Origin of the sequence: Mesorhizobium sp. ESP7-2 (assembly GCF_020164715.1) — a bacterium.
Lineage (GTDB): Bacteria > Pseudomonadota > Alphaproteobacteria > Rhizobiales > Rhizobiaceae > Mesorhizobium.
In genome coordinates, this window is the sequence record NZ_JAIUGQ010000004.1 from 54,904 (window position 1) to 167,265 (window position 112,362).

General features: G+C 62.4%; 106 protein-coding genes, 4 pseudogenes and 1 other annotated feature (2 of these 111 cut by a window edge). Of the genes and pseudogenes, 55 read left to right on the plus strand and 55 right to left on the minus strand.

From position 1 onward, the window contains the following. A protein-coding gene (locus LB543_RS05810; protein ID WP_140760934.1) for a hypothetical protein crosses the window boundary here: on the minus strand, positions 1-29 show its 5' portion. 244 nt of this gene lie to the left of the window's left edge; 29 of the gene's 273 nt are visible here — the first part of the coding sequence; the start codon lies at positions 27-29; the stop codon falls past the left edge of the window. 127 nt (positions 30-156) lie between these two features. Between LB543_RS05810 and LB543_RS05815 the strand changes: the two genes are divergently transcribed. Genes LB543_RS05815 through LB543_RS05825 form a run of 3 tightly spaced genes read left to right on the plus strand, consistent with a single transcriptional unit; the run spans position 157 to position 2,491 of the window. Next, positions 157-483, plus strand: coding sequence for a PepSY domain-containing protein (locus LB543_RS05815; RefSeq protein ID WP_140760932.1), 327 nt, complete (start codon positions 157-159; stop codon positions 481-483). After that, the gene (locus LB543_RS05820) at positions 483-1,148 is read left to right on the plus strand and encodes a response regulator transcription factor (protein ID WP_140760930.1); all 666 of its coding nucleotides are present in this window, start codon (positions 483-485) and stop codon (positions 1,146-1,148) included. The genes LB543_RS05815 and LB543_RS05820 overlap by 1 nt, the downstream gene beginning before the upstream one ends. Next, entirely contained in the window at positions 1,148-2,491 is a 1,344-nt protein-coding gene (locus tag LB543_RS05825) for a sensor histidine kinase (protein ID WP_224613392.1), read from the plus strand. The genes LB543_RS05820 and LB543_RS05825 overlap by 1 nt, the downstream gene beginning before the upstream one ends. Positions 2,492-2,498: 7 nt before the next feature. On the opposite strand, the gene LB543_RS05830 is transcribed toward LB543_RS05825, so the two are convergent. The 3 genes from LB543_RS05830 to LB543_RS05840 are packed head-to-tail and all read right to left on the minus strand — an operon-like array spanning position 2,499 to position 5,057. After that, positions 2,499-4,010 carry an FAD-dependent oxidoreductase gene (locus LB543_RS05830; RefSeq protein ID WP_224613394.1) on the minus strand — a complete coding sequence of 504 codons (1,512 nt, stop codon included), beginning with the start codon at positions 4,008-4,010 and terminating at the stop codon, positions 2,499-2,501. Next, positions 4,007-4,729 (minus strand): FAD:protein FMN transferase, encoded by a 723-nt coding sequence (locus LB543_RS05835; protein WP_224613395.1) that lies wholly within the window; start codon positions 4,727-4,729, stop codon positions 4,007-4,009. The genes LB543_RS05830 and LB543_RS05835 overlap by 4 nt, the downstream gene beginning before the upstream one ends. A gap of 25 nt (positions 4,730-4,754) precedes the next feature. Further along, positions 4,755-5,057, minus strand: coding sequence for an FMN-binding protein (locus LB543_RS05840; RefSeq protein WP_224597077.1), 303 nt, complete (start codon positions 5,055-5,057; stop codon positions 4,755-4,757). A gap of 674 nt (positions 5,058-5,731) precedes the next feature. On the opposite strand from LB543_RS05840, the gene LB543_RS05845 reads away from it, so the two are divergent. The 3 genes from LB543_RS05845 to LB543_RS05855 all read left to right on the plus strand — a co-directional run bounded on the left by LB543_RS05845 (position 5,732) and on the right by LB543_RS05855 (position 7,181). Continuing rightward, on the plus strand, positions 5,732-6,115 hold the full coding sequence (locus LB543_RS05845; RefSeq protein ID WP_224613396.1) for a cytochrome b: 384 nt from the start codon (positions 5,732-5,734) through the stop codon (positions 6,113-6,115). A 4-nt stretch (positions 6,116-6,119) separates the two neighbouring features. Next, complete coding sequence (locus LB543_RS05850) at positions 6,120-6,815, plus strand: VIT family protein (protein ID WP_224613397.1); 696 nt, start codon at positions 6,120-6,122, stop codon at positions 6,813-6,815. 150 nt (positions 6,816-6,965) lie between these two features. Next, complete coding sequence (locus LB543_RS05855; RefSeq protein WP_224597071.1) at positions 6,966-7,181, plus strand: DUF1858 domain-containing protein; 216 nt, start codon at positions 6,966-6,968, stop codon at positions 7,179-7,181. 2 nt (positions 7,182-7,183) lie between these two features. Here LB543_RS05855 and LB543_RS05860 read toward each other — a convergent pair whose 3' ends face one another. After that, positions 7,184-7,885 (minus strand): Crp/Fnr family transcriptional regulator, encoded by a 702-nt coding sequence (locus tag LB543_RS05860; RefSeq protein WP_224613398.1) that lies wholly within the window; start codon positions 7,883-7,885, stop codon positions 7,184-7,186. A gap of 151 nt (positions 7,886-8,036) precedes the next feature. Between LB543_RS05860 and LB543_RS05865 the strand changes: the two genes are divergently transcribed. Continuing rightward, a complete protein-coding gene (locus LB543_RS05865) occupies positions 8,037-8,474 on the plus strand; it encodes a pseudoazurin (RefSeq protein ID WP_140811493.1) in 438 nt (145 codons plus the stop codon). 97 nt (positions 8,475-8,571) lie between these two features. Then, complete coding sequence (locus LB543_RS05870) at positions 8,572-9,747, plus strand: NnrS family protein (RefSeq protein ID WP_224613399.1); 1,176 nt, start codon at positions 8,572-8,574, stop codon at positions 9,745-9,747. Positions 9,748-9,977: 230 nt separating this feature from the next. On the opposite strand, the gene LB543_RS05875 is transcribed toward LB543_RS05870, so the two are convergent. The 10 genes from LB543_RS05875 to ccoN form a co-directional block, all read right to left on the minus strand. After that, the gene (locus tag LB543_RS05875) at positions 9,978-10,853 is read right to left on the minus strand and encodes an SUMF1/EgtB/PvdO family nonheme iron enzyme (RefSeq protein WP_224613401.1); all 876 of its coding nucleotides are present in this window, start codon (positions 10,851-10,853) and stop codon (positions 9,978-9,980) included. 53 nt (positions 10,854-10,906) lie between these two features. Then, positions 10,907-12,013 (minus strand): copper-containing nitrite reductase, encoded by a 1,107-nt coding sequence (nirK, locus tag LB543_RS05880; RefSeq protein WP_224613402.1) that lies wholly within the window; start codon positions 12,011-12,013, stop codon positions 10,907-10,909. Between the two features lie 206 nt (positions 12,014-12,219). Further along, positions 12,220-12,375, minus strand: coding sequence for a cbb3-type cytochrome oxidase assembly protein CcoS (ccoS, locus tag LB543_RS05885; protein ID WP_224613407.1), 156 nt, complete (start codon positions 12,373-12,375; stop codon positions 12,220-12,222). Then, the gene (locus LB543_RS05890) at positions 12,372-14,660 is read right to left on the minus strand and encodes a cation-translocating P-type ATPase (protein ID WP_224613409.1); all 2,289 of its coding nucleotides are present in this window, start codon (positions 14,658-14,660) and stop codon (positions 12,372-12,374) included. The genes ccoS and LB543_RS05890 overlap by 4 nt, the downstream gene beginning before the upstream one ends. Further along, positions 14,657-15,154, minus strand: a complete 498-nt coding sequence (locus tag LB543_RS05895; RefSeq protein ID WP_224613410.1) for a FixH family protein — start codon at positions 15,152-15,154, stop codon at positions 14,657-14,659. The genes LB543_RS05890 and LB543_RS05895 overlap by 4 nt, the downstream gene beginning before the upstream one ends. Then, positions 15,151-16,710 (minus strand): cytochrome c oxidase accessory protein CcoG, encoded by a 1,560-nt coding sequence (ccoG, locus tag LB543_RS05900; RefSeq protein ID WP_224613411.1) that lies wholly within the window; start codon positions 16,708-16,710, stop codon positions 15,151-15,153. The genes LB543_RS05895 and ccoG overlap by 4 nt, the downstream gene beginning before the upstream one ends. 175 nt (positions 16,711-16,885) lie before the next feature. After that, positions 16,886-17,749: a cytochrome-c oxidase, cbb3-type subunit III gene (ccoP, locus tag LB543_RS05905; protein ID WP_224613412.1), complete on the minus strand. Its 864-nt coding sequence runs from the start codon at positions 17,747-17,749 to the stop codon at positions 16,886-16,888. Between the two features lie 2 nt (positions 17,750-17,751). Continuing rightward, positions 17,752-17,901, minus strand: a complete 150-nt coding sequence (locus LB543_RS05910; RefSeq protein ID WP_140522798.1) for a cbb3-type cytochrome c oxidase subunit 3 — start codon at positions 17,899-17,901, stop codon at positions 17,752-17,754. 12 nt (positions 17,902-17,913) lie between these two features. Continuing rightward, positions 17,914-18,645, minus strand: coding sequence for a cytochrome-c oxidase, cbb3-type subunit II (ccoO, locus tag LB543_RS05915; protein WP_140760890.1), 732 nt, complete (start codon positions 18,643-18,645; stop codon positions 17,914-17,916). A gap of 10 nt (positions 18,646-18,655) precedes the next feature. Next, on the minus strand, positions 18,656-20,266 hold the full coding sequence (ccoN, locus tag LB543_RS05920; RefSeq protein ID WP_140760888.1) for a cytochrome-c oxidase, cbb3-type subunit I: 1,611 nt from the start codon (positions 20,264-20,266) through the stop codon (positions 18,656-18,658). A 258-nt stretch (positions 20,267-20,524) separates the two neighbouring features. Between ccoN and LB543_RS05925 the strand changes: the two genes are divergently transcribed. Beyond that, positions 20,525-20,941: a hemerythrin domain-containing protein gene (locus LB543_RS05925; protein ID WP_224613535.1), complete on the plus strand. Its 417-nt coding sequence runs from the start codon at positions 20,525-20,527 to the stop codon at positions 20,939-20,941. Here the strand turns inward: LB543_RS05925 and LB543_RS05930 are convergent. Continuing rightward, on the minus strand, positions 20,938-21,666 hold the full coding sequence (locus LB543_RS05930; RefSeq protein ID WP_224613413.1) for a Crp/Fnr family transcriptional regulator: 729 nt from the start codon (positions 21,664-21,666) through the stop codon (positions 20,938-20,940). The genes LB543_RS05925 and LB543_RS05930 overlap by 4 nt on opposite strands. Positions 21,667-21,827: 161 nt before the next feature. On the opposite strand from LB543_RS05930, the gene hemN reads away from it, so the two are divergent. Then, positions 21,828-23,177, plus strand: a complete 1,350-nt coding sequence (gene hemN / locus LB543_RS05935; RefSeq protein WP_224613536.1) for an oxygen-independent coproporphyrinogen III oxidase — start codon at positions 21,828-21,830, stop codon at positions 23,175-23,177. A gap of 27 nt (positions 23,178-23,204) precedes the next feature. Here the strand turns inward: hemN and LB543_RS05940 are convergent, their stop codons facing one another. The 3 genes from LB543_RS05940 to LB543_RS05950 all read right to left on the minus strand — a co-directional run bounded on the left by LB543_RS05940 (position 23,205) and on the right by LB543_RS05950 (position 26,245). Beyond that, positions 23,205-23,549 carry a DUF779 domain-containing protein gene (locus LB543_RS05940; RefSeq protein ID WP_140760884.1) on the minus strand — a complete coding sequence of 115 codons (345 nt, stop codon included), beginning with the start codon at positions 23,547-23,549 and terminating at the stop codon, positions 23,205-23,207. A gap of 66 nt (positions 23,550-23,615) precedes the next feature. After that, positions 23,616-25,133 carry an aldehyde dehydrogenase gene (adh, locus tag LB543_RS05945; RefSeq protein ID WP_224613415.1) on the minus strand — a complete coding sequence of 506 codons (1,518 nt, stop codon included), beginning with the start codon at positions 25,131-25,133 and terminating at the stop codon, positions 23,616-23,618. Between the two features lie 143 nt (positions 25,134-25,276). Continuing rightward, positions 25,277-26,245 (minus strand): GAF domain-containing protein, encoded by a 969-nt coding sequence (locus tag LB543_RS05950; RefSeq protein ID WP_140760879.1) that lies wholly within the window; start codon positions 26,243-26,245, stop codon positions 25,277-25,279. A gap of 387 nt (positions 26,246-26,632) precedes the next feature. Here LB543_RS05950 and LB543_RS05955 point away from each other — a divergent pair, with 387 nt between their 5' ends. The 3 genes from LB543_RS05955 (at position 26,633) to LB543_RS05965 (ending at position 29,776) form a co-directional block, all read left to right on the plus strand. Beyond that, positions 26,633-28,210, plus strand: coding sequence for an HD domain-containing phosphohydrolase (locus LB543_RS05955; protein WP_140760877.1), 1,578 nt, complete (start codon positions 26,633-26,635; stop codon positions 28,208-28,210). Between the two features lie 90 nt (positions 28,211-28,300). Further along, complete coding sequence (locus LB543_RS05960) at positions 28,301-28,573, plus strand: hypothetical protein (RefSeq protein WP_140760875.1); 273 nt, start codon at positions 28,301-28,303, stop codon at positions 28,571-28,573. A 69-nt stretch (positions 28,574-28,642) separates the two neighbouring features. Further along, a complete protein-coding gene (locus LB543_RS05965; RefSeq protein ID WP_224613417.1) occupies positions 28,643-29,776 on the plus strand; it encodes a substrate-binding protein in 1,134 nt (377 codons plus the stop codon). Between the two features lie 148 nt (positions 29,777-29,924). On the opposite strand, the gene LB543_RS34140 is transcribed toward LB543_RS05965, so the two are convergent. Together LB543_RS34140 and LB543_RS05975 are read right to left on the minus strand one after the other, a co-directional pair. Next, entirely contained in the window at positions 29,925-30,044 is a 120-nt protein-coding gene (locus LB543_RS34140) for a hypothetical protein (protein ID WP_411908741.1), read from the minus strand. An 81-nt stretch (positions 30,045-30,125) separates the two neighbouring features. Next, positions 30,126-30,317 (minus strand): SDR family NAD(P)-dependent oxidoreductase, encoded by a 192-nt coding sequence (locus tag LB543_RS05975; protein WP_224613419.1) that lies wholly within the window; start codon positions 30,315-30,317, stop codon positions 30,126-30,128. A gap of 143 nt (positions 30,318-30,460) precedes the next feature. Here LB543_RS05975 and LB543_RS05980 point away from each other — a divergent pair, with 143 nt between their 5' ends. Further along, on the plus strand, positions 30,461-31,957 hold the full coding sequence (locus tag LB543_RS05980; RefSeq protein ID WP_224613420.1) for an aldehyde dehydrogenase family protein: 1,497 nt from the start codon (positions 30,461-30,463) through the stop codon (positions 31,955-31,957). A 1-nt stretch (position 31,958) separates the two neighbouring features. On the opposite strand, the gene LB543_RS05985 is transcribed toward LB543_RS05980, so the two are convergent. The 4 genes from LB543_RS05985 to LB543_RS06000 all read right to left on the minus strand — a co-directional run bounded on the left by LB543_RS05985 (position 31,959) and on the right by LB543_RS06000 (position 36,049). Beyond that, a complete protein-coding gene (locus tag LB543_RS05985) occupies positions 31,959-32,207 on the minus strand; it encodes a hypothetical protein (RefSeq protein WP_140760869.1) in 249 nt (82 codons plus the stop codon). Between the two features lie 907 nt (positions 32,208-33,114). After that, positions 33,115-33,900, minus strand: coding sequence for a hypothetical protein (locus LB543_RS05990; protein WP_140760867.1), 786 nt, complete (start codon positions 33,898-33,900; stop codon positions 33,115-33,117). Then, positions 33,887-34,420, minus strand: coding sequence for a sigma-70 family RNA polymerase sigma factor (locus tag LB543_RS05995; RefSeq protein WP_140760864.1), 534 nt, complete (start codon positions 34,418-34,420; stop codon positions 33,887-33,889). Before LB543_RS05995 ends, LB543_RS05990 begins: the two co-directional genes overlap by 14 nt. 447 nt (positions 34,421-34,867) lie before the next feature. Next, the gene (locus LB543_RS06000) at positions 34,868-36,049 is read right to left on the minus strand and encodes an FAD-binding domain (RefSeq protein ID WP_318012956.1); all 1,182 of its coding nucleotides are present in this window, start codon (positions 36,047-36,049) and stop codon (positions 34,868-34,870) included. A 416-nt stretch (positions 36,050-36,465) separates the two neighbouring features. Here LB543_RS06000 and LB543_RS06005 point away from each other — a divergent pair, with 416 nt between their 5' ends. The 5 genes from LB543_RS06005 (at position 36,466) to LB543_RS34050 (ending at position 43,511) form a co-directional block, all read left to right on the plus strand. Beyond that, on the plus strand, positions 36,466-37,614 hold the full coding sequence (locus LB543_RS06005; RefSeq protein ID WP_224613422.1) for an NEW3 domain-containing protein: 1,149 nt from the start codon (positions 36,466-36,468) through the stop codon (positions 37,612-37,614). Then, entirely contained in the window at positions 37,611-38,552 is a 942-nt protein-coding gene (locus LB543_RS06010) for an ABC transporter ATP-binding protein (protein WP_140811469.1), read from the plus strand. The genes LB543_RS06005 and LB543_RS06010 overlap by 4 nt, the downstream gene beginning before the upstream one ends. Beyond that, positions 38,536-39,495: an ABC transporter permease gene (locus LB543_RS06015; RefSeq protein WP_224613423.1), complete on the plus strand. Its 960-nt coding sequence runs from the start codon at positions 38,536-38,538 to the stop codon at positions 39,493-39,495. The genes LB543_RS06010 and LB543_RS06015 overlap by 17 nt, the downstream gene beginning before the upstream one ends. Before the next feature lie 49 nt (positions 39,496-39,544). Continuing rightward, complete coding sequence (gene mprF / locus LB543_RS06020) at positions 39,545-42,169, plus strand: bifunctional lysylphosphatidylglycerol flippase/synthetase MprF (protein ID WP_224613424.1); 2,625 nt, start codon at positions 39,545-39,547, stop codon at positions 42,167-42,169. A 124-nt stretch (positions 42,170-42,293) separates the two neighbouring features. Beyond that, entirely contained in the window at positions 42,294-43,511 is a 1,218-nt protein-coding gene (locus LB543_RS34050) for a virulence factor family protein (protein ID WP_224613425.1), read from the plus strand. A gap of 78 nt (positions 43,512-43,589) precedes the next feature. Here LB543_RS34050 and LB543_RS06030 read toward each other — a convergent pair whose 3' ends face one another. From LB543_RS06030 to LB543_RS06055, 6 genes are all read right to left on the minus strand, one after another. Further along, positions 43,590-44,324, minus strand: a complete 735-nt coding sequence (locus tag LB543_RS06030) for an ABC transporter ATP-binding protein (protein WP_140811466.1) — start codon at positions 44,322-44,324, stop codon at positions 43,590-43,592. Further along, positions 44,321-45,055, minus strand: coding sequence for an ABC transporter ATP-binding protein (locus LB543_RS06035; RefSeq protein ID WP_224613426.1), 735 nt, complete (start codon positions 45,053-45,055; stop codon positions 44,321-44,323). The genes LB543_RS06030 and LB543_RS06035 overlap by 4 nt, the downstream gene beginning before the upstream one ends. Then, positions 45,052-45,999 carry a branched-chain amino acid ABC transporter permease gene (locus LB543_RS06040; protein ID WP_224613427.1) on the minus strand — a complete coding sequence of 316 codons (948 nt, stop codon included), beginning with the start codon at positions 45,997-45,999 and terminating at the stop codon, positions 45,052-45,054. The genes LB543_RS06035 and LB543_RS06040 overlap by 4 nt, the downstream gene beginning before the upstream one ends. Further along, entirely contained in the window at positions 45,996-46,859 is an 864-nt protein-coding gene (locus LB543_RS06045; protein WP_224613428.1) for a branched-chain amino acid ABC transporter permease, read from the minus strand. Before LB543_RS06045 ends, LB543_RS06040 begins: the two co-directional genes overlap by 4 nt. 31 nt (positions 46,860-46,890) lie before the next feature. Further along, positions 46,891-48,102, minus strand: coding sequence for an amino acid ABC transporter substrate-binding protein (locus LB543_RS06050; protein WP_224613429.1), 1,212 nt, complete (start codon positions 48,100-48,102; stop codon positions 46,891-46,893). 189 nt (positions 48,103-48,291) lie between these two features. Further along, positions 48,292-49,029: a Crp/Fnr family transcriptional regulator gene (locus LB543_RS06055; protein WP_140760845.1), complete on the minus strand. Its 738-nt coding sequence runs from the start codon at positions 49,027-49,029 to the stop codon at positions 48,292-48,294. Between the two features lie 215 nt (positions 49,030-49,244). Here LB543_RS06055 and LB543_RS06060 point away from each other — a divergent pair, with 215 nt between their 5' ends. The 4 genes from LB543_RS06060 (at position 49,245) to LB543_RS06075 (ending at position 54,240) form a co-directional block, all read left to right on the plus strand. Continuing rightward, positions 49,245-50,600 (plus strand): substrate-binding protein, encoded by a 1,356-nt coding sequence (locus tag LB543_RS06060; RefSeq protein WP_411908742.1) that lies wholly within the window; start codon positions 49,245-49,247, stop codon positions 50,598-50,600. Between the two features lie 202 nt (positions 50,601-50,802). Then, entirely contained in the window at positions 50,803-51,678 is an 876-nt protein-coding gene (locus LB543_RS06065) for a branched-chain amino acid ABC transporter permease (protein WP_140760841.1), read from the plus strand. A gap of 13 nt (positions 51,679-51,691) precedes the next feature. After that, positions 51,692-53,542 (plus strand): ABC transporter permease subunit, encoded by a 1,851-nt coding sequence (locus tag LB543_RS06070; protein WP_224613430.1) that lies wholly within the window; start codon positions 51,692-51,694, stop codon positions 53,540-53,542. After that, on the plus strand, positions 53,542-54,240 hold the full coding sequence (locus LB543_RS06075) for an ABC transporter ATP-binding protein (RefSeq protein WP_224596998.1): 699 nt from the start codon (positions 53,542-53,544) through the stop codon (positions 54,238-54,240). The genes LB543_RS06070 and LB543_RS06075 overlap by 1 nt, the downstream gene beginning before the upstream one ends. 71 nt (positions 54,241-54,311) lie before the next feature. On the opposite strand, the gene LB543_RS06080 is transcribed toward LB543_RS06075, so the two are convergent. Continuing rightward, the gene (locus LB543_RS06080) at positions 54,312-54,560 is read right to left on the minus strand and encodes a DUF982 domain-containing protein (RefSeq protein ID WP_140760835.1); all 249 of its coding nucleotides are present in this window, start codon (positions 54,558-54,560) and stop codon (positions 54,312-54,314) included. A gap of 304 nt (positions 54,561-54,864) precedes the next feature. After that, complete coding sequence (locus LB543_RS06085) at positions 54,865-55,707, minus strand: 3-keto-5-aminohexanoate cleavage protein (RefSeq protein ID WP_224613431.1); 843 nt, start codon at positions 55,705-55,707, stop codon at positions 54,865-54,867. An 89-nt stretch (positions 55,708-55,796) separates the two neighbouring features. Here LB543_RS06085 and LB543_RS06090 point away from each other — a divergent pair, with 89 nt between their 5' ends. The 4 genes from LB543_RS06090 (at position 55,797) to LB543_RS06105 (ending at position 61,735) form a co-directional block, all read left to right on the plus strand. Next, a complete protein-coding gene (locus LB543_RS06090) occupies positions 55,797-56,681 on the plus strand; it encodes a MurR/RpiR family transcriptional regulator (protein ID WP_140760831.1) in 885 nt (294 codons plus the stop codon). Further along, positions 56,678-58,024 (plus strand): aspartate aminotransferase family protein, encoded by a 1,347-nt coding sequence (locus LB543_RS06095; RefSeq protein WP_224613432.1) that lies wholly within the window; start codon positions 56,678-56,680, stop codon positions 58,022-58,024. The genes LB543_RS06090 and LB543_RS06095 overlap by 4 nt, the downstream gene beginning before the upstream one ends. Positions 58,025-58,072: 48 nt before the next feature. Continuing rightward, on the plus strand, positions 58,073-59,041 hold the full coding sequence (locus LB543_RS06100) for a TAXI family TRAP transporter solute-binding subunit (RefSeq protein WP_140811452.1): 969 nt from the start codon (positions 58,073-58,075) through the stop codon (positions 59,039-59,041). 87 nt (positions 59,042-59,128) lie between these two features. Next, positions 59,129-61,735, plus strand: a complete 2,607-nt coding sequence (locus LB543_RS06105; protein ID WP_224613433.1) for a TRAP transporter permease — start codon at positions 59,129-59,131, stop codon at positions 61,733-61,735. Between the two features lie 415 nt (positions 61,736-62,150). Here the strand turns inward: LB543_RS06105 and LB543_RS06110 are convergent, their stop codons facing one another. From LB543_RS06110 to dctP, 3 genes are read right to left on the minus strand one after another with little or no spacing between them, the layout of a single operon-like run. Beyond that, entirely contained in the window at positions 62,151-63,521 is a 1,371-nt protein-coding gene (locus LB543_RS06110; RefSeq protein ID WP_224613434.1) for a TRAP transporter large permease subunit, read from the minus strand. Positions 63,522-63,524: 3 nt separating this feature from the next. Further along, on the minus strand, positions 63,525-64,628 hold the full coding sequence (locus tag LB543_RS06115) for a TRAP transporter small permease subunit (protein WP_224613435.1): 1,104 nt from the start codon (positions 64,626-64,628) through the stop codon (positions 63,525-63,527). A gap of 58 nt (positions 64,629-64,686) precedes the next feature. Next, on the minus strand, positions 64,687-65,805 hold the full coding sequence (gene dctP, locus LB543_RS06120; RefSeq protein ID WP_224613436.1) for a TRAP transporter substrate-binding protein DctP: 1,119 nt from the start codon (positions 65,803-65,805) through the stop codon (positions 64,687-64,689). 359 nt (positions 65,806-66,164) lie between these two features. On the opposite strand from dctP, the pseudogene LB543_RS06125 reads away from it, so the two are divergent. Next, positions 66,165-66,374, plus strand: a pseudogene (locus tag LB543_RS06125) (GntR family transcriptional regulator); the annotation flags it as partial. A 74-nt stretch (positions 66,375-66,448) separates the two neighbouring features. Here LB543_RS06125 and LB543_RS06130 read toward each other — a convergent pair. Next, positions 66,449-67,015: an SH3 domain-containing protein gene (locus LB543_RS06130; protein ID WP_224613437.1), complete on the minus strand. Its 567-nt coding sequence runs from the start codon at positions 67,013-67,015 to the stop codon at positions 66,449-66,451. Between the two features lie 189 nt (positions 67,016-67,204). Beyond that, the gene (locus LB543_RS06135) at positions 67,205-67,633 is read right to left on the minus strand and encodes a hypothetical protein (RefSeq protein WP_224613438.1); all 429 of its coding nucleotides are present in this window, start codon (positions 67,631-67,633) and stop codon (positions 67,205-67,207) included. Between the two features lie 424 nt (positions 67,634-68,057). Here LB543_RS06135 and LB543_RS06140 point away from each other — a divergent pair, with 424 nt between their 5' ends. From LB543_RS06140 to LB543_RS06165, 6 genes are all read left to right on the plus strand, one after another. After that, on the plus strand, positions 68,058-68,753 hold the full coding sequence (locus LB543_RS06140) for a GntR family transcriptional regulator (RefSeq protein ID WP_224613439.1): 696 nt from the start codon (positions 68,058-68,060) through the stop codon (positions 68,751-68,753). Between the two features lie 142 nt (positions 68,754-68,895). Then, complete coding sequence (locus LB543_RS06145; protein ID WP_224613440.1) at positions 68,896-69,894, plus strand: sialic acid TRAP transporter substrate-binding protein SiaP; 999 nt, start codon at positions 68,896-68,898, stop codon at positions 69,892-69,894. 14 nt (positions 69,895-69,908) lie between these two features. Further along, a complete protein-coding gene (locus LB543_RS06150; RefSeq protein WP_224596975.1) occupies positions 69,909-70,406 on the plus strand; it encodes a TRAP transporter small permease in 498 nt (165 codons plus the stop codon). Further along, positions 70,403-71,698, plus strand: coding sequence for a TRAP transporter large permease (locus LB543_RS06155; RefSeq protein WP_224613441.1), 1,296 nt, complete (start codon positions 70,403-70,405; stop codon positions 71,696-71,698). Before LB543_RS06150 ends, LB543_RS06155 begins: the two co-directional genes overlap by 4 nt. Further along, positions 71,695-72,579 (plus strand): shikimate dehydrogenase family protein, encoded by an 885-nt coding sequence (locus LB543_RS06160; protein ID WP_224613442.1) that lies wholly within the window; start codon positions 71,695-71,697, stop codon positions 72,577-72,579. Before LB543_RS06155 ends, LB543_RS06160 begins: the two co-directional genes overlap by 4 nt. Positions 72,580-72,613: 34 nt before the next feature. Then, complete coding sequence (locus tag LB543_RS06165) at positions 72,614-73,528, plus strand: dihydrodipicolinate synthase family protein (protein WP_224613443.1); 915 nt, start codon at positions 72,614-72,616, stop codon at positions 73,526-73,528. A 172-nt stretch (positions 73,529-73,700) separates the two neighbouring features. Here the strand turns inward: LB543_RS06165 and LB543_RS06170 are convergent, their stop codons facing one another. Beyond that, on the minus strand, positions 73,701-75,476 hold the full coding sequence (locus LB543_RS06170) for a chloride channel protein (protein ID WP_224613444.1): 1,776 nt from the start codon (positions 75,474-75,476) through the stop codon (positions 73,701-73,703). A gap of 226 nt (positions 75,477-75,702) precedes the next feature. On the opposite strand from LB543_RS06170, the gene LB543_RS06175 reads away from it, so the two are divergent. Beyond that, on the plus strand, positions 75,703-76,254 hold the full coding sequence (locus tag LB543_RS06175; RefSeq protein WP_224613445.1) for a MarR family transcriptional regulator: 552 nt from the start codon (positions 75,703-75,705) through the stop codon (positions 76,252-76,254). Next, positions 76,241-77,002 carry a DUF4336 domain-containing protein gene (locus LB543_RS06180; protein WP_224613446.1) on the plus strand — a complete coding sequence of 254 codons (762 nt, stop codon included), beginning with the start codon at positions 76,241-76,243 and terminating at the stop codon, positions 77,000-77,002. Before LB543_RS06175 ends, LB543_RS06180 begins: the two co-directional genes overlap by 14 nt. Positions 77,003-77,040: 38 nt before the next feature. On the opposite strand, the gene LB543_RS06185 is transcribed toward LB543_RS06180, so the two are convergent. Continuing rightward, entirely contained in the window at positions 77,041-78,531 is a 1,491-nt protein-coding gene (locus tag LB543_RS06185) for a SulP family inorganic anion transporter (RefSeq protein WP_224613447.1), read from the minus strand. Between the two features lie 65 nt (positions 78,532-78,596). After that, positions 78,597-78,652: a sequence feature (sul1 is cis-regulatory element that is thought to sense ions involved in sulfur or methionine metabolism; They are found in Alphaproteobacteria), on the minus strand. A gap of 1,942 nt (positions 78,653-80,594) precedes the next feature. Here LB543_RS06185 and LB543_RS34145 point away from each other — a divergent pair. Both LB543_RS34145 and LB543_RS34150 read left to right on the plus strand, forming a co-directional pair. Then, a pseudogene (locus LB543_RS34145) lies at positions 80,595-82,037 on the plus strand (beta strand repeat-containing protein); the annotation flags it as partial. Positions 82,038-82,043: 6 nt separating this feature from the next. Continuing rightward, a pseudogene (locus tag LB543_RS34150) lies at positions 82,044-83,612 on the plus strand (autotransporter outer membrane beta-barrel domain-containing protein); the annotation flags it as partial. Between the two features lie 61 nt (positions 83,613-83,673). Here the strand turns inward: LB543_RS34150 and LB543_RS06195 are convergent. Then, complete coding sequence (locus tag LB543_RS06195; RefSeq protein ID WP_224613449.1) at positions 83,674-84,864, minus strand: NADH-quinone oxidoreductase subunit D; 1,191 nt, start codon at positions 84,862-84,864, stop codon at positions 83,674-83,676. 65 nt (positions 84,865-84,929) lie between these two features. After that, the gene (locus LB543_RS06200) at positions 84,930-85,337 is read right to left on the minus strand and encodes a hypothetical protein (protein ID WP_224613450.1); all 408 of its coding nucleotides are present in this window, start codon (positions 85,335-85,337) and stop codon (positions 84,930-84,932) included. Positions 85,338-85,475: 138 nt separating this feature from the next. On the opposite strand from LB543_RS06200, the gene LB543_RS06205 reads away from it, so the two are divergent. Both LB543_RS06205 and LB543_RS06210 read left to right on the plus strand, forming a co-directional pair. Beyond that, positions 85,476-85,769 carry a hypothetical protein gene (locus LB543_RS06205; RefSeq protein ID WP_224613451.1) on the plus strand — a complete coding sequence of 98 codons (294 nt, stop codon included), beginning with the start codon at positions 85,476-85,478 and terminating at the stop codon, positions 85,767-85,769. A gap of 115 nt (positions 85,770-85,884) precedes the next feature. Next, positions 85,885-86,163, plus strand: a complete 279-nt coding sequence (locus tag LB543_RS06210; RefSeq protein ID WP_140763821.1) for a hypothetical protein — start codon at positions 85,885-85,887, stop codon at positions 86,161-86,163. 138 nt (positions 86,164-86,301) lie between these two features. On the opposite strand, the gene LB543_RS06215 is transcribed toward LB543_RS06210, so the two are convergent. Then, on the minus strand, positions 86,302-86,802 hold the full coding sequence (locus LB543_RS06215; protein ID WP_224613452.1) for a peptide deformylase: 501 nt from the start codon (positions 86,800-86,802) through the stop codon (positions 86,302-86,304). Positions 86,803-86,884: 82 nt separating this feature from the next. Next, entirely contained in the window at positions 86,885-87,970 is a 1,086-nt protein-coding gene (locus LB543_RS06220; RefSeq protein ID WP_224613453.1) for a CaiB/BaiF CoA transferase family protein, read from the minus strand. Positions 87,971-88,091: 121 nt separating this feature from the next. On the opposite strand from LB543_RS06220, the gene LB543_RS06225 reads away from it, so the two are divergent. Then, complete coding sequence (locus tag LB543_RS06225) at positions 88,092-89,111, plus strand: LLM class flavin-dependent oxidoreductase (protein ID WP_224613454.1); 1,020 nt, start codon at positions 88,092-88,094, stop codon at positions 89,109-89,111. Between the two features lie 48 nt (positions 89,112-89,159). Next, on the plus strand, positions 89,160-89,804 hold the full coding sequence (locus tag LB543_RS06230; RefSeq protein ID WP_224613455.1) for a ThuA domain-containing protein: 645 nt from the start codon (positions 89,160-89,162) through the stop codon (positions 89,802-89,804). 1 nt (position 89,805) lies between these two features. Here the strand turns inward: LB543_RS06230 and LB543_RS06235 are convergent, their stop codons facing one another. The 3 genes from LB543_RS06235 to LB543_RS06245 form a co-directional block, all read right to left on the minus strand. Further along, positions 89,806-90,225, minus strand: a complete 420-nt coding sequence (locus LB543_RS06235) for a VOC family protein (RefSeq protein ID WP_224613456.1) — start codon at positions 90,223-90,225, stop codon at positions 89,806-89,808. A 52-nt stretch (positions 90,226-90,277) separates the two neighbouring features. Further along, on the minus strand, positions 90,278-92,299 hold the full coding sequence (locus tag LB543_RS06240; RefSeq protein WP_224613457.1) for an amidase: 2,022 nt from the start codon (positions 92,297-92,299) through the stop codon (positions 90,278-90,280). Positions 92,300-92,407: 108 nt separating this feature from the next. Then, the gene (locus LB543_RS06245; RefSeq protein ID WP_224613458.1) at positions 92,408-93,334 is read right to left on the minus strand and encodes a LysR substrate-binding domain-containing protein; all 927 of its coding nucleotides are present in this window, start codon (positions 93,332-93,334) and stop codon (positions 92,408-92,410) included. 82 nt (positions 93,335-93,416) lie between these two features. On the opposite strand from LB543_RS06245, the gene LB543_RS06250 reads away from it, so the two are divergent. The 4 genes from LB543_RS06250 to LB543_RS06265 all read left to right on the plus strand — a co-directional run bounded on the left by LB543_RS06250 (position 93,417) and on the right by LB543_RS06265 (position 95,368). Then, positions 93,417-94,247, plus strand: a complete 831-nt coding sequence (locus LB543_RS06250) for a class I SAM-dependent methyltransferase (protein ID WP_224613459.1) — start codon at positions 93,417-93,419, stop codon at positions 94,245-94,247. Between the two features lie 11 nt (positions 94,248-94,258). After that, the gene (locus LB543_RS06255; protein WP_224613460.1) at positions 94,259-94,768 is read left to right on the plus strand and encodes a hypothetical protein; all 510 of its coding nucleotides are present in this window, start codon (positions 94,259-94,261) and stop codon (positions 94,766-94,768) included. Positions 94,769-94,858: 90 nt separating this feature from the next. Next, a complete protein-coding gene (locus tag LB543_RS06260; protein ID WP_224613461.1) occupies positions 94,859-95,092 on the plus strand; it encodes a hypothetical protein in 234 nt (77 codons plus the stop codon). A gap of 75 nt (positions 95,093-95,167) precedes the next feature. Continuing rightward, entirely contained in the window at positions 95,168-95,368 is a 201-nt protein-coding gene (locus LB543_RS06265) for a hypothetical protein (RefSeq protein ID WP_224613462.1), read from the plus strand. Positions 95,369-95,775: 407 nt separating this feature from the next. Here LB543_RS06265 and LB543_RS06270 read toward each other — a convergent pair whose 3' ends face one another. Both LB543_RS06270 and LB543_RS06275 read right to left on the minus strand, forming a co-directional pair. Further along, positions 95,776-96,063, minus strand: coding sequence for a hypothetical protein (locus LB543_RS06270; RefSeq protein WP_224613463.1), 288 nt, complete (start codon positions 96,061-96,063; stop codon positions 95,776-95,778). 870 nt (positions 96,064-96,933) lie between these two features. Continuing rightward, positions 96,934-97,444, minus strand: a pseudogene (locus LB543_RS06275) (DUF6101 family protein); the annotation flags it as partial. 853 nt (positions 97,445-98,297) lie between these two features. Between LB543_RS06275 and LB543_RS06280 the strand changes: the two are divergent. Continuing rightward, complete coding sequence (locus tag LB543_RS06280) at positions 98,298-98,762, plus strand: VOC family protein (RefSeq protein WP_224613465.1); 465 nt, start codon at positions 98,298-98,300, stop codon at positions 98,760-98,762. On the opposite strand, the gene LB543_RS06285 is transcribed toward LB543_RS06280, so the two are convergent. Beyond that, a complete protein-coding gene (locus LB543_RS06285) occupies positions 98,740-99,414 on the minus strand; it encodes a protein-L-isoaspartate(D-aspartate) O-methyltransferase (RefSeq protein ID WP_140763862.1) in 675 nt (224 codons plus the stop codon). The two genes, LB543_RS06280 and LB543_RS06285, sit on opposite strands and share 23 nt — an antisense overlap. Positions 99,415-99,689: 275 nt before the next feature. Between LB543_RS06285 and LB543_RS06290 the strand changes: the two genes are divergently transcribed. Further along, positions 99,690-100,319 carry a GNAT family N-acetyltransferase gene (locus LB543_RS06290; RefSeq protein WP_224613466.1) on the plus strand — a complete coding sequence of 210 codons (630 nt, stop codon included), beginning with the start codon at positions 99,690-99,692 and terminating at the stop codon, positions 100,317-100,319. A 148-nt stretch (positions 100,320-100,467) separates the two neighbouring features. Here LB543_RS06290 and LB543_RS06295 read toward each other — a convergent pair whose 3' ends face one another. Further along, positions 100,468-101,526, minus strand: a complete 1,059-nt coding sequence (locus LB543_RS06295; RefSeq protein WP_411908743.1) for an aminopeptidase — start codon at positions 101,524-101,526, stop codon at positions 100,468-100,470. Between the two features lie 204 nt (positions 101,527-101,730). On the opposite strand from LB543_RS06295, the gene LB543_RS06300 reads away from it, so the two are divergent. After that, a complete protein-coding gene (locus LB543_RS06300; protein WP_224613467.1) occupies positions 101,731-102,483 on the plus strand; it encodes an SDR family NAD(P)-dependent oxidoreductase in 753 nt (250 codons plus the stop codon). Continuing rightward, a complete protein-coding gene (locus LB543_RS06305) occupies positions 102,480-103,412 on the plus strand; it encodes a sigma-70 family RNA polymerase sigma factor (protein ID WP_224613468.1) in 933 nt (310 codons plus the stop codon). Before LB543_RS06300 ends, LB543_RS06305 begins: the two co-directional genes overlap by 4 nt. A 72-nt stretch (positions 103,413-103,484) precedes the next feature. Here the strand turns inward: LB543_RS06305 and LB543_RS06310 are convergent, their stop codons facing one another. Continuing rightward, positions 103,485-104,108 carry an FMN-binding negative transcriptional regulator gene (locus LB543_RS06310; RefSeq protein ID WP_224613469.1) on the minus strand — a complete coding sequence of 208 codons (624 nt, stop codon included), beginning with the start codon at positions 104,106-104,108 and terminating at the stop codon, positions 103,485-103,487. A gap of 90 nt (positions 104,109-104,198) precedes the next feature. Between LB543_RS06310 and LB543_RS06315 the strand changes: the two genes are divergently transcribed. After that, complete coding sequence (locus LB543_RS06315; RefSeq protein ID WP_411908744.1) at positions 104,199-105,626, plus strand: PLP-dependent aminotransferase family protein; 1,428 nt, start codon at positions 104,199-104,201, stop codon at positions 105,624-105,626. A gap of 2 nt (positions 105,627-105,628) precedes the next feature. Here the strand turns inward: LB543_RS06315 and LB543_RS06320 are convergent, their stop codons facing one another. After that, positions 105,629-106,777, minus strand: a complete 1,149-nt coding sequence (locus tag LB543_RS06320) for an amidohydrolase (protein WP_224613471.1) — start codon at positions 106,775-106,777, stop codon at positions 105,629-105,631. A 98-nt stretch (positions 106,778-106,875) separates the two neighbouring features. Then, entirely contained in the window at positions 106,876-107,331 is a 456-nt protein-coding gene (locus tag LB543_RS06325) for a hypothetical protein (RefSeq protein ID WP_224613472.1), read from the minus strand. Positions 107,332-107,544: 213 nt separating this feature from the next. Here LB543_RS06325 and LB543_RS06330 point away from each other — a divergent pair, with 213 nt between their 5' ends. From LB543_RS06330 to LB543_RS06345, 4 genes are read left to right on the plus strand one after another with little or no spacing between them, the layout of a single operon-like run. Continuing rightward, positions 107,545-108,405 carry an FAD binding domain-containing protein gene (locus LB543_RS06330; RefSeq protein WP_224613473.1) on the plus strand — a complete coding sequence of 287 codons (861 nt, stop codon included), beginning with the start codon at positions 107,545-107,547 and terminating at the stop codon, positions 108,403-108,405. Further along, positions 108,405-108,881 (plus strand): (2Fe-2S)-binding protein, encoded by a 477-nt coding sequence (locus tag LB543_RS06335; RefSeq protein WP_140763913.1) that lies wholly within the window; start codon positions 108,405-108,407, stop codon positions 108,879-108,881. The genes LB543_RS06330 and LB543_RS06335 overlap by 1 nt, the downstream gene beginning before the upstream one ends. 1 nt (position 108,882) lies before the next feature. Next, the gene (locus LB543_RS06340) at positions 108,883-111,147 is read left to right on the plus strand and encodes a xanthine dehydrogenase family protein molybdopterin-binding subunit (RefSeq protein ID WP_224613474.1); all 2,265 of its coding nucleotides are present in this window, start codon (positions 108,883-108,885) and stop codon (positions 111,145-111,147) included. 17 nt (positions 111,148-111,164) lie between these two features. Beyond that, positions 111,165-111,410: a MoaD/ThiS family protein gene (locus LB543_RS06345; RefSeq protein ID WP_140811411.1), complete on the plus strand. Its 246-nt coding sequence runs from the start codon at positions 111,165-111,167 to the stop codon at positions 111,408-111,410. Between the two features lie 192 nt (positions 111,411-111,602). Here LB543_RS06345 and LB543_RS06350 read toward each other — a convergent pair whose 3' ends face one another. Beyond that, positions 111,603-112,362, minus strand: partial view of an ABC transporter substrate-binding protein gene (locus LB543_RS06350; RefSeq protein ID WP_224613475.1) — the 3' portion only. Its footprint extends 554 nt past the window's final position; 760 of the gene's 1,314 nt are visible here — the last part of the coding sequence; its start codon lies beyond the right edge, outside the window; its stop codon occupies positions 111,603-111,605.

Below are 112,362 nucleotides of genomic sequence, written 5' to 3' on the forward strand. Positions count from 1 at the left end.
ACCGCCAGCAGAAGCGTGGAATTGCGCATGGTTTCGATATCCTTCTCGACGCGGCCATGATTGGACGCGACGATGCCGATAGACAGCCTTTGCTTGCTGCCGGCTGAGGACGATTGACAGCAGATTGTAAGCTTCGACATGCGACATGCACCGTTCATGAGAGCCATTCTGAAGCGCCTGGCGATAGCAGGGCTGGCCGGGCTTGTCCTGGCCCAGCCGCTCGCCGCTCGCGCCGACGAGGACGACGATGGCGATCATGACCGCGCGAGAGACCTGTACGAGCGTGGTGAAATAAAGGGCTTGGCCAGTATCCTGGATGTCGTTCGCGCGCGGGCTCCAGGCGATATCGTGGCAGTCGATCTGATCCGCAAGGCAAACAAATGGGTCTACCGATTTCAGGTCGTCGACGTCGATGGCCGGCGAAAGGCAGTCGACGTCGACGCCGGTGCCGGTGTGATTATGCGGGACGGAGAGGGTGACTGATGAAGATCCTGCTGGCCGAGGACGAGCCCCGCATAGCAGTCGATATCGAGACTGCCCTCAAGGCGTCCGGAATGGTGGTCGATATCGTGCGGGATGGTGAAGCTGCCTGGTTTGCCGGCGACGTGGAGAACTATGATGCCGCCATTCTGGATCTCGGCCTACCCAAACTCGATGGACTGACGGTGTTGAAGCGCTGGCGGGCCAACGCGCGCCGGTTTCCGGTTCTCATCCTGACCGCAAGGGGCATGTGGACAGAACGCGTGGACGGTATCAATTCCGGTGCAGACGACTATCTCCCCAAGCCCTTCGAGATGGAAGAACTGCTCGCCAGGTTGCGGGCTATCCTGCGGCGTTCGGCGGGCCAGTCAGCACCCGTGTTGAAGTCTGGGCCGCTGGTCTTGGACACGCGCCAGATGCGCATTTCGCTACGCGGCATTCCCATTGCGCTTTCGCCGTTGGAATACCGGTTACTGGCTTTTTTAATGCACCACGCCGGCCGGGTGGTGGCGCCGACCGAACTTGCCGAGCATCTTTACGATTCAGGGAATGATCGCGATCCGAACACGATCGAGGTCATCGTTGCGCGGCTGCGACGAAAGCTCGGCAGCGATGTCATCGAAACGCGGCGCGGGTTCGGCTATCTGATGCCCGATGATGCCGCCTGATGGGCAACTCGATCCGCCTCAGGCTGTGGCTGGCTGCCACGATTTCGGTTCTTGTCGCGCTTGCCATAGCCGGCGCCGGCCTGCGCTATTTGTTCGAACTTCACGTCGAGCGGCGCGTGGTGGGCGAATTGACGGTCGACCTCAACGAACTGATCGGTGCAACGAGCTTCACAAGCGATGGTCGCCTTGTCGTGAGCCCCGTGCTCACCGACCCGCGTTTCGCCAATCCGCTGTCCGGTTATTACTGGCAGGTCGAGAATGTCGCCACTGGCGATCTCGAGCGCTCGCGGTCTTTGTGGGACGCCAAGCTGACGTTGCCTGCCCGGAGCGCAAGCGGTGAGCTGCGAACGGTCGAAGAGTTCCTCGGCCCTGGCGGAGAACTCAGTATTGCGGTCGAGCGTACAATAATCGACGCCTCAGGCCGGTCCTTTCGCGCAATCGTTGCGGAAGATCATCGCACCGTTGCCGTGTCCGTCAGCGAATATGTTCGCGATCTCGCTCCGGCCCTCCTGATGCTCGCGGCAGTTCTGATGGTTGCGTTCTTTATCCAGATTACCATCGGTCTTGCACCGCTGGAAACTTTGCGGGTCGCCGTAAGGAACGTGATCGCGCAAAGAACCGCGAGGCTCGATGTGGCGGCACCAAGCGAGGTGCAGCCGCTCGCTGACGAGATCAATCGCCTTCTCGATGCCCAGGAAAAGGCGCTTGTGCGAGCCCGCTCGCGCGCCACCGATCTGGCGCATGGCCTCAAGACACCGCTGCAAGTGCTGTCGGCCGACATCCGGGCCTTGCGCAAGAAAGGCGAGACGGATCTGGCTGACGATATCGAAAAGAGCGCCGGAGCGATCCGGCGCCATGTCGAGCGGGAGCTCGCGCGCGCGCGCCTTGCACCCGGCGTTTCCGGCAAGGCGTCCTGCCTGGTGTCCGACGTCGCGGCTGGCGTCATTGCCGTCGTCAAACGGACACCAAGCGCCAAACAGCTTTCGTTCAACCTGGATGTCACGGACGATCTTACGGCGCCAATCGACGAAGGCGACTTGTCAGAAATTCTCGGCAATCTGGTCGAGAATGCCGCGCGCTATGCAAAATCGTCAGTTCGTGTGGGTGCATCCACCGCCCGGGACGAGGTGACCGTCAGTGTTGCTGATGATGGCCCAGGTATACCGGATGCCGATCTGGGGTCCGCGCTGTCGCGCGGCGTCCAACTCGACAGCAAGGGCGGCAGCAGCGGTCTTGGCTTGGCCATCGTTTTCGACATCGTCGAAGCCTATGGCGGAAGCCTTGCCATGGCCAACGCCGATCCGGGTCTGGTCGTGACCATTTCCTTGCCGCGACACAATTGAGTGTGCTTCAGGCAAAACCCGGGAAATAGTCGACCTTTATCTTCGAGCGGCGAACACCCATGGCCAACAGCTTCTGGCGCAGCGCCTTGACCATCGCCTGCGGGCCGGAAATGTAGAAAGTGCGCTCTAGGTAGTCGGGTATGGCCAGACGTATCAGGCGCTCGTCGATATATCCGGGATATTGCCCGCGCTCGCCACCGTGCGCCACAGCGTGGATCGTCTTGATACCAAGTTTCTGCCTGGCCGCGTCAAGCACGTCGCGATAAGCGATGTCCTGCTGGCCTTCGGTTCCGTAGAGCATGACGATCGGTCGCCGCTCCTGACGGTCGATGAGATATTGCAGCATTGAGCGGAACGGGGTGATGCCGATGCCTCCGGCCAGGAAAGCGATCTTGGTTCCACGCCGGGCGGGCAGCGTAAAGTTGCCGGCCAATTGCGCGGCATGAATCGTGCTGCCTGGCTTCATGGTCATCAGCTCGCGCTTGAAGGCACTTGATTGCGGATAGAACTTGACGCCGAGACGAACCGTTTCCTCCGTCGGCGCCGAAGCGACCGTGAAATAGCGGCGGTTGCCGCGATTGTCGGCGCGATCGAGACCAAGCGTCCATTCGAGATACTGGCCGGCCTCGAAGGCGAGCTTGCTTGGCGACCGGAAAACGAAGTCAAAGCTGTCGACGGCCGATCGCTCGATGCGTTCCAAGGTCAGCACCAGGCGTCCCTTGGGGCCAGCCGCATAGGCAAACAGGTTGCCGGCAAGCAACGCCAGTTCCGGCGTGAAATAGAACGAACCGATATGGATGTTGGGAGCAAACAGAAAGCCGACGATGGCGGCAAAGGCGATACGCGGCCAACGCATCGTCGGCGCGGTCAGCGGCTCGGTCAGCATCACGAAGGCAAAGAACAGCAAAGGCGACGAACCCAGTGTCTCGGCAAGCGCGGTCCGGTATTGCGAGGGGTCCGTGGTTGCCAGAATGGTCGCCAGCGCCACGACAACGAAGGTCGAGACGAGGTCAAGCCGGCGCAGTTTGCGGACAACAAGCATGCCGCCAACGAGCACGAGTGGAAGCAATGGCAGATTGCCACCAACCCACCAGCTGGCCGGCTGGTCGAGCAGCATCGCTGACAGCGCCACGCCCAGCGCAGCCGGGTTGAAAAGGTGCTTCCGGCCGATGGCGAGAATGAATTTGGATGAAATCGCCCAGACGGCTGCGAATGCCACCGCCGCAATCCCCTTTATGTCCGCAATCGCTACCGGATCGAGGATGAGCGCCAGGATGAGTGCGGTGATGTAGACGGACTCGTTGTTGGCCGGGACTGCGAAGACATGCGCAAAAACCTTGTTGGTGATCCAGCAGGCGGCTAGCGCAAGCGCTGTCGTAAAGGCAAGCGCAATCGGATCATGTGGCACCAGCTTGACGAAGCCGAGCACGAACGCTGCGCCGACCAGCGCCATCAGATAGTAGAGGACCAGCCTGTACATGGTCAGGTGGTCGAGAAATCGGTCGATGGTCTTGATCATGGCAGGCAAAAGGCTCCGAACCCGGTTGTCGGTGTGGCGCGGCCATCGGCGTCGACGAGATAGCCCTCCAGGCCAGGCGTCTGCTCGATGAAGAGAATGCCGTCCCGCCCCATGGCGAAGGCCGCGGTGGCGAAACGATCGGCTTCGAGCACATCGGCGCCGATCACGGTCAGGCTGACGATGTCCTGGATCGGACTGCCAACTCCATGCGGATTGTAGATATGCTGACCGCGGACATAGGTGCCGGAGGTTGCGACACCGCGACCGCGGGGATAGACGATCTTTACGATCTCGTCCGCATTGAAGGGATTGCGGATGCCGACGCTCCAGTCATGGCCCAATGCATTCTTGCCGCAGGATTGGATATCGCCGCCGGCCTCGATGAAGAAATCACTGACGCCGGCCCGTTGAACAATCCCGGCCGCATTGCGGATGGCCCAGCCCTTGACGATGCCGGAAGGGTCGAGCGAACCGTCGGGCTTGCAAATATCGAAGTATCCGTCCGTCTCATTTTTCGTCTGCTTGGCAATGGCCAGCACTTCCATCATCTCGCTGCTCCAGTCGACGACCGGAACGTCGCCGCGGTTGATGGCCGCGATCTCGCTGTCGGCCCGGTACGTGCTGAAGCGCCGGTCGATATGCTCGAAATAGCCGAAGACCGTATCGACCAGCTCACCGGCCGACGTGCCACCGATGTCGACCGTGATCGGCATGCCCATCAAAATTCGCGTGTCGCGCATGGGCCTACGACGACGCTTTCTTCAGCGCGCCGCGCAGGGACTGGATGAAAGCCCTGCTGGTTAGCGTCGCACCGGAAATAATATCGACATTGGCGCTCTGGGCGCTGATCGCTTCGTCGCGCAGCATGGGCAGCGCCTGCCTGTTGATGTTCACGGAGGTGCGGCGGTCGGATGGATATTTCAGCACTTTCAGCGCCGTGAGCTGTCCGTTCTGCACGACGGCCTGAATCTGGATGATGCCGTAATAGGCATCGGCCGTGGGGCCGGTGTAGACGCCATCGGCATAGCCCTTTGCGGCGAGCTTCATGTCTACCCGGACGACCCGTGCTGGTGCATCCGGATATGCCGGCCTCGGCTGCGGGACTGGTATGTAGACGGCGGGCGTAACGGCGAAGGAAGGCGTTGGCGATGCAGGATCGGCGACAGACGGTGCCACTGGCGTTGGCGACGGGTGTGGTGCCACCGGAACCACTGTCCGCTTGACTGGATCATTTGGCCGTTCGGCAGGCGCTCCTATGCCAGCTGTCGTTTCCCCGGAGATCGGCAACCTTGTTCCAAACCGGAGATCGAGGGGTGCCGGCGAAGTGCGAAGCACCGGCAAAGCCGCAGCGGATCGGGGCTCTTTTGGCTGCACGGAAGGCGCTTCGGCTGCGTCGGCCGGCAGCGCCTCGCCGAGCATATCGTTTGCCGGATGCCTTCCGGCCTGATCCCAGACATAGGCGCCGGAGGCAGCGACCACGAAAAGCGACAGCGCAAACTTCTTCATCGAAATTATGTTTCCACATTGAACCTTTGCAGTGGCGATCCATCCGGTTCGCCTCGGATGCACTATCGCACGACCAAGCTGACAACTGGCTGTCAGCCAAGATCGAGTCGCGGCAGGTGGAAAGCTCAACGGGATGGCGAGAAGATTTGTCCTAGATCAAGATTGTCGCATAAGCAGCGAGGTAGGAAGGGTCTCTTTTAGCGAGGTAGCTGCCGATGCGTGTTGACAACGAGCCGGCCGGATACACCGGACCCCAGATACTGCTGCATTGGACCATCGCGGTGCTGATCGTCGTCCAGCTTGTGATAGGTGAGGACATCAAGCCGGCTTACCGGGCGTTCTCGCGCGCTGCCGAGCCGGCAGCCGGCGCCGCGGCTGCCCATTTCCTGCTGTATCTCTTCATTTTCGGGATGCCTATCACTGGGGCGCTGGCCTGGTATTTCAGCTTTCGAGCGATGGGTGAGATTCACGAACTCGCCAAGCCGGTGATCATCGTCGTCGTCGGCCTCCATGCGGTGGGAGCCTCGTGGCAGCATTTCCTCATGAAATCGGACGTGCTCGTCAGGATGCTGCGACCGGCTGGACGACGCCTGAGGTGACGTCATGAGCCGCCTTCACAGTGAAAACCATCTTGTATCCCGCGTCGGCTGGCTGCGCGCCGCCGTGCTCGGCGCCAATGACGGCATTGTCTCGACGGCCAGCCTCATCGTTGGCGTGGCGGCAGCCAATGCCGCGGCCTCCAACGTTCTGGTTGCCGGCGTCGCCGGACTGGTCGCCGGAGCGATGTCGATGGCGGCAGGCGAGTATGTCTCGGTCAGTTCGCAGTCCGACACCGAACATGCCGACCTTGCGCGTGAGAAAGGGGAACTGGCGACACAGCCAGATTTCGAGCTGCAGGAACTTGCGGAGATCTATGTCAGACGAGGCGTCGAGCCGAGCCTTGCCTTGCAGGTCGCCCACCAATTGATGGCGAAGGATGCGCTCGGCGCCCACGCTCGCGACGAACTCGGCATTTCCGAAGTCACCACGGCCAGACCGATCCAGGCCGCGCTGACCTCGGCGGCAGCATTTTCGGTTGGCGCGGCCATGCCTTTGGCGATGGTGCTTGTTTCGCCGACCGTGTGGCTTGCCGCAACGGTGTCTGTTGCCTCACTCCTGTTCCTGGCGGTTCTGGGCGCCATCGGGGCCAAAGCCGGCGGCGCCAATGTGCTGAAAGCAACGGTTCGCGTCACCTTTTGGGGCGCGGCGGCAATGGCGCTGACCGCAGGCATCGGTGCGATCGTTGGTACTGCCATCTGACGGTGCGGTAACCTTTATCCGCTCCGATGCCTGCGAGTCCTACTGCCTCAAGAAGTCTCAGCGCTTGGCCAATAAAGTTGCGAAATCGCAACGAAGCGGTCCTGAGCGCGATGTAGGACGAGGGCTTCGCAAATCGCGGAGGACTGCGTCGTGAAGGAACCCAGCTCCATCACTCCCGATATGGTGGTTGACGAAATCATGAGGAAATGGCCGGCAAGCGTGGCTGTGCTGCTGGGCTACAGGATGCTTTGTGTCGGCTGTCCGATCGGCACGTTTCACACCGTGGCCGAGGCGTGCCATGAGCACTGCGTGGACGAGGCGCGTTTCCTGGCCGATCTGGAAGCGACTATCCGGGGCGAACGGTAACGTCAGTGCTTGCCCGGGTTCTCTGCGAGAACCACAAGGCGATGCGCATCCTTGACCGTGACTTTCTGGCGGCCGCTGACGATTATTCCGATGTCTTCCCACCTGCTGAGCAGCCGGCTGACTGTGTGCAGCGTCGTGCCTGTCATCTCCGCGATGTCCTGCCTTGAAATCGGGAAGTCGATTTCGATGCCGCTTTCGGTCTTTCGGCCGGTCTGGTTTGCCAACCGCAACAAGGCATGCGCGACCCTTTGCTCGACCTGTTCGGTGGACATCTCCACGACCCGTGTCTGGGTCTCCTGCAGTCGGGTGCCGACGGTTCTGTAGGTGGTTGCCCCAAACATCGGGAATCGTCGCGCCATCTCCGCCCACAGAGCGTTGGGCCACGCCAGCACCACGCAGTCGACGGCCGCGAGAGCGCTGGCGGGATAGGCCGTTCGGCCGAGCGCCGCGGCGACACCAAAGATTTCGCCTTCGCTGATGTACCTGGCAATGACCTGTTGTCCATCCGGCGTGCTGCGGACGACGCGGATATGACCAGAGATCAGCACAAAAAACGAATGGGCTTCCGTTTCCTGCTCGAAGATCGCGGATTCCTTGGCATAGCGTGACGACCGTGCGCTTCGCAGGATTTCGCTTTGTTCTTCCGCAGTCATCCCTTGGAAGAGCGGCAGCTGCGATATCAGCGATCGGTCGAGCGCAACCAAAATGTGTTTCCTCACGACCCCAAGACACCGCGCCAGCGCGCGGCAACCATTCTTATCGCGAGTTTGCGCCAGCGCAAATTGTTCGCAGGGGCATCAGGCTAAATGACATTGAACGGCGCAATGCCGCGAACATGAGACAAAGGACAAATCGATGAAACGCACCATCCTCGCCGCCGCAATCTCCCTTCTCGCGCTCGCCGGCGGCGCAAGCGCGGAAGAGCATGTGGTGCAAATGCTCAACAAGGGCGAAAAGGGCGCCATGGTTTTCCAGCCGGCCTTCGTCAAGGCCGCACCCGGCGACACCGTGAAGTTTGTGCCGACCGACAAGACGCACGATGCCGAGTCGATCAAGGACATGATTCCGGACGGCGCCGAGCCGTTCAAGGGGAAACCGAGCGAAGAAATCACCGTTACGCTGACCAAGGAGGGCGTCTATGGCGTCAAATGCGCGCCGCACTATGGCATGGGCATGGTCGCACTGATCGTCGTCGGCAAGCCGGTCAATCTCGATACCGCGAAAGCGGTCAAGCATCCTGGCAAGGCAAAGACGGTATTCGCGGATCTGTTCACCCAGATTCCGGCCAACTGACCGGCATGAGATAGCTTGCCTGCCACAAGTGGGCGGGCACGAGCCGGACGGACCGAGGGCGGCGGTCCACCCGGCCTTTCATTTCAGGATGCGAGTCATGGCTATTCCACGTCTGCGGCGCTACTCCGGCCCCGCCTTTCTGTCCTATGGGTTCAGACCCTTTTTCTTCCTCGGCTCGCTTTATGCCGCGCTCTCCATTCTGCTCTGGCTGCCGATGTATGCGGGGGAACTTCAAACCCACAGCCTGTTCGTTCCGGTCGACTGGCATATACATGAGATGCTGTTCGGCTATCTGCCGGCGATCGTGACCGGGTTCCTTTTGACGGCGATCCCCAACTGGACCGGCCGGCTGCCCGTGCAGGGCCTGCCGCTGCTGGCGCTGGTTGTCCTGTGGCTTGCCGGCCGCGCCGCTGTCTTCTTCTCGGCAGACATTGGCTGGGAAGCAGCAGCTATGATCGATGGCTCATTCTTGCTTGCAGTGGCTGCCGCGGCCGCACACGAAATCGTCGCGGGACGCAACTGGCGAAACCTCAAGGTGCTGCTGCCGCTCGTCGTGCTGGCGTCCGCGAACGGCGCGTTCCACATCGAGGCTCATGTCCTGGGAATGTCGGACATCAGCCGAAGGCTCGGCATGGCAGCCGCGATCCTGCTCATATCCTTGATCGGCGGGCGAATTATTCCGAGCTTCACACGCAATTGGCTCGTGCGCGAAAATCCCGGCAGGCTGCCGGCGCCATTCGACCGATTTGACATCGCTTCGATAGCCATCTCTACCGTTGCGCTGGGAGCATGGACAATTGCCCCAGACAACAGCGCCTCAGGTCTTCTTATGGCCGTCGCCGCCATTGCTCAGGCGTCACGGCTGTCGCGCTGGGCTGGCGATCGCACGTTGCGAGATCCCCTCGTTCTCATCCTTCACCTTGCATACGCCTTCGTGCCCTTGGGATTCTCCCTGGTTTCGGCATCGATCTTTTTGCCTGCAATCATCCCGGTCGCCGCCGGGCTGCATGCGTTCGGTGCCGGTGCGGTCGGGTCGATGACGATTGCAGTGATGACCCGCGCTACGCTTGGCCATACCGGCCGGTTACTGCGGGCTGGACGACAAACGATCATTATCTTCGCAGCGATTTTGATTGCAGCGTTGTTACGAATTGTTGCGGCTTTTGTCCCTTATGACGGGATGGTTGAAGTCGCGGGCGTTGCGTGGGCTATGGCATACGCCGGCTTTCTCCTGACCCATGGCGTGGCCTTGACGACGGCGAAGCGCCGGTAACGATGTTTGCAAGAGGATCGTGGCGCCAGTCGTGTGCCTCTTCGGTTCCGGGATAACGTCATAAAATCAGAAACTTACAGCAGGTCGGGCGAATCCTATTCGCCGCGACATGCTGTAAGTCCGAGGCGGACCTGGCGACCCAGAGGGGGCGACCTCAATTTGCTCGGCAAGTCCAGCGCTTGTCGTCCTCAAGGCGGATTGTGTCGCCATACTCTGATGGCGCTTGCTCGTCAGAGTATACCCAAATGAGACAGCAGATCGCTCGCCCAGCCAGCGTGGTTTCGCACCAGCCTGAACCCCAGATTGTCGGGAGGCAAGCCAACGGCGCAACCTCCGCTTTTCCCGTCGCTGATGAAATTCGACATATAGGCTCTATGCAGGCCTTCCAGGACGTGGACCCCACAATTGTCGACCGAGCTCGCAACGCCGCTGCCGTCTTTGGCGAGCGTCGTGCGGACATAGCACGTCGAAGTCCACTCCCAGACGTTGCCGGAAAAGTCGGCAAGCCCGCGCGAATTCACTCCAAAGGAGCCGCGACTCCTGGGCAACGGGTCCGGTTTGCGATTGAGTTCGACCTCCGCCTGATAGCTGGTCAGCCAACGCCTGGCGGGGTTGTTGGCATCGTTTTCGACACCCTCGAATTCTCCCGCGAACCGCTCGGCTGCGGCAAGGGCCCACTCTTCGTCGGATGGCAGCCTCCATTGGCTGCCGGTCACCTCAGAATACCATCGGGCGTAGGCAACGGCGTCGAGGTAGCTCACGCCGGTAGCGGGTGCGTCACGCGGGACCGAGCGGGTCTCCTCCGCCGGCCGACAGCTGCCGGCCGACACACAATCCGCGTAGTCGGTCGCACTGACCTGATAGGCCATGATCTCGAGCGGACCGTCGAATTGCCGCGCGACCTTGGGATTGGCTTGCGGGCGTCCATCCCGCAGGAACTCTCCCGGCATCGGATATCTGATCGAACCGGGAGGCAGGCTGACCGTCATGGCAATGGCGCGGGACTGCCTATGACCACCGGCAGCCTGTATCGAAAGTCCTACCGGCACAGCCGCGGCCACGGCCACCATGGCGATCGGCATGAGCTTCAGGATGAAAGCCGACATGTCTTTTGTCCATGCCCGGACAGGGTCGCTGTCCGGGCAAACTGGAGTGGCGTTCAGTTGGTGGCGATGGGTTTGGGCGCTTCGACCTGTGTCATCAGGTCGTCATTCCACTCGCCCTCGACCTTGAAGTGAGCGGTCGCTCCGAGTTCGACGGCCTCGATCAGATTGTGATTGACGTAGGCGTAGACGCCAGGCTGCAGGAAAGTATAGAGCGCCGAGCCGGCGGAACCGCCACGGATGAACCACGTCTCCAGATCCTTGGCCGGCGGGTTGGCGAATTTGCCCTGTTCCCAGACGTAATCGCCATGGCCGCCGATCAGGTGCGGCCGCGTATCGCGGTTGGCCTGGGAATGGACGATCAGCACCGTTTCGCCGACCTTGGACTTCATGGCGTTGTCGCCGGTCAGGGATCCGACCTTGCCGTTGAACACCACATGCGTCGGAATCAGACCGCGCATGACCTTGACGATGTCGTCGTAGCCGTCGCCGGCGGATTCGTAGCTCTGGAAGTTGCCCTTCTCGTCACGCGGAATGTAGAAGTCACTCTCGCCGATGTAGAAGACCTTGTCGTACTTGACCGGTTGGCCCTTGTCGTTCCTGAGCCCGTCGCGCGGCAGCACCATGATGGCACCGTTCATGCCGGAAACGACATGCCAGGGGATCATCGCGCCGCCAGGGGCGCAGTGATAGACAAACGTTCCCGTCCGCGTCGCCTTGAAGCGCAGGGTCACCTGTTCGCCGGGATTGATCAAGGTCAGGCCGCCGCCTCCCAGCGCGCCGGTAGCGGCGTGGAAATCGATGTTGTGGGCAAGCGAGTTGGTATCGGGATTGATGAGCGTCAGTTCGACATAGTCGTCCTGATGCACGACCATCAGCGGGCCGGGGATCGAGCCGTTGTAGGTCATCGCATTGAGCTTCGTGCCGTCGGCATCGATGACGAGAGGCTTCTCCTCGATCTTCATGGTGAACTCGACGATCTTCGGCCCGTGCTTGGCGACCTGATCGTGCGGATGAACAAAAGGCGGTGCCACGAGCGTGATCTTTTCGCGCGGCAGCCCGCGAATCTCTGCCTTTGTAACCGTGGCCGACAATGCGGGCAGTGCCGCAACGGCGGCAGCGCCAATAGCTGCTCCAAAGAGGGCTTCGCGTCGTGTAATCATGTCAATCTCCTGTCTCTCGACCGTTGCGGACGAGCAGAAGGTACCTGACCTGACGCCAGCCTTCTTTGCGCTGGCGCAAACTGTGTTGTCAATCGCAGGAACAACAGCTCGGGATGCAGAGGTTTTGTAGGGCGCGATTGGAAATGCGAAGGTTTGGTGTCGCGTTTTTCTGCGACGATGCGCTGCCACCAGCGGCTTTCTGAATATCAGTGGTCGCTTTTGTCTTCCAGATCGATCAGGATTCGTTCAGCGGCTCCGTCGAGATCTTCGTACTGGCCGCTCCTCAATGCCCACAGGAACCCCCCAAGGCCAAGCGCTCCAAGGAAGAGAGCGACGGGTATGAGGTAGGTGAGAGTGGTCATGACGATCGGACCAGTTTGTCGAAGTTGGACACCCTGTCGCGGCGAACTTCCTTGGCCGGTGAAAACGACTGCGACGATCTCAGGCGTAGCGCATTGCCAACGACAAGCAGCGATGAGGCGGACATGGCGACCGCCGCGATCAGGGGCGTAACGTGCCCGAGGATCGCTATCGGTACGGCGACCGCATTGTAGACGATCGCGACGACGATGTTCTGCCGGATCAGGCGTCCTGCCTGGCGCGAGACGTCCAACGCCAGCGGGACGGCCAGAAGGCTCTCGCGCAGGAAGACGAAGTCCGCAGCGTTGCGACCAATATCGGCGGCGGTCGCCGGTGCCATCGAGACATGCGCAGCGCGCAGTGCCGGCGTGTCATTGAGGCCGTCGCCAACCATCAGAACCCTCTGTCCGTCTTTCGCCAGCGTCTCGATGCGTTCGACCTTGCCGGACGGCAGCAGGCAGGCAACAAAGTCATCGACACCAAGCACCTTCGCAACCTCGGCGCAGGCTGCCGCGGTATCGCCCGACAGCATTTCGACTGACACCCCGGCACCGCGCAATTGATCGATGGCCGGTGTAGCATCGGCGCGCAGCACATCCTCGAAAGCGAAGGATGCGACAATCATCCCGTTTTTTGTCAGAACCGTTCCACCGTACCCGTGTTTGCCTTCGCCGCCGGTTCGAGCCTTCCAGCCGGCCCATCCGCGTCGACCCAGCCGCCAGATGGTTCCGGCGTCGGTGGCTTCGATCCCTAAACCTGGATGTTCCGTCACTGCATCGAATTTGTGCTGGCTGCCGCCAACGGCAAAGCCAGAGATGGCTTTTGAAAATGGATGACGCGAATGCGCGGCCAGGTCGGCTGCGATGGCAAGCATGGCTGGATCGATCGAGGCCGCGTTGACGAGCCCGGGCTGGCCAAGCGTGAGCGTGCCGGTCTTGTCGAATACCGCCGTGTCGATTGTCGCCAGGCGCTCCATGGCCGAGCCGTCCTTGACCATGATGCCGTTCTCGAACAGGCGCCGTGCGGCGACCACCTGAACGATCGGAACGGCCAGGCCAAGCGCGCAGGGGCATGTGATGATGAGAACAGCGATAGCGATCGTCATGGCCCGGTGCCAGTCGCCGGTCGCCGCCATCCAGCCCAGGAATGTCGCCAAAGCGGTGAGATGAACAACGGGCGCGTAGAGCGCCGAAACGCGGTCGGCGATGCGGCGATAGCGGGCGCGACCGCCTTCGGCGGCCTCCATCAGCCGCACCATCTCCGCCAGGAACGAATCCTTTGCGGCGGCAATCGCTTCGATGGTCAGCGGGCCGGTAAGATTGAGCACGCCGGCCTGCACGGTTTCGCCTGGTGCCACGTTTTTCGGCGTGCTTTCGCCTGAAGCCAGCGAGCAGTCGAGATCCGACGCTCCCTGGATGATCTTGCCGTCGACGGGGATTCTCTCGCCGGCTGCGATCAACAACCGCATGCCCGGTTCGATCTCGCCGACTGGCAAATAGTCGCGCGCGCCGTTGCCGCGAACCACCATGGCGCCACGCGCGGCCAGCTGCGACAGGCCTTTTACTGCCGTGCGGGCACGTTCCCGTATCACGTGATCGAGCGTGCGGCCGATCAAAAGGAAGAACAGCAGTGATACCGAGGCGTCGAAATAGGCGTGGTCGCCATGGTTGATCGTCTCATAGAGGCTCATAGCGTAGGCAAGTGAAACTCCGACCGCGATCGGAACGTCCATGTTCATCCGGCCGTGGCGCAGTGCATTCCAGGCCGACCGGAAGAAGATTCCGCCGGCGAAGGCGAGCGCCGGAATGGCGATCAGCGCCGAGACCCAGTGAAACAGGTCGCGGGTAGCCCCTTCGGCACCCGACCAGACCGACACCGATAGCAACATGATGTTTCCCGCCGCAAACCCGGCGACCGCGACGGCGCGGATCAATTCCGAAAGCGTCTTGTCCTTCTCGTCGATCTCGGGGGCGAAGAGATGCGCCTGGTAGCCGAGCCGCCCAAGCGCGGCGACAAACGGTGGAACTTCATCTCCACGCCACCGGACCGAGACCCGTTTCGTCGACAGGTTGACGCGGGCGCTCTCGACGCGGTCGAGCTTCGCTAACGCCGTCTCGATCGTCTGGATGCAAGCTGCGCAATGAACGCTCGGCACCGAAAGATCGGTCTGGCGATGGCCATCGCCGAGCGATCGGCTCGCCAGCCTGATTTCCTGGCTGGATGGCAGGACAGATTGGTCGCTGCCCATGTCCAGCCCCATTTCAGCGCCCGGCGCACAACAGCTCATTGCAGCGCCCCATGGGAAATCAAGACCCTGCGGACGTCGCGGTAGGGTTTGTCCAGACCGGCATCGGCATCGACTTCGACAATCCAGACGCCGTCTTTCGGCGTGTGCCGGGCGGCGAATTCCTCGCCTGAAGCGAGGGCGAGCGTGACTGACTTGTCCTCTTTCTCGTACGCGGGATGACGAAACAGCATCTTTACGCCGTGCAAAGGAACCGGCTTGCCGGCTGCGTCGGAGAGGCTGTAGCGGACTTCTCCCCACGCGATGGTAAGCTTACCTGTCCAGCCGAGTGCCGCTTGGGCGCGGCCCTCCCGCGCCTGCTTGTTGAATTGCTGGCTTGCAACGTAGGTGTTCTCGACGACGAGGCCGGTCCAACTGGTGTTGGCAAGCGTCGCCATGGTCAGGTTGACCGCGATCACCACTCCGAAGAAGGCGAGGATGATGGCCAGCATGTGCCGGCCGGTGAATTCGCGAGATTTCTGAGCATTGGCAGTCATCTGGCGGCCTCCGGCGCGTTGAAGGTGGCGGTGTATTCATTGGACTCGAGGCTGGCCTTGTCCTCGACGCGGAACGTGAAGGTCTGCGCCGGGGCGCGGATCTGGTCCGCCGGCTGGCGAACAAAGACCTTCAGCATTTTCAGGCGGTCGGGCTCGACCGGAACGGCGAAAGAGCGGCCCGCCGGGATGTCGTCGCCAACGACAGTCATGTCGGCGCCTTCAAGCCCCCGCATGCTGACGACGATCGTTCTCGGCTCCGGGATCATGTTGAGCAGCTTGACCGTATAGCCATTGCGGATGGACCCGTCGGACAACGTGACGAACTGGGGATTGCGGTCATGCAATACGTTCAGTTCCAGCCGGTCACGCGTCAGCAACGAATACAGCAGGCCAAGGCCGATCAACGACCAAAACCCCATGTAGACGTAGGTGCGCGGTCGAAAGATCTTGCGGACCTGAAAATGCGCTACCTGATCGGAGAAGGCGCCGCCAGCAGTCCTGACCAGCGGTGGACTGACCGGGCCACAGCCGCCTGCGGTCGCCAGCATCATGTTGGCGTTGTAGTCGGACAGCGTAGCATAGGCGATCAGCCCGCGCTCCTTGCCGAGCTTGTCCATGACACCGTCGCAGGCGTCGATGCAAAGCGCGCAGGTGATGCATTCGAGCTGCTGGCCATCGCGAATGTCGATCCCCATCGGGCAGACCGCGACGCAGGCGTTGCAGTCGACGCAGTCGCCTACGGGCTGGCCTGCGGCCAGCATTTTCTTGGCGTGACGCGAACGCGGTTCGCCGCGCCAGTCGTTGTAGGTGACGGTGAGAGAATTTTCGTCGAGCATGGCCGCCTGGATGCGCGGCCATGGGCACATATAGGTGCAGACCTGCTCACGCATCAGGCCGCCGAACGTGTAGGTGGTTGCCGTCAGGATGGCGACGGTGATGTAGGCGACAGGCGCGGCAGTGCCGGTGAAAAGCTCGCCGAGCAGCGTCGGTGCGTCGGCGAAATAGAAAATCCAGGCGCCGCCTGTCGCCGCGCCGATGACCAGCCAGATCACGTGCTTCGATACCCGCAGCATCAGCTTGCGCGCGGTCCAGGGTCCCGCATCGAGCTTCATGCGAGCGTTGCGGTCGCCCTCTATCGCGCGCTCGACGACCAGGAACAGATCGACCCAGACGGTCTGCGGGCATGTATAGCCGCACCAGGCACGTCCGACAGTCGACGTGATCAGGAAAAGACCGACGCCCGCCATGACCAGGAGGCCAGCCACGTAAAAGAATTCCTGTGGCCAGATCTCGATGAAAAAGAAGTAGAAACGCCGGTTGGCGACATCGAGCAGCACCGCCTGGTCGGGCGCAAACGGGCCGCGGTCCCAACGCAGCCATGGCGTCAGGTAGTAGATCCCAAGCGTGATCGCCATCACCAGCCATTTGAAGCGGCGGAATTTCCCCGCAGCGCGTTTGGGAAAGATCTTCTTTCGCGCGGCATAAAGGGGCTGACGGGTCTTGGCGGAATTGACCGCTTCGGCTTCCAGCCGTTCTACCTGCGTATTGTCCAGCACCAGGATCTCCACTTGCGCGCAGACTGTGATTTTGATTGCGCTTGGCAAGAATGCCGCCGGGCGGATCGCTCCGCGTTGATGCAAGTCAATCTCGTCATGGCAGAAAGAAATCGAGGCCCGGCAAAGCCGGGCCTCGTCACTCGAGCGGTGAGGGCCGGAGAATAGTCCTCGCTTCCTATTCTCCACCGCCGAGCGAATGCACGTAAACCGCCAGTTCCTTGACCTTGGTCTCGCCCAGGCGCGAGCCCCAGGCTGGCATGACGCCCTGCTTGGGTGCGCGAACCTGGTCGGCGATTGCCGTCTCGCCTGAGCCATAAAGCCAGATCGCGTCGGTCAGGTCGGGGGCGCCGAACTCCTTGTTGCCTTTCGCGTTGTCACCATGACAGGCAACGCAGTTGTCGGCGAAGACCTTGGCGCCAGGCTGGATCAGACTTGCATCGTGGACCTTACCGAACAGGCTGGCGACGTAGGCACTGACCTGTGCAATCTGGTCGGCAGTGATGATGTCGCCAAAGGCCGGCATTTCCGACAGACGCGTTTCCGCATCGGTCGCAAAGCGGATGCCGTGCATGATCGTCTGCTGGATCTGCTCTGCCTTGCCACCCCACAGCCAGTCGTCGTCATTGAGGTTGGGAAAGCCGGCGGACCCCTGAGCACCAGAGCCGTGGCACTGCGTGCAATTGACCTTGAACGCGGCGCCGCCAGCGGCGACCGCGAATTCGCGCAAGGCATCGTCCGCGGTGATCTCCGAGACTGTTTTCGATTCAACGGCCGCGACATATTTGCCCTTCGCCAGGTCCGCCGCCGCCAGCTCGTTCTTGACGTCCTTGCGGCTCGAATAGCCGAGCGCCCCGGTTGTCGCGGAGTGCAGCAGTGGCCATGCCGGATAGGCGACCGTGTAGCCGATCGCCCAGACGATGGTCACGTAGAAGGTTATGACCCACCAGCGCGGAAGCGGATTGTTCAGCTCCCTGATGCCGTCCCATTCGTGGCCCGTGGTTGAGACGCCAGAGATTTCATCGATGTGCTCGTCGCTCATGATCACTCGTCCTCAAGAGGAATCCGGGCAGCTTCGTCGGCCAGCTTGCGGCTGCCAGGGCGCAGCGCAAAGACAATTGCCCCGACAAAGAAAAGCGCCATGGCGACCAATCCCCAGCTGTCAGCAAATTCCCGCATTAGATTGTAATCCACGGATAGAACTCCTTAGCGGTAACCGGCGGCTTCGTCGTAGTTCTTGAAATCGACCAGCGTGCCGAGCATCTGCAGATAGGCCACGAGGGCATCCATTTCGGTGACCTGTCGCGGATTGCCGTCGAAGTCGCCGACCTTGGCTTTGGGATAGCGCGCCTCCAGCCCGGATGTGTCGGCGTTGGGATCAGCCTGCGCCATCAGATCGGCGTTGGCGTGCGCGATCATGTCATCATCGTAGGGGACGCCGACACGCCGGTTGGCGACGAGGTGCGTCGAGAAGTCTTTCACCTCGATCGGCACGTCTTTCAGGAATGCGTAGCTGGGCATAATCGATTCCGGCACCACCGAACGTGGAGCCGAGAGATGCGCGACATGCCAGGCATTCGAGTAACGGTCACCGACCCGGGCGAGATCCGGTCCGGTGCGCTTCGATCCCCACTGGAAGGGATGATCGTACATGGATTCAGCAGCCAGGCTGTAGTGGCCGTAGCGCTCGACTTCGTCGCGGAACGGCCTGATCATCTGGCTGTGGCAGAGGTAGCAGCCCTCGCGCACGTAGATGTTGCGCCCGACAAGTTCGAGCGGCGAGTAAGGGCGCATACCTTCCACCTTCTCGATCGTGTTGTCGAGATAGAAGAGCGGAGCGATCTCGACAATGCCGCCGACGGTCACCACCAGAAGAGAGCCAACGAGAAGAAGCGTGGCGTTCTTCTCGATGATCGCGTGTCTATCCATCAAGCCCATTTCTGGCTCCTTACTGTGCAGGCTGAAGGGCGGGTACAGAGCCCGGCATCGGTTGCTCCTCACGCTGGCGGCCGAGGATGGTCATCGCGATGTTCCACGCCATGATCAGGGCACCCGAGAGAAACATCGCGCCCCCCATGGCCCGCATGACATAGTAGGGGTGCATGGCTGCGACCGTTTCGGCGAAGGAGTAGACCAGGAAGCCCTGCTCGTCGTATTCGCGCCACATCAGGCCCTGCATGATGCCGGACACCCACATGACCGCCGCGTAGACGACGATCCCGAGTGTCGCCAGCCAGAAGTGCCAGGTGACGAGCCTCAGCGAGTAGAGCCGCTCGCGGTTCCAGAGCTTGGGCACCATGTAGTAGATCGCGCCGAACGAGATCATGCCGACCCAGCCGAGCGCACCCGAATGGACGTGCCCGATGGTCCAATCGGTATAGTGCGACAGCGAGTTGACCGTCTTGATCGACATCATCGGACCTTCGAAGGTCGACATGCCGTAGAAGGCGATGGCCATCACCATCATGCGGATGATCGGATCGGTGCGTAGCTTGTCCCAGGCGCCTGACAACGTCATCAGGCCGTTGATCATGCCGCCCCATGAGGGCATCCACAACATGATCGAGAACACCATGCCCAGCGTCTGCGCCCAGTCGGGCAGGGCGGTGTAGTGCAGGTGGTGCGGTCCGGCCCAGATGTAGAGGAAGATGAGCGCCCAGAAATGGATGATCGACAGTCGATAGGAATAGACCGGCCGGTTCGCCTGCTTGGGAACGAAATAATACATCATGCCGAGGAAGCCGGCAGTGAGGAAGAAGCCGACGGCGTTGTGTCCGTACCACCATTGCGTCAGGGCGTCCTGGACTCCAGAAAAAGCGGAGTAGCTCTTGGATCCGAGGAAGGAAGCGGGCATCGACAGGTTGTTGACCACATGCAGTATCGCGATGGTCACGATGAAGGAGAGGTAGAACCAGTTGGCGACATAGATGTGCGGTTCCTTGCGCTTCAGGATCGTGCCAAGGAACAGGATGAGATAGGCGACCCAGACGATGGTCAGCCAGATGTCGACATACCATTCAGGTTCAGCGTATTCGCGGCTCTCGGTAATGCCGAGCAGGTAGCCGGTCGCGGCCATGACGATGAAAAGCTGGTATCCCCAGAAGACGAACCAAGCGAGATCGCCGCCGAACAGGCGCGCCCGGCAGGTGCGCTGCACGACGTACAATGACGTGCAAAGCAATGCGTTGCCGGCAAAGGCGAAGACGACGCCCGACGTATGCACCGGCCGCAAGCGGCCGAAATTGAACCAGGGCTGGATGTTGAGATCGGGGTAGGCAAGCTGCAGCGCGATGACCACGCCGACCAGCATGCCGACGACACCCCAGAACATAGTGGCGATGGCGCCGTAGCGGATCGGACCGTCCATGTATGCGGATGGGTCGATTGGGGCGGCGGCCTCGAAGCTCGTGTTGCGCAGCAGAATGGCGATGAAGCCGAGTAGGACGAAAAACAGCACCCACATATGTTGCCGGAATGGCTCGTCGACGCCGAAGCCGGCAGCCACCAAAGCCGCGAATGTAAAAAGGCTCAACGCGAAGATTTGTGTGCCGAACTTCATGACATATCCCCGACCTCGGATTCCTATGCGCGGACGTCAATCCGCTCCGCATGGACACCAATTCCGCAGTCGCTCCGTTGCCGCCTTGATCCATGTCAAAGTCATTTGCTTTTGGATTGGGCAGCCTTGGTCCTGCAAACGACCGGGAGGCTGCCGTTGAGCTCGCAGACACGAGGCGGATCGTTCCCGCTGCAAACAAGCGGCACCAGTTCGATGCCGGCGATTCGATCCGGCACAAAAGCGGCCTCAGCTGCGGTGATGAGACGTGCGCATCTTGAAAAATTGCAGCTGTGCGACGCCTTGGAACGGATCGCGGACTGCCTGCCTAAGGTGGATCTTTTGGCATGCCTAAGTGCGGCAAACACGATCGTCCCGCTGTTGCGTGACAGTCATCGATACGAAGAGACGATCATCTTTCCAGCCTATGAGACCGCTTTGGCCAGCAGCGGTGCGGACATTGATTCAGTCCGGCGATTGCGCGCCGAACACGTCGAGGACGAATCCTTTGCCGGCGAGGTGACCGAGATTCTGTTGGGGATCGGCCACGGCAAGTCGATCGACAATGTGGAGGCCGTTGGCTTCATGCTGCGTGGCTTCTTCGAAGGCTTGCGCCGGCATGTCGCCTTTGAGCGGGAGCACGTCTTGCCGATGATCGGGATCGTCGATCGATCCTAAGCGCCGGAGCGGCGCTGCAGCCGGGTCAAGCTATCGACGACAATATGCCGATTGTTCTCTATGCGGATCACGCCATCCGATCTTAGTCTGGTCAGCTGGCGGCTGACGGTTTCGATAGTCAGGCCGAGGAAATCGGCGATGTCGGCGCGGGTCAACGGCAGATCGAAACGTGTGGACTGGGCGGCCGGGTCAAGCGCGGGGTCGATGTTTCTGGCGATCATCAGAAGAAAGCTTGCCACCTTTTCCGACGCACTCTTGCGGCCCAGCGTCACCATCCAATCGCGTGCGTCATCGAGTTCATTCAGCGTCTGCTTAAACAGACGATGCTCCAGTCCTGGCGATTCCCTCATCATCCGTTCAATGGAGGCCTTTGGAAACGAGCACAAAGAGACTGCTGTTGCTGCTTCGGCGTTGATCGCGCTTTCGGCCTTGAAGGGCCGGCCCAGAAAATCGGGAGCAAATTGAAGCCCGACGATCTGCTGGCGCCCGTCCGAAAGGCTCTTCGTGAGCTTGACCACGCCGGAGAGCACGTTCGAGTAACTGTCGACCGTCTCGGCGTCGCCAATCAATTCCACGCCCGGTTCAACCGTTTGCTTCGACGAGGTCTTGGCGAGGCCCACCAGCTGTTCGGGATCGAGCGCGCCGCAAATGCCATGGTGCCGCGCTTCGCACGATTGGCAAAGCACGGGAATGCCGGCGCTGTGTACATCCTGACGCACTGTCATCGTGGTCTTCCGAGGAACGAAAGCTGCTGTAGGGTATAGCATCGACCCCGGAAAAAACCTTGCGGCAGTTTGTCCGTAACCGATGAGCATTGACCGAGATCAAGGTGCTTGTCGCCCCTTGTGCCCAGTATCGTCGGACACAGCGCGGAGCACATCGCGAAATGCGGCCAGATTTAGTTGCCAGACTTGGTGAGAACGTGCCGCGTTACACCAGCTATCCGACGGCCCCGCATTTTCATCCAGCTGTTGACGCTGCCGTCTGTCGCAGCTGGCTGCAGGCGCTCGGTGATGACGAAGAGATCTCGCTCTATTTGCACATCCCTTACTGTGACAAGCTTTGCTGGTTCTGTGCGTGCCACACAAAGCAGACACGCCACTACGAGCCGGTGGCCAAATATCTGCGCTCACTGCATGCCGAGATCGCGACCGTTGCCGGTCTTGTCGCAGGCAAAGGTCGCGTTCGTGCCGTCCATTTCGGTGGCGGTTCGCCAACCATGCTCAAGCCGCGGGATATAGTCGCACTGGCGGAAGTCTTGCGCGACAGGTTCACCTCTCTTGCCGGCGCCAAGATCAGCGTCGAAATCGAACCCAACGACATGGACGAAGCCCGCCTCGACGCACTTGCCGAAATCGGCATGACGAGAGCGAGCCTCGGCGTCCAGGATTTCGATCCGAAAGTGCAGAAGGCAATCAATCGCGAGCAGACCTTTTTGCAGACCAAAGCGGTCGTCGATGGCGTTCGTTCGCGCGGCGTCGAGTCCGTCAACCTGGATCTGCTCTACGGCCTGCCGCACCAGACCAGGCAGAGTGTCCTGTCCACGGTCGTGCAGGCGCTGTCGCTGGAGCCAGACCGGATCGCTCTTTTTGGTTACGCCCACGTGCCGTGGTTCAAGAAACACCAGACAATGATCGATGACGCCTGGTTGCCAGGCCCGGAGGAGAGGTTCGCCCAATCGCAACTGGCAGCGCGCGCCATCCTCGACCAGGGATACGAAGCAATCGGGCTCGACCATTTCGCAAAACCAGGCGATGCGCTGGCGCTGGCTGCGCGTTCAGGGACGTTGCATCGCAACTTCCAGGGCTACACCGAGGATCGCTGCGAAACTTTGATCGGCCTCGGTCCGTCGTCCATCAGCCAGTACCGGCAAGGCTATGCACAGAATATGCCGTCAACCACGGAGTATGAACGCATGGTCACCAATGGCGGACTGGCGTCAGTGCGCGGTGTCGCACTTTCCGACGACGACCGCGCTCGCGGCTGGATCATCGAACGGCTGATGTGCGATTTCGGCTTCTCGGCAATCGACTTGGTGGAACGCTTTGGCGAAGCCGGCCAAAGACTTCTTTGCAAAGCGAGTTCCACCGCCCTTCTTGATCCTGCGCGGATGCTGGAACTTGACGGCGATCACTTCGTCGTGCGTGTAGAAAACCGCCCCTTTGTCAGAAGCGTCGCGGCGAAGTTCGACAGATATTTCGAAACCGGCAAGGCGAGGCATTCCGTAGCGGTCTGAGCATCGGCTGCAGTCGGATGGGAAGGGTTACATCCCGATCCGAACAGCGCAAATGGTTGAGCGGGTCAGGAATCGCTTTTCCCGCCCATTGTCGAGCGAGAACATGCCGCCACGACCAGGCACAACGTCGATGATGAGATCGGTGTGCTTCCAGGCCTCGAATTGCGAGGCCCCGATGTAGAAGGGCGTGTCACCGATGTGACCAAGCAGCACATCATGGTCACTGATGATGAAGCCGGCCAACGGATAGCACATCGGCGAAGAGCCATCACAGCAGCCGCCGGACTGATGGAACAGCACTGGGCCGTGCTCGGCAACGATCTCCGCGATCAGTCCAAGCGCTGCCGGGGTCGCCGTGACCTTCGCATGCATGAATTTTCGATTTCCAGTTGGAGGCGCGGCACTGTGCGGAGCCGCGCCCGTAAGCCAAACCGATGATCAGAAGAAGCCGAGCTTCTTCGGGCTGTAGCTGACCAGCATGTTCTTGGTCTGCTGGTAATGGTCGAGCATCATCTTGTGCGTCTCGCGGCCGATGCCGGACTGCTTATAGCCGCCGAAGGCGGCATGAGCGGGATAAGCATGGTAGCAATTGGTCCAGACGCGGCCAGCCTGGATTGCCCGGCCGAAGCGGTAGGCCCGGTTGCCGTCGCGTGTCCAGATGCCGGCGCCAAGGCCGTAGAGCGTGTCGTTAGCAATCGACAGCGCTTCGTCGTCGTCCTTGAAGGTCGTGACCGAGACCACGGGTCCGAAGATCTCCTCCTGGAAGATGCGCATCTTGTTGTGGCCCTTGAATACCGTGGGCTGGACATAGTAGCCACCCGCCAGATCTCCGGGCAGAAGATTGCGCGCGCCGCCGGTCAGCACCTCGGCGCCTTCCTGGCGGCCGATGTCGATGTAGGACAGGATCTTTTCCAACTGCTCGGATGAGGCCTGTGCCCCGATCATCGTTGCCGGATCGAGCGGGTCGCCCTGCACGATCGCCTCGACGCGTTTCAGGGCGCGTTCCATGAAGGTGTCGTAGATCGATTCATGGATGAGCGCGCGGCTTGGGCAGGTGCAAACCTCGCCCTGATTCAGTGCGAACATGACGAAGCCTTCGATTGCCTTGTCGAAGAAATCGTCGTCCTCGGCGACCACGTCCTTGAAGAAGATGTTTGGCGATTTGCCACCCAGTTCCAGCGTGACGGGAATGAGGTTCTGGCTGGCATATTGCATGATCAGCCGGCCCGTCGTGGTCTCGCCGGTAAAGGCAATCTTGGCAATGCGCGGCGAGGACGCGAGCGGCTTGCCGGCCTCGAGGCCAAAGCCGTTGACGATGTTGAGCACGCCCGGCGGCAGCAGATCGCCGATGAGATCGGCCCACAGCATGATGGCGGCGGGCGTCTGCTCGGCAGGCTTCAGCACCACGCAGTTGCCGGCAGCAAGTGCGGGAGCAAGCTTCCAGCACGCCATCAGCAGCGGAAAGTTCCAGGGGATGATCTGGCCGACCACGCCGAGCGGCTCATGGAAATGGTAGGCGACGGTATCGTCGTCGATCTGGGAGAGGCTGCCTTCCTGGCCACGCACTGCGCCGGCGAAATAGCGGAAATGATCGATGGCCAGAGGCAGGTCGGCCGCGGTCGTTTCGCGGATCGGCTTGCCGTTGTCCCAGGTTTCGGCGCAAGCGAGGAGATCGAGGTTTTCCTCCATGCGCTCGGCGATGCGGTTGAGGATGAGCGAGCGCTCGGCCACGCTGGTGCGCGCCCAGGCGTCCTTGGCGGCATGCGCCGCGTCAAGGGCCGCGTCGATGTCCTGGGCATCCGAACGTGCCACCTCGCACAGCAGTTGACCGTTCACCGGCGAAAAGTTCTCGAAGTAGCGGCCGGACCGCGGCTCGGCCCATTTGCCGCCGATGAAATTGCCATAGCGCTTGTCGAAGGGCGCCTTGACCGAGCGTGAAAATTCAACCTTGTTCATGTGTCTTCCTCCCAAAGCTGACGTCGCGGGATGCGACGCTTCGGAAGAGACTTGCGATTTCCGCCTGTGGTTGTCACCGCGCCGGTCACGGCGGTCGGGTACGATGTGTCGCAGAATTGCGACAGTCATGAGAGTTCGGGCGTTCAGTGTGACCGGTGGACATCCAGGCGATTGAGTTTGCGGTGAAGCGTCGCACGGCTGATCCCAAGCGCCTGAGCCGCGGCCGAGACATTTCCGTCAGCGCGAGCTAGCGCACGCTGCAGTGCTCCGCGCTCTGCCTCGGCGATATCTTTGGAGCTGCTCTCAGCCCAGCCGAGGAGATCGCCGGCGGGCATCGGTTTGTCGAGACACTGCTGCGTAATTCCAAGCGCCAAGCGGGCCGACCGGGTCGCGCCGACCACCAGATCGTCCGCATCAACGGCGATCAGCGCGCCGGAGCCTTTGTCGGCCACCGGCGCCAGCAGAATGCGCGCCTTTGGGAATGCCATCTTGAAGTTTTCACTTTCGATCCGACGCACCGCGTCGACCACAGCCATCGAAATGAGATTGGAGAATGCTTCGGTCAGATCTGCCCGGCAGGACGACACGTCCAGCGCGGCGACAAGATTGCCCTCGTGGTCATGGATCGGAGCGGTGGTGCAACTGAGCAGTGTGTTTCTCGTATGGAAATGCTGGTCCCGGTGGATTGTCAGTGCGCGCCGCTCGACCAGACAGGTGCCGATCCCGTTGGTGCCCTGGCTTTCCTCATTCCAGACGGAGCCGGTCCATAAACCCCAGGAGTGAAACGTCTCGTCGTCGACGGGAGCGCCCCGCCGTTCGACCGGGACGCCGTCACGATCGGCGAGCAGGACACAGCATCCGACGCCGCCAACCGCAATATAGAGACGGTCGAGGCTCGATTGGGCTGCCCTGACGAGCGGTTCGATGCTTTGCCGGGCCTGCGCCAATTCGGCTTCAGTCAGATAATGTGGAGGACTGCAGTCAGCTGGATCGAGCCGATGCAGATTGGAAGACCGTCGCCATGAGGCAACCAGCGCGGACTTCGCTGCAGCGTCCGAGGCGATCGCCGCCTGGATGCGGTCAGCATGACGGCCGTGTGGATTCTCTCCCATACCTATCCTCCCACCGGATCTCTTTCCTCCTGATCCGACCGGTCTGCGGTTCGATCAGCACATAGTCAATTCGTCGAAAGAAGTAGGAAGGCAGATCTCTCCTCCAGCCGATCACCGGCCAATCATGGCTGCCCCCGTCGAGATAGATACTAACAAAATACCTGCCTCTTTTTGATCGGGAGCAATTTTGAGCATCAACCGGTCAGAAATGCTCGCCGGCCTCGAACGGCCCGATGCGGGTGCCTGCTGCGATCAGATAGGGTGTCGACCAGCCAATAAGAGCGGCCGATGGCTGACACGGTATCCCCGGGCAATCTCGGCCTTGTCACCGCTTTTTCCTAGGTATTGGCGGCGCGCGGGGCTAACGTGGTCAAGGGGAGGTCGGCGATGACAAAGATTTCGATCCGCCGGGCGGACTTCATGATGGTCCTCGCCTACGCGTCGGATCTCGCCACCGGCCATTCGCGCGATTTCGCGCTGAAATCCTGCGTGCTTGCGATGCGGATCGCCGAGCTTGCCGGCCTTTCGGAGGAAGTCCGGCGCAATGCCTACCACCAGTCGATGCTGCGTTACGTCGGCTGTAATGCCGACACCGACCTTCTGTCGGCCACTTTCGGCGACGAAATCGCGCTACGCCAGGACCTTGTCGGTCTGGACATGGGCAACCGCGCCGAGCTGGGCCGGGTCTTCGTTCAGGCCTTCAAGCGGCTCTATTATGATCTTGACCCCGACGCGCAGGCCAAGGCGATCGAGGCCGCGATGTCGCAAGCGCTCGCGGTGGCCCGCCCGGTGCTCACTGCGCATTGCGAGGTCGCGCAGCGGATCGGCGAGCGGCTCGGCCTGTCCGACGAGATACGGCGCAACCTTGGACAGATATACGAACGCTGGGACGGCAAGGGCCTGCCGCGTGGGCTGGGCGGCGAAGATGTCTTGCCCGCCGTGCGCCTGATTACATTGGCACAGGACGTCATTGCGCTCAGCGACGCCGTCGGCATCGACGCGATGGCCGAAACCATCGCCAGTCGTGGCGATGGCCCCTACGAAGCGGAGTTGGCCCGCCTCGTCTCCGCCAACGCGCTCGCGCTGATGGAGGGCATCGGGGCGACGGTTGACCGCGAGACGATCTTGGCACTGGAGCCCGATCCGCCGGTGACGCTGGACGAGGCGGCTTGCGACGAGGCTTTCCTTGCCATCGCCGACATGATCGACATGCGCATGCCGTTCACGCAGGGCCATTCGCGAATGGTGGCGGAACTGGCCGAGGGAGGTGCACGACGGCTCGGGCTGCCCGAGCCCGATGTCCGCGCACTGCGCTGGTCTGGCTGCATCCATGACATCGGCGAACTGGTGGTGCCGGTGGCAACCTGGATGCGCAACGGTCCGCTGTCGGTCCGCGAGCGCGACGCTGCGCAACTGCACGCTTATTACGGCGAGCGCGCGCTGGCCTCGTTCGGCCGCGACGGCGATACCATGGCCAACGTGGTGCTGCGCCATCACGAACGCCTGGACGGCTCGGGCTATCACCGCAAAGTCGGCGGCTCCGACCTGTCCCCGGCGGCGAGGATCCTGGCCGCGGCCGAGGCGTTCCAAACTTCGCGGGAAGAGCGTCCCCACCGCAAGGCGCTGTCCAGCGAGGCTGCGGCGGCGCAGTTGCGTGCCGCCGTTCGCGATGGCTGTATCTGTCCCGACGCCGCCGAGGCTGTGTTGTCCTTCGCCGGACAGCCGTCGCGACGGCCGCCCCCGCGGTCGCTGGCCGGCATGACGCCGCGCGAGATCGAGGTGCTGCGCCTGATCGCCGCCGGCCTGACCGCGAAGGAAACGGCCCGCAGGCTCGACATCTCGCCAAAGACCGCGGACCATCATGTCCAGAGCGTCTATTCCAAGATCGGCGTGGCCACCCGTGCGGCCGCGGCGCTCTACGCGGTCGAGCACGGCCTGGTCAGGCCAGGCGAAACGCAGCCATAGGGAATTCACCCCATGTGCGCCGGCTGCGAGGCGCGCATCGTGATCCTGTCGACGGACCAATGGTGGCCGCGACCGACAGGAGGAATTCAGATGCTTCTCGCAACGACCAAAGTGGCGGACCTCGACCGCTTCATCCACATCTTTTCGACCAAGGGCGCCGACAAGCGGCGGCTGCACGGGTCGAGCGGCGCCACTGTGTTCCGCGACCCCAGCGAGGCCGACCGCATCTGGGCGATCTTCGACTGGGACGCCGAGGGCTGGAAGAATTTCGTCTCCGACCCCGAGGTGCCCGGGATCATGCAGGAAGCCGGCCATGTCGGGAAGCCGCAGGCCGCACTTCTGCTCGGCCACTACGAGGCCTGAATCGATGCTGTGCGCCGCCTGCCATCGGCGGCGGCGCGCCCAACGAACCCCAAGAGTTGGAGAGATCAGATGAACCAGAATCCCATCAAGATCGGCCTTATCGCCGAACTCACCGGCCCCTTGTCCTTCATGGGCATTGCCAATGCCAATCTCACGACCATGCTTGTCGACGATATCAACGCAGGCGGCGGCCTCCTCGGTCGGCCGGTCAAGTTGATCATCGAGGACGGCGAGACCACCGACAGCGCCGCCAAGGCAAGCGCCGCCAAACTCGTGGATGTCGACAAGGTCGACCTTGTCGTCGGCGGCATCTACAGCTCGACCCGACTGGCCATCAAGAGCGAGGCCGTCACACGCGGCAAGACGCTCTACATCTACACCGAGCAGTATGAGGGACAGGAGAACGACGGCCTGATATTCTGCACGGGTCCGGTACCCGCGCAGCAGGTCGAGCCGCTGATACCGTGGCTGATGGAGACCACAGGGGCGAAAAGCTTCTATCTGCCGTCGGCCGACTACATCTGGCCACATATTCTGAACAAGGCTGCAAGCCGGGTCGTGCGCGCCAATGGCGGCGAGATCGTCGGCGAGGAGTATTTCCCGCTCGATACCGTAGATTTCCGACGGACGGTGCAGCAGATCATGGCCAGCGGCGCCGATGTCGTGTTCAATACCATCGTTCCGCCGGGGCTGACGCCGTTCCTCGATGAGCTGGACAAGGCCGGATTCGGCAAGCGCGGCGGCAGGATCGTCTGCACCTATTTTGATGAGAACTTCCTCAACCTCGTCCCGTCCGAACAGATCGAGGGACTCTACAGCTGCCTCGATTACTACCAGGAACTCGACGATCCGTATGGCCGCGCGCTTTTGGGTCGCTACACCGCGCGTTTCCCCGGCAGCGCCATGTTGACCGCAGGCAGCGGCTGCACCGGTCATTACCGGGCGATCAAGATGTGGGAAGCAGCAGTGAACGAAGCCGCTACGCTCGAGCAGGGCGCCGTGATCCGGGCGCTCGATCATGCCCGGATCAGCGAGGGACCAGGTGGACCGGCCGAAATGGTTCCCGGTCAGCACCATGTTCGCATGAACATGTACATCGCGCAGGCGGAGCGCGGTCGCTTCCGGGTCGTCCGGAAGCTCGGTCCGATCGATCCGAACGAGCGTGTGCTGACCGGCGAACTCCAACTCGCCACTGCGGACTGATTAGCGGCATTCCGGTGTGTGCAAACGGCGGGCCGGCTAGATACGGCCCGCCACCTATCCCATCGATGGTGGCTGTACCGGCCAAGTGCCTGGAAACGGCAGTTTTGCTCCGCCGACGTTCCCTTGACGCACTGCTGAGCGGGTATCCCTATGCTATTAGTCCTGGCCCCACTTGCTCAAAACAGGGCAGTCCGCAAAGTCTGAGGTCAGTCGCCACTTCGTCCAATAAAATATCGAGAACCTTTGCCACACCCGGCTCGCCCACCACGGCACCGAACAGGGCGGCCCTGCATTGTTGACCAGTATGTCGAGCGCGCCAAAGATTGATCGGGCCAGGTCGGCGGCCGCTTCAAAACTCTCCAGTTTGGAGACGTCGCGGCCGAACGTTTGCACCGACCTCTCTGGCAACCCGGGAAGCGGCCGCCTCGTCACGGTCCATCAGCAGGACCAGTGCGCTCTCGGCGACGAACTTCCTGACGATGCCTTCACCAAATCCCGACCCGCCACCTGTGACGATGGCAACCTTGCCAGCAAGTCTCATATCCATTCCTCCGTTGCTGGAACCATCGGGGAAGACAGGCGCGCTGCACAAGTCCGATCATCTGAACGCTCTTTCAGCTTTCCTTGTTTGAGGTCGCTCGCACCGGGAGTAATAGTCGCCATGGAATTCGTAAGGAGGAGACGATGACGCTGAGCTTCGACCCGAGGGCGAAGGCCACCATGCTTTATCATGGCGAATTCCGGCCGATGTTCATTGGTGGCAAGTGGGTCGCGGCGCGGTCCGGCCAGGAGATGCAGGCGCTGAACCCGGCGACGGGCGAAGTGCTGGCAACGGTGCCGCGCGGCTCGGCCGCCGATGTCGACGCGGCGGTGGCCGCGGCGCGCGCGGCGTTCGAAGGTCCCTGGTCCAAGTTCTCGCCCTACGAACGGCAATGCGTGCTGCTCAGGATCGCCGACCTGTTCGAGACACATTGGGAAGAGCTCAGCGTCTCCGACACGCTCGACATGGGGCTGCCGATCACGCGCACCCTGGCCAACCGGCGCCGCGTCATCGGCATGCTGCGCTTCTACGGCGGCATGGCGACCGTGCTGCATGGCGAGGCCATCGACAATTCGATTCCCGGCGAGATCGTCAGCTTCACAAGGCGCGAGCCGGTCGGCGTCGTCGGCGCGATCATTCCCTGGAACGCGCCGACCGCTGCCTCGATCTGGAAAATCGCGCCGGCGCTCGCCACCGGCTGCACCATCGTGCTGAAACCCTCGGAGGATGCATCGCTGACGCCGCTGCTGATCGCGCGGCTGATGCAGGAAGCCGGCGTGCCCGACGGTGTCGTCAACATCGTCACCGGAACCGGCGCCGAAGCGGGCGCGCGGCTCGCCGAACATCCCGACGTCAACAAGATCGTCTTCACCGGCTCGACGCTGACCGGTCAAGCGATCGCACGGGCTGGTGTGACCAACCTCAAGCGCGTTTCGCTGGAGCTGGGCGGCAAGTCACCAATCATCGTCTGCCGCGATGCCGATATCGACAAGGCCGTGCCGGTCGCGGCCATGGCGGTGTTCGTGCATTCGGGCCAGATCTGCATTGCCGGCTCGCGCCTGTTCGTGGCGCGCGAAATCCATGACGAATTCGTGCGCCGGGTCGCCGACTTCGCCGGCAGGTTGCGCATCGGCCACGGCATCGAGGCGGAGACCGAAATCGGGCCGCTCATCAATGCCAGGCAGGCCGGCAAGGTGGAAGGCTACATCAAGGCCGGCAGCGACGAAGGCGCCGAACTGGTCGCGGGCGGCTCGCGGCTGACGGGCGCGCTCTATGATGGCGGCAACTTCATCGCGCCGACCGTCTTCGGCGCGGTGTCGGACACCATGACCATCGCACGCGAAGAGATTTTCGGGCCGGTCATTTCGGCGATGCCGTTCGACACGCTGGACGAGGCCGTCACGCGCGCCAATGCGACGCCCTATGGGCTGGCGGCCGGTATCTTCACCACCAATCTCGGCACCGCGCACAAGCTGGCGCGCCGCATCAAGGCCGGCTCGGTCTGGGTCAACATGTACCACGCCATCGACCCGGCAGTGCCATTCGGCGGCATGAAGATGTCCGGCTATGGCCGCGAGGGCGGCGTCGAGCATCTGCATGAGTATCTCGAGACGAAGTCGATCTGGATCCAGACCGACTAGTTTAGGGCAGGCTTCCAGGGGAATCAGGGATTGCGCATTTGTCGCGCATCTCCAGCCATTCAGTTAGCGCAATCCGAATGAGATCCAGGCGCCCCAGGTTCATCTCGGCGGAAATGGTCGCCAACGCGCTTTCGGTTGTCGCATCAAAAGACATGAAGCCGGCGTCGCGCAACATTGCCGCCGCGCGAAGATCGGCAATGCGTGGATCTTGTGCCGGGCTCGTGGTTTCGGGGCTCTCGTCGATTGACATGGTGATCACATAGCCGGTTCTTTTAGCGCGGATGCCGTCTAATAATCCCGAAGTGCGACAAGCATGTCGCCCTTTATGGTGGCTAATACCAAACGGCTTCCATCAGGATAGTATCTAGGAAGATTAGCCGCTTGATCGGCCAAGGATGCACCATCGAGTTCACACAGATCACCTCCCAGTATCCAGTCATATTGTCTTCTGCTGTCAACCACGGCCAGGTATTCTCCGTCATAGGGGGTAGCCGATTAGCCCTATCTCTTCGTGCTTTTCCAATTTTCGCATCAACGCTCGCCTCAACTCAAAACCATGGATGCCGGTTCGCCATTTACTCAACAGGCAGTGCCGCGCTGGTCACACCGGGAGAGCGGCCCGGCGCCAACCCCGCCGGACGCCGGGCCGTAAGGAAGTGCCCGCGCGGACGCACTTCCTCGAACTGCATCGCGTGCTTCACGAGAAGCGGTCCGTCTGAAGGCGCAACGTCTCATTCGCGCAGGCCACGAGCGGAACTTGCCGCGCACTCGCAGCCTGTTGCCGGGTCTGCGAGAGCCACAATTCTCGATGCTCCCGCGATAGGCCCTTCATTGCGGAACGAGCAGCGGCAGTGATCTCATATGCGCCGCAGGAGGCACATTGGAATTCTACCCTTCGCGGCGTGATATCGGCTTCGAGTGCCGTGCCCGTACAGATCGGGCAGGTTGATGGGTAGTACCTTGGGCTTTTTTCAAACGAAAAGGCATTCATCGGTCAACCTTCCTTGTGTGCTACCAGGGCGTGGAACCTGTGCGGGTGTTCATCACCGTGTACGCAACTAGGGAAACATGGTTCGGCAATATGCCGAGGAAACGTGCTGAACCGGTCGGATCCAAACTCGGTTCTCATTTTCTTGCCATCGTCGTGTCGGCCCCAATCAGCCCCTTGTCTTGGGCGCAACGTTCCTCCTTGTGGCGACTTCCATTTGCTTTGCTTCTTTCTCGAGCCGATCCGGCGCGGCGGACCCCATCAAGGCGTAGGCTGTGCCTCCCGATTGCCAGTAAACAGTCGGCACGCGGCCGTCAGTGGCTGGGGTCGGAGGGACAGCATCTTCGCCATTCATCGGAGCCGCCACCAAGGTGATCCTACCAACGCTCGGCGTATCCGCCGTCAAAACCAGACTCTGCTTCCCGTTCCAGGGTTGCACCTGAACATCCGTCACCACCCATACTGAGGGAAGGGTCGGCATACTTATATTCGCGGCGCCCACCAGTCGTTCGATCTTGTCCTGCTTCGGCTCACTGCCCTTCCCGGGACCGGCGTTCAATTGCGCAACGCGCAAGGCATCACGCGCTGCCAGAATGAAACTCGCATCCGCCGTTTGACCGCCTTGGCGAAGCGACATGGTCAACGAGTTGGCCGACCACCCGAGCGCAATCAGTACGACGGCGGCGATTTGAAATCTCAGCGCGGCAAAGAATCTCCTCCGGCGAAACGCTCCCTCCAACCGCTTTGCTCCTTGCAGGCTCGCAGAAGGCGGAAACAACCGCTGGGGCTGGACGTCGCGCAGTGACCCCATGCGCTGCGCATGAGCAAACACTTCCGCCGCCAGTTCCGGTTCCAGGGCAAGACGTGCCTGCAGGTCGGATCTCTGCGACGGCGACAGTTCGCCATCGAGGAGGCGGTTGATTTCTTCCTCGGAAACGCGATCACTTGGCCACATCACGGCCTCCCACTACCTTAAACTGAGCCGGTGCGAAGCCGCTCATTTTTTCCATGTTGCGCTTCAAGGCGGCTCGTGCGCGGCTCAGGCGCGACATGACGGTTCCTGTTGGCACCCCCAGCAATTCGGCGGCCTCGGAATAGGTAAAGCCCAGCACGCCGACCAGATGGAGAACTTCCGCTTGCTCGGTTGGCAATCCGACCAGTGCCTTCCTTACGTTGGACAGTTCAGCGCTATGCTCCTGTGACGGGAGCAACGCCGTGTCAGACGTTTCGGCGTAAGACTCAAGGCGCCGCTTGTCGGCGTTCGCACGGGCCGCGCCGGTCAGAAACGTATTGCGAACAATTCTGATCAGCCAAGGCAGCAGCGGACGAGAAGCATCATAGGTGCCGGCCAGTGAAAGTGCGCGAGCGAGCGCCTCCTGAACCAGGTCATCGGCGTCAGCATCATCCCGCGTGAGCACGCGCCCATAGCGCCAAAGATCCTCCAGGTAAGGTGTGACGTCGAACTTCGCTCTCATTTCGCCTTGTTCCGAGCCACCCTTGACGCCGTCCCCAGCCGATCGCTGCCTACGGCAAGAGTGATTCGTGCCCCAAATTCAGAGGCCCTGCGCCTCACAATCTTCATGGATAGAATTCGCTTCATGGATAGAATTCGAAGTCGTTCAAGTGTGCTTTGGACATGTGGATCGGCCCAGCGGTCAGGGAAATAACCGCTGGGCCTGATGGGAGCGCGCTCCTCCCGAACGCAAAGCGCTGAGCTGTCGAAAAACATCGTTACCCGCGCTATCACTCCCTTTGTCCGACCTTGGCCTGCCAGTTGCCGCCACGCCGAAAGCTCACCCTCATTGCCCTACTTACTGAGCCAGGGGCGAAACTATTCCAGCCCGATAGACATTTTTCGAAAGCCTGGCGCCCACAACCGTTGAGGCGTTGTATCCCAAAGGCAGGGCTTTGCGGTGGTCAATTCACGGGGATGGCCAGTGATAGTCAGGCAACTGCAAGGTGTCGGTAATTTCCCTTCTGAACGCCACACGTGCCAGTCCGGGGATTGCGAATGTCCTTATCACCAGGTTGCGGAATAACAGGCCCAGTCGCGTTCTTGGTGCAAGGGCTCCAGCAAATCGCTCGGCACCTTGCTGCTTCGCGTTGATGTAATCCCGCAGGAATTCTTCGTATCGGGGAAAAGCTTCCTCGCACCGCCCGTCGGCCCTGAGCAACTCGCCTGCCAGCACATAGGCGGAAATCAAGGCCAGGGCCGATCCTTGTCCCGCCAAAAGGGACACGCAAAATGCGGCATCGCCGGTCAGGGCAATGCGGCCTCGAGACCAACTGTTCATCCTGATCTGGCTGACGCTGTCGAAATAGAGTTCGTCCGTACGATCCAACTCCTCCAGGATGCGAGGGCATTCCCAGTTTCCATCGCCATAACGCTCCCGCAGCATTTTCTTCTGCATGGCCAGCGCGACTGGCATGGCATCGCTGTCGACGGCAAAGACGAACAGAAAAAGCGTGCGGTTGTCACGAAGCGTGAAACGGCCGACCATTTGCCCAGGCCGCGCGTACATCAAGTATACGTCATCATCGCGCGGACGATAGCCACCCGCCTCGAAGGCCGCGACAGCGTAGCCGAGTTTCTTCTCGAACCTGGCCTGGGGGCCGAAGGCCAGCCGGCGAACGGCCGAATGTAACCCATCGGCGCCGATCACCAGATCGAACTGACGCTCGGCTCCACCATGTAACCGAACCTTCACCCCGTCTGACTGCTCCTGAAGCCTGACGATCTCATCGTCGAAAATGACCTCGGTCGTGTTCTTGATCTTTTCGAACAGCAATCGCGAGAGATCGCTGCGCCCGAGCGTCACATATCTCCCATCCGTCAGATCGCTGAAGACGCCCGTGCCAAAACCGGCAAGCCGCTTTCCGCGATCATTCACGATGCGAACCTCGCGCACGTGGTAACCTACACGGTCGATGTCGGCACCAAGTCCCATTCGTTCGGCGATGCGGTATCCGAGGCCCCAGAAGTCAATGACATATCCTCCGGTGCGTAGCCTTGGCGCTCGCTCAATCAGCGTTGGCTGGAATCCAGCTGCATCGAGCCAAAAGGCGAGGGCCGGCCCTGCAATTCCTCCGCCGGAAATCAGCACCGTTCGGCTATCCATGCCAAAAAGCTAGCGGGTGCGACGTTCGAGGCAAGGGATCCATGGACCGACGGTCGCAGAACCGCCTCCGGCCGCCGTCGCCTCTTCAATCATCGCATTGCCACGGTGTCATGATCTCGGCACGCCGATCGCCGTGCCCATCTCGTGGCCTGCTTCGATCACGCAACAACACGTTCGGTTACAATTTCGTGAGGATCCCGCCGATGAGTCGATTCGCCCCATTGGCGCCATAAACGGATCGCTAGTTTTCCTCGTTGCATCAAGCTCCCTAAGGCTTTGCAAGAAAACGACTATTTGCCAACATTGCGCGGGAGGCGGATGTGAATCCTGCATCTATTCGTATGTCTTTTCCCAACCCGACGACACAACTGGCTACAGCTCTGATAGGCCTCGGTCTGCTGTTGAACGTCGTCCCGGCGCGCGCCCAGCAGGCCGCGGCCTCGGGCGCGGCGCTTGCCGGCCAGATGCCGACCGGCCTGTGGCTGACGACGCCCTATCCGGAATTTTCCGCCCAGGTCGGCAAGGAGGTGAGCGTTCCCCTGAGCCTGGCCAACCATGGCCTGCCGCCCCAGCGTGTCGAGTTTGGCGTCGATGGCTTGCCGACCGGCTGGAAGTGGGAAATCGACGGCGGCGGCAAACCGGTCTCCGCGGCGATCGCCGGCGCCGACAATACGGTCGGCCTGACACTGAAACTGACGCCACCGGCGGCCGGTGGCGTCAAGGCGATCGACTTCGCCGTCTCGGGCAAGTCCGGTGGCGAGGCCCTCAAACTGCCCATGCAACTGACCCTTGCCAAGACCGAGCCGGCGAAGCTGACACTGGAGCCGAAGCTGCCGGCGTTGCGCGGCACGGCCAAGTCGGCATTCGACTTCCAGGTCGACATAAAGAACGAGGGACAGGAGGACACGACGGTCAATCTCCTGTCGCGGGCACCATCCGGCTTTCAGGTGACCTTCAAGCAGGGCTACGGATCGCAGGAATTGACCAGCCTGCCGCTGAAGGCCGGTGAGTCGAAGACGCTCTCGGTCGGTGTCCAGCCGCCGGACAATGCCCAGGCGGGCCACTACCCCGTCGACATCGCCGCCAGCGGCGGCAATGTCAGTGCCGATACGAAGCTGGTCCTCGACGTTACCGGCAGGCCAACGATCTCACTTTCCGGTCCCCAAGGTCGGCTTTCCGGCAACGCCACGGCGGGTCAGGAACGGACCTTCACCTTCACGCTCTCCAACAATGGCTCGGCGCCCGCCCGCGACCTGAAATTGACGGCAAGCCCGCCTTCTGGATGGAAAGTGGCCTTCAGCCCCGAAAAGGTCGACGAGATCGCGCCTGGCGCTACGTCCGATGTCGGCGTCTCGATGACGCCGTCCGCGCAGGCGATTGCCGGTGACTACATGGTTTCGGTCCGTACCAATGGCGAAGGGACTTCCGACGACGCCAATTTCCGCGTCACGGTGCGCACCTCGACGCTGTGGGGAGTCACCGGCCTCGGCGTCATCGGCGCCTCGGCGCTGATGCTGGCTTTTGCCGTAACCCGGTATGGCCGGCGATGAACACGGTCATCGAAGCGACCAGCCTGGTCAAGCGCTACGGCCGCATTGCCGCCGTCGACGGCATCGATCTTGGCGTCGGCAAGGGCGAGGTCTTCGGTTTGCTCGGCCCCAACGGTTCGGGCAAGACCACCACGATCCTGCTCTTGCTCGGTCTTACAGAACCGACTTCCGGCACAATTCGAGTTCTGGGCCTCGACCCGCTGCGCCAGCCGCTGGCGGTCAAGCGCAGGGTCGGCTATCTGCCGGATCAGATAGGCTTCTACGACCAGCTTACGGCGCGCGAAAACCTGGTCTACTCGGCGAGACTCGCGGGCCTTGTCGCCGAGGAGGCGAACCGGCGCATCGCCGCGGCTCTGGAGCGTGTAAGGCTGGCCGATGTCGCCGATCGCCGCGTCGCGACCTTCTCGCGCGGCATGCGCCAGCGGCTCGGCCTGGCCGAAGTGCTCGTCAAGCAGGCCGAGATCGCCATCCTCGACGAGCCGACCTCGGGTCTCGATCCGCAATCGACGCAGGAACTGCTGGACCATATCCGCGAGCTTGCCGCCGACGGCGTCACAATCGTGCTCTCTTCGCATCTGCTTGGCATGATGCAGACGATCTGCGACCGTGTCGCACTTTTCCGAAAGGGCCGCATCGGGCTCATCGGCCGGGTCGACGACCTGACCTCGGAGGTGCTCGGCGGCACGCATGTGGTCGAGGTGGAAGCCGAGAAAGCCGATCTGCGCCTCGTACTGGCGGGCACGCCGCATGTGTTGGGGGTGACACCTCTGAGGCCGGGGCGATGGCGCGTCCACACCGACGCCGACATCAGGGCCAACATTGCCCGGCTGGTCGTGGCGGCGGGAGGCGCGCTTCATGCCATGAGCATTCGCCAGTCCGGTCTCGACGAGGTCTATGTCCGCTTTTTCGAGGGAGAGAGCCATGACGCAGCAGCGTGAAGGGTCGCCCTTTGTCGGCCTGTCGACGGTCGCGCTCAAGGAGGCGGCCGATCATATGACCAGCGTCCGCATCCACCTGGTCATGCTCCTCGTCGTCCTGACGGCGATCGGCTCGGTCTATGCGGCCATCGGCCAGATCAAGGCGACGCTGGGCGAGGACCCGTTCCTGTTCCTGCGCCTGTTCACCACGGCGCAGCCGCCGCTGCCGTCGTTTGTCTCTTTCCTCGGCTTTCTCATTCCCCTGGTGGCGATCGCGCTCGGCTTCGATGCCATCAACGGCGAATACAGCCGCCGCACGCTGTCGCGCATCCTGTCGCAGCCGATCTACCGTGACGCGCTGCTTGCCGGCAAGTTTCTGGGTGGGCTTCTGGTCATCGCCATCTGCCTGCTGGCATTGTGGCTGCTGGTCACCGGCCTCGGCATGCTGTTGCTCGGCCTGCCCCCGAGCGGCGAGGAAGTCGCGCGCGGACTTGCCTTCCTTTTCGCGTCCTTCGTCTATGCCGGCGTCTGGCTGGCAATGGCGATGGCTTTCTCCACCCTTGTCAGATCGCCGGCGACATCGGCGTTGTGCGCACTCACCGTTTGGCTGCTGTTCACCGTATTCTGGCCGATGCTGGCGCCCCTGATCGCAGGTGTGGTCGTGCCGATCGATCCCCTCGATCCGATGACGGCGGTGCACCAGATCGGTCTCGAGCAGGCGATCGCCCGCGTCTCGCCCAACACGCTTTACGGCGAAGCCACGCTTGCGCTGCTCAACCCGGCGACACGCTCGCTCGGCCTGCTGTTCGCCGACCAGATGAGCGGCGCCGTGATGGGCGCGCCATTGCCGTTTTCGCTGAGCATGGCGCTCATCTGGCCGCAGCTTGCCGGCATGATCGCGGTGCTTCTTCTGCTGTTCACGATCGCATACGTATCGTTCCAGCGTCAGGAGATAAGGGCATGACGGCGCGAGCGCGGCACTTGCCTTCGAACCGCGCAATACCGGGATATCCGTGAACAGTATCTTGAAGTCGGCGGACCCGACGATCGGCTGCGAAGTCGCGCGGGCGCGCCACTTTGGCGGGCCGCTTCGCCGCATCGCGGCGTCGCTCACCGTCTTCGTGGCCATCGGACTGACCATCGCCGGTTTCAGCGATGTCGTCCAAGACCTCGATTACGAAGCTCTTGTCAGGGCGATGCGTCACATGCCCGCCGCCGCCATCGGCTGGTCGATCTGCGCGACGATCCTGAGCTTTGCCGCACTCGTCGCAAGAGACGTCTGTGCGGTTCGTTATGTTGGCGGTCGCACTCCTCTTTTGGCACCGTTTCTGGCGGGGTTCTGCGGCACCGCGCTGGGCAATGCCGTGGGCTTCGGCACCCTCACCGGCGCGGCGGTTCGATATCGTATCTATGGCGCTGTCGGCATCAGGTCGCGCGACATTGCCCGGCTGTTGCTATTCATTGCCGGAGGTTTCGGACTGGGACTTGCCGGGTTCGGCGGATTCGCCGGGCTGATGGAGCCGGTACCGGTTGCGCATCTCCTGGGATGGCGGCCGGAGTTGCTGAGACTGATATCGGCCATGGCTCTCTCGGCGGCGGTGGCCATCGTGTTCTTCGGTCCGCGCGGCACCTTGCGAATAGGCGCGTTTTCAATTGCTGGCCCGAGCAAGATGCTCACGGCGGCGCAACTGCTGCTGGCCGCGACGCGCCTGACCGGTGCCGCGGCGGCGCTGTGGATCCTTCTGCCTGGCGCACCGATCGATTTCTTCACCTTTGCCGCAGTGTTCTCGGCCGCCACCGCCTTGGGCGCGGTGAGCAATCTGCCTGGCGGGATTGGGGTCTTCGAGGCCGTCGTGCTTTGGGCTCTCAAAGGACAGGCTTCTGCCGATTCGATAGCAGCGGCCCTGTTGACCTATCGCGGCATTTATTTCGCCGTGCCGCTGGCGCTTTCCGCGGCACTGCTGGCAATCTTCGAGACCCGCCTTGCCATCGGCCACGAACGATCCCGCGACGATCGCCTTGTCCGAGCCGCCGCCGGTCTGGCACCGCGCTTCATGGGCGTCATATCTTTCGCTGCCGGAGTGATGCTGCTCATTTCCGGCGCAACACCTACTTTCGGGCACCGGCTGGCAATCCTGTCCATGCGGCTGCCGCTGTGGATTGTCGAGACATCGCACTTCCTCGGCAGTCTGTTGGGCCTTGTCTTCCTGTTTGTCGCTCGCGGTCTCTTCGAGCGGCGGGACGGCGCCTGGTGGATTGCACTGGCGCTGGCAATCGCGAGCCTGGGTCTGTCACTCGCCAAGGGGCTGGCCTATGGCGAGGCAGGTTTCCTTTCTTTCCTGATTGCTCTTCTTCTCACGACGCGGCGGCAGTTCGATCGTCCGGCCTCGATGCTCGAACAACCATTCACGATTGGCTGGTTCGTCGCGGTGGCAGTCATCCTGGTCGCTGCCCAACTGATCTTTTTTCTGGCCTTCCGCGACGTCGACTACACGGCTCACGACCTTTGGTGGCAGTTCGAATTCGACGCGCAGGCTCCGCGGGCATTGCGCGCCTTGCTCGGAGCAGCAGTCATCGCGATAGCATTTGGCCTGTGGGAATTGCTTCGCCCGCCCAAGGGCCTTGCCTCGCCGCCCGATGCCGCCGCGCTCGCGCATGCATCGCGCATCATCGACCTGCAGGGCCGCAGCGAAAGCCTGCTTGCGATGATGGGAGACAAGAGCTTGCTCTTTTCCACCTCCGGCAAGGCTTTCATCATGTACGGCAAGCGCGGGCGCAGTTGGATTGCGCTTTTTGACCCCGTCGGCCCGTGCGAGGAATGGACGGAACTGATCCGGCGTTTCATCGGGCTCGCTGACGGCCATGGCGGGCGGGCGGCTTTTTACCAGATACGCCCCGAGAGCCTGCCATATTACCTGGATGCCGGCCTGACCGTCATGAAGCTCGGCGAGGAAGCATGTGTGCCGCTCACCGACTTCAGTCTCCAGGGCGGTGCGAAAGCCCATCTTCGTTATGCGCTCAAACGTGGCGAGCGCGATGGACTAACCTTCGAATTGGTGCCGCCGGATCGTGTGGCTTTCATCCTCGCCGCGCTGGAAACGATCTCGTCGGATTGGCTCGAAACACGGCGGAACGGCGAAAAAGGCTTCTCGGTTGCCGCGTTCGAACCACGCTATCTCGAGTCCCAATGGGTCGCGCTCGTCCGTCAACATGGCGTGCCCACCTCTTTCGTCACCGTGATGACGACCAGTTCGGTTCGGGAAGCATCGACAGGGTTGATGCGGCACGCACGCGGCACGTCACCATACGCGATGGAATTCCTGTTCACGAATCTGATGCTTCAGCTCAAGGAACTGAATTGCCGTTGCCTCAGTCTTGGCATGGCGCCGCTCAGCGGCATCGAGTCTCCGCCCCTCTCTTCCCGCTGGAACAGGCTGGGGGCCATCATCCGGCACTATGGCAGCCCGTTCTACAACTTTCGCGGCCTGAGACTTTTCAAGGACAAGTTCGATCCGATATGGGAGCCACGCTATCTGGCGGCGTCGGGCACGCTCAGTCCTTTCATGGCCCTTGCCGATGCCACCACTTTGATCAGCAGGGGGTTCAAGAGACCAAAGGAGCTTTCGAACCGTGAATAGGCTCTTCGCCTGCCTGCTTGCCGCGGCGGCAATGCTTTCTGCCACACCCGTCTTGGCGCTTGACGGTGGCCGCTTCGGCGACGTCCATGTCGCCTTGCCCGAGGGACCGATGCGCGGATACGTCGTGGTGTTTTCCGATATCGGCGGCTGGAGTGCTGCCGATCAGACTACGTTGGACGCTCTCGGCAAGAACGGGGCACTCGCGGTCGGCGTCGATACAAAGCTCTATCTCGACAGAATCGCCGATGGCGATCGCCCATGTGACAATCTCGTCGGCGACGTGGAGGCACTCAGCCGCCAGTTGCAGCGCACGCATGGCGGCCTTGAATATCACTTTCCGATCCTCGCCGGCGCCGGAGAAGGCGGCACCCTTGCCGGGGCCATTCTGGCGCAAGCGCCGGTCAACACGCTGTTGGGCGCCGTATCGCTGGACCCCAGCATCGGCTTGAGCGGCAAGCGCCCGGTTTGCGCCGGCGCACCGTCGACGCCCGGCGCCGGCGGGTACATCTACGGGCCGATTTCACCGCTGCACGGCTTCTGGGACGTCGGGCTGACGGCGTCCGAGCCCGCGAGCGCGAGAGAACACTTCGACCGACTTCGCGCCGCGGCTACGCCATTGACCTTCCAGTCAGTCAACTCCGGTAGTCGGGATGACATGTTGGTTGAACTGGTCGGACCGCATCTGGACCAGGGAACGGCCCAGGGCGTGGCCGCCCTGCCGCTTATAGAATTGCCGGCTTCGAAACCCTCGGGGCTGATGGCGATCGTGCTGTCGGGCGACGGAGGCTGGCGCGACCTCGACAAGACCATAGCGGAGGATCTGCAAGCGCGAGGGGTTTCCGTGGTCGGCTGGGACAGCGTTCGCTATTTCTGGAACGAGAAATCGCCGGAGCAAACGGCGGCCGACCTGGCGAGTGTCATTTCAGCCTATGGCGCGAAGTGGCATGCCGACAAGGTGGCGTTGATCGGTTATTCGTTTGGGGCGGACGTCCTGCCGTTCGCCTATGACGGGTTGCCCGCCGATCTCAGGCAGCGTGTCGCGATTGTTTCGCTATTGGGCTTCGCGGGCGCGGCCGATTGGAAGATTACCGTCGCCGGGTGGCTGGGAGCCCCGCCGAGCGCGAAAGCCACTCCCGTCGAACCAGCCGTCGGGCGCATGCCGGCTGCGGCCATTCAATGCTTTTACGGTGAGGAAGAGACCGACTCGTTTTGCCCGCAATTGGTCTCCCGGGGCGCCGAGGTCATTCGGACGGCGGGCGGTCACCATTTCGACGGTGACTATTCGAGGCTGGCGGAACGTATCTTGGCTACCTTCGAGCGCCATGCCGCGAAGCAAAAGTAGCTCCCAAATGTTGGCGGCTTCGTCATTGTGTACCGGTCAGGCTTTCGTGTGCCCGAAAGGCGGAAGACCAACCCGGGTTCAAAGCCCCAGATAGGCGCGGCGAACTTCGGGATCGTCGATGAGTTCCTTGGCCGCGCCCCGGTGCACGATATGGCCGGTCTCCATGACATAGCCACGGTCGGCGCCCGACAGCGCCAGATGCACGTCCTGTTCGACCAGAAGGATGGTCACGCCCTCGTCGCGGATGGTCGCCAGCACCGCCATCAACTGCTCGACCACGACCGGCGCCAGGCCAAGGCTCATCTCGTCGATCATCAGTAGGACGGGTGCCGCCATCAGCCCGCGCGCCATGGCGCACATCTGCTGCTCGCCGCCCGACATCGATCCGGCGAGCTGCTTCTTGCGTTCGCCAAGCCGGGGAAAGAGGCCGTACATGCGTTTGAGATCGCGTTGCACGGCCGCCTTGTCGCTGCGCCGGTAGGCGCCCATCAAGAGATTGTCCTCGACGGTCATGCGATCGAACAATTGTCGGCCTTCCGGCACCTGCACGAGCCCTGACGCAAACGCTTCGTCCGAGGTCATCGGCACCAGATCCCGGCCGGAAAATTCGATCTTTCCGGTGGCAGCGATCACACGCGACAGGGCGCGGAGCAATGTCGTCTTGCCGGCGCCATTGCCGCCGACGAGGGCGACGATCTCGGCCTTGTGCACTTCAAGCGAAACGTTCCGCAGCACCGGCATGCCGCCATAACCGGCGCCAAGGTCGGCGACCTTCAGCAGTGGCGCCTGGCCTTTCTTCGCCGCGGCACTCATGCGCGCCTCTTGCCGAGATAGGCCTCGACCACCGTCTTGTCGGAGAGCACCGCATCCGGCGCGCCGTCGGCGATCTTTTCGCCATGATGCAGCACCAGCAGCCGGTCCGACAGGCTCTTGATCGCCTTGATGACGTGTTCGATCACCAGAATGGAAATGCCTTGATCTCGCACCTTGCGGATGACGTCGATCACCTCGTCGATCTCGACATGGTTCAATCCCGCCATCACCTCATCGCACAACAGAAGCTTCGGCTGCATGGCCAACGCCTTGGCGAGTTCCAGCCGCTTGCGGCCCGGGCCGCCAAGTTCGTCGGCGCGCTGGTCGACGGATTTGCCAAGGCCGACGAAGTCGAGGTAGCCGCGCGCCCTTTCGCGCGCGCGGTTGAGATCGGCTTCGCCACCGCCGCGGCCGAACAGCGCGCCGACGGCGACATTGTCCAGAACCGACAGGCCGGGAAAGGGCCGCATGATCTGGAAGGTGCGGCCGATGCCGAGCCGTGCGCGCCGGTAAGCAGGCAGTTTGGCGATCGACTGTCCGGCGAAAATGATATCGCCGGAACTTGGCGCCAGCGTGCCGCTGATCAGGCTGACCAGTGTCGTCTTGCCTGCTCCGTTGGGTCCGATTACGCCGAGGATTTCGCCCTCGTCGAGTGTGAAGGAGACATCGTCGACGGCGATCAGCCCAGCGAAGCGGCGCGTGGCATGGCTGATTTGGAGGATCGTGCTCATATGCGATGTGCCCGGATGTTCTCGATGAAATAGCGCCATCCCGACTTGCGGAAACGACGCACCACGTCGGCCAGCCCACGCGGCATCAGCACCACGGCGGCCACCACCACGATGCCGAAGAACAGGCCGGCGACACTGGTCACCTCGCTCGACAGGAATTCCGACACCGCTGAAAGGGTGAAGGCACCGACGACAGGGCCAAGGATGGTGCCCGGCCCGCCGAATACGGCCATGATGATCATCTTGACGTTGAGGCTGATGTCGAAGGCGCTTTCGGGATCGAGAAAAGTGATCCAGTAGGCGTGAATGCCGCCGGCGAGCGCGCTGAATATGCCGGAGAGGGCAAAGGCGAGCACCTTGTAGAGCGTCGTGTTGACGCCCATGACGGCAGCACCTTCCTCGTTCTCCCGGATGGCGATCAACCCGAAACCAAAGCGGCTCCGTGTCAGCCAGAAGATGGTCAGCGTCGTCAGCACCAGCAGCCCGAGCGCCAGTTCGTAGAACAACGGGTCGTTGTTGAGCGGCGGCAGCACGAGGCCGATATTCTGGCCGGCCAATTCGATATTGGAGACAATGGCGATCATGACCTGCGCCAGCGCCAAGGTCGCGATCGCGAAATAGTGCCCTTTGAGCCTGAGCACTGGCAGTCCGAGCAGAAAAGCGAAGACGAGGGCCAGCGCCACGCCGAACACCAGCCCGACGGCGAAGGGTAGTTCCCATTGGACCATGGCGATGGCGACGCCGTAGCTGCCGAGGCCGTAAAACACCGAATTGCCGAACGAGGCATAGCCGGCATAGCCGCCGATGATGTTCCAGCCTTGCGCCAGAACAGCCAGCAGCAGCGCGTTGATGCCGAACTGGACCAGCACGTCCGAACCGAACCACGGCACGACGGCGAGCGCCGCGATCACGACCAACGCGATGACTATACGGGGAGCGGTCATGCGGTTTTGCCCAACAGGCCGCTCGGTCGCACGATCAGCACGGCGACCAGCACGCCGAAGCTTGCCACGTCGGCGAAAGTCGCGCCGATATAGAGCACCGCCAGTGACTCGATGATGCCGAGGAACAGCCCTCCGACCAGGACGCCGAACGGATTGTCCAGTCCGCCGATGATGGAGATGGCGAAACACTTGGCGGTCAATGCCGCGCCAATATAGGGATTTATCTGCGACACCGTGCCGTAAAGCCCACCGGCAGCACCGGCAAGTCCGATGCCAATGCCGAAGGTCACGGCATAAAGGTGACGCGGCTCGACGCCGTAAAGCCTTGCCGCCACGAGGTTCTGCGCTGTGGCGCGAATGGCGCGGCCAAGCTTGGAGCGCAGCAGGAAAGCCCACATGGCGAGCGTCAGCACGATGGCGACGCCGAATGCCATCAGTCGCGCCTGCGGCAGTACGACCGGACCGAGTGCGATGCTGTTGCCGGCGTAGGGCGGGTTGATGGTGCGGAAGTCGGCGGAGAAGGCAAGCTGTGCCAGATAGGTCAGCACCACCTCCAACCCGAAGGTGATCAGCAACGTGTTGAACATCGGCGCGCGCACGACAAGATTGAGCAGACCGCGCTGCACCGCGTAGCCGAGTGTGAACATGATTATGGCCGTCATCGGCAGGCCGAGGAAAGGGTCGATGCCGAGATAGGTGTAGAGATGCCAGGACAGGTAGGCGCCCAGCATGATGAAGGCGCCATGCGCCAAGTTGACGATGTTGAGCACGCCCCAGACAAGGGCGAGCCCGAGCGCCATGATGGCGTAGAGGCCGCCCAGCAGGATGCCGTTGATCAGGATTTGCGCCAGCAGATCCACGCCGTTCCCCTCAGTCCGATCTTGTCAAAGGTCAGCGCTTGTCCCAGGCCGGCATCGGATATTTCGGTTTCTCGACGAAACCGTTGGCGCCATAGATCGCCTTGAGCTCCGTTCCCTGAACCTGGATCACCGTCTGGGACAGGTTGATCTGACCGTTTTCAGCGAAGGCAATCTTGCCGTAAAGGCTGTCGAGGTTGAGCTTGGCGAGCGCATCGCGCACCTTGGCGGGGTCGGTGCCGCCGGCATCCTCGATCGCCTGTGCCAGTGCCTCGACATCGGCCGCGGCCGACGCGGCGTGGTAATCGGGATCGTAGTTGTATTTCGCCTTGTAGTCCTTGGCGAAGGTAGCGGCATCGCCGAACCATTTGTCCTTCAGTTCCGCCGAAGGCAGCCAGGCGGTCATGCCGAAGGCATAGTCGGCGTCGGCGCCCAGCGCCTTGCGGAAGTCCTCGCTCGGCACGCCGACGGTGAAGGAGTAGAGCTTTGGGGCGACGGCGAGGCTTTTCGCCTGGCGCACGAAATTGAGGATTTCGGTTTCGTGGCCGGCTACCAGGACGACCTCGGCGCCATTGCTCTTGATCTGTGACAGCAGCGAATTAAAGTCGCTGGCGTTGGAACTGTATTTCTCGTCCATGTCAATCGTCAGCCCCGCATCCTTCAGCAATGGCCGCGTGCCATCCGCTACCGAGACGTCGAAAGCGTCGTCGGCATAGAGAAGCGCGACGGATTTGGGTGCCGGGTCGAGTTCCTTCAGCATCTTCACCGTCGAGGCGAAATAGTTGCTCGCCGGCGCCAGCGTGCCGAATATGTATTTGAACTTGCGCGAGAAAATCTGGTCGGATGCGCCGCCGCCCTGAACCATCGGTATCCGGTACTTTTCCGAGACGGCCGAATCCGCCAGCGCGAAATTCGACGCGAACGGCCCGAGCAGCAGGGCGACCTTGTCCTGCGAGACCAACTGCGTGTACTGCCGCACGCTCAAATTCACATCCGACTGGTTGTCGTAGATTTTCAGCGCCAGCTTGTGTTTCTCGCCGCCCACGGTGACACCGCCGGCTGCGTTGATCTTGTCGATCGCGAACTCGTAGGCGTCCTTGTAATAGCGGCCGGTATTGGCCGAGGCGCCGGTCAACTGCACCGATGCGCCAAGCACGATGTCGTCCGCGGATGCCGCGCCCGATGAAAATGCGAGGGCCGCGCCGGCCAGCAAGGCGCCGGCCAGATGAAGCATGCTGTTTGACATGGTGTCTCCTCCCTAAGCGTCTTTTGTTGTGCCATCGGCAATGAGCCGCAGGCTGGTGGTGGCATCAACCAAAGCCGTTCGGGAACGCCATTGGCTAGAGCCTGAAACTGGAGTTCAAGCGCTCCGGGGCAAGAGGGGCGATACGACATTCGTTTGACGCGCGACCGTCGCCAGGCGTGGCCTCTATCGTCAGCGGTGCCCTTCCAGCAAGGGGATCGGCACGAGGTTCTGCGGCTGATACTGGGCCAGTCGTCGCAAGCCCGCGGGGTCGCTCAACGCGATGAGCCGCGCTTTGCTGGTGATCAGCTGTTCGGCGCGCAGCTGCTGCATGACCCGGTTGAGATGTGGCACGCTCAGCCCGAGTGCGTCCGCCATGACCTCCTGCGAGAAGGGCAGATCAAAACTCGTCTCTGGCGCAAGTCCTACCTCGACAAGGCGCGCATGAATCTCGAGAAGAAGGTGGGCCAACCGTTCGATCGGTGTGCGCCGGCCGAGATTGACAATGTGCTCCGCGTAGTTCGCTGCCTCCTGCGCGGCGAGCCAACTCAAGACCAGTCCGAATTGCGGCTGCTCGTAGCAGAGACGGATATAGGAATCGAGCGAGCAGACGGTGCACGTCAATTCCGTCAGTGCCACGACAGCATAGGTGGACCGATCGAAAAAGCTGACCGGAAACCCGATCACGTCGCCGGGCAGGATGAGCTTGAGGATCTGTCGCTTGCCACTCCGCAGCAGTCTGTAGCGGATCGCGTAGCCCTCTTTGATAAAGCACAGGCTCCGGAACTGCGACCCATGGATGACGAGTTCCTCTCGCTTCCTGACAGTCACGTCGCGTTCGAAGATTGCTTCAAGACTGGCGAGGTCGGCCGCGTCCAGTTTCATGACGCGCGTCAGTCTGGTCATGATCGCGTGACCGGTCAGCGGCATACCAATGTTCCAAACTGCGAGAGGCCGATCGTCCACAGCATCCTGCGGTGGCTTGTTAATCTAGATCATTAATCCAAATCATCCAACGAAAGTTGCATTGACCGAACCGCTCCCGCGGCTGCGAATGCCAGTGCGATCCGGCTTGTTTCCACGGCCGGTGGAAAATGGGGCAACAACGAGTGCCCCTGGAGGTCTTGCCGAGGGAGGAATATCCGATGCTATTCGACGATCATAAACCAGCCAGCCTGTCCCGCCGTACCTTGCTTCATGCTGGTGCCGGCTTTGCCGGCAGCTTCATGTTGCCGGCTTCCTTCATTCGTCCGGTTTATGCCGCGGACGACAAGCCGGCAATCGGCACGTGGCCGGCAGGCTCGCAGGGCGACACCGTCTATATCGGCGCCACCGTGCCGCGCACTGGCGCCTATGCCGTACAGGGTGAGGACGAGCTCAAGGGTATGCAGCTAGCCGTCGAGCACATCAACGCCGGTAGCGATCTGCTCAAGCAGATCGCGCCGAAGGTCGACAAGGGTGTGCTCGGCAAGAAGGTGGAACTTGTCGTCGCCGATTCCGGTGCCAAGCCCAACAATGCCGTGCAGTCTCAGCAGACGTTCATCAACGACCACAAGATCATCGCCATGACGGGGTCGACCTCGTCGGCAGTCGCGGTGGCGCTGAACAAGTTCGCGGAACGTGAGAAGATCCTCTATCTGGTGGCCATATCCGGCTCGAACGACACCACCGGCAAGGATTGCGCACGCTACTCGTTCCGCCAGTGCGTCTATGGTGAGACTTGCGCCAACGCTATAGGCCCGGTGCTGTTGAAGAACTTCGGCAAGGGCAAGAAAGCGGCGTTCATGACGCCCGACTACACCTATGGCCATACGGTAACCAAGTCGGTCAACGACTATCTGACAGCCAATGGCGGCTGGGAAATGGTGACCAATCAGATCTCGCCGCTGGGCACGCAGGACTTCAGCCAGTATCTCACCAACATCGCCAATTCCGGTGCCGAGTTCATCATCAACGTCAACTGGGGGCGTGACGCCGTGCTGTCGGTGCAGCAGGCCAAGCAATTCGGCCTGACGCCGAACATGAAAATGGTGATCCCTTACCAGATTCCGTTCCTGGCCAAGGAGGTGGGTGCCGAACTCACTGAAGGCGTGTTTGCCGCCACTGATTTCTGGTGGACGATGGAGGACAAGTATCCGCTCGCCAAGATGTTCGTCGACGAGTTCCAGAAGAAGTACAACTACCGGCCGGAATGGGGCGCCGAAAACAGCTACATGCAGTTCGCCATCTGGGCGCGCATGGTCTCGGAAGCCGGGACCTTCTATCCGCCGGATGTCATCAAGCAGTACGAGAAGGGCGAGACCTTCCCCTCCATGGTCGGCGACGTCAAGTTCCGGCCCGAGGACCATCAGCTCATCCGTCCCGTCGTCATCGTCCGCGGCAAGGCGCCGAAGGACATGAAGAACGACGAGGATTTCTGGGAGGTGCTCGACGTCGTGCCGGGCGAAGGCCTGATGCAGAAGCCGGACGCCTTCGGCTGCAAGCTTGGCGATTACACCTGACGGTCACAACTGCCTTCTCCGCGTCATCGATGCGGAGAAGGACTTCATCCCGTTTACGGCAGACCAAAGAGGGCGCGAAGCAGTGTCTTTGCGGCTTGAGGTCTGGCCGATTAACTATCGCATGGCAACGGATTGCCTGTCATTATGGCGGGCTGGACGGCGACGCGACAGGCTATTCATCAACCTCAAAGCGGGCGGCAGCGTGGTCAATTGGGCTAATTTCATTTCGCAATGCTTCAACGGGCTGGTGCTCGGCGCGCTTCTGGCGCTGATTTCCTCCGGTCTGACCATCATCTACGGCACGCTCGGCGTGCTCAACTTTGCGCATGGCGCGATGTTCATGCTCGGCGGCTATGCCGGTTGGGTCGCCTATGACTATACGGGCTCCTTCATTGTTGCGCTCATCGCCGGCTCCCTCTTCGTCATGCTGGTCGGCGTCCTTATGGAGCGGCTTATCATCCGCTACTTCTACGCTCGTCCGCAGGAGGATCAGATCCTCGTCACCTTCGGACTGGGCATCGTCTTCGTCGAGGGGGTGCGCTTCTTCTTCGGCAGCCTGTCAAAGACGGTGCCGCCACCGAGCCTGTTCCAAGGCATCACCAATCTCGGCTTCATGGTCTACCCGACCTATCGTCTGGCGTTGCTCGGCATCGTTGCCGTGGCGTTGCTGGCGCTCTATTTCGTGCTCTACCGTACCCGCATCGGCATGATCGTGCGCGCTGGCATCGAGGATTCGGTCATGGTCGGCTCGCTGGGCATCGACGTCTACAAGGTCTTCATGCTGGTGTTCGGCATCGGCGCCATGGCGGCGGGCTTCGCCGGCATCGTCAACGCGCCGGTGGTATCGATCGCGCCTGATGTCGGCGAGGCGATCCTGGTGCAGACCTTCGTCGTGGTGGTCATCGGCGGCGTCGGATCGTTCCCGGGTGCGGTGCTCGGCGGCATCATCGCAGGCGAGATCATCTCCATCACCTCGATGTTCAATCCAGGCTATGCCTATGTCATGCTTTTCGTGGCGATGACTCTCGTGCTGGTGCTGCGTCCTTACGGACTGCTCGGCACGGCGGGCCGCGAGTGAACGCGGTCCGCTCATGAACATGAAACGCTCCTTCCTCGTCGAGGTGCTGACGGTGATCGCACTGATCGCCGCGCCTTTCGTCCTCCCGCATCTCGGCTTCGCGCCGACAACCATCAACCGCATCCTGATCTGGGGCCTGTTCGGGCTCGGTTTCGACATCCTCTTCGGCTACACCGGCCTGCTTTCCTTCGGCCAGTCGGCCTTCTACGGCACCGGTGGGATGTTCGCCGCCTACCTGTTGACCGAACTGAATTTTCCTTACGTCATGGTGGCGATCGTCATCGGCGCTGTCGTCGCCGGCTTCGTCGGCTATCTCGTAGGGATGGTCGCGCTCCGGCGCACCGGCATCTATTTCGCCATGATCACCGTGGCGATTTCGGAAGTGTTCTTCTTCGTCGAGTTCAACCCGCTATCGGCCTATACCGGAGGGGAGAACGGTCTGCCGGGCGTGCCGACGCCGAGCGTCTTTCTCGGTTTCACCACGCTTAGGTTCGATTCCGACTGGGCGACGTATACCTTCCTGGCATTCTGGTACTTCGTCGGCTTGGTGATTGCCCTGCGTATCGTGCGCTCGCCGGTCGGAGCCATTCTTTCCGCCATCCGCGACAATCCCCTGCGCGCGGCCGCGCTCGGCCACAACATCCACGCCTACAAGCATACCGCCTTCGTGGTCGCCGCGATCTACGCCGGCTTTGCCGGGGGCCTGCTCGGCGTCATGCAGGGCTTCATGCCGCCGGATGCGTTCATGTTCGATACATCAGGTCAACTCGTCATGCAGACCGCGATAGGCGGTGCCGGCACACTGTTCGGGCCTCTGGTGGGAGCGACCGTGTGGCTTTTCCTCAGCGATTTCTTCCAGAACACGCTCCACCTTGGCGCGACATGGAAGCTGGTGCTCGGCATTGTTTTCGTGCTGCTGGTCGTCTTCCTGAGGCGCGGTATCGTCGGCGCCATCGCGGACGTCTACGATCTGGCGACGGGCGCCAGGAAAACCGTTGAGCCGGTCGAGGCGGCAGCAATCACCCCGCCGGTCGCGCCGGGTTCGTCGCCGGTCGTCGTCGAGGCGATGCCGGCGCGCCACCGTTCCACGGACCACGCTTCCGGTCCCATCTTGCAGGCTACGGGATTGAGCAAACGCTACGGCGGCCTGATGGCCAACAGCGATATCGACTTCACCATCAACCATGGTGAGACGCGGGGCATCATCGGACCAAATGGTGCCGGCAAGAGCACCTTCTTCAAGATGCTTACCTGCGAGGTGTCGCCGACCTCGGGCAAAATCGTGTTCGAGGGCCGCGACATCACCGGTATGAGCGTGACGGACGTCTGCCAGCTCGGACTGACCAAGAGCTACCAGATCAACCAGCTCTTCGACCGGCTGACCGTCAGGCAGAACCTTACAATCGCCGCGCTTGGCGAAATCCGCGGCAAGTTCAGGCTCGACCTGTTCCGCAATATCCGCAAGATCCCGGGCCTCGACGAGCAGGTCGAGCGCACGCTGGCGCTGGTCAACCTGACGCACTGCCCGGACACGCTGGTCTCGCAACTCGCCTATGGCGAGAAACGCCGGCTGGAGATCGGGCTGGCGCTGGCGACTTCGCCGAGCCTGCTGCTGCTCGACGAGCCGCTGGCCGGCATGAGTCCGCGCGAGCGCGTCGAAACGGTTGCGCTGCTGAAGTCGATCGCGCGCGGCCGCACGATGATCATCATCGACCACGATATGGATTCGCTGTTTGAACTGGTCGAGACGGTCACTGTGCTGCAAGAGGGTCGCATCCTCGCTCACGGCATCCCGGAGCAGATCAAGACCAATCCAAAGGTGCAGGAAGCCTATCTCGGCGGCGTTCACGGAGAAGTTGCCTGATGAGCCTGCTCGAGGTCGAAGGTCTGAACAGCTACTACGGCGACAGCCACATTCTGTTCGACGTATCGCTGCGCGTGGAGAAAAACGAGGTTGTCGCGCTCCTTGGCAGGAACGGCGCCGGCAAGTCGACGACGCTGAAGAGCCTGATGGGTGTCGTCACGCCGCGCACAGGCAGCATCAAGTTCGATGGCGAGGAACTGGCGGGCAGGAAGGCGCACAGAATCGCGCAGCTCGGCATGCAACTCGTGCACGAGGATCGCCGCATCTTCGGCAGCCTGAATGTCGAGGACAACATCATCCTTGCGGGCCTGACCGCCGATAACAGGTGGCCGCTCGAGCGCATCTACGAGATGTTCCCGCGGCTGAAGGAGAGGCGCACCAGCCGGGGCACGGACCTCTCCGGGGGCGAACAGCAGATGTTGGCGATCGCCCGCGCGCTCGTGCGCGACCCGAAGATCATCCTGCTGGACGAACCGTTCGAAGGGCTTGCCCCGGTTATTGTCCAGGATCTCGTCAAAGCCTGTCGCGAACTGGCCGAGGCCGGGCAGACCATCGTGCTGGTGGAACAGAACCTGGCCGCGACCTTGGCGCTTGCAAAGCGCGTCTATATCATCAACAACGGCCACATTGCCCATGAAGGACCGGCCGCCGAGATCAAGGCGCAGCCGGAACTCTTGCAGCGCTACCTCGGCGTATAGACTAGAAGCGCGGAGTGGGTTGCTCGGTAAGCCATCGGACGAGCTTCCCGACATTTCGGGGAACGTTTTCTTCAGTTGCCGGGCAACAGGCGCGCTTCCCGTGCGGCCTCGATGAATGCCATTCGGGCGGCTTCCGCCTTTGCTTCATCTTCCATCGCGGCTCGACAGGCGTGATGAGCGGCCAGAATCTTGGGTGAGCCGCCATGGCGCAGCCTTTCACGGAGCAGTTCATCCGCCTGGCGCGCGCTAATGATGTTTCTGATGCTTCCGAAGATGCCTACCGTCACCGATACAGGAGCGGCAAACCAACCCTGAGCCATAACCAGACCTCGTACGTTACATCGCAGACATGAACAGAACCGCTCGCTTGGGCGGACCAACGGTTTCTTGCCTTCCGGAATCAAAGCCGGCTAACTGACCGTTGGGGCTGTCTTCGATGCGGAATTTATGTCACAGCATGACATATATGCATGAGAGCGGCGCCCGACAAGGTGTTCGAATTTCCAAGGCCGATTCTCTGTGTCGGAACATTGGCTACCCAGGATGGCCAGGCTGACATGGGTTCCATGGCTCCCCATACTCATGACGATCCTGCGACTTTGCGATGGACGATTGATCATCCATTCACCGGTGGCCCATGCCCCAGGCATGGCGCAATGAGGCGGGGGTCTGGATTGGCCGTCCAAAGCCTCGGAGCATACGCGCGACCGTATCGACCAGAGATGCGTTCGTGGGCGCCGTCGAACCGTCCGGCAGCAGAAGATTGTTCTCGAAGCCGACCCGGACATCTCCGCCCAGCAGCGCCCCGGCGGACACGCAGGCAGCCTCGTCGCGGCCGAAGGCGCAGACCATGAAGGAACTGAAGGCCGGAATACCTGGCGAAAGAAACGGTAGCAGATCCGTGGGCGCCGATTGCTGCGATGTCGTGTAGCGGCCAAGGACGAAGAGCACGGGAACGTCGTCCCAGGGGATCATGCCCCGCCGCTGTAGATCGCACAGGTACAGTGCCTCGCCGGGATCGTAGAGTATGATCTGCGGCAACACGCGTTCGCGCTTCAGCCAGTCGAGGAACGAGGCGAAAACCGGCTCGGCATCCCGGTCCGGGACAAGCTCGCGCAGTGCCAGCGAGACGGCCTCGGGCCTGGTCTCGCGCACCGCTTCCATCTGCCTGCCGGGCTGATAGACGCCAAGCGCCTCGCTGGTGATTTGCACCACCATTGCATTGCCAACCGTCTGTCGAATGGCAGCGGTGGCGGCGCGATAGGCGTCGGGGTCGAGAATGTGCCGGCCATCCCGGTCGCGCACATGCAGGTGAATCATGGCCGCGCCGGCCTCGAGGCACTCGGCCGCCGTCCGCGCCAGTTCGGCCGGCGTCATCGGCAAGCCCGGATGGTCGGCCTTGCTGCGTCTGCCGCCATTCGGCGCGACGGCGATCGCGACGGGCCTGTCCGAGGATTGGGACTGCATGGGCATACCGGTGGCTGGACAATTGGATCACCAACATAACTTGTGAAACACTTGTTGCAAACAAAATCGATGCGCGGCAGACTGCCTCGATGGACCAGGGGCCCTTGGCGGAACGCATCGTCGCGGAGTTCGACGGCATGTCGGCGCAGCTGCAGACCGCGGCTCGCTACATGCTCGACCATCCGAGCGACGTGGCCTTGCTTTCCATGCGCGAGCAGGCGCGGCAGGCGGGGGTGCAGCCGGCCACCATGACGCGTCTGGCCCAGCATCTCGGCTTCGAAGGATATGATGTCGTGCGCGATTCCTACGCCGCGGCGGTGCGCAGCGGATATCCCGGCTTTGCAGGAAAAGCGGGGGTCCAGCTGCGCAGCCAGAAGCTCAAGGGCGACCGCGCTCAAGCCGCCGAGATGCTGGACTCGCTAGCCGCCCAGTTCGCCCAGCTTGCCAGGCCAGATAGGCTAGACCGCATCGTGGCTGCGGCGAGACGGCTCTCGGCCGCGCGCCGGATCTATTGCCTCGGCCTGCGCTCCAGCCATCCTGTCGCCTGGCATATCCACTATGTCCTGTCGCTCGTTGGCGAGAAATCGGTGCTGCTCGACGGCGTGGCCGGAACCGGTGCCGACGCGATTGGCCGCGCCACCAATGACGATGTGCTGCTCGTGGCGAGCGTGCTCCCCTACACCCGCCAGACGGTCGAGGTCGCCGAATATGCGGCCGGACGCGGTGTCTGCGTCGTCGCGATCACGGACAGCGAGGTGGCGCCGCTCGCCCAGATCGCGGCGGAGGTCATCCTCGTTCCAACGCAGACCCCATCCTTCCTCCACACCATGGCGCCGGCCTTCGCCGTAGCGGAAATCCTGGCAGCGGTCGTCGCCGGCCATGGCGGCGAGCAGGCGCTGGCGGAGATACGACGTACCGACGAACACCATGCGGCGCTCAATGTTCATCTGAAACCGCGGCTCGGCAAAAAATGACCCATCTTCTCCATCGCACCACCAAAGGTTCGCTTCCGATCGCCGTCGGCGGCAAAGGCATCCAGATATTCGACAGCGACGGCCGCTCCTACATCGATGCATCCGGCGGCGCGGCGGTGTCGTGTCTCGGCCACGGCCATCCCGACGTCATCGCCGCCTTGCATGAACAACTCGACCGCATCGCCTATGCCCACACCGGCTTCTTCAGTACGGAGGCGGCCGAACGTTTGGCCGACCGCCTGGTTGAAGACGCGCCGGCTGGGATCAGCCATGCCTATCTCTTGAGCGGCGGATCGGAAGCGGTGGAGGCGGCGCTGAAGATGGCGCGGCAGTATTTTGTCGAGAAAGGCGAGCCGCAGCGGCGTCACGTCATCGCCCGCCGCCAGAGCTATCACGGCAACACTCTTGGCGCGCTCGCCGCGGGCGGCAATGAATGGCGGCGGCGGCAATTTCAGCCGCTTCTCATCGAAACCCATCATATCGATCCATGTTTCGCCTATCGCCATCAACTGCCAGGAGAAAGCGATGCCGACTACGCAGCGCGGGCAGCACAGCCCCTGGAGGACAAGATACTCGAACTCGGCTCCGGCGAGGTCATCGCCTTTGTCGCCGAGACGGTGGTCGGCGCGACCGCCGGCGCCGTGCCGCCGGTGGCGGACTACCTGAAGCGCGTCCGCGCCATCTGCGACCGTTACGGCGTGCTGCTCATCCTCGACGAGGTAATGTGCGGCATGGGCCGCACCGGCACGCTTCACGCCTGCGAACAGGACGGTGTCGTTCCCGATCTCATGACCATCGCCAAGGGGCTAGGCGGCGGTTATCAGCCCGTCGGCGCCGTGCTGCTCGGCCAGCATATCTTCGACGCCTTCGCCAACGGCTCCGGCTTCTTCCAGCACGGCCACACCTATATGGGTCATCCGATGGCCGCGGCGGCCGGCCTTGCCGTCCAGGAGGTGATCCGTCGCGACCATCTGCTCGACAACGTCAAGGCGATGGGCATGCATCTGCAACGGCGCCTGGGCGAACGCTTCGGCAATCATCGTCATGTCGGCGACATTCGCGGCCGTGGCCTGTTCCAGGCGATCGAACTGGTCGCCGACCGCGGTTCGAAGGAGCCTTTCGATCCGGCGCTGAAGCTCAACGTCCGCATCAAGCGCGAAGCCATGAACAACGGCCTGATGGTCTATCCCATGGGCGGCACGATCGACGGCGTCAGAGGCGACCATGTGCTGCTCGCGCCGCCGTTCATTTCCACCAGCCAGGACATCGATGCCATCGTCGAACGGCTCGGCGATGCCGTCGATGCAGCCTTGCGCGCTCCCGACTTGGCGGGACGCGCCTGACCAGAGCCCGGCGCAAGGCCGGACCAAACCACCAGAGAGGTAGTCGAAATGCGTAGTCTGCTGAAAACCCTGATAGCCGCGGGCGCGGCGGGGTGTCTGCTTGCGGCCACACCCTCGTTCGCCGAGCAGAAGTTCATCACCATAGGCACCGGCGGCGTGACCGGCGTCTATTATGCCGTTGGCGGCGCCATTTGCCGGCTCATGAACAAGGACAGGCAGAAGACCGGCATACGCTGCTCGACCGAATCGACCGGCGGTTCGGTTTTCAACGTCAATTCGATCAATACCGGCGACCTCGATTTCGGCCTCACCCAGTCCGACGTGCAGTTTCAGGCCTATAACGGCGTCGGCAATTTCGACGGCAAGGCGGTGAAGGATCTGCGCGCGGTCTTCTCGGTCCACCCCGAACCGTTCACCGTGCTGGCGCGGCCCGATGCGGGCGTGAAGACCTTCGAGGATTTCAAGGGCAAACGCTTCAATGTCGGCAATCCCGGTTCCGGCACGCGGTCCTCGATGGAAGAGCTGTTGAAGCAGATGGGCTGGACCTTGAAGGACTTTTCGCTAGCTGCCGAGCTCAAGGCCGATGAGCAGGGCAGTGCGCTCTGCGACAACAAGATCGACGGCTTCTTCTATGGCGTCGGACATCCGTCAGCCGCGATCCAGGATCCGACGACCGCCTGCGGCGCCAAGCTCGTTCCGCTGACCGGCCCCGCCGTCGACGCGCTGGTGAAGGCGCATCCCTATTATTCGGTCGCGACCATCCCCGGCGGCATGTACGCCAACAATCCCGATCCGACGACGACGTTCGGCGTGCGCGCCACGGTGGTGACGAGCGCCAAGACCCCGGACGACGTGGTCTACGAAATGGTCAAGGCGGTTTTCGAGAACTTTGACGACTTCAAGAAGCTGCATCCGGCTTTCGCCAATCTCGACCCCAAGGAGATGATCAAGGCCGGCCTCTCGGCGCCGCTGCATCCCGGCGCCGAGCGCTACTACAAGGAAAAAGGCTGGCTCTGAGCTTCAGCTGGGCCGGGCTGCCTGAGGGGCGGTCCGGCCACGGAGCCGAAAAGACCAAAATGAAAAAACAATCGGTCGAGGGGAACAATGACAGACCAGTTCCGCAAGGCAGGAGCACCTGAAGACGTCGATATCGACAGACTGAACGAGATTGTCGCGGAAGCGGATACGGGCGGCCGCAAGCCGACCGGCTTGGCCGCGCATCTGGTCTTGGCGGTCGCGCTGGCCTGGTCGCTGTTCCAGCTTTGGTACTCCTCGCCGATCCCTTTCATGCTCGGTTTCGGCGTCGTCAGCGACGGCATTGCGCGTTCCATTCATCTGGCCTTTGCGCTGTTCCTGGCGCTCGTCACCTTCCCCGCTTTCAAAAGCTCTTCACGCAGCCGCGTTCCATTGCCCGACTGGATCCTTGCCATAGCCGGCGCTGCGGCGGCGCTTTACCTCGTCGTCTTCTACGGCGAGATCGCCACCCGGCCCGGGCTCCCCACGACCGCGGATCTCGTCATCTCCATCATCGGCATCGTGATACTGATGGAAGCCGCCCGGCGAGCCGTCGGTCCCGCCATCACCGTCATCGCCGGGCTGATGCTGATCTACATTTTCGTCGGCCCCTATATGCCCGGCCTGCTGGCGCACAAAGGCGCGACGCTGTCGCGCGCCGCCTCGCAGATGTGGCTCACTTCCGAGGGTGTGTTCGGCGTCGCGCTCGGCGTCTCGACCAACGTCGTCTTCATGTTCGTGCTGTTTGGAACGCTGCTCGAGCGTGCCGGGGCAGGCGGCTATTTCATCCTGCTTGCCTTCTCCATCCTCGGCAAATATCGCGGCGGCCCCGCCAAGGCCGGAGTCGTCGCCTCAGGCCTGACAGGCATGATTTCAGGATCGTCGATCGCCAATGTCGTCACCACCGGCACCTTCACCATTCCCCTGATGAAGCGCGTCGGCTACACGCCGGTCAAAGCCGGCGCCATCGAATGCGCCGCCGGGGTCAACGGGCAGATCATGCCCCCCGTGATGGGGGCAGCCGCCTTCCTCATCGCCGAATATGTCGGCATTTCCTATGCCGAGGTGGTCAAGCACGCCTTCTTTCCCGCGCTGCTCACCTACGGCTCGCTCTTCTATATCGTCGACATCGAAGCGATGAAGATGGGCCTGAAGGGCCTGCCGTCGCGCAGCCGCCATCCCGCCTTGCAAGGGGCGCTGCGCTCGCTGATGGGCATCTGCGCCTTCGTCATCCTGGCCGGACTCGTCTATTACGGCATTGGCTGGACCAAGACCGTCTTCGGCAGCGCCGCGACTTGGATGATCGTCGCGGCGCTTGCCGTCGTCTATGTCTGTCTCGTCGCTTACAGGGCAAAGCATCCCGACCTGCCGCTCGACAGCCTCAAGGGCGATATCCTGGAAATTCCGCATTTCGGCGACACGGCACGGACGGGCCTGCATTTCCTGCTGCCGGTGGTGCTCCTCATCTGGTGCCTGATGGTCGAGGAGCTTTCGCCCGGCCTTTCCGCCTTCTGGGGCTCCGCCGCCTTGATGGTATTGGTCGTCACGCAGCGCCCGCTGACGGCGTTCTTTCGCAAGCAAGATCTCATGCCGCGTTGGCGCGAAGGTTTCGTCGATCTCATCGAGGGACTGTCGGCCGCGGCGCGCAACATGACCACGGTCGGCATCGCCACGGCGACGGCCGGCATCATCGTCGGCACGGTGCTCTTGACCGGTGTCGGGCTTGTGATGACCGAACTCGTCGAATTCATCTCGGCCGGCAGCTTCATCGTCATGCTGCTGTTCACCGCCCTTATCTGCATCATTCTGGGAATGGGCATGCCGACCACGGCCAGCTATGTCGTCGTCGCCACGCTGATGGCGCCGGTGATGGTCGACCTCGCCGCGCAGAACGACCTGGCCGTACCGCTGGTAGCCGTGCATCTCTTCGTCTTCTATTTCGGGCTGATGGCCGATGTGACGCCGCCGGTCGGTCTGGCGGCGTATGCCGCGGCCGCGATTTCGGGCGCCGATCCGGTCAAGACCGGCTTTCAGGGATTCAAGTACGAAATCAGGACGGCACTGCTGCCTTTCATCTTCATCTTCAACAACGGCCTGCTGATGATCGACATCCAGGGGCCGCTGGATTTCATCATGGTCATCGCCACGTCGGCGCTGGCAATGGTGGCCTTCGTGGCGGCGACGCAGAACTGGTTCCTGGTTCGCAACCGGTGGTACGAGGCCATTGCGCTGTTGCTGATCTGCTTCACGCTGTTTCGGCCGGGCTATTGGCTCGATCTGGTTGATGAGCCCTTTGTTGCAAAACCCGTATCGCAATTGAACCAGACGATCGATGCCACGCCCGCCGGTCAAGCGGTTCGTGTCAAGCTGAAGACGGTCAACATCAACGGCGACGAGATCGAGAAACTGATCAGGCTCGATCTCGCCGAAGGCAAAAATGCGGCGGAGCGGCTGGAAAGCGCGGGATTGACCGTGAGTGCGCTCGGCGACACGATGACAGTCGGGATCGTGCGTCTCGGCAGCCAGGCGGCAAAATTCGGTCTGCAGCCCGGAGACGAAATCATCGGGGTCATGGTGCCGAGCAGCCGGCCGTCACGCTACTGGTTCGTGCTTCCGGCGCTCTTGCTGTTCGGGCTGGTTTTCTGGCTGCAGAGACGCCGGAGGGCGGATAGCCTGGCGGCTGCAGCAGCACCTTAAAGCACGTCGCGTTCGAGCGGATTCATGCGACGCGGTTCGGGCCTCTGCCTCACGCATGTCGCTGGCTTCTGTCCGTCATCGCCTTTCCTGGTCACGGGCCGGGCGATGCGGCTGACGGATCCGCGGCCGCGCCGGAATTGCAAGGCGCTGAGCCCGAATATTGCCCCGAGAGCGGCCCATAGGAAGGTGCTGAAAGTGAGCGGACTGGTAAGCCAGTCTAGCATGGACACCGCGTCGCCCGGCGCGGCGTAGGCGAGATAGCCAAGACTGGTCGACAGTGCAACGCCAGCACTCACAGCCAGTATGGTTTCAAAAATCGGTCTCGACACAGCGCCAAGGAACGCAAAAATGTGGCGCCATTCAAGCGCAAACTATCAAATTCGATTGTTCCGCCGGCCTCGAATGGCCAAGCCAGTCAATTGCCGCCGTACATGACCTTCGGCAGCCACACGACGATCGAGGGGAACACAATGCACAGGCCCACTCCGATGGCTTGCAGACACAAGAAGGGCACCGCGGATCTGAAGATCGTTGCCATTGAAATCTCCGGCGGCGCAACACTCTTCAGGTAAAACAGCGAATAGCCAAACGGCGGGCTCAGGAAAGCCATCTGCATGTTGACCATGAATATGACGCCGTACCAAAGCGGGACGTCTTCGGGAGCCACGCCGGCGAACCCAAACGCGCCGCCGAACTGAAGCGACTTGAGGATGGGCAGAAAGATCGGCACGGTCAGAAGGAGGATTCCCACCCAGTCCAGAAACATGCCGAGGACGAAAAGGATCGCCATCATCAGAATAAGAACGCCGTAGGGCGCCAGACCCGTCCCCAGAATGGACTCGGCCACGAAGTTCTGCCCGCCCTTCAAGATGAAAAAGCCGACGAACATGGTGGCGCCGAAAAATATCCACATGACCATCGCCGTCGCCTTCAGGGTCGATACGCTGGCGTCGCGGACCGTGCCCCAGGTCAGGCGCCGGTGTGCCGCACAGACGATGAAGGCACCGAACGTACCGATGCCGGCGGCCTCGACAGGCGTGGCAATGCCCATGAAGATGACCCCGAGCACAAGCAGGATCAGGAGTATCGGCATGAACGTGCGGCGCAAAAGCTTGAGTTTTTCGGTGAAGGCGATGCGCTCGTTCGGCGGCAACGCGGGTCCGAGCTTCGGGTTGATGTAGCAGCGCGCCGTCACGTAAGCGACATACATTCCCGACAGCAGCAGCCCGGGAAACACCGACCCGATCAAAAGTTCGCCCAGCGACTGCTGCGCGACGACGGCGTAGACGATCGCCATGACGGAGGGTGGGATGAGAATGCCAAGCGTTCCGCCGGCGAGAAGTGAGCCGCAGGCGAGCTTGGCGTCGTAGTTTCGGCGCAACATCGCCGGCAGCGCTATCATGCCCATCGTCACTTCCGTCGCCCCGACCACGCCTACCATCGCGGCCAGCAGGGTGCAGGAGATCACAGTGGCCGAGGCGAGCCCGCCCTTCAGCCCGCCCAGCCATTTGTAGACGACGTCGAACAACTCCTCGATGATACCCGCCTTCTCGAGAATCGCGGCCATGAAGATGAAAAGCGGCACCGCCGAGAGCTGGTAATCCGTCATGAACGGGAAGACCCGGGAGGGCAGCATGTTCAGCATGGCCGAGTTGCCGAACAGGAAGAGGAAAAGCACAGCAAGGCTGCCGGTGCAAAAGGCCATCGGCAGCCCGAGCAGCAGAAGTACGCCCAGGCCCCCGAACATCAATATGCTGAGCCACAGGATCGGAAGTTCGAGTCCCATCGCTCAGCCGATCCTTCTGGTGGCAATGGCGATGTCGCGCATCAGCCGGGACAGACCCTGAAGCAACAGCAGCGCCGCCCCGATGGGGATGGCGAGCTTTACCGGCCAGTACTGGATACCCCATTCGGTGAAAGAACGCTCGCCAACCGCCATTGCGTCACTGGCAAAACGCCAGCCCGTAACGAGCATGGTGCCCGTGAACAGGAAAAAGAAGGCCGAGGTGATGATGTCGCAGATCGCACGACCACGTTCCGAGAGATGGCTGTAGACGATGTCTACCCTGACATGGGTTTCGTCGCGATAGGCATAGGCTCCGGCCAGCATGTACTGGATGCCGAACATGAGAAACATGCTCTCGTGCACCCAGTTCGTCGGCGAGTTGAAAACGTAACGCGCCACGACCTCGTAGTAATAGGCGATGACCGCGAGGACCGCCCAGTAGGCGACCAACTCGCCCGTGACCCTGACCAGCCAGTCAACGGGCCGGAAAACAGCGAGTGGCTGCTTGACGGGTGTGACGGGCACGTCGGTCACGAGCGGGTGGACGTCGGTTGGGGCCGGTTGCCGCTCACGTTCCCGGGCGCGGCGAACCAGGCCGGGCACTAGAAAGATGTCGCCCACGAGAACGATGCCGAGGAGAATTCCGGCAATTCGCGCGAGGTTGTTCGATCGGACGAGCCCGCCAATGGCGGCAGCGTTGTTGTCGCGGGCGCTCACCGCATCCGCGTCGGCCTTGGCGAGGCGATCGGCGGCGCCGGCCTTGCCGGATGCAACGTCCGCCTTGGCATGCGTCAAGACCCTTTCGGCATGCTCGGCCTGCGACCGCGCCAGCGACAATGCCTCGCGTCCGTCGCGCACCTGCCCACTCGTCCAGAGCACGGCGACGAAGAACGGGATGAACAAGAACCCCCAGCGGCTCTTCAGGTAGAAGCGATGCATGCCGAGAAATCCGGCGGTGATCAGAAAGAAATAGGCGAGGAACAGGTTGGCGCGGCCGGCGTCGCGTTGTGCCCGCTCGCGGTAGACAAAGAAGACCGCGGCAAGCGGGAAAAGCACGAGGCTCGACCAGTAGAGCCAGTGCGGCAGCACAAAAGTGAGTGAGGGCATCGGTGAACGCCTGTTGAAGGAGAGTGCGTCCGCCGTCACCGACGGACGCCAAGTGGCTTCACAGGTTGATCGACAACCCCTGATACATATCCGGCGTGACGTAACCGACGGTCGGGTTTTCCATCACCTCAAGCTGCAGCTTGAAGATGCGCGCCGCCTCCTTGTCCTTGTTGGCCCACTCGAACCAGATCGGAACGGCGATTTCCTGGAACTTCTGCAGATCGTCGGGTCCAAGCCGATTGATTTCAATTCCGGCATCCAGGAATTTCTGCCAGGCCGCCATGTCGGCCTTCTGGATGGCTCCGAAATGGATATTGGAATAGACTTGGATTTCGTCTTCGACGAACTTCTTGAGATTGTCCGGGAGTTGGTTCCAGACATTCATGTTGACGGCAAAATCCATCAGGTCGACAGGCTGATACACCGACATCAATCCGGGCGGCCCCATGGAAATGTACTTGGTCACCTGCTGGAACCCGAGTGCCCAGTTCACCGCCGGGCCTGTGTAGTCGGCGGCATCGATCGTGCCTTTCTCCAGCGCGGAGAACACCTCGCCGCCCGGCAGCAGCGTTGTCTTGGCGCCGGCCTTCGCGAACGTCTCGGCAATCATGCCGCCCGGCACGCGCAGCTTGAGGTCCCTGAAATCCTCGATCGAACGGATCGGCGTCTTCGAATGGATGATGTTCGGGCCGTGATGAATGCGGTTGACATAGTAAAGGCCCTGAGCGGCATAAAGGTCGCGCGCAGCCTGCAGGCCACCCTTTGAATAGAAAAAGATGTCCCACTCGTGCGGGTAGCGCAGTCCCATCGTATAGGACGAAAGAAAGGCGGTCGCCGGAAGCTTGCCGGCCCAGTATAGCGAGAACGAGTTCATCGCTTCCAGAACGCCGTTCTTCACGCCGTCGAAAAGCTCGAAATCGCCAACGATATCCTTGGCCTTGAAAGGCTGGAATGCGAGCTGGCCTCCCGTCTTGTCCTTGATGGTCCCGCACCAGTTCTGAAAGGTTTCGAGCCCGACGCCCGCCGGCCACGAGGTCTGGATTTTCCAGGTGATGGTATCCGCTGCTCCGGCCCTGCGAACCCAGGGAGCCGCAACCGCCGTCGCCGTGAGCCCGGCGACAAGTCCGCTCGACTTCAGAAAGCTTCGCCTTGATTTGGAATGTGTTTCTCCGTCCATTGTCTTTCCTCCCTATGCGGCAACGGACACATGGTGGACACGCCGCCGACCTCAAATGTTAGACAATAACACAAGACACCCTTAGCTGGCTGAGGCCTGCCCCCTCGCAATCCTTTCCGGCCGAGTTGCAAGTGCCGTCAAAGATGCGGAAGAAACCTCACAGCCAGTAAGTAACATAGCGTGGTGCGAACATTTTCAACCTCTATGCGCTCTGCGCAAGCTTCCGGCGGCATCTTTGGCGCGGATCTTGCCGATTGTCCCGGTTCATAAACCTCTGCCAGACGGCTGCGACCATGGTTCTGTTCGACATCGGTGCTGCGCTGCCGCTGCTGATCCTCGGCATGTTGTCGCGCGAAACCCTGCTGCGCTGGCTCCGCCGCGATGGGCCGGTCGTTGCCGAAGGGCAGCGGGGCTTCGAGGTCGCGCCGGTCTCGCCCGAGGCTCTCAAGGTGATCGCGGCACTGCGGCAATTGCTGGAATGCCATACGATGGAATTGTCCTTCGCCGCTGGCGACATGGACTGGGAGGGCAGGGTGGTGTCGGCCCATCACAAGCTCCACCAGATGGAAATCCGGATGATCAGCACGTCGGGGTGATCGCTTGTTGGTTGGTTTGGATGACCCGGTCGAATTGTACCGCCGTTTTACAGCACCTCGCCGGGATAAACGCCCCACAAACCGATTTGCCTGACAAAGCCAGACATCGGGCCCAACTCCACCGCGCACCATTGCCCGTCGCAGCGCGTCAGTTCCACGCGAACGCGAGGTTGGAGCAAGGCAGTTATGGGGCTGTCAATTGTCGGCTTCTTGCACAGGGCCACGTCGTCCTTGGCCCAGGGCGCGACGATGCCGGTCCTGCGGCCTGAAAGCAGCGGTCCATAGATCCATCCGCTGGTTCCGTCCCAATCCCTGACCCTGCGCCAATTGCCATATTGCTGGTATATTTCCAGCGGGATGCCCGGCCGCGTAAAGACCCATTCAATGTCGTAGCCGACACCAGGCCCGACACGCAGATTGGCGGACGAAGCTTTCAGCGAGACAAAGCGGGGTAGAGGAAGAGCACCGGCCTCTGCTCGCAGTCCCGTCGTCGTCGCGGATGCTGCAAGCGATGCGGTCACCAGAATGAAGCGAGCGAGCGCGACATACAAGTGATGTCTGATCTCCCCGCCGACCATTCGGAAACCGAAAGCAGCTCTCGATTTCATGCGCATTCACCATCGAATGTAGAAGGGGTCGATCATCACCGCCCGGCACCATCAGAAGCCATGGAAGGGTGCCACCCGAGCCGTGCTTCCGGCTCTGGCGTGTTGGGAACGTCGCTGAAAGCGTCCTTGCGGCGCTTGAGCTTCTCTGACCGCCGCCCGGCAAACTCTCGCTGCCGGGCGAACTCTAGCGTTGGGCTATGAACCGTTCGTCTGATTCTGGGAAACGTCGTGAGCGGGTATCGCATCCATCGCAGCCAACTTGTCCGCGCACAGATCCGCGGCGCCGGGAGCATCCTTCTTCATGCCGGCGAGTTTGACCCACCCACCATCGCTGATGAAACCATCTCTTTGGTAGGAGGATGTTTCCTTTAGCTTGGCCAGATTCTGGCTCGCGTCGGACGCCGTGACGAACTTTTGGACACAAAGATTGGCGACCAGTTCCGCCCTCGCCTTGATGGCTGAGGTCTTCGCCATTTCCGCTGCTGTTCCTGCCAGGGTCCAACCGCCGACGGTAAAACCGAGGATCATCGTCAGCACCGCGGCGCCTACTACCGACCAGAACCAGATTGTCTTGGAAGGTTGGTAGTCGTCGAAGCGTTGCGACAGTGTTTGATTGTCCTCCATGACTTTCTCCTTTCGATTATGACCTGAACGCAACCCGATCGTTCGGGCTGGTGAAACGTTGCCGCGGGAAGCGGCCAGCAGTTAGGGAACGGGGAAGGGGAACCGGCTCTGACGGGCGGAGCTTCCGGACGCGAGCAAAAATCCGTTGGCGCCGGTCTTCGAACGCTCGCACTAGACCCAGCATTTCAGCATAGCGACGTAGCGCTCGGGCACCTGGAGATCCTCCAAATGAGAAGGGCGGACGAAGTTCGCCTTGATGCTCCATATACCGAGGCCGATCGGAAACTATTCCAAGCCAGTCGCAATTTTGTGAATGGCAGGACGCCGACATGCTGGCTGTACGCTTGCATGGCCTGGCTGGCCAGGTGGCCGGTTCACGGGCATGATCTATGGTATTTCGGAAAATTTATGATATTTTTTTGCGATGCATGAAAATACGCAGAACTCGACAATATCTGAAACAACGTACCGACAGATTCGAGCCGACATTATTTTCGGCCGACTCACACCCGGCGAAAAGCTCAAGCTTGACAGGCTGAAAAATCTTTATGGCGCCAGCGTCTCTACCCTGCGCGAAATCCTAAACCGTTTGTCCTCCGACGGGCTGGTGACCGCCGAGGGGCAGCGTGGTTTCGAGGTCGCGCCAGTGTCACCGCAGGATCTGAAGGAAATCGCCGCCTTGAGGCAACTGCTCGAATGCTATGCGATGGAGTTGTCGTTCGCCTCCGGCGACATGGATTGGGAAGGCCGCGTGGTCGCGGCGCACCACAAGCTTCAGCAAATGGAAAGGCGCATGATTTCAGGCGACCATTCGATTGCCAAGGAATGGAAGCGCTATGACTGGGAGTTCCACCAGGCATTGATCTCTGCCTGCGGCTCCAAGGTGCTGATGGATACGCATGCCGCCGTATTCGATAAATATCTGCGGTATCAAATGGTTTCATTGACATTTCGCGGTCAGATCGCCGCTGACGAGCATCGGCAGATGCTCGACGCGGCGTTGGCGCGCGACGCTGTCACAGCCCAAATGGTGTTGCGCAAGCATGTCGAGGCAGGCGTCGAGCGCGGATTGCTGGCCAGCGCGCCCGAATTCCAGAAGAAGAAGGCCGGTTCGGCTTAACGCCCAACTCAAGCAATATTGTGTCTGATAAAATGACAAATCTATGATGATTGCACTGTTCGTGGGTTGAAGCACCATTATGAACGTGGCATGGTTTGCCCAGACGGTTTGACCACCGCCCATGCAATTCAGGGAGGAAAGCATGACCATCACCCTCGATCGCCGCCGGTTCCTCGGCGGCTCCGCAATGGCATTTGCCGCCTTGTCCGTGATGTCGTCCGGCGCGAGGGCGCAGGACAAGATCACACTCCGGCTCTCGTCGCCGGCGACGCCTGGCGACCAGCGCGCGGTGGCGCTGACCGATGTCTTCGCGCCCGCGGTTAGCGCCTTCGCCACTTTCGAGCCACACTGGAACGCCCAACTTTTCAAGCAAGGCACCGAGCTGGAAGCAATCGCCCGCGGCAATCTCGAAATGTCGATCACCTCGGCGCAGGAACTGGCCTCGCTCTATCCCGAATGGGGGATATTCACCGCCGGCTATCTGCATCGTGACGCCGCGCATCAAAAGAAGGTTTTCGCGGCCGACTTCATGAACCCGATGAAGAAGAAGGTGGAAGATGAACTCGGCGTCAAGCTCTTGACGGTGATGTATCTCGGCCGCCGCCAATTGAACCTTCGCATCGACAAGGAAATCAAGACCCCGGACGATTTGGCCGGCGTCAAGCTCAGAATGCCCGGAACCGACGCCTGGCAGTTTCTGGGCAAGGCGCTCGGCGCCAATCCGGTGCCCGTGGCGTTCACCGAAATCTACACCGCGTTGCAGACCGGTGCGATCGACGGGCAGGACAATCCGCTGCCATCCGACAAGGACTCCAAATTCTACGAGGTCACCAAGCAGATTTGCCTGACCAGCCACCTCGTGGACCTGAACTACCTCGCCTTTTCGAAGAAGGTCTGGGACGGCCTTGCACCGGATCAGCAGGCGGCGGTGCAGAAGGCGGCGGACGATGCGGCCGAGTCCGGACGGCAGAAGCAGCTGAAGCTGGAATCGGAACTCGAGCAGTTCTTCAAGGACAAGGGTTTGAAGGTCTACACACCCGACGTCGACGCCTTCCGCAAACATGTGCAGAAGGCCTATCTGGAGTCCGACTTCGCCAAGGACTGGCCGGAAGGCATGGTCGACAAGATCAACGCCCTCTGAGCCGGGAAAGACCGATGTCGGCAACCATCCGCTGGTTGCAGGCGCGGGCCGATAACGTGGCGGTGGCGCTTCTCGCCGCCATGTTCATCGCCTTCATCCTGCAGATATTCACGCGCTACGTGATCAACGATCCGCTCGGATGGACACTGGAAGTATGCCTGACGACATGGCTGTGGCTGGTGTTCTGGAGTTCCGCATTCGTGCTCACCGAGCGCGACCATGTGACGTTCGACCTGTTCTACCTGATCGCCAGCCGCCGCATGCAGCGCGTCTTCGCGCTGATTTCGGCGGCGGCGATCGTCGCCGGGTTCCTGGCGGCGCTGCCGGCGACATACGAATACATCGCCTTCTACAAGATCAAGAAGAGCGCCACGCTGCGTATTCGGCTCGATGTGGTGTTCAGCGTCTACGGACTGTTCGCCGTCGCCGTCATCGTACGTTACGCCCTGCGCATATGGCAACTCGCTCGCGGCGGCGCGCCCGAACCGCATGACGAGGCGACACCGCTGTGACCGTCGCCTTCGCCCTTTGCCTGCTGGCGCTGTTCGTCCTTGCCGGGATCGGCACGCCGGTCGCCTATTCCATGATCGTGGCGGCGATCGTCTACCTTGCCGTGAAGGGCCAGGATCTGGGGCTTGCCGCCGAACAGATCATCCAGGGGCTCTATGACGGCTTCATCATCCTGGCCGTGCCGCTGTTCATCGTCGCCGCCAACATCATGAACGCCGGCACGATCAGCGAGCGGTTGCTGGCCTTCTGCATGGCGATCGTAGGGCGCCTGCGCGGTGGGCTCGGGCATGTCAATGTCGTCGCCAATCTGATCTTTTCCGGCATGTCGGGTTCGGCGGTTGCCGATGCGGCCGGCCTCGGCAAGATCATCATCGAAATGATGACGAAAGATGGTCGTTATCCGCGCGGTTACGCCGCCGCCATCACCGCCGCCGCTTCGACCATCGGACCGATCATCCCGCCGTCGATCCCGATGGTGATGTACGCGCTGGTTTCGGATGCCTCGATCGGTTTCCTGTTCCTCGGCGGCATCCTGCCCGGCCTGCTGATGGGCGTGGTGCTGATGGGCCTCAACGCGTGGGTCGCCCGCAAGCGCGATTTCGCGGTCGAGGAAGCCGTGCCTCTGCGAGCCTTGCCGAAGGTGACGCTCAATGCATTTCCGGCGCTGCTTATGCCGGTCATCCTGCTCTACGGCATCTATGGTGGCGCGACGACGCCGACCGAAGCGGCGGCCGTGGCGGCCGCCTATGCGCTGATCCTGGCCGGCGTCTTCTACCGTGCGCTGAGCTGGCGGAGACTTTACGCCATCCTTTCAGAAAGCGCGCGCTCGTCCGCGGCCGTCGGCCTGGTCATCGGCGGCGCCCTGATCTTCAACTACATCGTCGCCAGCGAAAACATTCCTGCCCACATGGCAGCCTCGTTGCAGGGACTGCACATATCCCCGCTCGCTTTCCTGTTCATGGTCAACGTGCTGCTGCTGCTGCTTGGTTGTCTGCTCGACGCGTCCACGATCATCCTGGTCATCATACCGCTGTTCATCCCGACCTGCCGGCTGCTCGGGATCGACTTGGTGCATTTCGGCGTCGTCGTGGTGGTCAATACCATGATCGGGCTGATCACGCCGCCGTATGGCGTCGTGCTCTTCGTCATCAATGCGACGACGCGCATTCCGCTGCGCGAAATCATCAGCGAGATCTGGCTGTTCATCGGCGTGCTGGTCGTTGCGCTGCTGCTGATGATGCTGTTTCCGGAAATCGTATTGTGGCTGCCGAGGCAGTTCGGATACCAGGGATGAGCACGGCTCCGCACGATCGCCGAAGCGCCGGCCTCACCGGCCCGGTCAGGCTTGGGCTGATCGGCGACAACATAAAGCGCTCGCGTTCGCCGGACCTGCATCGTCTCGCCGGCCGACTCCTCGGTCTGGACGTCAGCTACGACCTCTTCATCCCGCGCGACATGGGCAAGGATTTCGACGCCGTATTCGACGCCTGCCGCGACAGCGGTCTTCGCGGCATCAATGTCACCTATCCCTACAAGGAGATGGTGGCCTCCAGGCTGCGCATAGACGACGACCTGACCAGACGGATAGGTTCGGTCAACACGGTGCTGTTCGGGCCGCGGGGCGCAAGCGGCTATAATACCGACCATACCGGTTTCATCGCCGCCTATCGCGAGACTTTTGGCGACACGGCGCCGGGCAACGTCTGCCTGATCGGAGCCGGCGGTGTCGGCAAGGCCGTGGCCTTCGGGCTGCTGGCGCTCGGCGCCGAGGCCCTGACTGTCGTCGACAGCGATGCAGAGAAGGCGCGCTCGCTTGCGACCGCGATCGCGACAGCCTCGCATGGCGCCGTCAAAACGTCATCCAGCGATGCTATCCGCACGGCGATGGGCGGAGCGGAAGGCGTCGTCAATTGCACGCCGCTCGGCATGATCGGCCATCCCGGGTCTCCGGTCCCGCCGGAATTGCTCGGAGCGCAGCGCTGGGCGTTCGACGCCATCTACACGCCGGTCAACACGCTGTTCAAACGGCAGGCGGAGGCGGCGGGCCTCGAGGTGCTCAGCGGCTACGAACTGTTCTTCCATCAAGGCATCGACGCCTTCGGCATCTTCACCGGACAGGTGCCGGCCGATCTTGGCGCCTTGCGCCGAATGCTTCTCGAAACACCTCCCAACTGACCAAGGATTATCCGCAGTGTTCGACGATCATCCCATGCGCAAGAAAATCGGTGTCAGCGCGGCACTGGCGACGCCGTTCGACCATAGAGGCGCAATCGACTGGCCCCGTTTCGGCGCCCACGCCAAATACCTTCTGGGGCAGGGCATGCGGGTGGTGACTGCCTTCGGCACGACCGGCGAAGGCATTTCCATTTCGACCTCGGCCCGCGCTCCGCTCTATGAGCGTATGGCCGCCGCCGGGGTCGACGCGGGCGGTCTGGTCGAATGCGTTTACGGGCCGTCGTCGCAAGATGCGGGCGACCATGCCCGGCGATCGCTCGATGCGGGTTGCGCTGGCATCCTTCTGACACCTCCCTTCTATTTCAAGCAGCCGACGGAGGAAGGTGTCTACCGCTGGTTCGCGGAAGTATTGGAACGTGTCGGACCGGCTTGCCGCGATGTCATCCTCTACAACATTCCAGGTTTGACCGGCGTGAGCATCGGCCCAAGCCTCGTCGCCCGACTACGGCTTGCGTTTCCGCAAGCCATCGCCGGCGTCAAGGATTCCAGTGGCGACTGGCAGCAGACGACCGCTTTGCTGGCGGAACACCGGGATCTCGCCATCCTCGTCGGCCACGAAGGAGATCTGGCGCGCGCCGTGCGGGCCGGCGCCAGCGGCTCGATCAGCGGCGTGGCGAATTTCGCTCCCGAACTGATCGCGACGCTGGTGCGCGGGGAGGACGTCCCGCTGATCGATGACATTCTCGAAAGATTGCTCAAATTGCCGGTCGTGCCGGCGGTCAAGGCCGTTCTGGCCGTAACGACGGGCGACCCTGTCTGGTCACGCGTGCGCGCGCCCCTCGACCCGATCCATGACGTGGGCGGTTTGAGGGCTTGCGAAGAAATAGCCGTGCTGGTTCGAGATCGGTTGCGGCCGGCGGATGGCAGAGCATCGCCAAGCGCTGGCTAATGCATGTCGCCCGGAAGTGTCCTCGGTTCCGGGATAACGACATGCATAAAATCAGAAGCCTACAGCAGGTCGGGCGAATCCCATTCGCGGCGACATGCTGTAGATCGGTCGAGAGGATCGCATATCCAATCCCCGGGCGACTAAACCGCCACTGGAGGGCTGGTCCCGATCGTTATCTGGGATAGATCTTCAGTCCGTCGGCTACGGAGTTGGCGACATGCTCCCTGGTGATGACGCCGACAACGTCGTCTTCTCGAGGAATTCCGTGTCCCTGCACGACGACGGCCATGAATGCGTTCTTCCGCCAGATCCGTTCGATCACGTCGGAGACGATCATGTTCTCGCCGACAATCGTGTAGTCGCGGCTGGCGATGTCCGCGAGCGTGACACCGGTATGCGCGCCTTCGAGCCCGCGCCGCAGCCCGGTGTTGACGCGGAGCACACCGAAGATCTGGCCATTTTTGATGACCACCACATGACGAAGTCTGCCCTCCGCTTCATGCTCGCGCAGAAAGCCATCGAAGCTGTGCTCCGCCGGCAGCACCAGTATGTCCGCATCCATCACTTCGCGGGCATGGCGAACCAGGAACATGTTGGCGTGCAGCGCCTTGGGAATGGCACGCCCCCGACGGACCAGCTTCAACGTGTAGATGTTTTCACGCGAAAGCAGTCGTCGGACGCCGACACTGGTGGCGACGGCCAGGATCATCGGCATGACGATGTCATACTCGCGGGTCATCTCGAAGGTCATGGTGATGGCGGTCATCACAGCCCCCGTACCGCCGCCGACCATCGCCCCCATGCCGACCATGGCAAAGGCCGGAATGCTGAGGGGGATCGGAATGCCTGTCGCCTGCAGCAGCGCGGCGAAGCCGCCGCCCAAAGTGGCGCCCATGAACAGCGAAGGCGAGAAGATGCCGCCGGAAGACCCCGAGCCTAGACTGATCGATGTGGCTGCCGCCTTGCAAGCCAACAAAAGACCGAGCAGCCATACAGCCGAGGTGTGACCGACCAGGATGCTCTCGATCGTCGCATAGCCCACGCCATCGACGTAATACTGTCCGAGCGTGACGAAGAGAACATACATCAGGAGCCCTAGCAGCAGCATTCCGAGTATGTGGCGCGTGTATCGCCCGGGGATTTTGTCGAACCAGTCCTCGGCCAAATGCAGGCTGCGGATGAAGCCGGCGGCCGCCACTCCGGTCACACCGCCGAGGGCGGCATAGAGCACAAGCAGCATGACTGCGTTGCCATCCGTGGTCAGGGCCTGCAATGGCGGCACGGCAAATGCCGGCTGCGGGCCAATGAACCAGCGGCCCACGAAGGTCGCGGCGCCAGTTGCGATGGCGACCGGAAGGAAAGTGCTGACACTCACTTCGGGCATCATCAACTCGATCGCGAACATCACGCCCCCGATCGGCGTATTGAACGTAGCCGCTATACCCGCACCGGCACCCGCGGCGACCATCGCGATACGCTGGCCGACCGGCATGTGGATGATCTGCCCCAATGTCGATCCGAGCGCTGATCCGATCTGGATTATCGGACCCTCGCGGCCAACCGACGAGCCACTGCCAATGGCAATGGCCGAAGCCAGCGACTTGACCAACGCCACGATCGGCCGAATTTTCCCTTCCCGATAGTAAATGGCGTCCATGACCTCGGGCACGCCGTGGCCTTTTGCCTCGGGCGCGAAATTGCTGACGAGGAACGTGACCAGGACGGCACCGATCACCGGTGCCAGAATGATGAACCCGCCCCACCGGCTGGGCGCCGTGAACACGTTCGCGTCATATCCGACCGCGAAAGTGCCGTTGAAGAAGAGATTGTGGAGCAGCCCTATCAATTCCCGGAAGAGGACCGCGCCGAAACCGGTTACAGTGCCAAGACCGAGCGCGAGGACGGTGAGAACCAGCAGGCTAAGCCGGTGGCTTTCTTCGTCTTCCATCGCTGCGCGATGCGAGGCATCTTGCGCGGAAGGTTTGCCGTCGTCTGATTCACCAGGTTTCGAGTTGCTGGACGTTGCCGTGTCGCCGCGTGCCATAAAAGATGCGCCCCGGAAAAGATGGACTGGAGGATGAAGGCCTGGGCCTTACCAACCGAACCCGCTGGGTGATCAAGCTCAGCTTGATATATATGTCATGCCATGACATATATTGGGAGCATTGAAAAGAGTGACGGCGACTGATCCTCCTGCTTTTTCGGAGCCATCCCGTGGCAAGGGCACCAAGCGTGGGCGCGCCAAGTTGGAAAAAACACCCCCCGACGCCAGTAGCGTGGATCCGTCCGATGAACGTTCCCGAAGCCTGGATGAGAATGCCTACCAAGGATTGGCTGGATTTCGTCATGCGCTTCGCCGGTTTTTGGCGTTCAGTGAAGTTGCCGCTTCGGCGGCTGGAGTCACCTCGCAGCAATACCAGGCGATGCTGGCTATCCGGGTACATCCTGATCAAGCCATTATGATCAAGGAACTCGCACGGCAGATGTTGCTTCAACCGAATGGCGCGGTGCAATTGGTGGACAGGCTTGTCGGCGCTGGCCTCGCCGAACGCCGACAATCCTCAACGGATCGCCGCAGCGTGCTTGTCGTCATGACGGACAAAGGGGCGGCGCTGCTTGAACGCCTGGCTGCCGATCACCTCCAGGAGATGTCCAAACACGAGCCGCTGCTCGCCGAGTCCCTCAGGCGACTGAGAAGCATGGAACGATCGGGTGACACCTCATAGCCATTCTCGCGAACATAACTGGCTGGAACCATACGCGCCGATCGATGTCCTCAAACCGGCGGCCGCCGATGTCTGGATTGTCGACGGACCAGAAATCGAGTTTGGTCTCGGCTGGCTGAAAGTGCCGTTCACCACCCGCATGACGGTTGTTCGGCTTCGTGGCGGCGACCTGGTTCTTCATTCGCCTGTGCGTCACACAGCGGCCCTCCAGACGGCGGTGGAGGCGTTGGGGCCGATCCGCTATCTCATCGCACCGAATTCGCTTCACTATTGGTGGCTGCCGGACTGGAAAGCTCGTTTGCCGGGCGCAACGGTCCTGGCGGTACCCGGCCTTCAAAAGGGGGCCAAGCGCCGCGTCGTCGTCGACATGGAGTTGACAGGCCATGATACGCCTTGGCCGGAAGAAATCGACATGCTGATTGTCAGTGGCGACGTGCTCACGGAGGCGGTATTTTTTCATCGCGCTTCACGAACCCTGATTCTCACCGACTTGATCGAGAATTTCGAGCCAAAACGCATCCATGGCTGGTTCTATCGCGTTCTCATGAAAATCGGCGGCGTTATCGACCCGGACGGAAAAGCGCCATTCGACATGCGATTGAGTTTCTTCCGACACCAGAAGTCATTGCGGTCGGCTGTTCGCCGCATGATCAACTGGCAGCCCGAGCGCGTGATCATCTCCCACGGGCGTTGGTATGAGGCGGATGGCGTCAAGGAACTCAAGCGCGCCTTCCGCTGGGTGCTGTGACGGCGGTGCCTGACAGGAAGTGCGGAACGCGTCCGAATCTACTGATTTTGCACCACGACAGGACTGATTGGACTGACGTATTTGTGGGCCCCATAACGATCGACCATAGTGCAGCTGGCTGCATTCAGGCCGACGACATCGACCTCACGGCCACGCCGCCGTGCTTTCAGTACAACGCGATCGAGTGCACCCACCGCGGATATATCCCAGAAGTGGGCGGCACTGACATCGATGACGATCTTCTCCACAGGGTCCGCCACATCGATGGACTCGACGAATGTGGCCGCCGACGCAAAGAACACTTGCCCCTCGACCGTGTAGGTGCGCACGCGCTCGTCGGCCGAGAGCGTGGAAGTGACGCGGCTCAACCGCGAGACCTTTCCCGCGAAGAACACGCCTGAGAGCAACACTCCGATCATCACACCGACGGAAAGATCGCCCGTCGTCACCACTCCCGCCACCGTTGCCAGCATCACAATGGACGACGGCAATGGGTTCGTACGCAGGCGCGCGAGCGAACGCCAGGAGAATGTGTTGATCGAAACCATGATCATCACCGCCGTCAACGCCGCCACGGGTACGACGGCCAGCACGTCTTGCAGCAGCACGAGCAGCGCCAGCAGGAAGGCGCCAGCGGTGAGCGTCGAGAGCCGCCCACGCCCGCCGGAGGAGACGTTGATGACCGACTGCCCGATCATCGCGCAGCCGCCCATGCCGCCGAAGAACGCGGAGGCGATATTCGCGACGCCTTGCCCCGCGCACTCGCGGCTCTTGTCGCTGGTGGTGTCTGTCATGTCATCGACGATCTGCGCCGTGAGCAACGATTCCAGCAGTCCAACAGCAGCAAGGGTCAGCGCCACGGGCAGCAGAATATGGAGCGTCTCGAGCGTAAGCGGCACGTCGGGCACGCCAAAGCTGGGCAGGGTTGTTGGAAGCTGGCCGAGACTGGCTACCGTTCGCACGTCGAGCTTGAGTGCAAGGCTAACTATCGTGATCACGACGATTGCCACCAGCGGCGACGGGATCGTCTTCGTCACCCGGGGCAAGAGGTAGATGATCGCGAGCCCGAGCGCGATAAGCCCATATGTCGCCTTCGGCACATTCATGAGCTGTGGCAACTGCGCCAGGAAAATCAGGATGGCAAGCGAGTTGACGAAGCCGGTCATGACAGACTGGGAAACGAACCGCATTATCCGTCCGAGCCTCAAAACCCCGGCGAAGATCTGGATTATGCCCATCAAAATGGTGGCGGCAAAGAGATACTGCACGCCATGCTCTCGCACGAGCGGGCCCATGAGGACAGCGGTGGCCGCGGTCGCGGCCGAGATCATCGCCGGCCGCCCACCGACAAAGGCGATAACGCAGGCGATGACGACCGAAGCGTAGAGCCCGACCTTGGGATCGACACCAGCGATAACCGAGAACCCGATCGCCTCCGGGATCAATGCCAACGCAACGACAATGCCTGACAGCAAGTCAGCTCGCAGGTTGGAAAACCAGTCGCGATGAAGGGAGGAAGCAGTAGCCATAGAGAGGGAATCCGCAAAGGTGCAAGCCGTCGCTCATGGCGGCCGACTGTCTGTCACTTTTGTTGCGTGATCCGGCGGATCGGCGGCCGGAAGAGCCACCCGGAATTTCACCGGGTCCAATCGAATGCTCGAGCTTATAGTGGAGTATTTTTGCAACGCAACATTGAAGAACCTGGAAGGCGAAAAAATCATTTCGGTGCCGGGCGCGTGGGCGGTCCGGCGGATTATGCGCTTACGTCGGTGCACGCTTTCTTCGCCTCCGCGTCCCGCTGGCCCAGGGGCTCGGTTCGCTCGGGTTTTTCCATATGACCATCTGCGCCGCGCGTCTTCCGATCAGGGCTGCCGATGCTAAGCCCGGGTACTCTTCTGTCATGTGTAAGATTGAGATTATATTTTGTGTGGCTAATATAGACTTTGGTAGATCCGAAACAACTCTATTAACCCCTTTATAAGTCACATGATGTGTGATGATGTTGATGGTATTGATTTATATCTCCGATTCGGTTGTGTAGCGGAACGATGGGGTCGAGGAAAGGGCGATGCTGGAGCACATCATGCCAGCAGTGGGGCTTCGTGGATTTGCTCGATCGCGGCGCGGCTTGGCTAGGCGGGCTGCGATACGCTGCCTTTGGTCGACTTGCTGATGCAAGGGCCTGCCGAAGATAGTTCCTTTTCAGATTTGACAGCGCAGGCGGGCAGCCAGCTTGCCGGCGCTCGGTCGGATTGGCTGCGGTATCAAACAAAATTCACACAGCGGAATCGAAGGAGTAGGCATGCCGTCATTTAGGGTCCGCGCTGTCCACAGGGAGACAGTTGGCTCTCCGAACTGCAATCTACGGGCCGCGCTTTCTTCCGCATCGCTGATCGCCCTAATGGCGATGCTGGCGTCCGCGCCGCGCAGCGCTTTTGCGGCCAACGAATGTGGCGCGCCGGTCGGCGGCGTGGTCACTTGCTCGGGGAGCAGCTATCCCGCGCCTGGCATCAGCTATAACGTGAACGGCCTGACGCTGATACTCAACAATCCCAATCTTGTTGCGCAAAAGACCACCGCCGGAACCGGCGCCGTCGCCATCGTCAGCGGGGCGAACAATATCAATGATATTGTCATCAATGCGCTTCTTTTTCAATCGGTTCAGTCCACGGCAACTTTGTCGAACGGCATTGATGCCGCGAATATCGGCACTGACGGCAATGCAATTGTGCGGATGGACACAGGCACCGTGACATCACGCATTTCTGCCGGCGGCGGTTCGCTCTTTGCGTTGATCGGCAACAGCGTGGGTGCCGGCAATGCCCAAATCACCCTTAATGACGGGCAGGTCATCAATACAGGGCTAGGCAATGGCGCTTATGCCCAAAACCAGGGCACGGGCAATGCCGTCATCACGATGAACGGCGGTTCGGTCAGCATCGTCGGCGCTGCTGGCGCTGGCCTGCGTGCCGGCATCACCAATGCTACCTCTTTCGGTGCTGCCAGTGTCACCATCAATGGCGGCACCATCACAGCAAATCCGGGCACTGGCGTCTTGAGCCAGTCGGAGCTGGGCAGCGCCGGTATCACCATGACGGCCGGGACGGTCACGGTCCAAAGCGGCACCAACCCCGCCCTCAGCGCCGTGGTCAACAATGCTGCCGCCACCGCCACCGCCGGCATCGCCGTAAGCGGCGGCACCGTCACGAACAGCGGCAGCGGTGATGGCCTCTTCGCCAGCAACAAAGGCGCCGGGACCTACGACATCGGCGTCACGGGCGGCACGGTGACCGGCGGTTCGGGCACGGGCGCCGCGATTCATGGCGACGCCATTGCGGGCGGCACCATCACCATCGGCTCGGGCGCCACCGTCAACGCCGGGGCCTCGGGCGTCGCCCTCAGCCAGGCGGGCGGTGCCGCCACCATCACCACGGCCGGCAGTGTAACCGGCAACATCAATCTCAGCGCTGCCAGCAATGTACTGGACATCACCGGCGGAGCAATCAACGGCAATATCAGCGGTGGCGGCAACAGTGTCCTGAAGTTTGATCTTGGCTCGGGCAGCTTCACCTACGGCGCCGCCTACACGATCACCGGCATGAACAGCACCGCCATGGATTCGGGCTCGGCCGAGATTGATGGCAGCCTCGCCACCAACACGCTTGCCGTCAACGGCGGCAGCCTGATCCTCAGCGGTGCCGCTACGGTCTCGGCCGGGACGACGATCTCGGCGGGAACGCTGCAACTTGGCAATGACGGCACTTCGGGCTCGATCACAGGCGATGTGACGAACAACGGCACACTCGCCTTCGACAGGTCGGACGCCTATACTTTCGCGGGACTGATCTCGGGCACCGGCGGCGTGAAACAGATCGGCAGCGGTTCGACGGTGCTGACCGGCACCAACAGCTATGCCGGACCGACCACGGTCGCGGCGGGCGGGCTCTATGTGGACGGCGACCAGAGCGCTGCAACCGGGCCGACCTCGGTACAGATCGGCGCGGCGCTCGGCGGCAAGGGCACGATCGGTGGCAACGTCGCGATCGCCGATGGCGCCACGCTGTCGCCGGGATCGGCCGACGGCACGCCGGGCACGCTGGCGATCGCCGGCGACCTGACGCTCTCCGGCGGCTCGATCCTGAACTACTCCTTCGGCCAGGCCAATGTCGCCGGCGGCGCGCTCAACGACCTCACCACGGTCGGCGGCAATCTCGTTCTCGACGGCACGCTCAATGTCGACGTGCCGGCCGGCGGCAGCTTCGGTCCCGGCATCTACCGCGTCTTCGACTACAGCGGCACGCTGACCAACAACGGGCTTGCGATCGGCTCCATCCCGTCGTCGAACACCTTCGTCCAGACCTCGGTCGACCACCAGGTCAACCTCGTCAACACGGCTGGGCTCGACCTGAACTATTGGGATGGCGACGCCGGTCCGAAGTTCGACGGCACCGTCAATGGCGGCAACGGCACCTGGCAGGGTTCGTCGGGCAACGACAACTGGACCGAGACGACGGGCGTCGTCAACGCCGCCTATTCGGACGGCGGCTTCGCCATCTTCGCCGGCATCGCCGGCACGGTGACGGTGGACAACGGGCTCGGCCAGGTGACGGCCGCCGGCATGCAGTTCGCCACCGACGGCTATGTCATCCAGGGCGGCTATATCGGGCTCGTTGGGCCGCAGTCGACCATCAGGGTCGGCGACGGCACCAGCGCCGGCGCCGGATACACGGCCACCATCGCCTCGGCGCTCAGCGGCGACACCCAGCTCGTCAAGACGGACGCCGGCACGCTGGTGCTGACCGGCACCAACAGCTACATGGGCGGTACCGCCATCAATGGCGGCACGCTGCGGGTCTCGGCCGATGCCAATCTCGGCGATGCGGCGGGCGGGCTCTCCTTCAACGGCGGCACGCTCGACACCACCGCCAGCTTCGCCAGCGGCCGCGCCGTCGACGTTCTCGGCCAGGGCACGATCTCGACCAACGCCGCCACGACGCTGACCCTCGACGGGGTGCTCTCCGGCGCCGGCGCCTTGACCAAGAGCGGCGCCGGCACGCTGGCGCTGACGGCAGACTCTTCCGGCTTCACCGGCACCACCGCGATCGGCGGCGGCACCGTCAATGTCTCGGGCAGCCTGTGCGGCACGGTCAACGTGCTTGCCGGCGGGCGGCTCGAAGGCACCGGCACGGTCTGCGATACCACCAACGCGACAGGCGGCACGATCGCCGCGGGCAATGCGGGCGTGCCGGGCACGCTCACCATCGCCGGCAACTACACCGGCAATGGTGGCACGCTGGAGATCGAGACCGTGCTCGGCGGCGATGCTTCGGCCACCGACCGGCTGGTCGTCACCGGCGACACGGCCGGCACCACGACGCTCAAGGTCGCCAATCTCGGCGGCGGCGGCGCGCAGACGGTTGAAGGCATCAAGATCATCGATGTCGGCGGCACCTCGGCTGGCACCTTCTCGCTCGCCGGCGATTATGTCTTCCAGGGCGACCAGGCGGTCGTCGGTGGCGCCTATGCCTACCGGCTCTACAAGAACGGCGTAAGTACCCCGACGGACGGCGACTGGTATCTGCGGTCGGCTCTGATCAACGGCCAGCCGCAGCCGCTCTATTCGCCGGCCGTGCCGATCTACGAGGCCTATGCCGGCGTGTTGCAGAGCCTGAACGAGCTCGGCACACTGCAGCAGCGCATCGGCAACAGAACCTGGGGCGAGGGTGCGACGCCCGAAGGGGCCGACGTCCCGGGACAGGGGCCGGTCGATGGCAAGGCCATCTGGGCCCGCATCGAGGCGGCTCATACGAAGCTCGACCCGAAGACGTCGACCTCCGGCACCGACTATGACGTGACGACCTGGAAGTTCCAGGCAGGTGTCGACGGCCAGCTTCACGAGAGCCAGGCCGGCGTCCTGATCGGCGGGATCGTGGTCAATTACGGCACCGCCTCATCCGATGTCTCGTCGACCTTCGGCGTCGGCTCGATCAAGGCCACCGGCTACGGCGTCGGCGGCTCGCTGACCTGGTTTGGCGACAGCGGCTTCTATGTCGACACACAGGCGCAGGTGACCTGGTATGACAGCGACATCCGCTCCGCCACGCTGGGCACCACGCTTGCCGACGGCAACAACGGCTTCGGCTATGCGCTGAGCGTCGAGAGCGGACAGAAGGTTGCACTCACCGGCAAGTGGTCGCTGACCCCACAGGCGCAACTCGCCTACTCGTCGGTCCGCTTCGACACCTTCACCGACAAGTTCGGCGCGGTCGTATCGCATGGCAGCGACGACAGCCTGGTCGGCCGCCTCGGTGTCTCCGCCGACTATGAGGACCAGTGGGCCGACAGCGCCGGGCAGGTCAGCCGCACACACATCTATGGCATCGCCAACCTCTATTACGATTTCCTCGACGGAACCGATGTCGATGTCTCCGGCGTGCGGCTGATCAGCCAGAACCAGACGCTGTGGGGTGGTGTCGGCCTTGGCGGCTCGCTCGACTTTGGCGACGGGAAATACGCGGTCTTCGGCGAGGCGATCGCCAAGACCAGTCTCGAGAAGTTCGGCGACAGCAATTCCATCGGCGCCAAGCTCGGCTTCAGCGTGCGCTGGTAGGCGAGCGCTGCTGCGACTTTCGGGTTGATGATGAGCGATGCAGCGCGGATCCGCGCATTGATCAGCGATCGATCTCGCCGAAGACGATGTCGAGGGATCCGATGATTGCGGCGACATCGGCGATCATGTGACCCCTGGATAGGAAATCCATCGCCTGCAGGTGGGCAAAGGACGGCGCGCGTATCTTGCATCGATAGGGAACATTGCTTCCGTTCGAAACCAGATAGACGCCAAATTCCCCTTTCGGCGCTTCGACGGCGGCGTAGACTTCTCCGGCCGGCACACGAAGGCCCTCGGTATAAAGTTTGAAATGGTGGATGGTCGCTTCCATCGATCGTTTCATCTTGGCGCGCGGTGGCGGTGTGATCTTCTGGTTCGGAATTGCCACAGGCCCTTGGCCTTCGGGCGCGCGCAGCTTTTCCAGGCATTGCTTCATGATCCGGACCGATTGGCGCATTTCCTCCATGCGAACCAGGTAACGGTCGTAACAGTCTCCATTCTTGCCGACGGGAATATCGAAATCCATCTCGGGATAGCATTCGTATGGCTGTGCCTTGCGCAGGTCCCATGGCGCCCCGGACCCGCGTACCATCACGCCGGAGAAGCCCCAGGCCCAGGCGTCGTCGAGGCCAATCGCGCCAACATCGACATTGCGCTGCTTGAAAATACGACTGTTGGTGAGCAGGCCGTCAAGATTGTCGCAGACCTTGAGGAACGGGTCGCAAAAATCCCAGATGTCGTCAAGAAGCGCGGCAGGCAGGTCCTGGTGCACGCCTCCAATCCTGAAATAATTCGCATGCATGCGGGCGCCGGAGGTGCGCTCGTAGAAGACCATCAATTTCTCACGCTCCGCGAAACCCCAGAGCGGCGGAGTCAGGGCGCCTATGTCCATGGCCTGGGTCGTGACGTTGAGGAGATGCGACAGAAGCCGGCCGATTTCGCAAAACAGGACGCGGATAAGCTGCCCACGCCTTGGCACCGATATCTGGAGCAATTTCTCGGCGGCGAGGCAGAAGGCATGCTCCTGATTCATCGGTGCGACGTAATCCAAGCGGTCGAAATAGGGCAGGGCCTGCAGATAGTTCTTGTATTCTATGAGCTTTTCCGTGCCGCGATGGAGCAGGCCGATATGGGGATCGGCACGGTCGACGATCTCGCCATCCAGTTCCAGCACCAACCGTAGAACCCCGTGGGCCGACGGATGCTGGGGTCCGAAATTGATGGTGAAGTTGCGAACAGCGGCTTCGGCCATGGCGGCTCTCGGCGATATCTGCGTTTCATTGCTTCACGGCGCGGCCGTATCGTTCGGGGTGCCGATCAAGTTGTCGTCTGGATGATCAGGGTCAGCGTGCCGTCACCATCGATGTTGGCGGCCACGACCTGTGAAGAGTTGAGCCCGTTCGCCCTCAGCGCCGTTGTTGCCTGAGGCGATGCATCGATGGAGTGCTGCAGCCGCAGCAGATCTTCCGCGCTGGTCTGGGTAATCACGGCTTCCGCCTGCGCTTTGATTTCCGCGGGCAGATCCTCGACGGCGACAACGGCAACATCGGTGAAATTCTGGTCAGCAGTTCCTTGCCCGGGCAGCGGTATCTGATCCGGCTGGGGCTCCAAGGGCGTCATCTGAGGAACGGGTGTCTGAGGAACCTGCGGGTTGACGGCTTGCCCGTAGAGGGGCTGCGTGACGACCACTCCGGAAAGCGCGGCAACTATCATCAACATCCGCATCGTCGTTCCCTGCATTTTTTCGAAACGTCGAACACAACCCTTGTGCCGAGTGATGGTTCCCTGCCACGACGGCCGCCGCGCGATTTCAATCGTTTCCGCCTGTTCAATCGTTCCGCTTGCCGCCCGAGCGGATCGCTGATGATGGTGATCTTGCTGGGTGTCCTGGTCAGCGGAACCGGTCGCGTGCGGCAGTGGATGGAGCCGGAACCGGATGCCGTGGTCACAAGCGTCAGAAACGCATCCCTCGCCAGCATAATAGCCGGCTCTGTGTCAGCTGGCAGCGCCGATCCGGGCATCCTCTTCTTCCTGGTGTTTGCCGTTGTCACCACAGCGGTGGCTCGCGCTCGGCGCAACGCCGCTGGTGCCACGCTAACTTGCCCAATGGATCATCGTCACGAAATCTTGGAAGCTGCTCCAGGCGGATCAATGTGAGTCCAGCAGGATGTACCCTGGCGACACGGGCCTCTCCAGCTGGCGACTGCTCAGGAACTTTTCGCCGCCTGACGATTTGGATATAAGATCGAATCCGAACAGAAGGGTGTTTGCGATGACGACCAAACGGTTAGCGATCTGCGCTCTTGCTCTCGCAATGGGCTGCGGCATGTCCTCGTCGGCATTCGCGGGGGCCAGGCACCGTCATTATCAACAAGCCGAACAGGAACGCTACGTTCCGGCCAATGACGATCTCATCGACTTCCTGTTCGGCGGCCCGCGCTATTACGACCAGCAGTTGTTCACGACGGCTGCCGGGGCCTGTTCCTACCACCGGACAGGACCGGACGCGTTCGCGATAAACAAGATCAACGATCACCACTGCGGGAAATAATCGGCTGCCGGCCATCAGGCCAGCCCGTTGCGAACGGGACACGGTGCGCCGGCGCGGACAGCGGCCGGCGTGACGTTGTCCAGGACGGCAAGCCCCCATCCCGAGCCGCGATCGCGCGCTTCTCCTGCGGGTACGGCGCTACGAGGCTCGCATCAGCTTGCCGTAGCGCTTGATCAGCCGGTCGCGCTTGAGACGCGTCAGCCTGTGCGTCCAGAAGAGCCCGTCGAGCTGATCGATCTCATGCTGGTGGCAGACCGCCAGCAGGCCCTCGGCGTCCTCGAACCGCTCATTGCCATCCAGATCCTGATAGCGGACGCGTATGCGGGCGTGCCGATCGATATCCTCGGTGATGCCGGGCATCGAAATACTGCCTTCCGCATGACGGATCATCTCGGTCGAGGCCTGGATGACAGATGGATTTGCGTAGATTCCCGGCTTTGTGGCGGAAGGAAGCTGGATCACGACCAGGCGTTTCAAGATGCCGACATGCGGGCCTGTGATGCCGATCCCGGGGGCTGCGTGCATGGTGTCGATGAGGTCGCTGGCCAAACCGTGCAGGTCGCCGTCGAACAGCTTTACCGGCTCCGCCACGGCGCGGAGGAGGGGATTGGGGAACTTCAAGATCGGTCGAACCGCCACGGACCTCGTCCTATCTGCCAATCATCTTCGAGTGAGGCCATAGGCGGCCAGCGAACACTGGCATAGCTTTAGCATGCCGTCATCACGGTTCCGCCAGGCCCGCGCGGATTTCGGCATCGTGTTCACCGCGCGCAGGGCTTTTGGCCGATGTCTTTTGTTCCCATCCGGAAAAGCGCGGCGCGGCCGCCGCCTGCAGGACGCCGTCCACTGTCTGCCATGTGCCGCGCGCGGTCATGTGCGGATGCAGTGCTGCTTCATGGGGGCTGAGGACTGGACCGATGCAGGCGTCGGACCCTTCGAACAGTTTGACCCATTCGGCGCGAGGTCTCGTGGCAAAGATCGCTGCCAGCCGGTCGCCGAGTTTCGGCCACAGATCGCGATCGAACTGGTTGGCGAATTGCGGATCGGCCGACAGGCCAAGCCTGTCGAGGAAGAGCGCGTAGAATTTCGGCTCGATGCACTGGACGCTGATGAACCCGCTGTCCGATGTCCGGTAGACACGGCACCAATGCGGTCCGTCGAGCAGGCTTTGGCCGCGCTCGGCTGCGAGCGCGCCGGACTGGCCGAGCGACATCAGCAGGTTCATCATGTGGGCCGAGCCGTCGACGATCGCGGCATCGACGACGGTGCCTTTGCCGCCGGCGCGGGCATTCATGATGCCGGCCAGCATGCCGATCGCCAGATAGAGCGCGCCGCCGCCTATGTCGCCGACCAGCGTCGGCGGCGCCATGGGTGGTTCTCCCGGCAAGGAGGCGTACCAGAGCGCGCCCGATACGCCGACATAGTTCATGTCGTGTCCCGCGGTGGAGGCCAGCGGTCCGTCCTGGCCCCAGCCAGTCATGCGGCCGTAGACCAGGCGCGAGTTGTCGGCGAGGCAGGCATCCGGGCCGAGCCCGAGACGTTCCATGACGCCGGGCCGAAACCCCTCGATCAGCCCGTCTGCGGTGGCGATCAGGCGCATCAGCACGGCCACGTCCCCGGCATCCTTGAGGTCGAGGGCGATGGAGCGCTTGCCGCGATCGAGCAGCGAGCGCTTGGGCGCGCCCGGCATGGACGCCCGCTTGCGATGGACGACGATGACATCGGCGCCAAGATCGGCGAGCAGCATGCCGGCGAAGGGCGCCGGCCCCAGCGCCTCGATCTCGACGATGCGAATTCCCCTGAGCATCCCATCCTCCACAGCGGTCAACTCTTTGGTGCTTTGCGAACTTTGGCACCGAGAGGGCGACGGTGTGTAACCCCGCTCTTTTGCCATTGAAGCACGTGCCGCTCGCATATACTTCACGGCGATGAAGAAAATCGGTTTCCTGTCATTCGGGCACTGGACGCCCTCGTCGCAATCGCAGGTGCGTTCGGCCTCGGACGCGCTGCTGCAATCCATCGATCTCGCGGTCGCGGCCGAGCAGCTTGGCGCGGACGGCGCCTATTTTCGCGTCCATCATTTCGCCCGCCAGCTCGCCTCGCCATTTCCGCTGCTGGCGGCCGTCGGCGCCAAGACCAGCCGCATCGAGATCGGTACGGCCGTCATCGACATGCGTTACGAAAATCCGCTTTACATGGCCGAGGACGCGGGTGCCGCCGACATCATCGCCGGCGGACGCCTGCAGCTCGGCATCAGCCGCGGCTCGCCCGAGCAGGTGATCGACGGCTGGCGTTACTTCGGCTACGTGCCGCAGGAAGACAAGAGCGACGCCGACATGGCGCGCCATCACGCCGAGGTTTTTCTCGACACGCTGCGCGGCGAGGGGTTCGCCCAGCCCAATCCAAGGCCGATGTTTCCCAATCCGCCGGGGCTGCTCAGGCTCGAGCCGCATTCGCAGGGCCTGCGCGAGCGCATCTGGTGGGGTGCCGCCACCAACGCCACTTCGGAATGGGCGGCAAAGCTCGGCATGAACCTGCAGAGCTCGACGCTGAAATTCGACGAGAGCGGCAAGCCGTTCCATGTCCAGCAGGCCGAGCAGATCCGCATCTATCGCGAGGCCTGGAAGGCGGCGGGGCATAAACGCGAACCGCGCGTTTCGGTGAGCCGCAGCATCTTCGCGCTGGTCGACGACCGCGACCGCGCCTATTTCGGCGGCAATGAAAGCCGCGACCAGATCGGCTTCATCGAGGAAAACACCCGGGCGATCTTCGGCCGCAGCTACGCCGCAGAGCCGGACGTGCTGATCAAGGAGCTGGCGCAGGACGAGGCGATCGCCGAGGCCGATACGCTGCTGCTCACGGTTCCCAACCAGCTCGGCGTCGACTACAACGCCCATGTCATCGAGGCGATCCTCACCCATGTCGCGCCGGCGCTCGGCTGGCGCTGACCCATGCGGCGAGCGGTCGTCGGTCCATAGATCGAGGGAGGTTGCCGCATGCCGAAGAAGGCTTTGATTGCCTGGGGCGGCTGGGAAGGCCACACGCCGGAGCGCAGCGCCAATGTCGTGCGCGACATGCTCCGGCGTAACGGGTTCGCGGTCACGCTCGGCCAAGGCACGGCGATGTTCGCCGATCCGGACCTTGCTTCATTCGACCTCATCGTGCCTGTCATCACCATGTCGACGATCGAAAAGGCCGAACTGAAGAACCTGACGCAGGCGGTTCGCCAAGGGAGCGGGCTCGGCGGTTTTCACGGCACGATGGGCGACAGTTTCCGCAATGAGCCGGACTACCAGTTCATGACCGGCGGCCAATGGGTCGCGCATCCCGGTGACATCATAGACTATCGTGTCGTCATCACCCGGCCGGACGACCCGATCACCAGCGGCGTCAGTGGTTTCGCCTATCGGTCGGAGCAATATTACATGCATGTCGATCCCGGCAACGAGGTGCTGGCGACAACCACCTTCACCGACGCGCATTTCCCCGGCATTGGCGGCGTCGTCATGCCGGTGGTCTGGAAGCGCCGCTATGGCGCCGGCAAGGTCTTTTACAGTTCGCTTGGCCACACGGCGGATGAATTCGCGGTGCCGGAAATGGCGCTGATTGCCGAGCGCGGTCTGCTGTGGGCCGCGCGCTAGCCTACCAATCGGCGACGCGGTCGCCGCCGGTGAATTGTGCGCTTTTGCCGGTGTATTCGAACAGTTCGATCTTCACGCCGTTGGGGTCGCGCAGCCAGGCCTGGTAGGTGTCGTCGCAAGCGTGTTTCCTGGCGGTGACATCGACGCCCATGGATGCGATGTGGGTAATCGCGGCGTCGATGTTCTCGACCTCCAGGCAGAAATGGTTGATCTGGTCCATCTCGCTGAACCGCGCCCCATCCTTCTGGAAAACCTCGACATGGCTGCGGCCGCCGCAATTGAGGTAGAACCCGAAAATCGCGCCGTCGCGCAGGAAGTTGAACTGGACGTCCATGCCAAGGACATCACCGTAGAAGCGTCGCGTCTCCTCGAGGTCATTGGCGAAGATGCAGACATGGGCGAGTTGCTTGACTTTGATCATGGCTAGGTTCCGTGGTCTGGCCGGCTGCGCAGGCGGCCCGTACAGTGCACCATCACTCAATCCCGCCGGCAACCGCGTAGGCACCGGCGATGCGGCCATCCTGCAGCCGCACCACCGCGGTCACGATCGAGCCGAAGGAGCCGCGCCAGACACTGTGGAACCGCTGGTGCTCAGCGGTCGGCACGAGCGCTTGCCCGGTAAAACGCGCACCGCTGCGCTGCATCGCGACGGGCTCTCCGTTGACATGCACCTTGATGCTGGTCGTTTCAGTTGTCTCGCCAGCCATTTCGAGGGTGATGGCGATCTCATCCAGATCCCCAGAAGCCCGCGTCTCGGCCGCAAGCTTGATGGTGAGCGCAGGCGCCTTGCCGTCGCCGGCCTGGCCTGGACGATGCGAAAACACATCGTCGGCCAGCTCGGGCGTGCGCGGCGGGCGGGTGCGGCGCTGGGTCGACCGTTCGTAATCTCCGGCCATGCGAAGCAGCCTTTCGTCGTCATAGGCCTTGCCGGCGAAGGTGAGGCCGACAGGCATGCCGATATCGGCCATGGTGCCCATCGGCACGGTGACGGTGGGGATGCCGAAATGGCGCCAGACCAGATTGCCGTTGGCGACCCAGGTGCCGTTGCGCCAGGCGAGTGCGGCGGACGCCTCGTTGACGTCGGCATCGGCCGGGCCGACATCGGCGGCGGCCGGCAACACCACGGCGTCGAGGCGGTTGGCGTCGAGCCAGTCCTCGAAGTCGATGCGCCTTGTTGCTTCAAGTCCCTTGACGCCGTCCTCCAGCGTGGGAATGTCGGCCAAGGGCGCGACGCCCGATTTCGCGCGTTCGACATACTCCGCCAGATCGAAGCCGCCCTCATAACGGTCCGGCAGCGTGCCCGGCGGCTGCGGAAAGATTTTCGGGCCGTCGACCGAGACGAGGTCGGGCAAGGCAGGGTCGGCATTGGCGCGCAGGAAATCGTCCCAGCCCCAGATGCAGAGATCCCAGAGTTCGCGCTCGGCGAAGTCCGGCGGCACCAGCCCGCGCTCGACCATGGTTTGTGCGCCAGGACGGTTGCGCTCGTAGTTGGAGACGACGGGAAAATCGACCTCGACCACCTCGGCACCGAGCCGCCGCAGATCCGCCGCCGCCTGCTCCCATAGATCAAGCACCGAGGCGCGGGTTTCGATCGGACGGTCAGCCTCGACGTCGCGACCGATATACATTTTGGGTACGCCGAGCCGTTTGCCCCGGAGTGACCCTGCCAGCGTCAGATCCGTATAGCGCGGTGGGCGTAGCTCGGAACTCCTGGGCAACGCGACCCAGGGCTGCGCGCGCCAGAAATCGCCCCGCGTTTCCGGATCATCGGCGACGATGACGTCGAGCAGCTCCAGCATGTCGGGCACACTGCGCGTGTGCGGCACCACCACGTCCATGGTCGGCACCAGCGGCCAGTTGCCGCGCACGGAGATGACGCCACGCGAGGGCGTGTAGGCGACGAGCGCATTGTTGGTGGCCGGCGCGCGGCCGGACGACCAGGTTTCCTCGCCGAGCCCGAAGGCGCAGAAGCTGGCCGCCGTCGCGGTGCCCGAGCCATTGGAGGAGCCCGACGCGAAGGCGGCGGTCAGGCAGTCGGCATTGTAGGGGCTTTCGGCGCGGCCATAGACGCCGCGCTGCATGCCGCCATTGGCCATTGGTGGCATGTTGGTGAGGCCAATCAGCACCGCGCCGCCGGCACGCAGCCGCGCGATGGTGAAGGCGTCCTCATTGGCGACGAGATGCTCGAAGGCCGGCGAGCCGGCCGCCACCGTCAGGCCTTTGACCTTGTAGCTGTCCTTGGCGGTGTAGGGGATGCCGTCGAGCGGTCCGAGCAGTGTGCCGGCGCGCCGCCGCTGGTCGGAAGCGGCGGCTTCCTCGAACATATCGGGGTTGAGCACGGGCACGGCGTTCAGCGCGATGCCGTGCCGGTCGAAATGCGCGATGCGCCTGACATAAGCCGCGACCAGTTCGACTGAGGTGACGAGGCCGTCATCGAGCGCGCGGCGCAGTTGCTCGATCGTTGCTTCGACGAGATGAAGGCTTGTGTCGGTCATCATTGTTCCCAGGCTATTGTCTGTACGCCATGTGTCTGTACGCCATGGATGAGCGAGGCCGCCGGCTTCGGCAAGCGCCAATCGGAATTCGTTGCGGGCCAGGTGGGCTCAGGCGCTCGCCTCGGCATCGCTCCGGCGCCTGACATGGTCGATGAACGCGCGCAGCTTGGGCAGGACCTGACGCTTTCCCGGGTAGTACAGGAAAAGCCCAGGCAAGGTCACGGCAAAGGGTCCCAGCACCTCCCGCAACCGGCCGTCAGCGACCGGCACGCTGGCAAGCGGTTGGGGTACCTGGGCAAGCCCGGCGCCTCGCATCGCCGCGCCCAGAAGCGTCGGATAATCATGCGCGATCAGCGGTCCGGAGACGATGGCCTCGACCGACTTGTTGCCGTCGACAAAGGGCCAGGGCGCGATCGACCCGTTTGACCGGCGCATGCGCAGGCAGGCATGGCCGCGCAGATCCTCGACGCGTTGCGGCACGTTTCGCTGGCGCAGGTAATCAGGGCTGGCGACGACCACGAATGGCAGCGGCGGCGTCAAGCGCACCGCGATCATGTCGGCGTCGACAAATTCGCCGGGCCGGATGCCTGCGTCGAAGCCTTCGGCGGCGAGATCGACGAGTTCGCCACTGGCCACGATCTCCAGCTCGATTTCCGGATAGGCCTGGCAGAAGGATGCGATGAGCGGCTCCAGCAGGATCGGCACCACCGACGGAGGCACCGAGAGGCGCAGCAGTCCGGTCGGCCGCTGGCCGAGGTCGCGCGCCACCTCGCTCGCGGCGACCAGTTCCTCGAATGCGGGTCCTGCGCGCGATAGAAAGCGCTCCCCGGCTTCGGTCAGGCCGACGCTGCGCGTCGTACGGGTGAAGAGCGCCGCGCCGATGCGCGCCTCGAGTGTGCGGATCGCCTGGCTCATCGCCGACGGCGTCACCTTGAGCTCGGCCGCCGCCTTGCGGAAATTACGATGCCGGGCGACGCTCAGGAAGGCCTCGACGCCGTCGAGCGCTCCCTGCCTGACTGTGAAGTTCTGCTTCATGGCGCATCGACATTATCGCGGATAGTCGCGGTTCGAAAGCGGTCCTATGTCTCCAGCAAGGACACAACCAGAGGAACCAGCAATGACCGATAATCTCGACGGCGTGCGCGCTCACTACCGCGCCAGCGGCCTGACCGAGCGTCTCAAGACGGCACTGGCAGCCTTAGGACCAGAGGACCAACGGCTCATGCCGGAGCAACTGGCCGGGCTCGACCAGTTCCACACCCGCGGGCTGGCGGCGACCGCCGAGCTTGCCGGACTGGCCGGGATTGGCCCGGACACGACGGTTCTGGATGTCGGATCGGGACTTGGCGGGCCGGCCCGTTTCCTGGCGGCGACCCATGGCTGCCGGGTGACCGGCGTAGACCTCAGCGAGCCGTTCGTCGAGGCCGCGCACTATCTGACCGAACGCATGGGGCTGAGCGAACAGGTGACGTTCGAGGGCGCCAGCGCGCTGGCGCTTCCCTTCGACGACAGCCATTTCGACGTCGTGTTGCTGCAGCATGTGGCCATGAACATCACCGAGCGCGGACGGCTCTATGGCGAGATCAGGCGGGTACTGAAGCCGGGCGGCCGGTTTGCCACCTACGACGTCGTGTTGAATAGCGGCGATCCGCATTATCCCGTTCCCTGGGCACGAAGCCCGGCGGAGAGTTTCTTGCTCACCGCGGCCGAAACGCGGACGCGGATCGAGCAGGCAGGCTTTGAAACCTTGGTGTGGCAAGACGACACGGAGGCGGCCAAGGCGTGGTTTTCGCAATTGCGGGCGTCCGGACCGCCTCCTTTGCTCAATCTCGGCGTCGTCATGGGGCCGGACTTCGCGGGAGTTGCCGCCAACCTTGGACGCAATCTCGGGGAAGGCCGGTTGGGCATCCTGACAGCCGTCTTCGAAGCCATTCCGGGCAAGACCTGAGGGAGGCGGAAATGTCGCCGGCAATCATCTTCGACATCCATCTCGCTCTGGGCTACGTGCCGTGGTTGCTGTGCTTCGGCGCCTATGTCTGGCCGAGGCTCAAGTCGATGGACCGCCTCGAGGCGCAACGCGCGATCGCCACCCTGCACAGCTTCCGCTTCTTCGGGCTTGTCTTCATGCTTCCGGGTGTCGTCGGGCCCAATCTGCCGGCTGGTTTCGCCGTCCTCGCGGCCTATGGTGACTTCGCCACCGGCCTGCTGGCCATGCTGGCGCTTCTGACGGCCCGGAGACATCAGCTATTCTGGCCGCTCGTCGTCGCCTTCAACCTTGTGGGAACCGTCGACATCGTCGTCGACTATTATCACGGGGTCCAGCTCGACCTTCCCGATCTGGCTGGAGAGCTGGGCGCCGCCTACGCGATCCCGATCCTCTATGTGCCGCTGCTGATGGTCACGCATGCCGCCGCATTCTATCTGCTGATGCGCCGCCGGCCCGAGCCGGTTCAGGGCGCCCACCCCTGATCGGCCGCACGCGGCCGGAAAGAATCGATTTTTTATGCAACCTCTGATGGACGCGTGCGTTACAGCCTCCCCGGGAGGAGGTTTGCGATTTTGGAGCGTTTCGAGATCCTGTACGAGCCGACAGGCACGTATTCCATTTTCGACAGATACACCGAATTGCCGGTTACGGTGGAAGGCAGGATCTTGATCGGGCTCCATCGGCACGAAGTGCCGCTGGCTCTGCTCGCCAGCATGGAGCCCGATGACAGCGGGGTGCCGTCGCTCTCGCTATCGAGCGGCCGTCTCTCATACGAATATCAGCGAGACGCTTGCAAGCGTGAATGAACGCTCTCATAAGTTGCGACAAGGCATACAGCATGAAAGAAAATCGTGCCGTTATCATAGCATGAAAGGGGAATCATGCCCGACCAGAATGCGCTTGTCCGCGCGGCCATCGCACGGCTGCTCTCGCAGAAAACCGGGGCCTCCGTGATTTCGATGAAGGAGTCTATCGAGGAACTGCCGGCGACAGCCGGCGCGGCGCTGACCATCGAAGACCTGCAGGATCTGTTGCTGGAAATGGCGGAGGAGCGTGGAATGATGGTGGCGCTCGATCTTTAGAGCGGTTCCAGGAAAGGTGTGAAACGGTTTCCCGGGAAAGGCGAGTTAGAAACGTTTATCGTGACCTTGAGACGGCGAGCGGCTCAGCGTGCCGATTAGGTAAGTAGCCATCCTAATTTTCAGCATGGCTGAAGACGACAGTTCCATTGTCCTTGCGAACTTCAACGCAAATGATCCCCTCGTCACCCCTTCGGGTCTGAAACATAGCGATTGCGTTTTGCCACCTTTTCGGCGTCAAAGATCACCTTGTCGATGATGCCCTGTCTTCCGTACCAAATAACGGTGAACGCCATTCGCCGCCTCCATTCGAGGCACCATAGGCGCTCTTACCGGTACCTTCAAACGGCTCGACAAGATACGCGTCTGTGGCAAAAAGGCGGCGCGAAACGGCGGCCTCTCCCGCAGATTCAGCCACCCATCTTCTTGGCCATCGCGCAGAAATCTGCATGCGACTTGTTGATCGTGGTATCGCCGCAGTCTTTCAACACCGCCTTCTTTTCATCTGGCTTCATGGACATCCATGCGGTCTTGAAATCCGCTTCCGACCTGAGTGTTTTCATGCCGGCATCGGTGAAGAACGGCGACATCTTTGCCGGATCGTCGAGCGCGGAGGTGCCACCACCAGATGCAGCCAGCGCCGAGCCAGTCATCATTGTGAGCGCCATCGCGCCCATAGTGAGTACTTTGAAGGTCACTTTCATCTCCTCACGATTTACGTCGATCGCATGCAACGATCATCCCTCGAAACGTCATCGTGCAGGAAAGGTTGCCCGCCTGCGCCGAAAAGGCGGAATTCTATTCCGTGGAATGCAGTTTGGACGCAAAGGGCGCGGAGACCCAGCCTGAACCGAAGTCCTGCCGCAGCTCGTCCAGCCGCCGACGTGACCTTAAGCAGCGCGAGGCTCAGGTGCCCTGCATTGGCGGCCAGGGTCCGGCAGTCACATCCGTCCCGCCTCACCAGATGCTACCAACAACCATGCGATCCAGGCTTTTGCGCGGACTTTTGGCGAAAGAGGCGTTGACGGATTCAAACCAGCTGTCAGGCATCGTCAACAGGGACCGGACACATCTGACGGCTGATCTATCAGACGATCTCGGGTCAGGCGCTTGGTCCGGCTGGACCCTGCCAACTCAACACATCGTCGGCTTTGAAAACACTCTCGCGTAGTCCGCTAGGACGAGGTCTTCATTAGCGAGCCGGATCAACGTGCGGATGTGCTCCCCTCGGCGGTGAACTGATGCTGAATCCTGGTTTGTCCCGCCGTTCGGATAGAGCCGCGCAGAATTGGATGCAGCGTTGCGGACAGCGGCAACGGCCGATACCTTCGCCAGAGCGTCGCGGTTCGTATGAGCCTTTGCATGGCCACGCTTCCTGGACACTCCATGGGAGTCGATCGGAATCTTGGCGCTCCGAAAGCGGTTTCTTTCCAGTGGCTTGTCCCGGCCTTAGTGCTTTTCGCGGCCGCATAGCCGTCCTTACTTTGGTCGCCTGGACTAGCGTAATCCTGATTGCCGTAATTTGGATTACACCAGTGACGTCAGTTTGTTCATCAGGCCAGCCTTGGAAAGCCTGGGCGCTTGGTCGAGACGCGGCCCATGTTGCGGTTGCTGGGGTGAGAGCGCGTTGACGTTGGGACCGAGCGTTTCCTCAAGCGTTCGGGCAATGCCGTCGGCGCCAAGCAGAAGCATAGGCAGTCGGTAGGCCTCGGCCCAGGCACGCCAGTCGGCGGCAACAAGTTCGAGGTCGTCGGACACCAGCAGCGGCACCATCAGCATCGGATCGTTGTGCAGAAGCTTGAGCTCCGCTGTGAACTTTCCATCCGGATCCTCCATCGCGCAGGCGGCCACGCCGCGGAAAGTCTTGGCGGGAAGGGCAATGATTGCCGGCACGCTGCTTAAATCCTGCGTGCGGCGGACCACCACACCACGCTGGTTGAGCGTGAAGGTCACGTCGCCATAGTCGTCGCGCGTGGTATAGCTCACGGTCTCCGGCAGGCGCGATGGGTCGAGACGCCTGTTGCGGCCGGTCCAAGAACTCGTCTCCGGTTCAGTATGAGTCCGCTCACCATCGGCCATCATTGGCACCTGGACAGAGAGGGGCCTGAAGCACAGCACGCAACCAATGCCCCGAGTGAGCCCCAATCCTCTGCGGCGCCGCCGTTCGGCTTGCGTCCAGCAACAGCTGCGTGCCTTCGCAATCTGCACCCCTTGTTGAGGTCGAACCGGATGTACCCGGCTCGAACTCTCAGCACATGTTCTATGTCACATAAAATAGCAGTGTATTCTGTATTAGCGATTACTAATTTATGTCAATTTTTTGGTACTTTGGCAAAAGACTGTCGGCTGAGCTATCCAACTCGACAAACGCGGCGGAACCCAGTCAGCGCATTTGTTGCGCGTCGATTCCGAGGAGGCTTCATTGGCTCATCGGGTCGTTGGTGATGAGGATATCGGCCGGTTAGGTCAACGGGCGGCGGAGGGGTTGCTCCGAATCCTGCGCCGCTGCCAACCTTCGTCCCAGTGACCGTCATCCATATCGCCGCCCCACATCTTGCCAGCCGATCAGACCACTGATTATGCTTTAATGCCGATCATCCCTGGCTCCCAGGACGGAAGATTCCGTCGACAGGCGCGGGCCGGCCAAGCTGCCCGCGTGGCCAGCAGCGAAGGGACAACGGCTGCGTTCGCCCGAACTTGCCTTTCGTCGGGCTGTTGCCAACCGTGAAAAAAGCTCGCCGCTTTTCGGCAGCGGCCTTTTCGGGGAGTCCTGGCTTGTCAATTGCTGTGGGCCCGCCTCACTGGCGCCGAAGCGGGCCCGGCCGTTGAGCGCGCATGTTTGGGGCTGGGCTCGTTATCTGTCATCCTAAAGGGCTGGCTGACTTTCTAGCCGCGGCGTCAGGCTTGACCATGCTCATGTGGGGTTAGATCGATGCTTCTAGGAATCCATCATATTGCAATCATCTGCAGTGACTACGAGCTGTCGAAGGAGTTCTACAATAAACTCGATTTCGTCATCGTCGACGAAAATTGGCGCACCGAAAAGCAATCTTGGAAGTGCGACTTGCGGCATGGTCCCGTCCAGATCGAATTATTCAGTTTTCCCATGCCACCCAGCCGGCCGACCAGGCCTGAAGCATGCGGACTACGACACGTAGCATTCTCGGTCGACTCGGTAGAGGCGACAGCCCGGTTGCTTCGGGCAAGAGGCGTCGACGTTGAGCCGGTCCGCATAGACCCTCACACAGGACGTTCGTTTACCTTCGTGGCAGACCCCGACGGTCTCCCCATTGAGTTCTACGAGTTTGACAGTCGGAGGATTGCGACGAGAAGAGTGCGGAGCTGCCGGCACCCGGCTGACGGTGCGCACCTCGTTAGATGGTTTCAAGCCGGCTGAACCGAACCGGGATGAGTTTCCGAGTCTCGAGTTGCCCAGCAGCATCCTTGTCGATGACAGTCAGAAACTGTACTTCTTCAGAGGCCAAAGGCAGAACAAGGCGTCCCCCTGGCTTGAGCTGATTCAGTAAAGCCGGCGGCGTCCGCTCAGCTGCTCCGCTAACCAGGATCTTGTCGAATGGGGCGTGCTCGGGCCAGCCGCGAGACCCGTCTCCGACACGAACGGCGACATTCGAGAAGCCAAGGCCCTGCAGCAGAGCCTCGGCATGGCTCGCGAATTCCTCGATGATTTCGACGCTCCAAACTTGTCCTGCGAGTTCAGCGAGGATGGCGGATTGATAGCCCAGGCCAGTCCCGATCTCGAGCACCGTTTCGTGCGCTTGGGGAGTAAGGAGATCGGTCATCAGAGCGACCATGAAGGGCTGCGACACAGTCTTATCGAAGCCGATCGGCAGCGGCATGTCCTGGTAGGCATAGGGCGCGACCGCAGAGGGCACGAAGAGATGTCGCGGGACCCGCTGCATCGATGCCATCACCCGCTCATCGAGCGTTGCCTTGCCGAGTTCTTCGCTTGCAAGGTCGGCATGGATCGCAATCATCTCGACCATGTGCCTGCGCAGAACCGCAAGATGCTCTTCGTTCATCGGTTTCATGACGGTGAGGCTTTCCTCGACCAGCTGCTGCCAAATAGCATTGTATCCTGTTCGTCTCGCCACCGTAACCGACAAGGCCGATGCGCTGGGCATTTCCCGACGTTAGGCTTCCGATCGTTTTCATCAGCGGCTACGCAGACGTCACCATGTGCGTATGGGCGATAAAGGCGGGAGCGTCCGACTTTTTGACCAAGCCCGTTCGACACTACGACTTGCCAAATACCATCGGTTTTGCCATGGCGGCCACACCAAGTTACCTCGTTTAAGTGTTGCCCTTGGCGCTCAGCCGCCGCTTCTGCCATCGCCGTTGCATTTGGCGCCGCCCCGGGTCGAAAATGCCTCCGATGAAAGCAGTTCCTAGGCTCACCACACCAAGGCTCGTTCTACGGGCGCCGAGCGAACGCGATATCCCGGCATGGTTTGCGCGCGCCACCGATGTCGAATCCGCCTCCCTTGCCGGCGATCCCGTTCCCGACGACATAAGCGCGGGCGCGCGATGGCTCGCGCTTTCGCGTCAGCGCTTCGCCGACGGCAAGGCGATCCAGTGGTCCATAGACCGGGCATCGGAAGTGATCGGGACGATAACCCTGTCCTTCGCAACCGACGCCAAGGCGGCCGCATTGGGATTTGTGCTGGCGCGTGCGCATTGGGGGCAGGGACTGGGCAGCGAGGCCGCGCGCGAAGTCGTTCGCTATGCTTTTGAAACCCTGGCTCTGGAACAGGTGACGGCCGAGGCGGTGACGCGCAATGTCGCGTCGCTGCGGATATTGGCGAAGCTCGGCTTCAAACATATCGAGAGCTTCATCGATGAGTCCGATGGCGAGCATTGCCAGCGTTTTGCGCTCGACGCAGACATCGGAACGTCCACTCCTGGCGAGCCAGGCTTAGAGCGGTTCAGCGTTTGATAGAATCGCCGAACCGCTGTAACTCTTTATTTTTACTCAATTCCCTAGGGAAAGCGCTACGCGCTTTTCCTGGAATTGCTCCAGAGCCATCCGCTCGCGGCTCCGGGCTGAGATCGGAGCACGCCAAAAAAACCCGTGGTTATTCAAGTCAATCACACGACCTCGCGGCCTTGAGCGCTTCGGCACGAGCCGGTTCGGGCAAATTCGCGATCCTTCGAACGGATGCATAGAACCTCGGATAATCGCCGGAGCACAGGTCGAACAGGCGAAGAAATGCTGGAACCTGTTCGCCGTAGACGGCGGTCGCGGCGAGCTTTGCGTTGTTGATCGGGGAATTGAACCACGCGTCGTATCCCTGGTATCCGGCCCATCGTTTGTCGCGCATTTGCCGATAGCGCATCCGAAGCCTGTCGAGCGTGGCGGCCTTGGCGGCCGCCATCTCATCCGGGGCACGGGAGCTTTCATAGACCTGCCGCAACTCGTCGCGCGTTTTCGACACCAGTGCGACAAAATCGGCGCTGCGCTTGCGATCGGCTTCGTAGCGGCGCAATCCGGCGCGATCGCCGGCCGCACGGAGCCATTTTCTTGTGCCGGTGGTTTCGACGGCGACCGCGAAAGCCTCGTTGAATGCGGAATCGCCGTTCACATAAAGGCGCTGATGCGCCAGTTCATGAAAGATGAGGCTTGCGAGATAGGTGTCGTCCTGACGCAGCATGGTGCTGAGCAGCGGGTCACTGGACCAGCCCAGTGTGGAATATGCGGTGACGCCGCTGACATAGACGTCCAGCCCCCGTCCATGAAGTGCGACAGCGCTTTCGGCTGCGGATTTGCGATCGAAGTAACCCCGGTACGGAACGCAGCCGAAAACCGGAAAGCACCATGTTTTTGGCGTGAGCGAGAATTGCGGCGCGGCAAAAACGGCCCAGGTCACAGCGTCCCGGTGGATGTCGACATAGCTGTGGTAGCTGCTGTTTTCGGGCAGTGCCAGCTCGTCCGTCGCGAACCGTCTTATGGCGTTCGCCGACGTCAATCTGGTGCGCAATGCCTCAGGGGTAGAAGGGGCTTTGATCAGTTTTCCGACATCTTCGCGCGCGGCCATGATCCGGACATGGCCCTCCAGCGATTGCGCGTAGTAGGAAATGCTGGTGCAACTGCTCACCGCGGACGCCATGATTACCACGGCAAACAATCGAAAGATGCGCTTCACGGCTTCCCCACCACTTCGTCACCTCCCATGGGAGCACATGTCCCGATCACGCTCCAGTGTCTCAAACAGGCGCACCAATTTTCGTCAAGGTCCATAGGGCGGCGGCGCGGACTGTCGACCTGGTCGCGGCTGACGCCCAATCGCGTGACTCTTTTCCCGACCCTCAAACGTCTTAGCTACAGTGAAACACTGGAGCAGGATCCAATGAGCCTCAGGGACAGGAATATCGTGGTCACCGGCGGCAGCCGGGGGCTTGGCCTCGGACTGGTCGAAGCGCTGGTCGAGCAAGGGGCCAGCGTGACCGTTGTCGCGCGGGGCGCCGAGGCGCTGGATGCGGTCGGTGCGCGGCTTGGGGTCGCCACCGTCGCGGCCGATGTCACGGACGAGGACGCGGCCTATCGCATCCTTGGCGAGGTCTGCCCTGACATAGTGGTGCTGAACGCCGGTGCAACGCCCCGGATGGGGCGGCTGGACCAGTTGAAGTGGGAGGATTTCTCCGTCACCTGGGAGACCGACGTCAAGGCCGGGCTCTACTGGCTGCAGGCGGCGCTGAACCTGCCGCTCAAGCCGGGCAGCCGGGTGTTGGTCGGGTCGAGCGGTGCCGCCGTCACGGGGTCGCAGATGTCGGGCGGCTATGGTGGCTCCAAGCGGATGCTCTGGTTCATGGCCAAATACGCCAATGGCGTGGCGCAGGAGAAGGGCCTCGGCATACGCTTTCAGGCGATCCTGCCCCGCCAGATGATCCTCGGTACCGGGATCGGCGATGCGGGCGCCGGCGCCTATGCCGGCTCGATGGGCATCACGCCGGAACAATTCGTCACCCGTTTCGGCGCGCCGATGCCGCCCCGGGCGTTCGGCGACAGGGTGGTTTCCGTGCTGGAAGACCCGCAATATGCCGAGGGCGTCGTCTTCGGCCTCAGCGGCGACGCGGGCGTAACGATCATGGAGGGTCCTTGAGCGACGGAAAGCGACCCGTGGAGCGCGACCGGCAGGAAGGGCTGCTTGCCCTTGCGGCGGCTTTGCGGCCGGAGCTGCACCGCTATTGTTCGCGCCTGATGGGCTCGGTCATCGACGGCGAGGATGTCGTGCAGGACACGTTCGCGCGCGCCTTCGTTGCGCTCGACGAATTGCGCGAGGTGCCGCAGCTCAGGCCCTGGCTGTTCCGGATCGCCCACAACCGTGCGCTGGATCTTTTGCGCAGCCGCGCGATCCGCGCCGCGGAGCCCATCGAGGCGGCGCTTGAGATTGCCGACGAGGCCGACCCGGCGGAGATGCTGATGCGCAGGCAAGCCGTGCAAACCGCCGTGTCGCGCTTCGCGGAGCTTCCGGTGCCGCAACGCAGCGTCATCATCCTCAAGGATGTGCTCGACGAACCGTTGGCCGACATCGCCGCTTTGCTTGGCGTCACGGTCGATGCGGTGAAGGCGCATCTGGCGCGCGGCCGCGCCCGGCTTCGGCGGATCAACGCCGAGGCCAAGCCGCTTCCCGATGCACGCATCGCATCGGCGGCCACCGTGCGCTACGTCAATCTGTTCAACCAACGCGACTGGGACGGCTTGCGCGCGCTGCTCGCCGATGATGTGAAGCTCCACCAGTCCATGCACCCGCCGCGCGCGGGCGCCGCCGACGTCGGCATGTTCTTCACGATCTATGCCAAGAGCGACGGCTTGTGGCTCCGGCCGGCATGGGTCGAGGGCCGCGAGGTAATCGCGGTGTTCGAAAACCGGGCCGCCCCGAAGCCAAGTCATTTCATGTGGCTGGAATGGCGCGAAGGCCAAATCAGCTTCATTCGCGACTACCGTTATACCAGCTACGTTCTCGACGACGCGGAACTGGTGCTGGCAAGGGAAGCCGGATCTTCCAGTGGTGGCGGTGGACGCAGATAGGCGACAGTCGGGTTGCCTGGATCAACGCTTGACTGCAGCGGGCGAGGGCCGCCGCACCAAGGCGTCGTGGCTTCACGACGGGATCAAGGACGAGACCTCGCGGTCGGACGGCCGCTCGCTCGCCGCCAGCCCGGCGACCACGCCGGCGCGGTCGGCGGCGTTGCGGTTCTGGCTCATCTTGCGCTTGCCCTCGAGCCTGACGACCGGCATGCGCAGCCCGACAATGCCGCGAAGCTGCGACTGGATGAAGTCGGGCGGTGCGTCCGACACCGCCCAGGGCGCGGCGCGGGCGCCCTCATGCAGGTTCGTCAGCCGGGTGACGACCTCCAGGAGCCTGTCCGCATCGTCGAAGAACTCGACCGGTCCGTAGGCGTGGACCGCGGCGTAGTTCCAGGTCGGCACGACCTTGCCGGTTTCCTGCTTGGTGGCGTACCAGGCCGGCGTCACATAGGCGTCCGGCCCCATGAAGATGGCGAGCCCGTCGCCAATCGCAGGAACACGCCACTGCGGGTTGGCCCTGGCCATATGGCCATGGATGACGCCGTGCTCGCCCTCGGTCTCGTCGAGAAAAAGCGGCAGGGGGGTGGCGAGCGGCCCGTCCGCCGTGGCGGTGACCAGGTTGGCCAGCCGCGCGGCGCGGATCGTCGCCAGGATGCTGTCCTTGTCGTCGTCGCGGAAGGCGGGCGGCGTGTACATTTTCGAACTCCTTGCATTGCAGGGGAAGATGCCACACAATCTGGCCTGTTGGAATATCCAGTTTTAAAGAGTTTGGATGGTCCAGTTGAGGTGGTCCAGTTGACTGGCGACGGAACCGCGCGCCGCATCATCGCCGCGATCAAGGAACAGATCCACAGCGGCGCCTATCAGCCGGGCGACCGTTTGCCGTCGACCCGGGTCTTCGCCGCCGAATGGGGCGCGTCGCGCACGACCGTGACGGCGGCCTACAGCCAGCTCATCGCCGAGGGTTACCTGGCCTCGCGGGCCGGTGCGCGCGCGGAAGTGGCGCAAGGGTTGGGGGCCGCGGCGGCGCCGAAGCCCGCCATGGCGGCCTTGCCCCGGCACCTCTCGGCCTTCGCGCAACGCCTGCTTGCCCTGCCGGCGCCAGCCTTGGCGCAACCGGCGCGGGTCGCGGACTTCCGCTATGGCGACCTGTCGGGCGCCGACTTTCCGGTGCTGGCCTGGCGGCGCGCCATGAACAGGGCCAGCGTGGGGCGCGGCGCGCGGCTGGCCTATGGCGATCCCCAGGGCTCCGCCGATCTGCGCGCCGCGCTGCAAGGCTATCTCTGGCGGGCCCGCGGCATCAGCTGCACGCCGGACCGGATCGTCATCGTGAACGGCTCGCAGCAGGGCCTCGACCTCTGCGCCCGGCTGCTGCTCGATGCCGGCGACCGTTTCGTCATCGAGAACCCCGGCTACCTGCTTGCCCGCCAGGCCTTCGCGGCGGCGGGCGGTGTCGCCACGCCCATTGCCGTCGACCGCGACGGGCTGAGGACGGACGCGCTGCCGCCGGCGCGGCTCGCTTATGTGACGCCCTCGCACCAGTTTCCGCTCGGCGGCATCCTGTCGGCGACGCGCCGGCGCGCGCTCCTGGCCTGGGCCGCGCGGGAAGGCGCCTACATCATCGAAGACGATTACGACGGCGAATACCGCTACGACATCGCACCCATTCCGCCGCTGCAGACGCTGGACGCAGACACGGTCATCTATGCCGGCACGCTGTCCAAGACGCTGTCGCCGACGCTGCGGCTCGGCTATCTCGTCGTGCCCGCCGGCCTGCGCGTGGCTTTCAGCGCCGCCAAGCGGCTGACGGACCGGCACTCTCCGCTGCTGGAGCAGGAGGCGCTGGCCGACATGCTGGCCGGCGGCGCCTATGAGCGCCACGTGCGCGCCATCCGCAGGAAGAACGCCGAACGAAGGGCGCTGCTGCTGAAGGCGCTGGCGGACAATCTCGGCCCGTCGGTCACCATCGAGGGCGCCGACACGGGGCTGCATCTTGTCATCTGGGTGAACGGCGTCGGCGCCGGGCGCGTTGCGGCGATCGTCACGGCCGCGCACGCCGCCGGGATCGGCCTCCATCCGGTGTCGCCGCTCTACGACCCGGCCGGGCCGCAGCCGGCCCTGGCGGGGTTGATCCTGGGCTATGCCGGGCTCCACGCCGAGGCCTTGCGGCAGGGCGTGGCGGTGCTGGCGACGGTGCTGGCCGGGTTCCGTTGAAATCAGCCGAGAAGGTTGCGCGCTGTCCTCATGAAAATCTTCGAGCCGATCGGGATCAGGTCGTCGGGAAAGTCATAGTCGGGGTTGTGCAGCGCCGGGTGGCGTTCGCCGGCGCCGAGGAAGAACATCGCCGACGAGGCGCTGTGGCCGAACAGGCCGAAATCTTCCGAGGCGCGCATCGGCAGGGCTTCCTCGCCATGCGCGACGCTCTCTTCGTCGAGGGCGCGCCGCAGATGCTCGACCGCGTCGGGCGCGTTGACGCTGGCGACGAAGATCTCGTGATAATCCCAACTGGCGGAGAGGCCGTGCCGGCCGGCGATCTCGGTGACCAGCGCTTCAGCGGCGGCGCAGAGATCGGCCATGCGCTCGTCGCGGCGGGTGCGCAGCGTCGCCCAGACCTCGGCGTGGCCGGGCGCGATGCCGAACACGGCTTCGCCCATCCGCGCATGGGTGACGGTGACCATTGAGAAATCATCGTCGGCGAAGGTTGCGCGGCCGAGCGCGGGCAGAGCCGGCATCAGCTCGCTGATCGCGAGCATGGGCGAGGTTCCGGTCTCGGGCATGGAGGAGTGCGCTGTCTTGCCCTCCAGCACGATGCGCATGCCGCGCGAGGCGCAGTTGACCACGCCGGGCTTGAGCCTGACCTCGCCGAACGGCACGCCGGGCAGATTGTGCAGCGAGAAGGCGAAATCCGGCGCGATCTCGCCGAAGCGCGGATCGGCGACGACGCCGGCCGCGCCATTGCCGGTTTCCTCCGCCGGCTGGAACATCAGCACGACGCGGCCGCTGGCCGGCCGCTCCCGGCCGAACTGGCGGCCAAGCGCGGCCAGGATGGCGGTGTGTCCGTCATGGCCGCACATATGCGACTTGCCCGGCACTTGCGATGCATGCGGCACGCCGGACAGTTCCTCGATCGGCAGTGCATCGAGTTCCGAACGAAACAGGACGGTTGGTCCGTTTTTGCCGCTGTCGTAGATGGCCGCCACGCCATGCCCGCCCAAGCCGGTCAGCACCTTGTCCGGTCCGGTGTCGGCGAGGAAGGCGACGACCTCTTTCGCCGTCTTCTCCTCCTCGTTCGAGATTTCCGGCTGCCGATGCAGCTGGCGCCGCCACTCGGTCAGTTCGACGATGTCGCGATTGGTCAGGGTCATGTTTTTTGCCTCCGCTCCATTCCTGTGCTAGCGATAAACGGGCGTGCCTGCCACGGTCCAAGGTCCGGGCTTCGGCGGGCCAGAAACGTTCGCGCCCGCTATCTCACGCGGTTGGGGCACAGCGCCTTGAACTGGTCGAGCGTGTAGTCGTAGCCCGAGGCGCCCGAACCATCGAGCACCACTTTTTCGTCAACGGCGGTGATCCGGTAATCGGTCGTCACATCGGTGCCCTTGTTGCGGCCCTGGAACAGCATCTTGGCGCCATAGAAGGTGGTGAACTCGCCGGTCTTGCAGTTGGCCGTGATTTCAAAGTGCAGGGGCACCGTCATCTCCGCGTCGACGCACGCCTCGGTGAAGTCGTGGGCATATTCGCGGCAGTAGACGCGGGCGTTCGGCCTGCTGTGTCTGGCCAGGATGCTGGCGTGCGTGGAGCCGATGCCCGACTTTTTGACGATGGTAAGCTCCATTCCGACCCTGGAGCCGTAATAGAGCGTCGCGGCGCCAGCCGGCGAGGCCAGCAGCATGGCGCAAAGCACAGCCAAGAGACGTCGCATGGAAACTCCTCCCTTGGGGCGAAGGATTGACGCGCGGCATCCTCCGGTCAAGCCTTAATGCGGCCCTGCATCTACGCTTCCCTGGGCGGACTTCAGGTCAGGTGGACCGCATTTTGCCGCACCTGGCCCAATCGCCTCGGCCCGGGAAACGGATGGTCATTATGAGACGATTGTTTATAACGGTCGCTGAAATCGCGATACCAAGGGGAGACGATGCGCTACATACGTCCGCTTTCAATCGAAGACGCCGTCGGCCAACTGGCCGGATCGGCCGGCCCGGCCGCCATCCTTGCCGGAGGCAGTGACCTTCTGGTGAGGATGAAGGGCGGCTTTGTCGAACCCGAACTGATCATCGACATCAAGTCGATCGCCGGCTTGCGCGACATCAGGGAAACCGCCGACGGCTTCAGCATCGGTGCCGCCGTGCCTTGCGCCGTGCTGGGCGAGAACGCTGCGCTCAAGAAGGCTTGGCCAGGCGTCGTCGAAGCTGCGAAGCTGATCGGCTCGAAGCAGGTGCAGGGACGCTGCACGATCGTTGGCAATTTGTGCAACGCCTCGCCGGCGGCCGACAGCGTGCCGGCGCTGGTGGCGGCGGGCGCCAAGGCGGTGGTCGTCGGCCCGTCGGGCAAGCGCACGATTGCCGTCGAGACCGTGCCGACCGCGCCGGGCCGGACATCGCTCGCCAAGGGCGAGATCATTGAGGCGATCCTGCTTGGCAAGCGCGCGCCGCGTTCGAGCGATGCATATCTGCGGTTCATTCCGCGCACCGAGATGGACATCGCCGTGGTCAGCGCGGGCGTCAACCTGACGCTGGACGAAGCCGGCGTCGTGACGGCGGCCCGCGTGGCGATCGGCGCCGCCGCGCCGACCGTGCTTTTGGTCGAAGAAGGGGCCGAGGCCCTGATCGGCCGCAAGCTCGACGAAGCAGCGCTGGAGCGGCTCGCCAAGGTCTGCGCCGGGGCCTGCCGGCCCATCGACGACAAGCGAGGCACAATCGAGTTCAGGCGCAAGGTTGCGGGCGTGTTGGCCAAACGGGCCGCACAGACCGCCTATGCACGTGCAGGAGGCAAATGATGGCTGGTGTAGCTGTTTCAACCACAATCAACGGCGACAGCGTCGAATATCTCTGCCAGCCCGACGAGACGCTGCTCGACGTGCTGCGCGACCGGCTCGGGCTGACCGGTGCGAAGGAAGGCTGCGGCACCGGCGACTGCGGCGCCTGCAGCGTCATCGTCGACGACCGGCTGGTGTGTTCGTGCCTGGTGCTCGGCGCGGAAGCGGAAGGCCGCCGCATCGAGACCGTCGAGGGCATGGCGCATGGCGACAAGCTGCACCCGCTGCAGCAGAAGTTTTTGGAGCACGCGGCGCTGCAATGCGGCATCTGCACGCCCGGCTTCCTGATCGCGGCCAAGGATCTGCTGGCAAAAAATCCCGACCCGACCGAGGAAGAGATCCGCTTCGGGCTGGCCGGCAATCTCTGCCGCTGCACCGGCTACGACAAGATCGTGCGCGCCGTCCAGGACGCCGCCACCGTAATGAAGGGAGCCTGAGATGAATTTCGATCCGCGTTTTTCAGGGCGTAAATTCGCTTCCGTCGGCACGCGCCCGATCCGTCCCGACGGTGTCGACAAGGTGACCGGCCGCGCCCGCTATGGCGCCGACTTCAACATGGCCGGCCAGCTGGTCGGCCGCGTGCTGCGCAGCCCACACGCGCATGCGAAACTCCGGAAGATCGACACTTCGAAGGCGGAAGCGCTTGCCGGCGTCAAGGCGGTGATCACCGCCGCCGACCTGCCTGATCTGACCGATGGCGATGCCGCCATGTACGACATCCTCGACAATTGCATGGCGCGCACCAAGGCGCTCTACGACGGCCATGCGGTGGCCGCGGTCGCGGCGATCGATGCCCACACGGCCAGGCAAGCGCTGAAGCTGATCGAGGTCGAGTACGAGGTGCTGCCGCATGTCACCGATGTCGATGAGGCGATGCAGCACCATGCGCCGCTGATCAACGACACGATCTTCACCGAGGGGCTGGAGGAAAAGCCGGTCAAGCCCTCCAACGTCACCAAGCGCTCGCAGTTCGGCCATGGCGACGTCCATCAGGGTTTCGGCCACGCCGATTTCATCGTCGAGCGCTCGTTCAAGACCGAGCAGACGCACCAGGGCTATATCGAGCCGCATGCCTGCGTGGCCAATGTCAGCACCGACGGCACCGCCGACCTCTGGGTCTGCACGCAGGGCCATTTCGTCTACCGCCAGCACTGCGCGCAGCTGCTCGGCATGGAAGCCTCGAAGCTGCGCGTCACTTCGTCCGAGATTGGCGGCGGTTTTGGCGGCAAGACCCATGTCTGGGCCGAGCCGGTGGCGCTCGCTTTGTCGCGCAAGGCCGGACGCCCGGTGAAGCTGGTGATGACCCGCGACGAGGTCTTTCGCGCTTCGGGCCCGACCAGCGCCACCTCGATCGACGTCAAGATCGGCGCCCGCAAGGACGGCACGATCACGGCGGCCGAAGCGACGCTGCGCTACACCAGCGGCCCCTATGCCGGCACCTGGGCCGAGATCGGCGCCATGACGGCGTTCGCCTGCTACAGGCTCGACAACGTCAAGACCGTCGGCTTCGAAGTGCTGGTCAACCGGCCGAAGACCGCCGCCTATCGCGCGCCGTCGGCGCCGATGGCGGCCTTCGCGGTGGAAAGCACCGTCGACGAGCTCGCCAAGGAGCTCGGCATGGATCCGGTCGAGTTCCGCATCAAGAACGCCGCCCAGGAAGGCACGCGGTCGTCCTACGGCCCGGTCTACGGCCCGATCGGCATTGGCCCGACGCTGGAAGCGGTGAAGAACCACGCGCACATGAAGGCACCGCTGAAGGAGAACCAGGGGCGCGGCATGGCCTGCGGCTTCTGGTTCAATTTCGGCGGCCAGACCTGCACCGACCTGAACATCGGCATGGACGGCTCGGTCTCGCTCGCCGTCGGCACGGTCGATGTCGGCGGCTCCCGCGCCTCGCTGTCGCTGGTCGCGGCGGAGGAGCTCGGCATCGCCTATGAACAGGTCAAGGCCATCGTCGCCGACACGTCGAGCCTCGGCTACAACGACATGACCGACGGCAGCCGGGGCACGTTCTCGTCCTCGATGGCGACGATCTCGGCCGCCCGCAACGCGATAAAAATCCTGCGCGAGCGCGCCGCGCAGATGTGGGATATCTCGGTCGACGACGTGGTCTGGGAACAGGGCCACGCGGTCGCCAAGGGCGAGAAGCACGGCAATCTCGGCAAGCTGTCGCTGAAGGAGATCGCGGCCCAATCCGGCAAGACGGGCGGGCCGATCGCAGGCCATAGCGAGCTCGTCGCCGACGGCGCCGGCGTCTCCTTCGCCACCCATATATGCGACGTCGAGGTCGACCCCGAGACAGGTTCGACCAGGGTGATCCGCTACACGGTGGTGCAGGATGCCGGCAAGGCGGTGCACCCGACCTATGTCGAGGGCCAGTACCAGGGCGGTGCGGCGCAAGGCATCGGCTGGGCGCTCAACGAGGAGTATATTTACGGCAAGGACGGGCGGCTGCAGAACGCCGGCTTCCTCGATTACCGCATCCCGGTCTGCTCCGACCTGCCGATGATCGATACGCAGATCCTGGAAATCCCCAACCCCAACCACCCCTATGGCGTGCGCGGCGTCGGCGAAACCTCGATCGTGCCGCCGCTGGCGGCGATCGCCAACGCGGTCTCGAACGCGGCCGGCGTGCGCATGACCCACATCCCGATGTCGCCGCCCCGCATCCTGGCGGCCATCGAGGCGGAACGGGAAGGCTAGGGCAGGGTTAAGCGGCTATGGTCGAAGTCACGCTCTGGGGCGCGCTGGCCACGACCGCCGGAGGCAAGAGCAAGGTCGAGGTCGAGGCCAAGGACATAAGGGAGCTGTTCAGGAAACTCGCTGAACAGTATCCCGGCCTGGAGCCATGGATCGATCGCGGGATTGCCGTCGCGATCGACGGGACGATCTATCGGGATACGTGGTCGAAGAAACTGCCGCCGGGCGCGGAGATATTTTTGCTGCCGAGGCTGGCTGGGGGGTGAGGGCGGGGCGCAGGGTATAAGTGTCAGCTTTGCGCCAATAACAGTGGTCGCAGTTGCGCCAGATGTGGACGTGCGTTCGCCCGCTTCGCGAGACGGTTCTTCGCGGGAAAGAGACATTCGCGCGCCGCGGCTCGCGGGCTAGGCCACGGTGTGCCTCGCACACATGACGACGCCATTTCAATCCAGGGACGGCTATTTGCAGCCGTGCTCGGCGATGGTCGCCTTCCAGTCCGCCGCTATTCCGTCGAGGGTCTCCTTTGCCGAGCCGCCATCCTTTAGCATGTAGGGTCCGAGACGTGCGTTCATCTGGTCGATGAGCTTGGCGTAATAGGGCTCCGCCCAGAAATCTTTCACGACAAAGAGGCTCTGGTAGAAAGCGTCATTATAGGGAGTAGCGTTGCGGAATCTCGGCGATGCCAAGATCCGCGCGTCGGCAGTATAGCCGCCGAGATCGGCCCATTTCTGCTGAGTGTCATCGCGAGATAGCCACTCCAGGAACTTCCTGGCTTCCTTCTGCTTGTGCGAATAGGACACGATCGAGATGCCCTGGCCGCCGAGCGCCGTGAAACGGTCGCCACCCGGGCCGGCCGGGCTGGCGAAGAACCCGGTGACGGAAGCGTTTGGATTGATCGACGGATTTACCAGCGCTGGGAAGAAGGCAAAGAAATTCATGCTCATTGCCGCGAGATTTCCGGTGATGGCCAGGTCTTCCTCTCGATTGGTGGTATTGGCCCAGTCCGGCGGCGTGAAGGAATAGAGTTCCTTGTAAGCCTTCAATGCCCGAACAGCCTGCGGCGAGTTGACGATGCCGTCAACCGCGCAGGTGGCATAGTCGCCGAGTTCACCCCCGTAGCTGAACAACTCGGACATGAAGCCCATGATGAGCCCGTCGCCGTGCTGCTCCGTATAGATGGCGACCCCGTAACGCGGCGGATTGGAGTGTGGTCGGTAG

Excerpts from the sequence above, each read along its gene's own strand:
- LB543_RS05815 (WP_140760932.1), top strand. The coding sequence starts at position 157 with ATGAGAGCCATTCTGAAGCGCCTGGCGATAGCAGGGCTGGCCGGGCTT.
- LB543_RS05820 (WP_140760930.1), top strand. The coding sequence starts at position 483 with ATGAAGATCCTGCTGGCCGAGGACGAGCCCCGCATAGCAGTCGATATC.
- LB543_RS05825 (WP_224613392.1), top strand. The coding sequence starts at position 1,148 with ATGGGCAACTCGATCCGCCTCAGGCTGTGGCTGGCTGCCACGATTTCG.
- LB543_RS05830 (WP_224613394.1), bottom strand. The coding sequence starts at position 4,010 with ATGATCAAGACCATCGACCGATTTCTCGACCACCTGACCATGTACAGG.
- LB543_RS05835 (WP_224613395.1), bottom strand. The coding sequence starts at position 4,729 with ATGGGCATGCCGATCACGGTCGACATCGGTGGCACGTCGGCCGGTGAG.
- LB543_RS05840 (WP_224597077.1), bottom strand. The coding sequence starts at position 5,057 with ATGAAGCTCGCCGCAAAGGGCTATGCCGATGGCGTCTACACCGGCCCC.
- LB543_RS05845 (WP_224613396.1), top strand. The coding sequence starts at position 5,732 with ATGCGTGTTGACAACGAGCCGGCCGGATACACCGGACCCCAGATACTG.
- LB543_RS05850 (WP_224613397.1), top strand. The coding sequence starts at position 6,120 with ATGAGCCGCCTTCACAGTGAAAACCATCTTGTATCCCGCGTCGGCTGG.
- LB543_RS05865 (WP_140811493.1), top strand. The coding sequence starts at position 8,037 with ATGAAACGCACCATCCTCGCCGCCGCAATCTCCCTTCTCGCGCTCGCC.
- LB543_RS05870 (WP_224613399.1), top strand. The coding sequence starts at position 8,572 with ATGGCTATTCCACGTCTGCGGCGCTACTCCGGCCCCGCCTTTCTGTCC.
- LB543_RS05875 (WP_224613401.1), bottom strand. The coding sequence starts at position 10,853 with ATGTCGGCTTTCATCCTGAAGCTCATGCCGATCGCCATGGTGGCCGTG.
- nirK (WP_224613402.1), bottom strand. The coding sequence starts at position 12,013 with ATGATTACACGACGCGAAGCCCTCTTTGGAGCAGCTATTGGCGCTGCC.
- ccoS (WP_224613407.1), bottom strand. The coding sequence starts at position 12,375 with ATGACCACTCTCACCTACCTCATACCCGTCGCTCTCTTCCTTGGAGCG.
- LB543_RS05890 (WP_224613409.1), bottom strand. The coding sequence starts at position 14,660 with ATGAGCTGTTGTGCGCCGGGCGCTGAAATGGGGCTGGACATGGGCAGC.
- LB543_RS05895 (WP_224613410.1), bottom strand. The coding sequence starts at position 15,154 with ATGACTGCCAATGCTCAGAAATCTCGCGAATTCACCGGCCGGCACATG.
- ccoP (WP_224613412.1), bottom strand. The coding sequence starts at position 17,749 with ATGAGCGACGAGCACATCGATGAAATCTCTGGCGTCTCAACCACGGGC.
- ccoO (WP_140760890.1), bottom strand. The coding sequence starts at position 18,645 with ATGGGCTTGATGGATAGACACGCGATCATCGAGAAGAACGCCACGCTT.
- ccoN (WP_140760888.1), bottom strand. The coding sequence starts at position 20,266 with ATGAAGTTCGGCACACAAATCTTCGCGTTGAGCCTTTTTACATTCGCG.
- LB543_RS05925 (WP_224613535.1), top strand. The coding sequence starts at position 20,525 with ATGAGACGTGCGCATCTTGAAAAATTGCAGCTGTGCGACGCCTTGGAA.
- LB543_RS05930 (WP_224613413.1), bottom strand. The coding sequence starts at position 21,666 with ATGACAGTGCGTCAGGATGTACACAGCGCCGGCATTCCCGTGCTTTGC.
- hemN (WP_224613536.1), top strand. The coding sequence starts at position 21,828 with ATGCGGCCAGATTTAGTTGCCAGACTTGGTGAGAACGTGCCGCGTTAC.
- LB543_RS05940 (WP_140760884.1), bottom strand. The coding sequence starts at position 23,549 with ATGCATGCGAAGGTCACGGCGACCCCGGCAGCGCTTGGACTGATCGCG.
- adh (WP_224613415.1), bottom strand. The coding sequence starts at position 25,133 with ATGAACAAGGTTGAATTTTCACGCTCGGTCAAGGCGCCCTTCGACAAG.
- LB543_RS05950 (WP_140760879.1), bottom strand. The coding sequence starts at position 26,245 with ATGGGAGAGAATCCACACGGCCGTCATGCTGACCGCATCCAGGCGGCG.
- LB543_RS05955 (WP_140760877.1), top strand. The coding sequence starts at position 26,633 with ATGACAAAGATTTCGATCCGCCGGGCGGACTTCATGATGGTCCTCGCC.
- LB543_RS05960 (WP_140760875.1), top strand. The coding sequence starts at position 28,301 with ATGCTTCTCGCAACGACCAAAGTGGCGGACCTCGACCGCTTCATCCAC.
- LB543_RS05965 (WP_224613417.1), top strand. The coding sequence starts at position 28,643 with ATGAACCAGAATCCCATCAAGATCGGCCTTATCGCCGAACTCACCGGC.
- LB543_RS05975 (WP_224613419.1), bottom strand. The coding sequence starts at position 30,317 with ATGAGACTTGCTGGCAAGGTTGCCATCGTCACAGGTGGCGGGTCGGGA.
- LB543_RS05980 (WP_224613420.1), top strand. The coding sequence starts at position 30,461 with ATGACGCTGAGCTTCGACCCGAGGGCGAAGGCCACCATGCTTTATCAT.
- LB543_RS05985 (WP_140760869.1), bottom strand. The coding sequence starts at position 32,207 with ATGTCAATCGACGAGAGCCCCGAAACCACGAGCCCGGCACAAGATCCA.
- LB543_RS05990 (WP_140760867.1), bottom strand. The coding sequence starts at position 33,900 with ATGTGGCCAAGTGATCGCGTTTCCGAGGAAGAAATCAACCGCCTCCTC.
- LB543_RS05995 (WP_140760864.1), bottom strand. The coding sequence starts at position 34,420 with ATGAGAGCGAAGTTCGACGTCACACCTTACCTGGAGGATCTTTGGCGC.
- LB543_RS06010 (WP_140811469.1), top strand. The coding sequence starts at position 37,611 with ATGAACACGGTCATCGAAGCGACCAGCCTGGTCAAGCGCTACGGCCGC.
- LB543_RS06015 (WP_224613423.1), top strand. The coding sequence starts at position 38,536 with ATGACGCAGCAGCGTGAAGGGTCGCCCTTTGTCGGCCTGTCGACGGTC.
- LB543_RS06030 (WP_140811466.1), bottom strand. The coding sequence starts at position 44,324 with ATGAGTGCCGCGGCGAAGAAAGGCCAGGCGCCACTGCTGAAGGTCGCC.
- LB543_RS06035 (WP_224613426.1), bottom strand. The coding sequence starts at position 45,055 with ATGAGCACGATCCTCCAAATCAGCCATGCCACGCGCCGCTTCGCTGGG.
- LB543_RS06040 (WP_224613427.1), bottom strand. The coding sequence starts at position 45,999 with ATGACCGCTCCCCGTATAGTCATCGCGTTGGTCGTGATCGCGGCGCTC.
- LB543_RS06050 (WP_224613429.1), bottom strand. The coding sequence starts at position 48,102 with ATGTCAAACAGCATGCTTCATCTGGCCGGCGCCTTGCTGGCCGGCGCG.
- LB543_RS06055 (WP_140760845.1), bottom strand. The coding sequence starts at position 49,029 with ATGCCGCTGACCGGTCACGCGATCATGACCAGACTGACGCGCGTCATG.
- LB543_RS06060 (WP_411908742.1), top strand. The coding sequence starts at position 49,245 with ATGCTATTCGACGATCATAAACCAGCCAGCCTGTCCCGCCGTACCTTG.
- LB543_RS06070 (WP_224613430.1), top strand. The coding sequence starts at position 51,692 with ATGAACATGAAACGCTCCTTCCTCGTCGAGGTGCTGACGGTGATCGCA.
- LB543_RS06075 (WP_224596998.1), top strand. The coding sequence starts at position 53,542 with ATGAGCCTGCTCGAGGTCGAAGGTCTGAACAGCTACTACGGCGACAGC.
- LB543_RS06080 (WP_140760835.1), bottom strand. The coding sequence starts at position 54,560 with ATGGCTCAGGGTTGGTTTGCCGCTCCTGTATCGGTGACGGTAGGCATC.
- LB543_RS06085 (WP_224613431.1), bottom strand. The coding sequence starts at position 55,707 with ATGCAGTCCCAATCCTCGGACAGGCCCGTCGCGATCGCCGTCGCGCCG.
- LB543_RS06090 (WP_140760831.1), top strand. The coding sequence starts at position 55,797 with ATGGACCAGGGGCCCTTGGCGGAACGCATCGTCGCGGAGTTCGACGGC.
- LB543_RS06095 (WP_224613432.1), top strand. The coding sequence starts at position 56,678 with ATGACCCATCTTCTCCATCGCACCACCAAAGGTTCGCTTCCGATCGCC.
- LB543_RS06100 (WP_140811452.1), top strand. The coding sequence starts at position 58,073 with ATGCGTAGTCTGCTGAAAACCCTGATAGCCGCGGGCGCGGCGGGGTGT.
- LB543_RS06105 (WP_224613433.1), top strand. The coding sequence starts at position 59,129 with ATGACAGACCAGTTCCGCAAGGCAGGAGCACCTGAAGACGTCGATATC.
- LB543_RS06110 (WP_224613434.1), bottom strand. The coding sequence starts at position 63,521 with ATGGGACTCGAACTTCCGATCCTGTGGCTCAGCATATTGATGTTCGGG.
- LB543_RS06115 (WP_224613435.1), bottom strand. The coding sequence starts at position 64,628 with ATGCCCTCACTCACTTTTGTGCTGCCGCACTGGCTCTACTGGTCGAGC.
- dctP (WP_224613436.1), bottom strand. The coding sequence starts at position 65,805 with ATGGACGGAGAAACACATTCCAAATCAAGGCGAAGCTTTCTGAAGTCG.
- LB543_RS06130 (WP_224613437.1), bottom strand. The coding sequence starts at position 67,015 with ATGCGCATGAAATCGAGAGCTGCTTTCGGTTTCCGAATGGTCGGCGGG.
- LB543_RS06135 (WP_224613438.1), bottom strand. The coding sequence starts at position 67,633 with ATGGAGGACAATCAAACACTGTCGCAACGCTTCGACGACTACCAACCT.
- LB543_RS06140 (WP_224613439.1), top strand. The coding sequence starts at position 68,058 with ATGCATGAAAATACGCAGAACTCGACAATATCTGAAACAACGTACCGA.
- LB543_RS06145 (WP_224613440.1), top strand. The coding sequence starts at position 68,896 with ATGACCATCACCCTCGATCGCCGCCGGTTCCTCGGCGGCTCCGCAATG.
- LB543_RS06150 (WP_224596975.1), top strand. The coding sequence starts at position 69,909 with ATGTCGGCAACCATCCGCTGGTTGCAGGCGCGGGCCGATAACGTGGCG.
- LB543_RS06160 (WP_224613442.1), top strand. The coding sequence starts at position 71,695 with ATGAGCACGGCTCCGCACGATCGCCGAAGCGCCGGCCTCACCGGCCCG.
- LB543_RS06165 (WP_224613443.1), top strand. The coding sequence starts at position 72,614 with ATGCGCAAGAAAATCGGTGTCAGCGCGGCACTGGCGACGCCGTTCGAC.
- LB543_RS06170 (WP_224613444.1), bottom strand. The coding sequence starts at position 75,476 with ATGGAAGACGAAGAAAGCCACCGGCTTAGCCTGCTGGTTCTCACCGTC.
- LB543_RS06185 (WP_224613447.1), bottom strand. The coding sequence starts at position 78,531 with ATGGCTACTGCTTCCTCCCTTCATCGCGACTGGTTTTCCAACCTGCGA.
- LB543_RS06195 (WP_224613449.1), bottom strand. The coding sequence starts at position 84,864 with ATGGCCGAAGCCGCTGTTCGCAACTTCACCATCAATTTCGGACCCCAG.
- LB543_RS06200 (WP_224613450.1), bottom strand. The coding sequence starts at position 85,337 with ATGCGGATGTTGATGATAGTTGCCGCGCTTTCCGGAGTGGTCGTCACG.
- LB543_RS06205 (WP_224613451.1), top strand. The coding sequence starts at position 85,476 with ATGATGGTGATCTTGCTGGGTGTCCTGGTCAGCGGAACCGGTCGCGTG.
- LB543_RS06210 (WP_140763821.1), top strand. The coding sequence starts at position 85,885 with ATGACGACCAAACGGTTAGCGATCTGCGCTCTTGCTCTCGCAATGGGC.
- LB543_RS06220 (WP_224613453.1), bottom strand. The coding sequence starts at position 87,970 with ATGCTCAGGGGAATTCGCATCGTCGAGATCGAGGCGCTGGGGCCGGCG.
- LB543_RS06225 (WP_224613454.1), top strand. The coding sequence starts at position 88,092 with ATGAAGAAAATCGGTTTCCTGTCATTCGGGCACTGGACGCCCTCGTCG.
- LB543_RS06230 (WP_224613455.1), top strand. The coding sequence starts at position 89,160 with ATGCCGAAGAAGGCTTTGATTGCCTGGGGCGGCTGGGAAGGCCACACG.
- LB543_RS06235 (WP_224613456.1), bottom strand. The coding sequence starts at position 90,225 with ATGATCAAAGTCAAGCAACTCGCCCATGTCTGCATCTTCGCCAATGAC.
- LB543_RS06240 (WP_224613457.1), bottom strand. The coding sequence starts at position 92,299 with ATGACCGACACAAGCCTTCATCTCGTCGAAGCAACGATCGAGCAACTG.
- LB543_RS06245 (WP_224613458.1), bottom strand. The coding sequence starts at position 93,334 with ATGAAGCAGAACTTCACAGTCAGGCAGGGAGCGCTCGACGGCGTCGAG.
- LB543_RS06250 (WP_224613459.1), top strand. The coding sequence starts at position 93,417 with ATGACCGATAATCTCGACGGCGTGCGCGCTCACTACCGCGCCAGCGGC.
- LB543_RS06255 (WP_224613460.1), top strand. The coding sequence starts at position 94,259 with ATGTCGCCGGCAATCATCTTCGACATCCATCTCGCTCTGGGCTACGTG.
- LB543_RS06265 (WP_224613462.1), top strand. The coding sequence starts at position 95,168 with ATGCCCGACCAGAATGCGCTTGTCCGCGCGGCCATCGCACGGCTGCTC.
- LB543_RS06280 (WP_224613465.1), top strand. The coding sequence starts at position 98,298 with ATGCTTCTAGGAATCCATCATATTGCAATCATCTGCAGTGACTACGAG.
- LB543_RS06285 (WP_140763862.1), bottom strand. The coding sequence starts at position 99,414 with ATGAAACCGATGAACGAAGAGCATCTTGCGGTTCTGCGCAGGCACATG.
- LB543_RS06300 (WP_224613467.1), top strand. The coding sequence starts at position 101,731 with ATGAGCCTCAGGGACAGGAATATCGTGGTCACCGGCGGCAGCCGGGGG.
- LB543_RS06310 (WP_224613469.1), bottom strand. The coding sequence starts at position 104,108 with ATGTACACGCCGCCCGCCTTCCGCGACGACGACAAGGACAGCATCCTG.
- LB543_RS06320 (WP_224613471.1), bottom strand. The coding sequence starts at position 106,777 with ATGACCCTGACCAATCGCGACATCGTCGAACTGACCGAGTGGCGGCGC.
- LB543_RS06325 (WP_224613472.1), bottom strand. The coding sequence starts at position 107,331 with ATGCGACGTCTCTTGGCTGTGCTTTGCGCCATGCTGCTGGCCTCGCCG.
- LB543_RS06330 (WP_224613473.1), top strand. The coding sequence starts at position 107,545 with ATGCGCTACATACGTCCGCTTTCAATCGAAGACGCCGTCGGCCAACTG.
- LB543_RS06335 (WP_140763913.1), top strand. The coding sequence starts at position 108,405 with ATGGCTGGTGTAGCTGTTTCAACCACAATCAACGGCGACAGCGTCGAA.
- LB543_RS06340 (WP_224613474.1), top strand. The coding sequence starts at position 108,883 with ATGAATTTCGATCCGCGTTTTTCAGGGCGTAAATTCGCTTCCGTCGGC.
- LB543_RS06345 (WP_140811411.1), top strand. The coding sequence starts at position 111,165 with ATGGTCGAAGTCACGCTCTGGGGCGCGCTGGCCACGACCGCCGGAGGC.